Origin of the sequence: Collinsella aerofaciens (assembly GCF_015546965.1) — a bacterium.
Lineage (GTDB): Bacteria > Actinomycetota > Coriobacteriia > Coriobacteriales > Coriobacteriaceae > Collinsella > Collinsella aerofaciens_X.
On sequence record NZ_JADMUF010000002.1, the window covers coordinates 1 to 115,343 of the forward strand.

Here is a 115,343-nt window from a genome sequence, read left to right on the forward strand (position 1 = left end):
GCCTCAAGAAGGAGTAACATCGGGGCTTGCAGCGACGGACCTCAGGACACTCTTACACCACGTCTGCGCGCGCGACCCGGAGCGCGCATCGAAATAGGCGTTTTGGGCTGTTTGAGGGGTTAGCCATATACTACGTGGTCAAAAAGCGCCAAATATGAGTACTGTTGCCATGATAGTCACATATGTTTTACGTCTTTTGGGTTTCCTAACGATATTCATTCTCGTTAGGAAACCCATATTATTGAACCTATGGGGAATAACGCTGTCTCGCTTTTGGACAAATAGGGATCTTCAGCACTCATATACAAGGAAATTTGCTGCTACTAAATTGGTGACAGTACTCATATTTGGCATTTTTTGACCACAGGGGCTGCCGGGGCGGCGGTTTCGCCCTTTTTGCGCCGAAGCGATACACTGTTGCCGTTTGATTTCTTCGCTCAAGGAGGATGCGCATGCCGTGCACAACGATTTTGGTTGGTAAGAACGCGAGCTACGACGGGTCGACGCTGGTCGCCCGCAACGAGGACTCGTCCAACGGGGTGTTTGAGCCCAAGCGCATGCGCGTGGTGCATCCCGACGAGCAGCCGCGTGTCTACACGAGCGTCCTGAGCCACCTGACCGTTGAGTTGCCCGACAATCCCATGCGCTACACGAGCGTCCCCGACGTCGTTCCCGGTCACGGTATTTGGGCCGAGGCCGGATTCAACGAGCTCAATGTTGGCATGTCCGCAACCGAGACGCTCACCACCAACGAGCGCGTCCGCGGTGCCGATCCGCTCGTGGACTATGTGCCCGCCAAGGGCAACGAGGGCGAGGACGGATACGTTCCGGCACAGTCCGGTGGCTTGGGCGAGGAGGACATGGTGACCCTGGTCCTGCCATACGCCAAGTCCGCCCGCGACGGCGTACGCATTCTGGGTGACCTGCTCGAGCGCTACGGCACCTACGAGAACAACGGCATCGCCTTTAGCGACGTGGACGAGATCTGGTGGCTCGAGACCATCGGCGGCCACCACTGGATTGCCAAGCGCGTGCCTGACGACGCCTATGTGACCATGCCCAACCAGCTGGGTATCGACAGCTTTGACCTGGATGACGCCGAGGGCGCCCAGGCCGACCACATGTGCTCCGCCGACTTGCGCGCCTGGATGGCCGAGTGGCATCTGGACCTGACGCTGGGCGTCGAGGGCGACGGCCCGGCTGCGGTCTTCAACCCGCGCGAGGCCTTTGGCTCGCACAGCGACAGCGACCACGTCTACAACACACCGCGCGCGTGGTACATGCAGCGCTGTCTCAACCCCAGCGACGTGTGGGATGGCCCCGACGCCGACTACACGCCCGAGAGCGACGATATCCCCTGGAGCCGCGTGCCCGAGCGCAAGGTGACCATCGAGGACATCAAGTACGTACTCTCGAGCCACTACCAGGGCACGGAGTACGATTGCTACGGTAGCAAGGGCACGCCCGCTACGCGTGGCGCATATCGCCCCATCGGCATCAACCGCAACAGCCAGCTCGCCGTGCTGCAGCTGCGCCCCTATGCGCAGCCGGCCTATCGCGCCGTGCAGTGGATGGCCTTTGGCTCCAACTCGTTTAACGCGCTGGTTCCGCTGTACGCCAACGTCGAGACCATGCCCGAGTACTATGCCGACACGCAGGCTCGCGTGACGTCCGAAAACTTCTACTGGGCCAACCGCCTGATCGGTGCCCTGGCCGACGTCCGTTTCCATGAGTGCGGCCGCGCCGTGGAGGATTACCAGGAGAAGGTCGGTGGCATGGGCCACAAGCAGATCCATGACGTCGACGCTGCCGTAGCCGCTCTGCCCGAGGCCGAGGTGCCTGCCGAGCTTGCACGCGCCAATGAGGCCTTTGCCGAGCGTGTTCGCGTAGAGACCGATGCTCTACTGGGCAAGGTGCTCTACACCACGAGCTGCGCCATGAAGAACTCTTTCGCGATGAACGATAACGTGAGGTAGGGATTTCCCGTCGATCGAATAGCGCTAAAACGCTTTGTCGCTTTCGCTCAATCTTGGGTACAAGAACGCCAATGCAGTTGTTTGTGATTGGAGACAACCATGGTTATGAAACTCGATCAGCTTGTTAACGGGGCCATCAACGTGGGCTTTGGCGCTGCCGCCGTTGCTGTCGAAGGCGGCAAGAAGGTCCTCGACGACCTTAACACCAAAGGCGAGCAGGTCCGCAAGGACACCGCCACCCCCGATATCGCCCGCAGCGTGTCCGACATGTTCGAGCAGGCCGGCGGTACCATCTCCGATCTGACCGAGCGCTTGGGCATGCAGGGCGAGACCGCGGCCCAGCGCGTGCTCGACGAGCTCATCCTTGCCCGCGTCCGCGTTATGACCGCCCCCGAGCGCACGGCCTTCCTGGCCCATGTGCGCGACATCGTCGATTCGGTCGAGGACAACGTGACCTCGGTGCCCGTCGAGTCCGTTGAGCCCGACGATGCGAAGGATACCGAAGAGGCCGAGTAGCAGCGCAGATGGCAGATTCCACCACCGATTACAACAATCTAGATCCCTTGGGTGACGAGGCGGCGGTTGTCGATGAGGTCGATGCCGTCGTCTCGGGCGCTCGCAAGAAGCCGCGCGCTGTCGATATGGTCCCCGAGGAGCCCGACGCGATGGCGCCGGACGAGGAATACCAGCTCACGCCGGCGGGTCGTCGCGAACGCATCGGGCAGATTGTTCGCCTGGTCAAAAAGTACCGCGTGTGGGATAACCTCACGCCGGTTCGTTTGCGCCGCCTGCTCGAGGAACTCGGCCCCATGTTCGTCAAGATGGGGCAGATTTTGGCCAACCGGTCCGAGATTCTGCCGCAGCGCTTTTGCGACGAGCTGCGTCGTCTGCGCTCCGACGTGGAGCCGGTGCCGTACGAGGTCGTACTCAGCTGTCTGGAAGAAGAATACGGCCTGCGCCTGGGGGGGATGTTCGATGCGATCGACCCCAATCCGCTTGGTAGCGCATCGCTCGCGCAGGTGCACCGCGCTCGCCTGGTGACGGGCGAGGACGTGGCCGTCAAGGTGCAGCGCCCCGGTGCGCAGCAGGTTATGGCACAGGACATCGATATCATCCGCTCGGTGGTGCGTATCGTTTCCAAGTTCGTCAACACCGATCAATTCGTTGACCTGCACGGCGTAGTCGAGGAGTTGTGGACCTCGTTTCGCGAGGAGACCAACTTTTTGGCCGAGGCCAAAAACCTCAACGACTTCTACGAGTTCCATAAGAGCGTTCATGGCGTGACGTGCCCTAAATCCTATCTGGACCTGTGCACCGAGCACGTGGTGGTTATGGATTACGTCGACGGCATTTCGATCGCCGATCCTGAACGCTTGGTGGCCGAGGGCTATGACTTGGAAAAGATCGGTGCCGCGATTGTCGAGGACTACTCGACGCAGGTGCTCGATGACGGCTTTTTCCATGCCGACCCGCATGCGGGAAACATCATCCTCAAGGACGGCATCGTTTACTTTATCGACTTGGGCATGGTCGGACGCATGTCGAGTCACGATCGTGGCATCGTTAAGGACATGATTTTCGCCGTGGCCGAGGGTGACGTGCCCAAGCTCAAGGATTCGCTCATGCGCTTCGCCGTGACGCGTGGCGACTCGGCTGAGCTCGATCATTCGGCCTTTTTGTCCGATTTGGACTTTATCGTGGCTGACTTTGCGGGCCTTGACCTGAAGGATCTGGATATCGGCGAGTTTTTGACCTCGCTGTTAAACCTCGCGCGCAAAAACGATGTTGAGCTGCCGAGCGTGGTGACGATGTTCGCGCGCGGCATGGTGACGCTCGAGGGTTTGCTGACCGAGTACATGCCCAACGTCAACATGATCCAGATTATCCAGACGCACATTAAAAACGAGAAAAGCACCTATGCGCGCGTGCGCGACATGGGGCGCGATCTTGCCGCGAGCAGCTATCGCGCGGCGAAGGGTTCACTCGAGGCGGCTGAGTACCTGGGGCTGGCTTCGCGTATGCTCACACGCGGCCAGCTTAAGGTGAACACGCAGATCATGAGCAGCGATAAGGCGCTGCGACAGCTGGGCGGAATTATCGACCGCATGTCGATGGCAATTGTGATCGCCGGCCTGTTTATCGGTTCGTCGGTGGTGTACTACGCACGCATCGAGCCGGTTGTGTTTGGTATCCCGGTCATTGGCTTTATGGGCTACGTGAGCGCGCTGGTGCTGGCGCTTATGTTGGGCCGCAATATCTGGCTCAACAGCCACGGCGGGAAGCACTAGAGGCTGCGACCGTCACCGCATTTTCCTATCGCAAACAATAGCTTTTACCTTGGGCTTCGCCTGTGTGCGGGGCCCTTTTTCGTGATACCATTTTGACGGTAATAATCGATGGCCTAGATGGTGGTGCGGAGACGCACGAACGCACGGTTTTCCTGCGCGTTTGGGAGAATCGGGGTGCAAGTCCCCGGCTGTACCAGTAACCGTAATTCCTCTTGGCTCGGGATGTTCGCGTCGCAGATCGGACGACGCGCCTGAGCCGTTAAGGTTAAGTCGGATCGCCTCCCATCTTGCATGCGGCTGCGGCGTATGCCGCCGGTGTGCATAGGGCTCTGGAGGGAAGGGGGACCCCGATGGGGGAACTCGGGCGTAACATGCGCGATGACGTGGGGCAGCCTCAAGGCAACGCTCCAAGTGCAGACAGTAGGAGACAAATGGATATGATTGAGGACGAGCGCCAGCGCGTCTCGCATCGCCGTGGCGCAATTGCACGCGGCGTAGCCAAGCGCGGCCTGGTGGCATTCCTGGCCTTCGCGATGGCCTTCAGCACCACGCCGGCTCAGCTGTGGGCCGAGGGCGCCGAGGGCATTGCCGGGGCCGTGGCTCAGGCTACGACGCCGGGCGAGGACGCAGCGCTTGCGGGCGGTGCCGCTGAGCAGAGCGGCGCCGAGGCTTCGGATTCCGGGAGCGCGCCTGCAGCTAGTGCCGCTACAACAGAGGCAGCAACTGGCGACGAAGGCTCGGCGACGGGGGAGAGCCCTGCCGCGAGCGAGCAGTCTTCAGCGGCATCCGCTGGCCAAGCAGGATCTGCCGCCGCGGCTGCCGTTCAGACAGAGAACCCGACAGAAACCGGCGATGTCGCCAAGAAGCAAGTCGAGGTCTCGTTCTCGATTATCGGCACCGATGCCGACGGCAAGGCTCAGACCTGGGTGGCACCTACGCAGCTCAAGCTCGACGAGGGCGCGACGGCTGCGGATGCCTTCGTTAAGCTGCAGCAGAAGACGGGCTTTAAAGCGGATTACGAACCGAACACGGCATACGGCTTCTACCTCAAAAGCATCACGTCCCCGACAGATGGCCGCACGCTTGCCTACGATCCGACGACTAATGCCTTCTGGCAGCTGTTCGTCGACGGCGCGTCTTCCTCGGTTGGCGCGAGCAGCGTTAAGCTCGCCCCGGGGCAGAAGATTGAGTTTGCCTTTACGGGTGGTAGCGCATCCCCTGTCGTTAAGGACCAGCTTGCTGCGAATGTGACCGTCATTGGTCGCGATGCCCAGGGCAAGACTCAGACTTGGGTCGATAACGCGCAGTATGTGGTGACGTCCGGTTCGAGCGCACTTGACCTTACGAAGGTCGCGCTTGAGGCGAACGATATTGACGCCGTTGCTGCGGGCTCCTTCATTCTGAGCCTTAAGTACAACGGTGTTGAGCTGGGTACGCCGCTCGATTATTCGACCTATTGGCAGCTGTTCATCAACGGCAAGTCGAGTGACTATACGGCGGACAATGTCACCATCCATGCCGGCGATACCGTCACGTGGTTCTACGGTGGCTGGGGCGACCAGTTGCCGTCCGATTCTGTCCATGCTTCCGTTCAGGTGCTTGGCAAGGACAAGGACGGCAAGCAGCAGGTTTGGGCTTCGACGGGTCAGACGAGTCTCAAGGCGGGCTCTACTGCCAAGGATCTCCTTGAGCAGACCGGCCTTAAGCTCGATGCCGGCGAATCGTCTTGGGGCTGGTTCCTCAACGGCATTTATTCGCCGTTCGATGATGAGTCCTATTGTGGCTATGATGCTGCGACCAATAGCTATTGGCGCTTCTACGTAAATGGCAAGTTCGCCGACGTTGGCGCCGGTGCCTACGAGCTCCAAGAGGGTGACGTCGTCACCTTTATGTATGGTGCTGACGCCGATGCCCTTCCTGGCCAGGTTCTTGGCTCTGTCGATGTTATCGGTCCCGATGTCAACGGCAACAATACTCGCTGGGGCTCGGCAAGCAATGTTTCTTTGCTCGAAGGCTCTACTGCCCAGAACCTTATTGAGACGGTCCTGAAGGCCAAGGGCGTTACGTACAACGGCTCCCAGAGTGGTGAGTACTGGTTCCTCAATTCCATCAACTCGCCGTTCGATCACAAGCCGTATGCCTGGGATGCTGCGACCAATAAATATTGGCACCTGTATATCAACGGAGAGCCCTCCTTACTCTGCGCCAATCAGATTACGCTCAAGAGCGGCGATAAGGTTACGCTTGCCTATACCACCGACGATTCGGCCATGCCCGATCCCGACAAGATTGTCGTGGACCCGAGTGCGACGACTCCTGATTGGGATGCCGAGTGGGCCGGCTACGGCAACAGTGGCAACGGTTCGACCGTAACGGATGCCAAGACGCCTGCGCAGGCCGCCGGTCTTAAGTGGGCCTTCGATTGGAAGGCCGAGTCTGGCCAGCAGTATGCCAACTGCAGCGAGCCTGTCATCGCTAACGGTTTTGTGTACATCGCGACCGAGAACGAGCTCATTAAGATCGATTCGTCCACGGGCAAAAAGGTTGCCTCTGCGCCGCTTGCCTCCAAGGTGAGCTATACCTCTCGTCCGATCTATACCAATGGCCTTATCATCGTTCCGCTCAACGGCGGTGCGGTCCAGGCGATTACTGCAGACAAGCTGATCTGCAAGTGGCTGACGCCTGGTTTGACGGACTTGACGCAGAGCTCCTGCACCGTCGTTTCGGACGGCGAGTACGTCTATGTAGGCTCGGTCGATATTTCGTATGACGAGAATTACAACGCGACCTACGGCAACGGCTCCTTTGCGCGCATTAAGATTGCCACGGGCGAAGTTTCTTGGCAGAACATCGACCCTGCCGAGGGCTATTACTGGACTGGTGCGGCTTTGACGGATAAGTATGCCATCGTTCCTACGAGCGCGGGTACGCTTAAGTGCATTGATAAGACGACGGGCGATGTCGTTTCGACCATGAAGCTCGGTGCTCTCGCGAACGCCGACTGTGTCGCCGATCCGTCCAATGGTTCGGCCTTCTATCAGATGACGCACGATGGAAAGCTCCATGTGATTTCGCTTTCGGCGAAGGGCGTACTGAGCGAGCAGAAGACGGTCGATCTGGGTCTTACTAATAACATGAGCGCACCGGCGGTGGCTGGCGAAAACTTGATTGTCGGCGGCCAGACGGCTACTGGCTCTGCTCTGGCTCTCTATAATCTGAAGACCGGTAAGACCACGATGGTCACCGCTGCTGACGATAAAGAACTTCCGGCCGGATTTAACGGTATTGCTGCTACTCCGCTGGTGAGTGTTCAGGGCGGCAAGACCTATGTGTACTTCACCGTTAACAGCGCGGATAGCAAGGATTACGTCAACTACTCTGCTGGTGGTGGCGTGTATCGCTATACGCTCGGCGATGCAGAGGCGACGCAGATTTATGATGCGGCTGGCCATTACCAGCACTGCGACTCTCCGGTCATCGCCGATGCATCTGGCAACCTGTACTACATCAATGACTCGGGTACGCTGTTCAAGCTTGGGGCCGTTGAGTCTTGGACGGTTGTCTTTAATTCCAACGGCGGGTCTGCTTGCGACACGAAGTTTGTTGCTACGGCCGACGGCAAGCTGGTCAAGCCGGCCGATCCGACGCGCGATGGCTACGCTTTCGGCGGTTGGTTCACCGATGAGGCTTGCACGCAGGCGTATGACTTCAGTACGCCGGTGACGGCCGATCTGACGCTGTATGCCAAGTGGACCAAGAATGCTGTTAACCCTGGCGGCAATGGCGGTTCTGGCACTAATGGTGGCAACGGTGGCGCTGGCAACGGTTCCGGTGCTGGCACTGACGCGGGTTCTGGCTCCGGTTCGAAGGGTGGCGCTATTGCCCCGGGCCAGAAGCCGGTGGCCAAGACGACGGTGTCGACCAAGACCGAGACCAAGGACAACAAGTCCAACAAGAAGGACTCCGATAAGTCCGATAAGAAGGACGAGAAGAAGTCTGACAAGAAGGACAGCAAGTCCGACAAGAAGTCCGATTCCAAGTCCGATACGGGTGCTGCTTCCACGACCACTGCTAAGAAGTCCTCTGGTGCTTCCGAGCAGGAGACTGGCACCAATCCGCTCGCCATCGTTGGTATCGCCGCCGGCGTCATCGGTCTCGCCATCGTCGGCGTGTTCGTGTTCACCAAACGTCGGTAGGTGAGGGCTGTGTCCAATAAATCCAAGGACGCTGACCCCAAGCAACCAAATTCCTCGTTCATTCAGTTCGACGATGCAAAGCAACAGGGCGCCGCTTCGGCGGCGTCCGCCCCTCGACAGAAGGCGCTTACTGGTGTCCTGACCGCCGCGTGCGTTGCGCTAATTGTCATATCGCTGGGCTTCGTCCATCCTTCCGAGAGCGGCGCCTGGTCCATTGACTGGATCGTTCAGACCGTGACGGGGGAGAGCGTCGTTGCGAAGGACGCCAAGGGGTCTGACTCGACCGTCGCTTCGGGTAAAGCTGGCTCCAAGGATTCCAAATCTTCGGATGGGTCGAACGACGAGTCTAAGGGTTCGGATAAATCTGACTCTAAGAAGGAGTCCGAGTCTTCGGACAAGGAATCAAACAAGGGCTCGGATAGCAAAAAGTCCGAAGACAAGGATGGCAAGAAGTCTGGAGAGAAGAACAGCAATAAAAAGACCGACGGCAATCAGTCGACTTCTCAGAACTCGACTTCTTCTGGCGGGGCCGGCTCTACGCCTGGCGCCTCCTCCTCATCCAGCGGGGCATCTTCTGCCCCCGATAACGGCAACGCCTCTACTGGCGACCAGGGCAGCTCGCAGCAGCCTAGCTACGTAACGGTGACGGTTTCGGTCACATCGAGCGCTGTGGGCAATCCTGTGTCTTCTGGCGGCACCTTTACCTTTAACGAAGGCGCCACCGTTTACGATGCCCTGTGCGCGCTGGGCCTTTCTGTCAACGCACGCGGCTCATCGTACGGCACGTATGTCTCCGCGATTGGCGGTTTGGCCGAGAAACAGTACGGCGGCACGAGCGGCTGGATGTACTCCGTCAACGGCACAACGCCCATGACGGCCTGCAGCAACTACGTTCTCTCAAACGGTGACAACGTAGTCTGGTATTACGTTACAGGCTAGAGGCCTCGACATAGCGCGCCAGACGGGCGGTTCGGACAAACATCCGGGCTGCCCGTTTTTCATGCGTAGAGGACTGGGTCGCCGGGTCTCTCGGCAAACAAAAAACCGGTTGGAACGGGAATTCCAACCGGTTATACATTCAAGCAAATAGTGAATCGACTACGACCGTGCACCCTCGAGGAAGAAGCGGCGGCTGAAGTAGTTGTACCAGGTGACGAGGAACGTTGCGATGGCCTTCATGGCCTGGTAGCCGATGCTCAAAAACGTGACGCCCACAAACATGTACAGGTCGTTGAGGCCCAGACCGATTACCGACAGGATGGTGAAGATCGTGAACTCGCGCTTGCGGCTCATGCCCTCGCGATGGTCGAACACGTACTTCATGCTGAGCCAGTAGTTAACCACGACGGACGTGGTAAACGAGACCGTCGTGCTCATCAAAAAGTCGAGGTGGAACAGCTCGACGAGCGCAATGAGCATGCCCCAGTCGATGCCAAAGGAGATAAGACCCACGACGGCGAACTTGAGGAACTGCTTGGTATGAGGTTGTGCCAGTGCCTTGCGCACGTAATCACATCCAATGCGTTGATGAATCGAGCAGAGGATACTTTAGAGCTTTTGCAAGGGAAACGTAAGGTCTTTGGAAAGAACTATACGAACTCGCCAAATATTCAAGAGGTAATCCGCAAACGTTGCAAATCTTCCCGTAAACGAGCAAAGCCCACGAACAACGCAGCGCTCGACGCGCGTCATCCGTGGGCATCGTAAGGCTGTAAGGTTGCGAGTTACTTGGTCTCGTCACCCTCCAGGAAGATCTTTCGGGTCACAAAGTTGTAGACCATGACAAGCGCGGTGGCACAGATCTTGGCGATATTGGCCTCGAGTCCCAGGCCGGCGTTGAGCGCCAGCACGATGCCATCGTTGAGCACCAAACCGATCACGGACAGCACGACAAAGATGATGAACTCGCGGCGGCGGTTCATGCCTTCCTTGTGCGCAAACACGTATTTCATGCTTGCGAGGTAGTTAAAGATGAGTGAGATGATAAAGCCGCTGGTGTTGGCGATTAGGATGTTGAGGCCCAGACCGTAGTGGAGCAGATTCATAATGCCAAAGTCGATAACCGTGGCAATGACACCGACGACGCCAAATTTCATGATCTGCGCAAGGAGCTTTTGCATGGTACCTGCCTTAAGCTGGCGCCGAAGCGCCGCGGGGATGACAAACTTAGCAAGTTTAGCCAATCCCCGCGGGTGGTGCTAGGCGCGCTCCTCGATAGCACCGTTTCTATATGCATCGAGCAACTGGCGCAGGTCCTGGATCTGGCTGCGGATCTTGGCGCCAGTATCGGTGTCGCTCACCATGCGGCGACGGTCTGCTTGGTCAAAACGGTTGGTCTCGCTTTCGATGTCCACGTTGCGCGTGAGCGCCTCGGCAACCGTCGTAAAGGCCTGGTGCGACTTGAGGCGGCAGCCGCGTGAGCTCGAGATAAGCGTGTAGCCGGCGATACCCGTCTTGGGATGGTAAGCGCGGCAGAAGCCGCCATCGATGACCAGCAGCTTGCCCTCGGCGCGGATGGGCTGCTCGCCCTTGGTGGTTTTAACGGGCGTGTGGCCGTTGATGATGTGGCCGGTCGGCGAGCATGCCATGGGCGCGACGCCAAACTCGCGCATGATGTCATCGCAGACCGAGGGCGACTTGGTAAGCGTAAAGTACGGGTCCATCGGCTCGACCCAGGTGCTCTTATCGGCGATATAGGCGCGCTCAAAGGTACGCACCAGGCGTCCGCTGGCGGGTGAGTTAAAGCCAATCCACAGGTACCACATCCAGTCGAGAGCGTCGCGGTCGCCCACGCGCCAAGCGCGGCGGGCGATGTGGTCGCAAAAATCGAGATAATCGCGACCAGAGTGCCAGGTGCCCAAGCAGTTCATACTGCTAAAGGTTCCGTCTTCGTTGAGCGGCACGCAGCCGTGGAATAGCAGGTTGCCGTTGGCGACCTTGTACATCGAGCCATGGGAATAGAGGAAATCGATATGGCGACGCAGGTGATCGGCGGTGACAAACTCGGACACGAGCTTGTCGATGATGTGCTGCTCCTGGGGCGTGAGCGTATAGGGGTCCGCCGGGTCGACGGTGGGGAAGTCGTTGGTCGTGAGCGGCCACACGCTGCCGTCGGCGAGCGTGACCGTGCCGGTGTCGTGATCGATCTTGTCGAGTAACAGGCGGTCGGTCATATCGAACTCGGGGTGGCGCTGGATAATCTGGCCCTCGAGCTTAAAGAGCAGTACGTTGATGGCCTTGATCAGCGGGGTGATGGACTCACCGGCGGTGTAGGTAGCATCGGCAAAGGCGACAAGCTCACGCAGCGAGATACCGTAATCGTTCTCAAGGATCTCGTAATTGTCGTAGCGTAGGTTGTTGCGCAACACCGTGGCGATGCAGGCGGGCTCACCGGCCGCAGCACCCATCCACAGCAGGTCGTGGTTGCCCCACTGGATGTCGAGCGAATGGTAGGTGAGCAGACGGTCCATAATCTTGGCCGCGCCGCCGCCGCGGTCGAAGATATCGCCCACCAGGTGCAGGTGGTCGACGGCCAGGCGCTTGATGAGTGAGGCGAGCGACTCGATAAAGTCGTCGGCGCTGGCGGTCTCCAGGATGGACTCCACGATGCGCTCGTGATAGCGCACGCGATAGTTGTTCTCGTCCGGGTGCGTGTGCAACAACTCGTCGATGATGTAGGCGTAATCGCGCGGGATGGCCTTACGCACCTTGGAGCGCGTGTAGCGGCTCGAAAGCGAGCGTGCGACCATGATGAGCTGGTCAAGCATCGTCTTGTACCAGGTTGGCGAGTCCTCGCGCTGGCTGCGGACCAGCTCGATCTTCTCGCGCGGGTAGTAGATGAGCGTGCACAGCTCGCCCTTTTCGTCAAAGGAGAGCGTGTCGCCAAAAATCTCGTCGACATGCTCGCGCACGACGCCCGAGCAGTTGTTGAGGATGTGCATAAAGGCTTCGTACTCGCCATGCACGTCGCTCATAAAATGCTCGGTGCCCTTGGGCAGGTTGAGGATGGCCGAGAGGTTGATAATTTCGGTAAACGCGGATTGTTCGGTGGGGAACTGTCTCGACAGCAGGCGCAGATACTTGAAGTCTTGCGGGTTGCGATCGAATGCGACCATGAAACACCTTCCGATGGAGCTGGTAAAACTGATAAACAGCGTCAAACGTTTATCAGTATGCGCCGCTTTTGTTTCGATTTTGCGCCAGCGGCCGAATTGTCGGCTGAACGGTTTGGTAAATCGATTTAGTTGAGGTAGATATGGCGGTTGAGTGGAGACGACAGAGGGTGTTTTCTCAGATATTTATGCATGGGGTCGGTGGAGATGATGGTGGTAAAGATGTTCGCTATTTTTGGTTCGATTTGGTAAATAGTGGACATATGTACCGTATGTAGGCTCACTGTGCGATAATTTGCGCAGCAATGAGTAAGGAGTCTCATATGAGTGATTTTGTCCTGACCTGTGAATCTGCCGCCGACCGAACTCGGGAGTTCTTTGCGTCGCGCAATATCCCTGTCGTGTGTTTTCATTACGAGATCGACGATGTTGTCCATACGGACGATCTGTATCAGTCGATTACGCCGGACGAGTTTTTTGCCCAGATCGCCGCGGGCGCCATGCCCAAGACGTCTCAGGTGAGCGTGGGTGAGTACGAGGAGTTTTGGGAGCCGTTTGTTGCCGAGGGTAAAGACGTGCTGCACCTGACGTTGTCGTCGGGCATTTCGGGCACGTATGGATCGGCCTGCGTTGCGGCGCAGATGCTCGCGGATCGCTATCCCCGGGGCGGCAAGGTGCGCGTCGTCGATTCGCTGGCGGCGTCTTCGGGCTTTGGCCTGTTGCTGGAATATGCCGCCGACGTGCGCGATAGCGGGGCTTCACTCGACGAGACGGCTGCCTGGATCGAGGAGCACAAACTCAACCTGCACCACTGGTTCTTCTCGACCGATCTGTCGAGCTACCTGCGCGGCGGTCGCATTTCGGCCGTGAGCGCGATCATCGGCACGGCGCTTAAGATTTGCCCGCTTATGACGGTCGATTGCGAAGGTAAGCTGTCGCCACGTGAGAAGATTCGCACTAAGAAGCGCGCGATTTCCGAGATGGCTAAGACCATGTTGGCACACGTGCAGGACGGTGCGGATTATTCGGGTAAGTGCATCATGTCGTACTCGGCGTGCCGCGAGGATGCCGAGGCAGTTGCGGCGCTGATTGAGGAACAGGTTCCGCAGCTTAAAGGCAAGATTGAGATCAATGACATCGGTACTCTGATTGGCTCGCATACCGGACCTGGTACGGTGGCGCTCTTCTTTATGGGCGACAAGCGCGTGGATTAATTTGCCCCATCACATCGCTGCATGATTGTTCAAACGAAAACGGCCCGCCTCACGTTTGTGGGGCGGGCCAAGATGTTTTACTAGCGTTTCTTTCCGCGGAAGAAGAAGCCGTGCAGTGACGGCTTGAGGCCGCGGTTGGCGCGATGCTCCTCGACGCGCTCGTGGATCGAAGCGACGCGCTCGATGACTTCGTCGGGAATCGGCACGTCGGGATTCATGTTCTCGACTTGGCTGACCTCGGCGGCGGCGACCTGGTCGATAATGGGCACGTCGTCGCGCGAGATGACAGGTGTGGCGTCTTCCTTCATCTTGCGATAACGCTGCATCATGTCGGTCTGTAGCTGCTGGGCCGAAGGCGGCGTCCAGATGATGGCGTTGGCGCCGGCGGCGATGGTTTCACGGATGCTCTCTGGCGTCTTGCCGCCCGGCGCGATGAGCGGCAGGTTGGGATAGTGCTCGCGCAGCTCGCGTAGGGCCTGGGGCGTGTTCTTGCCGGCGGCGATGTTGAGAATCTTGGCGCCGGCGCGCACCTTGGCGTGGGCATCTTCGTCGCAGCGAACGACCGTGGCGATGACGGGGATGTCGGCGATGTTGGTGATGTGCTCTACCATCTCGGCAGTAGCGGGGGAGTTGACCACGCAGCCCGCCGCGCCCTGCATCTCGGAGACGGCTGCCATCTGCACGGAGCGCTTACCGGTCGTAGTTCCGCCGCCCACGCCTACAAAGACCGGGCACTCGGCGACGGTCAGCAGCGCTTGTGTAATGGCGGGCTGCGGCGTGAAAGGGTAGACCGCAAAGACGGCATCGGCGTTGGAGTTGCGGATAACCGCGACATCGGTGGTGTAAATGAGTGACTTGATACGGCGGCCAAAGAGCGTGAAGCCGCTGGCCTCCTCGATCTCGTCGGGCATGCGGAGGGCCGCCTTGCGCAGGCGTCCGTCGATGGGCAGGGGCTCCATAGGGAGCAGGCCGTTGGGCGTGACGGCTACCTGGGGCTCGGTGAACTCGTCTGCGAGCTCGACCTCGGAGAAATCGACCGAGGCTACGATGTCCTCGTGAACCTCGGCGGGCACATCGATGGGAGCTTGGTCGTTTGCCGCGGCAGGCGTGTCGAAGGAGCTGGTGCCGACGAAGGCGTCGACGCGCTCATTTAGATCGTTGAGGGTATCCATGGAGGCTCGATTCTATGCGATGGTGGCCGGCGCGATGCAGCCGGAATTGCGAATGCTAAATCGTTTGACGAGTTGATTTTTCCCCGCCGCGCCATCCGTTAGACCGAAGGGCCGGTGAACGTGAAGGAGCTGTGGTGGCGGGTATCGAGGTGCTATCTTGAAAGTCCCGTTAAAAAGAGAGGTGACGCGGTATGGAATTGACAGCAATGTTTGGCTCGATTGGCCTGTGTGTGGGCGCAATCGTTGCCGCCGCGGTCATCTACTTTGTGGTCACGGCCATTAAGGGCAAAAGGGCCGAACGCAAAGAGCGCGCGATGCTTAAACAGCATCGCGACCAGCAGGGCAAACGCGCACAGAGATAGCTTGTTGAGTTTTGGATCCGTGCGCTAGCTGCGTTTTCGGATCAGGGCAATGTAGAAGCCCTCAAAGTCGCGGCTAGGCGGAATGGTCAGCGTGCCGGGCATACCGTTGGCGACGGACGAGACGTGGCCGGCGGCGATGGCCTCGGTGAGAGCGTTGCTCTCGATATGCGGCTCCTCGCCGGCATCCTGGGCGCGACGCGCTTCGCTTTCGCTCGGCGTGCCGTCGAGGGGGATAAGCTCGCAGTCCATGTGCTTGTCGAGGGCCTCTTGCAGGGCGTCCTCGTTTTCCTGCGGTAAGATCGAACAAGTCGAATAGACGAGCGTGCCGCCCGGTTTGAGGGCACCCATGGCGCGGTCCAGAAGCGCGCGCTGCGAGCGGGCGCACTTGACGAGCAGCTGCTCGGTCAGGCCGCGCAGGCTTTTCTCGTTGCCGCTGATGACGGTGCCCGTGCCAGTGCAGGGAGCGTCGAGCAGGATGCGGTCAAAGCGGAAGAACTCGTCGAGCTCGCGTGCGTCGATGCGCATGACGGGCACGTTTTTGGCACCCTGGCGGCCCAAGTTGGCCTCGAGCTTTTCGGCGCGGGGAATGCTCATCTCGCAGGCGGTGAGGTGTGCCTGGCCCTGGGTGAGGGCGGCGATCTGCGTCGTCTTGCCGCCAGGGGCTGCGCACATGTCCAGGATGTCCTCGCCGGCCTGAGCGCCCAGGACCAACGGCGGCATCATGGATGACAGGCTCTGCAGGTAGATTTTGCCGTCGCGGTAGATGTCGAGATCCCACAGATCGGAAACCTGGGCCTCGGGCAGGATAAAGGCGTCCGGATACCAGGTAACGGTTTGGTGCGCGATGCCGGCGGCATCGAGCGCCGCAGTGATGTCCTCGGCGGTCGCCTTGAGCGTGTTGGCGCGCAGCGTGACCGGGCGCGTGGCTGCGGCGCCAAAGCCCTCGATCATGAGCTCGGCATCGGCGGGAGTATAGGCGCCGGCAACCGTGTCGACCATAAAGCGCGGCAGGTCGGCGGCGGAGTGTTGGGCGGCAAGCTGGTCGGAAAGCTCGGTAGCAGCAAACTGCCTAAGCTTGAGCTCGGGCTTAACCTGCTTTTTTTGCTTACGACGACGCGGCTTGGACATCCGTCTTTCCTTCCATCAAAATGATTTTTCTGGGCGCCTTGGCGGTTGCCTAGTACTGGCTCTCGTGCTTGCTGAAGAAGTCGAAGCGCGGGGGCAGCGGCCTCACGCGGTGCTCGCCGGGCTTCTCGCCCAGGCTCTCCACAAACTCGTCCGTGGAGGCAAAGATGTTATCCCAGCTAAAGAACGCGACCGGGTCGACGTCGAAGTACTCGCAGATGAGCTCGCAGCCGGCCGGCACAATACCGTGCATGAGCACGGTCGCCACGCGCAGCTCGGTAAAGGCGTCGACCAGGGCCTGCGTCATGGCGGCGTTGGCTGGCTCGCCCTCGAGCTTGTTGGCGGCCTTGGAGGCGTCGCTCCAGCGCTTGTTGGCGGCGCGCAGGTAGTCGTCGCACACGGCAAGCGCGCGGTGCGTCTCGAACTTGTACATGGCCTGCTCAAAGGCGAGAGCTGCCTGCTCGGCAGCCTCGACCACGGCGGCAGAGGCGGCACCGGCGGGGATGCAGCCGTTGCGGTAGGGGCTCTCGTCGCCTTCCTTGACGGCGACGCCGTAGAAGCAGCTGCGGGCCAGACGGTTGAACACGCCAGTCAGCAGCGCACTCTCCTTAAGGGCCGGGTCGATAACGCGCTTGTCGTCGCAGGCGCGCACCTCGTTGCCGTCCTTGTCCTTGCCGGTCACACGCGTGTCGTATGCCTTAGGGCTAAAGCTCACTGGCTTTTCGGACAGGCCGAGCGACAGCCAATGCGCGCGCATCTGCTCGCAGGTGTAGTGGTTGAGCAGGTCGTCTGCCGGCGGGGGAGGCGTCTGCGAGGACGAGCTCGCCTTTTTGCCCATGTAGAGCAGGTGATAGCAGGCGCTGACGGTGCTCTGCGTGAGGTCCCAGCCCAGGGCCTCCCACATGGCGGTCTGCGCGATGCAGTAGAAATAGATGTTGTCCTGACCGATGAACTGGTAAATCTGAGCGTCGTCAGAGCACCACCAGTCGCGCCAGTCGAGCGAGCTGTGCTGGTAGGTGGGCGCGGGGACTTGCGTGGAATTGGCGGCGGGCTCGCCCATGAGGGCGGCGTCCTGGGCGGCGACACCCTCGGTCACGCCGGCGGCACGGGCGTCGCGGGCGAGTACGGTACGCGTGTAGCTGATGGGCGCCCACAGGCTCTCGGGCCAGCACCAGCAGGTGACGTCGGAGACGCCATCGACCTCGGGCACCGGAACGCCCCAGTCGATGTTGCCGGTGATGCGGAAGGGCACGAGCGCCTTGCCGCTGCGGAAGCGCACGCCACCGTTGGCGAGCACTGCGTGGGCATCGTCGCGCTCCTTCCAGCTGGGGAAGGTGACGGTAAAGCTGCTCTTGTTGCCCTCGGGCTCCAGCACGGTGTGCTCAGGAAGCTGATCCTCGACGGCGTCGAAGGCCTCGCGGAACTTGTTCTGGATGTAGAGCTGGGCCGGCAGCAGCCACTCCTCCATGGTCTTGGAGACCACGGAGCGAACCTGCGGGTTCTGGGCGAGCTTGGCGGTGTAGGTCTTCATAAAGTCGAGGTAGGCCGGCAGGTCGAAGTAGAGGTTGTCGACCGGGCGCAGCTCGGGCACCTCGCCGGTGAGCTGGCTCTTGGGCGCGATGAGCTCCTCGGGCTCAAACTGGTGGCCCAGATCGCACTCGTCGGCATAAGCCTTCTCGGACTTGCAGCCCTGGATGGGGCAGCGGCCGATCACCTGACGGCCGTTGAGGAACGTGCCGGCCTTGGCATCGTAGAACTGCAGCGTGGAGCGCTTGGAGATGGTGCCCCGCTCGTGCAGGCGCTTGATAATCTCGGCGGTCACCTCGTTGTGGATCTGGGCCGCCGGCTCAAGGCCCGAGCCACCGTAGATGTCGCAGCTGATGTTGTAGTTGTTGAGGGTCGCGGCCTGGCGGGAGTGATTGGACTCGACATACTCGCCGATGGACTTGTCGTAGCCTTCGTTCTCCTTGAGCTTGCGGTAGCTCTCCATGATGGGCGAGCCGTAGCAGTCGGTGCCCGAGGTGAAGATGACGTTCTCGCGGCCCAGACGGTCGCGCAGGAAGCGGGCGAAGAAGTCGGCAGGGACAAAGACGCCGCCAACGTGGCCAAAGTGAAGGCCCTTGTTGCCATAGGGCTCGCCGGCGGTAACGATGGCGCGGCGCGGCCAGCTGGGACGGTCGTTCATGGAGTATTTGGATGCCATGGGACTCCTTCGCATATGGTGAGAGCGCAGCCGGGCGCGAGGCCTGGCGACGCGGTGGTCAATTCGTGCATATCGTTCATCATTATCGCACATGCGGGCGGGCGCGTGGCAGGGGCGCTATCCTAAGATGCCATGAATGAGATTTCCAACATACATGCGTTTGAAGACGAGGATTTCCTGCACGCCTGCTTTGTGTGGGGGATGGTCGTAGTCGGCGTGTTTGCCGTGTGCCTGGTGCCGGTGTTTATGCTGCTGGGTGGGCCCGCGGATCTGGATGCGGCTGACGCGGGTGGCTGGACGGCGGTCTTGGGCTGGATTGTCGGCTTGGCTGCGGTTTCGGCGGCGTCACTTGCCGTGCACGAGTTGGTACACGCGGTGTCCTTTAAGTTGTTTGCGCCCGCCGGTGCGCAGGTGACCTTTGGGGCAAATCTCGAAACCTGCATGATTTATGCCTGCGCCGAGGGCGTTGTGTATTCGCGCCGGCGGTACATGGTCATTTGCCTGGCGCCGACGGTTGCGTTAACGGCGGCGTTTGCCCTGGGGTTTGCGTTCTCGGGCTATCCGCTGCTGTGCTACCTGGCGGCCGGCTTGCATTTGTCGGGTTGCGTGGGCGATTGGTATTACGTGCGGACCATCCTGCGCGACCGCCGCATTGTCGCCTGCGAGGACACATCCTTTGGCGTGCGCTTTTTTGGGTGAGGAGATGTCGATGAAGTCGTTGTTGCTGCATGCGTGCTGTGCACCATGCTCGCTTGAGCCGGTTCGCCTGCTGCGCGAGGAGGGGTTTGAGCCCACGATTTGCTGGACCAATCCCAATATTCAACCGCGCGATGAATGGCAGCGCCGCCTGGACGAGCTGCGCCGGTGGTGTGCCGATGGCGACATCGAGCTCATCGAGGCAGGGGAGGACCGCGATCGCTGGGAGACCGGCGTGGCACCGCTGGGTGCCGATCGGCCTCGTCGCTGTCGCGCGTGCTATGCCCTGCGCTTGGCCGAGGCGTGCCGCGTGGCCCAGGAGCGCGGGTTTGAGTTTGTGGGCACGACGCTCGCCGTCTCGCCGTACCAGCTGTTCGATACCTGCAATGACGTGCTTGAGCGCTTGGCGGCGGCACATGGGCTCACCCCGGTGATTCGCGATTTTCGCCCGTATTACCCCGAGGCGACACGCCGTTCGCGCGAGCTTGGCATGTATCGGCAGAACTACTGTGGTTGCCGCTTCTCGGCTGTCGAGGCGGCCATGGACCGCGCCCGTATCCGCGACGAGCGCAAAGCCGCCAAAAAGTAGTTCACTTGGGACGTCAGCCTGCTAGGATGTAGAGCGGACTTTAGCTATATAAGGAGAATCCGACGTGTCTATGCGTACCGATGATTTTGACTACAACCTTCCTGAGGAACTGATTGCCCAGGCTCCTGCCGAGCCGCGCGACTCCTGCCGCCTGCTGGTGGTGGATCGCAAAGGCTCCCAGACGGGAACGCCGCTGGAGCATGGCGGTACCGTTGAGCACCGCATCTTCCGCGACATCATCGATTACATCGAGCCGGGCGACGTGCTCGTCATCAACCAGACGCGCGTGATGCCGGCCCGTCTGATCGGTCGCAAGACGGGCTCGGGCGGCGTGGTCGAGACGCTGCTGCTCAAGCGCCGCGAGGATGTTGACCCGCTGGGTCACGTTTGGGAGTGCCTGGTCAAGCCGGGCAAGCGCCTGAAGCCCGGTGCCCAGATTGAGTATCGCGCCGGTGGCGCCCATGCGCCCGAGGGGGCTCCCGTGGTGCTGACGGCCGAGGTCGTCGACTTTGTCACCGATAGCCGCGGTGGCCGTCTGGTGCGCTTTGAGCCGGCCGGTTGCAATGCCGCCGGCGAGCCGCGCACGCTCGACGAGGCCATTCACGCCGCCGGTCACGTGCCGCTGCCGCCCTACATTACCGATTACGAGGGCGATCCCGAGAAATATCAGACCGTGTACGCCATGAAGGAGGAGCACTCGGCTGCCGCTCCTACGGCGGGTCTGCACTTTACCCCCGAGCTCATGGCCGCTATCGAGGCCAAGGGCGCGAAGTTTGCCGCCGTCGAGCTCGAGGTGGGCATCGATACCTTCCGTCTGGTGGAGGAGGACGATCCCACGCAGCACGTGATGCATACGGAGCGCTATCACGTGTCGCAGGAGGTTGTCGACGCCGTGCATAAGGCGAAGGCTGAGGGGCACCGTGTGATTGCTGTCGGCACTACCGCGGTGCGCTCGCTCGAAAGCGCCTTTGACGCGGACGCGCCGGTGTCCGATCCGGCCGTGACGGCGCGCTATTTTGAAGGCCGCGAGGACGGGGCCGATACGCTTGGCCGCGGTGACATCGTGGTGCGCGAGAACGCCACGACGCAGCTTTACCTCATGCCCGGCTCGACCTATCACGTGGTCGATGCGCTCATCACGAACTTCCACGTGCCGCGCTCCACGCTCATGATGCTCGTGAGCGCACTTGCCACCCGCGACCAGATCATGGATGCCTACGCCGCCGCCATCGAGGAGCGCTATCGCTTCTTCAGCTTTGGCGACGCGATGCTCATTTGTTAGTTACGCGGTTCTACGAACCGCGTAACTACTCGACGCTGCGCGGGCCGCATTTGGACAATCTGACGTTCAACTTCAAGGGCGCGACCAGAAGGTCAGCGCCCTTTCGTTTCACGTCACCTTGTCTCAAATGCGACTCGCTCGCTGTCGTTGCCAAAACATCGGCGTTGCCGTTGTTGGTACTTGGGGACGTTCCTTATGTGCCGGCACCTGGGGACACTCCTTGTAGTCTTTGGGGAGTGGTTACTTGCTCGCGAACAGCCAGACTAGGATGATCACCAGGATTGCGGCGACGATGCAGACGATGGCGCCGGTGAATTTGATGCGTGAGTCGCGGGTACGCTCGCGCACCGCGTCCTCGGTGGCCTCGAGCTGGGTGACTTCTCGCTCGGTCTCGGCGTGTTCGGCTTTGTCTCGGGCCAAGGACCCTGCAAGCGACTCAGTGATCTCTGGGTGGTCGTGCACCTCGGTCGCCTGTTCGATAATCGACTGCGCATGCGCGGCATCTGCTTGGGCGTTGGCGATGCTCTGCTCTTGGTCGCGGCGTGCCTTGTCCTCGGCAGCGATCTTCTCGCGCAGTTCGCGCTGGCGCGTCGCGGCGGCGGTCTTCGCCGTCTGCAGCTCGTCGCGCGCGGCATCGGCCTCGGTCGTCACAGCTTGGTGCGCGCGTTTTGCGTCGGCGATGGGGGCTTGCGCCTGCTCGACGGCCTGCTCGGCTGCGGCAAGCGAGTGCTCAAGGTCGGCGGTGATGCGCGGGACATCTTCTTCGGCTTTACGCAGGGCATCTGCCGTGTCGGAGATCTGCATCGAGAGCTCGCTGGTGCGCACCGTATAGTTGGCGGGATTTGCCGAGGGATTGCGTTGCAGCTCGGCATACTCATGACGCAGCGTCTCGAGCTGGGCGCGCGTGGCGTCGACGGTTTGTTGTGCGGCGGCAATGCCGGCGTCTCGCTCGGCCTTCACCTTGTCGCGGATGCGCTTGGAATCCTCAAGACGTCGAACGAGGCGGTTGCCGGTCTCGCGCGAGCTCGCCTCGCGGGCTTCCACGGCATCGAGTGCAGCCTTCAGGCGGAGCTCGGTCGCATCGTCCTCTGCCTTCATTTGCTCGAGCTGGCCCTTGAGCTCCGTCGCTTTGGCGGCATGGGCGTCACGGTTAATTTCACCTGCCGCAGCGGTCTTTTGTGCCGCGCCAATCGCCTGGCGTTGATCGGCGATGATCTGATCGTAGCGGCCTGCGATGTCCTGGCGCGTCTCGAGTTCCTCTGCCTGGTCAGCGATGCGCTGCTCAAGCTCGGCTAAATGGGCGCGGGCATCGGCGAGTGCCTTCTTGGCGGCGTTCATCTCGCGCATGGCCGACGCGCCCTGGGCGATAAAAGTGCCCACGGCGTTAGCGGTGTTTGAGACGGCGCCCCCCAGGTCGCGGCTCGTGGCGGGGGAATGCGAGGTGGTCGGGTGCGCGGCCTCGGCGGCATTCGTATCGGCAGTCTGCGGCGCGGCGATATTGCCGGTGCCGCCTTCGATTACGGAAAAGCCCGCTGCGTGCGGGTCGACCGCGTCGGCGCCGATCGTGGGGTGCTCGAGTTGCAGGAACGAGGGCATGGTGCTGCCCTGGTCGGCAACCGGGGTCTCGCCGGGCACAAACGTCGAGGCAGCTTCGGCGGCTTCCTCTTCCTCAGCGTCGACATCGGCATCGGCGACGGCGTCCTTCATCGCTTTGACGGCATCCATCATGGAGTCCATGACGGCGTCGAGCTCTTCTTCCGAAGACACCTCGATGGGGGCCGCTGGTTGCGGAGCGTTCTCAGCCTTGGGCTCAGTATCGTTCGGGTCCGGCTGCTCTAACTGCTCTTCTTTGTCTTGCTCTGCGGCGACATTTGCGTCTGCGGCCTCGTCTGCGCCCGCAGCACCCTCCTCGACAGCGGCATCAATGCCGCCATCGTTGCTGGTAGAAGTATCGCAGTCGTCAATGGTGTCTGCGGAATCATCAATATGCTGTTGAGTCTGGGGGTCCAGCTCGTCTGTCATAGGTATGTGCTCCTCATCGTTGTTTGTCATCCTATGATAAAGTCTCGCGCCGACTTCCCGCGCGCCGCAGCAAAGTTTCAAAACGTGTTCGATGGCTCGCGTCGATAGCAAAAACTCGGCCACTCTATCCAATTTTTACTTGACATTCCCTTCGCCGAAAGACGTTGCGCCGTTCGCCTGCCATGGGCTTTATTTTTCACTTGAACCCGTTAAAGTTGCATTTCAGCTTGTGGCGCGTTTATTTGGATGCGCGCAGTCGGCGGGTGCGCCCGTCGCGATTTGAAAGGACTTTATATGGGACTTTTCACTGGTAAGACCGTGATCGTCACCGGCGGCGGCAAGGCCACGCTTAAGGACGGCTCCGCTGGCTCCATCGGTTACGGCATCGATATCGCTTTTGCCAAGGAGGGCGCGAACCTCGTTATCACCGGCCGCAACGTCGCCAAGCTCGAGGCCGCCAAGGAGTCCCTCGAGGCCGAGTACGGTGTCAAGGTTCTGCCTGTTCAGGCCGATGTTTCGGCTGGTCAGGACAACGAGGCTGTCGTCCAGAACGTCATCGACAAGGCCATTGAGGAGTTCGGCCGCATCGACGCCGTCGTCAACAATGCTCAGGCCAGCGCCTCGGGTGTGACCATCGCCGACCACACCATGGATCAGTTTAACCTGGCCATTTATTCCGGTCTGTATGCCACCTATCTGTACATGCAGAAGGCCTATCCGCACCTGAAGGAGACCAAGGGCTCCGTGGTCAACTTTGCCTCGGGCGCCGGCCTGTTTGGCAACTACGGCCAGTGCAGCTATGCCGCTGCCAAGGAGGGCATCCGCGGTCTGACTCGCGTTGCCGCCAACGAGTGGGGCAAGGACGGCATCAACGTCAATATCGTTTGTCCGCTTGCTTGGACCGCTGCGCTCGAGAACTTCCAGGATGCCTATCCCGAGGCGTTCAAGGCCAATGTCCACATGCCGCCGGCAGGCCACTACGGCGACGTCGAGAAGGAAATCGGCCGCGTTGTCGTTCAGCTCTGCGGTCCCGACTTTAAGTACATGAACGGCGAGACTGTCACCCTCGAGGGTGGCATGGGCCAGCGGCCTTAGGGGTTACGGCGTTTTACCAAACGCCGTAACGGGCCGACGCTGCGCGGCCGCCAGGGCGACAACTTGTCATTCAAAGAGGGCGGCATGACCAGAAGGTCTATGCCGCCCTCTTTTCATGCCAATTTGTTCGCCCTGGCGACCGCTCGCTGGCATTGCCAGAGCATCGGCGTTGCCTTGGCTGTTGGAAATGATTCCAATGACTATGACCCCTTTGCGCCAGTTTCTGTCGAGTCGGTGCTCTTTGCGGGTTGCCCGTATAATGGTTTGCGTATGAACCGCAACCAAGGAGTTCCAGTTTATGGACCAGAGCCTTTTTAAATTCGATCTGATCGCCGAGGATCCGACGACGCATGCGCGTGCCGGCGTGCTGCACACCCCGCACGGCGACATCGAGACGCCGATCTTCATGCCCGTGGGCACCAAGGCAAACGTCAAGGGTATTCCTACCGAGACCGTCAAACAGCTCGGCGCCCAGATCGTGCTTGCCAATACCTATCACCTGTCCATGCGTCCCGGCGAGGACACCATCGCCGAGCTGGGCGGACTGCACAAGTTTATGAACTGGCACGGCCCCATCCTCACCGACTCGGGCGGTTTCCAGGTCTTCAGCCACAACGATGCCGTCAAGCTCACCGACGAGGGCGTGCGCTTTATCGTCAACGACTATGACGGCCGCCATGTGTTCTGGACGCCCGAGGACAACATGGAAATCGCCATGAAGCTCGGTTCCGACATCTGCATGCAGCTCGACCAGTGCCCGGGCTATCCCGCCACGCGCGCCTACGTTGAGCGCGCCGTTGAGCTGTCGAGCATGTGGGCTGAGCGCTGCTATAAGGCGCATACCCGCGACGACCAGGCGCTCTTTGGCATTGTTCAGGGCGGCATGCACCTAGATCTGCGCCTGCGCTCGCTGCGCCATCTGGAGGAGTGCGGCGACTTCCCCGGTTACGGCATTGGCGGCTACTCGGTGGGCGAGGACCACGAGACCATGTTCGAGACCCTGGCACCACTCGTAAGCGAGTACATGCCCAAGCACAAGCCGCGCTACCTGATGGGCGTCGGCAACCCCACCACCCTCGTGCGCGGTGTGGGCGTGGGCATCGACATGTTCGACTGCGTGCTGCCGACGCGCACGGGCCGCATGGGTACGGCGTTCTCCAGCGAGGGTCGCCTCAACTTCCGCAACGCGCGCTTTGCGCACGACGACGGCCCCATCGATCCCACCTGCACCTGCCCGGTGTGCACGGGCGGCTACAGCCGCGCACTCATTCGCCACATGGTCACGCAGAAGGAGATGCTCGGCGGCATTCTGCTGTCGATGCACAACATCTACTACCTGCTCAACCTTATGCAGCGTGCCCGCCAGGCCATTATCGAGGGCCGTTACGGCGCGTTCGTGAGCGACTGGATGAACAGCCCTGCCGCGGTGGATTACTAAGAGCTGCGGGTGCGCTTGCGGGTGCGCTTGCGCGGTGTCGAGGCCACGTGCCAATCGACCGTGCACAACCGGCACCGGGCATCGCATGCGCCGGCATCGGCTGCGCGACCGCTGACCGATAGCTTGCAAGTGCTTGATGCATCGTGGGTACCATACCGAATAGTTGATGCTCGGGCGGGTGTTTGACGCATGGCGTCGACCCCGCCCGTTTTTCTTTTTCTCGATAGGAGTACCCATGATTAAGAATGAGAACGTCGAGGACGAGCCTGCCTACGACGAGACGTACCGCCGCGGCCCCGTGGTCATGCGCGGCCCCATGATTCCCAAGGACAACACCTATGCCAACCTGCTGGCGCCCGAAGATTTGACCGACTGGCTGCATGCCGATCCCTGGCGCGTGCTGCGCATTCAGGCCGAGTTTGTCGATGGCTTCGGCGCGCTTGCCGAGCTTGGCCCCGCAGTGACCATCTTCGGCAGTGCCCGCACGCCTAAGACCGATCCGCTCTACAAGGCGGCGCGTACCGTCGGGCGCAAGATCGCGCAACGTGGCGTGGCGGTCATCACCGGTGGCGGCCCCGGCATCATGGAAGCGGCCAACAGGGGAGCGGCGAGTGTCAACGGTAAGTCAGTTGGCCTGGGCATTGAATTGCCGCACGAGCAGGGGCTCAATAAATACGTGAACCTTGGCATGGACTTCCGTTACTTCTTTGTGCGCAAGACCATGTTCGTCAAATACAGCTCGGGCGCCATCGTGTTTCCCGGCGGTTTTGGCACGCTCGACGAGATGTTCGAGGTGCTCACGCTGGTGCAGACGCACAAGGTCAAGCGCATGCCGCTCGTTCTGGTGGGCAGCGAGTACTGGCAGGGCCTGTTCGACTGGCTCAACGGCCCGGTGATGGATGCCGGCATGATCAGCCCACTCGATCCAGACCTTGTCCACATCACCGACGACCTCAACGAAGCCGTCGACATCGCCCTGAGCGGGCTGATGTAGGGTAGGTAAAATGGGACGGGGCTAAAAGACTGGTCTGAAACGTTTGATACCAGTCTTTTTAGCCCCGTCCCAAATGAACTGCTTCTAAGTTGCGGTGGAATAGGGATTGATTTGCGGCTGATAAGTCAAAAACAGTCCCTATTCCACCGCAAGTGGTAAAGGTGCCCCTAGTGGATGGGCTGGTAGCGGGGGCAGTAGCTGATGGCGATGGCGTCGACGCCTACATGGGTGGCGATGGTGCAGCCGATGGGGCCGGTGCCGGCGTCTACATAGTCTTGGCCTGCGAGCGTCTCGTTGACAAGTTCCTGCTCCTCGGCGGCGCCGGTCGTGAGCACGCGCACGCTGGAGCCCGGATGCTCGGCCAAAAATGCGAGGCAATCGGCCATGGTGTTGGCGACGATGCGCTTGGCGCCGCGGCCCTTTTTGATGGCCTTGATCTCGCCCGATTTCCACTCCGGCGAAACGGCCAGGCGAATGTTGAGCATTTGCGTGAGCTGGCCGGCGAGCTTGGGCGCGCGGCCGTTCTTAACGAGGTTCTCGAGCGTGCGGGGAATCAGCAGCAGGTGGGCGTCGGGCAGGGTTGCGCGGATCTGTGTCTCGGTCTCGTCCAGGCTGCGATCATCCTCGCGCATGGCAAGCGCGTACTCCACCAGCAGGCCCTCGGCGCCCGAGCCGGTGCGCGAATCGATGCAGCGCACGTCGAGCTCGTGGGTCTCGGCGACCAGGCATGCGTTGGAATAGCAGGCGGACCATTCGCTGCACAGCGAGATAAAGATGGCGCTATCGTGGCCGTCGGTGCGTACGCGGTCAAAGAGTGCCTTGAACTCGCCGGCACTCGGCTGCGAGGTGTGCGGCAGCTGCTCGGAGCCGGCCATGCGGGCGACGTACTCCTGGGCGGTAATCTGCACCTGGTCGAGCAGGTCCTCTCCCTCGATAATCACATGCAGCGGAATTACGTAAATGCCGAGCTCTTGAGCACGGGCGGGGGAGATGTCCGACGTGGAGTCGGTTATGATGGCAAAAGACATAATTGCACCTTTCGTTGGGGCGCTTGCGTGCCGCCTTCTGAGAGCAAAGTGCGACAAGTATAGTGGAGTTGCTCTACATTGCTAGGTTCAATTGTTGAATAGTCAACAGTTTGAAGTGACGGTGTGGAAATCATCAACTGGGGAAGAGGGATGCCGATGGAGGCGCTGGAGATATGCAGGCGGCCGGTTGTGCTGTTCGATTTCGATGGCACGGTGGCCGATACGGGTCGGGCGGTGATGACCTCGACGCGCAAGACGCTGGCTGCACGCGGGTTTTCTGAGGTGCAGATGGGTGACCTGCGCCGCATGATTGGGCCGCCCCTATGGAAGAGCTTTCACGACTTTTATGGCTTCTCCCGCGAGGAGTCGCTTGTGGTGGCCGACGAGTACCGTGCCTTTTTTGATGAGCTGGGACCGGAAGAGTACCCCGTGTTCGATGGGATCCCCGAGCTGCTGGATGGGTTAGCCGCCCGGGGCAAGCGTATGGCCGTGGCGACGTCGCGCATGGAGGCAAAGTGCATCGACATGGTGCGTGAGCTCGGGCTTTCGCAGTTTGAGGCGGTGGTCGGCATGAATCCGTCGCAGGGGCGCGAGACCAAGGCCGATTCGGTTCGCGATGCCCTGGCGGCGCTCGGCGCGACGGCGGGCGATGCCGTGATGATCGGCGATCGCTTTAACGATGTGGAGGGCGCGCACGCGATGAGCGTGCCGTGCGTCGGCATCTATTCGGGCGCGGCGGCGCCGGGTGAGCACGAGGCGGCGGGTGCCGATGCAGTGGTGCACTCGGTGGCCGAGCTTGCTAAACTTTTCGCTATCTAATAGACGTAATGTGAGGGGCGGGCGTACCCGTCGCTCATTGGTAAGGAGGTCGTCCATGAATCAGGTGGAGCAGAGCGTTACCGAGTATGTCGACGAGGTCTGGGAAGATGTCGTCGCCGATATCGAACAGCTGGTGAGCTATCCGTCTGTGGCCGTTGCTGCCAATGCGGAGCCCGGTGCGCCGTTTGGCCGTCCGGTCCGTGATGCGCTCGATTGCGCGCTCGGCATTGCGCAAAAGCTCGGCTACCAGACAAGCGACGACGAGGGTTATGTGGGCATTGCCGATATCCCGGGCCGCGGCGATAAGCAGCTTGCGACTATCTGCCATGTTGACGTGGTACCCGCTGGCCCCGGCTGGAACACCGACCCGTTTGCGATGGAGCGTCGCGAGGGCTGGCTGCTCGGCCGCGGCGTGATCGACGACAAGGGTCCGGCCGTGCTGTCGCTCTACGCCGGCGCCTACCTGCTCAAGCACGGCATCGTGCCGCGCTATACCTTCCGCGCGCTGCTGGGCTGCGATGAGGAAGTGGGCATGTCCGACGTTCACCATTATCTGGAGAACTACGCGAATCCCGACTTTCTGTTTACGCCCGATGCCGAGTTCCCGGTCTGCAATGCCGAGAAGGGCCAGTTTGGGGCGACGTTCGTGAGCCCCAAGATCGACGGCGGGCGCATCGTGTCGTGGAGCGGCTCCGAGGCGAGCAATGCCATTCCGTCGCAGTCCATCTGCGAGCTTGCGATTGCCGCCGATGAGCTGCCGGCGCCCGTTGAGAACGTCGACCGCCTGGAGATCACGGCGCTTGATAACGGGCATGCGCAGATTTTTGCCCACGGCATTGGCGGTCATGCCTCGATGCCCGAGGGAACGATTAACGCCGTCGGCCTGATCGTGGCGTATCTGCGCGAGGCCGAGGACGCGTTTGGTGCACGCGACGAGCGCCTGCTGACGCCTGCCGAGCACGAGTTTGTCAAGTTCCTGGCCTTTGTACATGCGGACGCCTATGGCCGCGGCCTGGGTATCGACGCGACGAGCCCGGCGTTTGGCCCGCTCACCTGCAACCCCGGCGTCATCCGTGTGGTGGATGGCCACATCGAGCAGGTCATCGACGTGCGCTTCCCCGATAGCACCAGTGCTGATACCATCCGCGAGCAGCTCGAGCCGCTTGTCGGCCGCTTTGGCGTGACGTGCCAGCTGGGTCGCGCGAAGGTACCGTTCTCGGTCTCTGCCGACGATCCGGCCGTGAAGGCGCTTATCGATACCTATAACGAGTTCACTGGCAAGCATGCCGAACCCTTTGCCATGGGCGGCGGCACGTACGCGCGCAACTTTGCCCGCGCCGTCTCGTTTGGCCCCGAAGAGACCGGCCTGGAGCTGCCCGCGTGGGGCGGCCAGATGCACGGTCCCAACGAGTGCGCCAACGAGGAACAGCTCAAGCAGGCGCTCAAGATCTATATTGTTGCGATCCTTCGTTTGAATGAATTAGAGCTTTAAGGTTTCGCGGTTTCCCAATCTAAGTTGCGGTGGAATAGTTCCTAGAATGGGCCATTTGATGGCCAAGCAGGAACTATTTCACCGCAACTTTGTTTTTATTGGTGTAAAAGGCGGGTCATGCTTGGTGGCGGGTTTGTTATTCGTTTGTAAAGGCCGTGCTGCGCTTGCGGTAAGGGTCTATCAAATGCCCGTAAGAAACCGCAGATAAGGCGGCCGTCGCCCGATCGGGGCCGTATCTTTCCAAACAGCAAAGCGGGCAGGGTGCCCGCGAGTCGCATGTATGAAAGGAAGATCATGCTCGATCAGGCTTATTCTCGTCGTCAGTTCCTCGGCCTCGCTGGTGGTCTTGCCAGCATCGTCGGTCTCGGTCTCGTTGGTTGCGGCGGCTCCGGCGCATCCGACGCCGCCGATACGGGCAGCGCCGCTGCCGCTGCTGAGTCTGTCTCCGGCGAGGTGACCTATGACGGCGCCTCCTCGTTCCAGGCTCTTGTCGAGGCCGCTGCCGAGAAGTTCATGGATGCCAACCCCGATGTCTCCGTCTCCGGCTCGGGCAACGGTTCGGGCAAGGGCCTGACCGCTGTCGCCGCCGGCACCGTTACCATCGGTAACTCCGACGTCTTCGCCGAGACCAAGCTTGAGGCCGATCAGGTCAAGAACCTCGTCGACCACGAGGTCGCCGTCGTGGGCATGGGCCCCGTCGTCTCCAAGAACGTCAAGGTCGACGACCTGTCCCTCGAGCAGCTCAAGGGTATCTTCTCCGGTCAGATTACCAACTGGAAGGAGGTCGGCGGCGACGACGCCACCATCGTCGTTCTCAACCGCAAGGCCGGCTCCGGCACCCGCGCCACCTTCGAGGCCGCCGTCTTTGGCGACGAGGCCGTCGACTTTAAGGGCGATGCCGAGCTCGACAAGTCCGGCGACGTCCAGACTCAGATGGGCAGTACCGACAACGCCATCTCCTACCTCGACTTCTCGCACTTCGATGACTCCAAGTTCAACGCCATCAAAGTCGAGGGCGTCGAGCCCAAGAGCAAAAACGTCACCGACGACTCTTTCAAGATCTGGGCTACCGAGCACATGTACTGCTCCAAGGACGCCGACGAGGCCACCAAGGCCTTCCTGGAGTTTATGCTCTCCGACGACGTTCAGGGCAAGCTCGTCGAGGAGCAGGGCTTTATCCCCGTCTCTGCCATGAAGGTCGTCAAAGACGCCAGCGGCAAGGTCTCCGCTAAATAAGTAATCGCCCCGGAAAGGTTTGCAATGGCAAAACAGCTGCCAAAGCGCGACCTTGAGAACGTGGGCCTGGGCGTCACGGGCGCGTGCGTAGCGCTCGTGACGCTTGCCGTTGCCGCGCTCATCTTTATGGTCGCCCAAAAGGGCCTCTCGGCTTTTATCAAGGACGGCGTCTCGGTCGTCGAGTTCTTCACCGGCACCAAGTGGGACCTGGCCAACACGGCCGAAAACGGCCTGCCCTACACCGGCGCCCTGCCCCTGATCGTCACCTCGTTTGCGGTCATGGTGCTCTCCACGCTTATCGCGCTGCCCATCGCCATCGGCTCTGCCATCTTTGCGGTCGAGATTAGCCCTAAGTTTGGTTCCAAGATCTTTCAGCCGCTTATTGAGCTTTTGACCGGTATTCCTTCGGTCGTCTTTGGCCTGATCGGTTTTCACGTGGTCGTCGGTCTTATGAAGAGCGTTTTCCATGTGAGCACGGGTCTGGGCATCTTGCCCGGCGCCATCGTGCTGGCCGTCATGATCCTGCCGACGATGACCACGCTTTCGGTCGACGGCTTGCGTGCCGTGCCCGACAGCTACCGTCAGGGCTCGCTCGCGCTGGGCTACACCCGCTGGCAGACCATCTGGCACGTGGTGCTCAAGTCTGCCATGCCGTCGCTCATGACTGCGGTCATCCTGGGTATGACCCGCGCCTTTGGCGAGACGCTCGCCGTGCGCATGGTCATCGGCGGTATCGAGGCCATGCCGACGTCGCTGCTGTCGCCGGCCTCGACCATCACCACCACGCTCACCACGTCCATGGCGGTCTATGCCGAGGGCTCGGCCCAGGACGATGTTCTGTGGGCGCTCGGCCTGCTGCTGATGGGCATGAGCCTCATCTTCATCCTGATCATTCACCTTATAGGCCGCAAGGGGGCGAAGGCTCGTGGCTAGCACGCGCATTCATATCGACGAGGCGAGACTCGGGCGCGTCCAAAAGCAGGACCGCATCGCCACGGGCGTACTGACGGCAATCGTCGCCATCGTCATGCTCATCGTCGTCTCCATGGTGGCCTATATCCTGTTCGAGGGTATCTCGACGCTGTTCAAACCGGGCTTTCTCACGGAGCCGTCGCGCGCCAACGGAACCCAGGGCGGCGTGTTCTACCAGCTGTTCGACTCGTTCTACCTGCTGCTGATTACTCTGGTCATCTCGGTGCCCATCAGTCTGGGCGGCGCGGTCTTCCTGGTCGAGTACGCGCCGAACGGCCCCATCCGCGACATCGCCTCCACCGCCATCGAGACGCTGTCCTCGCTGCCTTCCATCGTCGTCGGCATGTTCGGCTTTCTGGTGTTCTCGGTACAGCTGGGCTGGAAGTACTCCATCATCTCCGGCGCCGTCGCGCTCACCATGTTCAACATTCCCATCCTGGTGCGCGTGATTCAGCAGGCGCTCGAGGACGTGCCGCAGGCCCAGCGCGATGCGTGCCTGGCCATGGGCCTCACCCGCTGGGAGGCCACGCTGCACATCCTAATCCCCGAGGCCATGCCCGCCATCGTGACCGGCATCGTGCTTTCGGCCGGCCGTGTGTTTGGCGAGGCCGCAGCACTGCTTTTTACCTCGGGTATGAGCTCGCCGGTTCGCCTGAACTTCTTGAGCTTTAACCTGTCGAGCCCCACCTGCGCTTGGAACGTGTTCCGTCCCGGCGAGTCGCTCGCCGTGCACATCTACAAGATCTATGGCGAGGGCAGTCCCGAGGCCCAGCAGATCGTTTGGGGCACCGCGGCGCTGCTGATGATTTGCGTGCTGCTGTTTAACGTAGTCGCCCGTATCGTGGGCAAACAACTGGCAAGGAAGATGACGGCCGAATGAGCGAGATAAATGCAACGCCCGCAACTGAGGCGGCATCGTCCGAGACCCAGGACTTTTTGTCGAGCGTGGGGGAGAGCGAGAAGCGCGTGCGCGTGAGCGGCAAGGCCGTGAGCGACGAGGTCGTGCTCTCCACCAAGGACGTCAACGTGTACTATGGCGACCACCATGCACTGCACAATACGTCGCTCGACTTTCACAAGGGCGAGATCACGGCGCTCATCGGGCCTTCGGGCTGCGGTAAGTCGACCTTCTTGCGTAGCCTCAACCTCATGAATCGCGAGATTCGCGGCTGCCGCGTGGAGGGCGAGATCAACTATCGCGGGCGCAACGTGAACACCAAGACCGAGAACACCTACGAGCTGCGTCGGTCCATTGGCATGGTGTTCCAGCAGCCCAACCCTTTCCGCAAGTCCATTCGCGACAACATCACGTTTGCGCCCAAGCGCCACGGTATCACCGACCGCGACGAGCTCGACCGCATGGTCGAGGAAAGTCTGCGCGGCGCGGCGCTGTGGGACGAGGTCAAGGACAAGCTCGACAAGAGCGCCCATGCGCTTTCGGGTGGTCAGCAGCAGCGCCTGTGCATCGCGCGCACGCTGGCGCTCAACCCCGACGTGATTCTGTTTGACGAGCCCTGCTCGGCGCTCGACCCCATCTCGACGCTGGCGATTGAGGACCTTATGTCGTCGATCGTTGCCGACCGCGCCATCGTCATCGTGACGCACAACATGGAGCAGGCGTCGCGTGTGTCCAACCGTACGGCGTTCTTCTACATGGGCGATATGGTCGAGTACGACGAGACTGACGAGATTTTCCAACGGCCCAAGGATAAGCGGCTGAATGATTACCTCACCGGCATGTTCTCCTAGTCCGGGACATGCTTGAGGCCCGCGGTGGCCACGGTTGCCACGGGACTGATTGGAGAGGCGGGTCATCTCTTTTGAGAGATGGCCCGCCTTTTTGTGTCGCGTGCGGCCCGCCTTTTCGCTGCTATCATGGACAACGTTGAATTTCTACGAAGGAGCAGGGCATATGGCGATTCTTTTGGGATGCGATTCCGTCAGCCTAGAGTTTCCCACCAAGCATATTTTCGATAGCGTGACGCTCGGCGTGGGCGAGGGCGACCGCATTGGTATTGTCGGTAAAAACGGCGACGGCAAGTCGACGCTGCTGAGTGTGCTCGCCGGCACGCTGGAGCCCGATGACGGACGCGTGACGCACCGCCGCGACACGACGATTGGATTGCTCGGCCAAAAGGATAACCTGGTCGATGCCGACACCGTGCATCATGCCGTCGTCGGTGACACACCCGAATACGAGTGGGCCTCGAGCCCGCGTACGCGCCAGATTCTGGCCGGCCTTATTAGCGATGTGCCCTGGGAGGGCACGGTGGGCGAGCTTTCGGGCGGCCAGCGCCGTCGCGTGGACCTCGCGCGCCTGCTAATCGGCGACTACGACGTGCTCATGCTCGACGAGCCCACCAACCACCTGGACATGCGTACCATCAACTGGCTCGCGCGTCACTTAAAGGCTCGCTGGCAGCGCGGTCAGGGCGCGATGCTCGTGGTCACGCACGATCGCTGGTTCTTGGACGAGGTCTGTACCAGTATGTGGGAGGTCCACGACGGCCAGGTCGATCCCTTCGAGGGCGGCTACTCGGCATACATCCTGCAGCGCGTGGAGCGCGACCGCATGGCCGCCGTCACCGAGGAGCGTCGTCGCAACATGGCGCGCAAGGAGCTCGCGTGGCTGAGCCGCGGTGCCCAGGCGCGCTCCACCAAGCCCAAGTTTCGCGTGGATGCCGCCCGCGAGCTCATCGCCGACGTGCCTCCCGTGCGTGACGAGCTGGAGCTCAAGCGCCTGGCCGTGAGCCGCCTGGGCAAGCAGGTTATCGACGTGGTCGACGTGGACGCCGGCTATGCGGATACCGATGGCGCGCCCAAGCAGGTGCTCTCCGACGTGACCTGGCTCATCGGTGCGGGCGACCGCTATGGTCTTTTGGGCGAGAACGGTGCCGGCAAGTCGACGCTACTCGACGTGATTCAGGGCAAGATCGCGCCCCTGCGCGGCCGCGTGAAGATCGGCCAGACGGTGCGCTTTGGCGTGCTGTCGCAGCAGCTCGAGGAGCTCGAGCCCTACATGGGCGACACGATCCGCGAGGTGCTCAGCCACTATAAGAAGCATTACGTCATCGACGGCAAGGAGACTTCGCCCGAGAAGCTCTGCGAGCGTCTGGGCTTTACGACGCAGCAGCTCTGGAGCCGCATCGGCGATCTTTCGGGCGGCCAGCGCCGTCGCCTGTCGCTGCTGCTGACGATCCTGGACGAGCCCAACGTGCTTATCCTGGATGAGCCCGGCAACGACCTGGATACCGACATGCTGGCGATTGTCGAGGATCTGCTCGACGGCTGGCCCGGCACGCTGATTCTGGTGACGCACGACCGCTTTTTGATGGAGCGTGTGACCGACCAGCAGTGGGCACTGCTTGACGGTCATCTGACGCATATGCCCGGCGGCGTCGACCAGTACCTGCGCCTGTGCAACGCCACGGCCGAGGGTGAGCCCGTGGGTGCACCGAGCGCCAAGACCGGCACGTTCGACACCGGTGCCGCGGCAGCTGCGGCCGAAAAGCCCAAGTCGAGCGGTCAGCCCAATGGCCTTTCCAACGCCGAGCGCCAAAAGCTCCGCCGCGAGGTGAGCTCGCTCGAGCGCAAGATGGAGACGCAGCGCGCCCGCGTGGAGGAGGCCGAGGCCGCCATGGCGCAGGTCGATCCCACCAATTACACGGCGCTCGGCGAGCAGCAGGCAAAGATCGACGAGGCCCACGCCGCCATGGACGAGCTGGAGATGGCGTGGCTCGAGGCGAGCGAGAAGCTCGAGGGCGAGGAGTAGGCGAGGATGATCAAGGCCGCATTTTTCGATATCGACGGTACGCTGCTGAGCTTTGAGACGCACCGGATTCCGGCGTCGGCACAGCAGGTGCTCGACAGCTTTCACGAGCAGGGGATTGCGTGCGTGATCGCCACGGGTCGCCCGACCTACCAGATGCCCGATTGGCTGCTCGATTTGGGTTGGGATGCGTACATTACGCTTTCGGGCCAGCACTGTTTTGATGCCAAGGGCGTTTACCGCAGCTGCCCGATCGATCCGGACGACGTCGCGGTGATTGTGGACCAGGTGGCGCAGGGGCGCTACGACTCGCTGTGCATGCAGGGCGAGAACTCGTTTGTGAACCGCCTGTCCGAGCGCGTGGTGACGGCCGGCAGCAACGCGGGAATCGTCTACCACGAGGAGCCGTTTGAGCACGCCTTTGACGCGCCGGTCTACCAGTTTTGCGCCTTTGTGGACCCGGCCGACGAACATATCGTGACCGACGCCGTGTCGCATTCGCTCACCACGCGCTGGTGCGACCTGTTCTGCGACATTATTCCCGCTAACGGCGGCAAGGACCTGGGCGTGGCGGCGACGTTCGAGCGGCTTGGTATCGACGCGAGCGAGGCGATTGCCTTTGGTGACGGCGAGAACGACCTGTCGATGTTTGCCGCCGTGGGCACGAGCGTGGCCATGGGCAACGCACAGGACACGGTGAAAGCTGCGGCGACCTATGTGACGACCGCCGTGGACGACGACGGCATCTACAACGCCGCGAAGCACTTTGGATTGATGTAACTGCGGGCCGGCACCCGGCGCCTGGGGACACTCCTTGCGGGGCGTCCCCATTTTGTTTTCGTCCCGCACGTTTTGTGAAACACGGCTAACTTTTAGACAAAGTAGTAAGACATGGGCAACTTTTGAGGTAAAGTTAGCCGTGGAAAGTATCCAAAGGCTAACTAGCAATCATCGCGAAAGGCGGCCCATGGCCCTACGTGAATCCGGAGAAGACTATCTCGAATCGATCTACGTTCTGTCGGAACGTCAGGGCATCGTGCGCTCGATCGACGTTGCGGAGTATCTCGGCGTAACCAAGGCGAGCGTTTCCAAGGCCATGGCGACGCTGGAAAGCAACGGCTATGTCGAAATGGGCAAGCGCGACGTTCATCTGACGGAGCGTGGTCTGGAGGTCGCTCGCCAAATGTGGGAGCGTCACTGCTTTTTCGTGGGGCTGCTAGAGGATGCGGGTGTTTCGGCTGAGGTCGCGTCGCAAGAGGGCTGCCACATGGAGCACTGCCTGAGCGAGGAAAGCTTTGAGAAGCTGAGGGCGATGTTGGGCCGGGAAGATGTAGCGGGTCAAACAACAGAAGCCTAACTGACCCACAGTAGCGCGGAGTTCACGCAAAGCGCGAACCAGCGACTGGGACCAGCGGCCCTTTCGGCCAAGTCCATTTCAGCAAAGGAACCCTGCCAGCAAGCGATGCCCAAGAACCGCCTGCGATGTTACCGCAGGCCGGGACCGGGCTTGGTTTTGAAAACACTCCGCAGCGCGAGGCCCGCCTTTCCGTTGCTCCGCAGGAGCAGGAAGGACGGGCCTCATGCGCGAGGACGTTTTCAAAACCAAGCCCGGTCCCGGCTGGATAGCCCAAGAACGCTACAGGTTCTTGACACCCATCGCGCGCATGGCGTTCAGGATGGCGATGATCGCCACGCCTACGTCGCCGAACACGGCAAGCCACATATTGGCGATACCCAGCGCTGCCAGCACAAGGATCAGCAGCTTGATACCCAGCGCAAAGATGATGTTCTGCCAAACAATCGCCATGGTCTTGCGCGCCACACGGATGGCACGGGCGATGTTGGACGGCTTGTCATCCATCAGCACGACGTCCGCCGCCTCGATAGCAGCGTCGGAGCCCATGGCACCCATGGCAATGCCCACATCGGCGCGGGTGAGCACGGGCGCATCATTGATGCCGTCGCCGACAAAGGCGAGCTTGCCCTTGCCGCTTTCGGCCGCGAGCAGCGCTTCAACACGCTCGACCTTATCGCCCGGCAGCAGCTGCGCGTGGAACTCGTCGAGGCCGAGCTGCTTGGCCACCGCAGCAGCCACTTCCTTGCGGTCGCCCGTGAGCATAACGGTGCGCTTGACGCCGGCGGCGTGCAAGTCGCGGATCGTCTGCTCGGCATCGGCCTTAACAGTGTCTGCAATCACGATGTGGCCGGCGTACACGCCGTCAACGAGCACATGCAGAATCGTTCCGACGACCTCGCAATCGGGCGCTTCGACTCCGGCCGCGGCGAGCATCTTGGCGTTGCCGACGACGACGTGCTTGCCGTCGATGGTTGCCGTCACGCCGTGGCCCGCGTCGTTGGCGGAGTCGCTAACGCGCTTGGGGTCGACCTCGCCCTGGTAGGCGACACGCACAGACTGCGCGATGGGGTGATCGGAGAACGACTCCGCAAGGGCTGCGACCTCGAGCAACGACTGCTCGGTGTAGCCAGCCTCGGGGTGCACCGCGACCACCGAGAACGTGCCGTTGGTGAGGGTGCCGGTCTTGTCAAAGACGACGGTGTCCACATCGGCGAGCGTCTCGAGATAGTTAGAACCCTTGATGAGGACGCCCAGCTTGGATGCGCCGCCGATGCCGCCAAAGAAGCTGAGCGGCACGCTGATCACGAGCGCGCACGGGCAGCTGACGACCAGGAAGGTCAGGCCGCGCAGGATCCAGTCGGACCAGGCGCCGGTGACCAAGCCGCCGCCGAGCGCGAGTACCGCGGCAGCGCCGGTGACGGCGGGCGTGTAGACGCGGGCGAAGCGCGTGATGAAGTTCTCGGTGTGCGCCTTCTTTTCGCTGGCGTTTTCTACGAGCTCCAGGACGCGCGCGACGGTGGACTCGCCAAATGGCTTGGTGGTGCGCACGTGGATGAGACCCGTCATGTTGATGCAGCCGCTGATGATATCGTCTCCGGTTTTGGCCGGGCGGGGGATTGACTCGCCCGTGAGCGCGGCGGTATCGAGCTGTGTCTCGCCTTCGACGATGACGCCGTCGATAGGCACGCGCTCGCCGGGCTTGACGACGATGATGGTGCCCACGGCGATGTCATCGGGGAAGACCTGCTCGAGTGTGCCGTCGGGTTGCTCGACGTTGGCGTAGTCGGGCGCGATGTCCATCATGGCGCTGATCGACTTGCGGCTCTTGCCCACGGCGTATGCCTGGAACAGCTCGCCGACCTGGTAGAACAGCATGACGGCGGCGCCTTCGGCCATGTGCGGGTCGGTGTCGGGGAAGAGCACCATGGCAAACGCGCCGATGGTCGCGACGGCCATGAGGAAGCTCTCGTCGAACGCCTTGCCGCGGCGGATGTTGTTGTATGCCTTTTGGAGCACGTCGTAGCCGGCAATCAAAAAAGGCACGAGGAACAGTGCGAAGCTGGCGTAGATGTCGCCCGGGGTGCCGAATGCGGCAGTGAGGGTGCCGAGCTTATCGAGGGCGTACACCACGGCAAAAATGCCCAGCGCTACCAGGATGCGGTTGCGCTTATGCTCGAGTGACTCTTTTTTCTTGCGCTTCTTCTTTTTCTTTTTGGGATCGGCAGCCGCCATGATTCAAACCTCCCATTTGAATGTATGAACACTCGCTCATATAATTTCGCGAGCAAAGGCCGCAGCAAGCGCGGCCTTGTGGGTCAGCGTAAACCTGGGCTAGAGAATGATCTCGCAGTCCGGCTCGGCGTCGGCGGTAAACTCCACGACGCGATCGAGGACCTCATCGAACTCGGCGTCGTCGGCTTCGAGCGTCAACTTCTGGGTCATAAAGTTGACCGAAACGGACTTGACGCCATCGAGCTTGGCCAGCTCGTCCTGAAGCTCACGCGCACAGTTGGCGCAGTCGATCTCGTCGAGTTTAAACTGCTTTTTCATGGTGGGTTCCTTTCCCTGTTTTTGCGGCTTGGGTGCAGGCCGCGCTGGTACCGTGGTTGGTTGCTATTCGCAGATATGGCTCATGCCCTGGTTGAGCATGGTGTAGACGTGATCGTCGGCGAGCGAGTATAGGATGTTGCGCCCGTCGCGCCGGAATTTAACCAGGTGCGACTGCTTGAGTGTGCGCAGCTGGTGCGACACCGCGGACTGCGAGGTTTCGGTCGCTTCGGCGATGTCTGCCACGCAGAGCTCGCGGCCCATGAGGGCATAGAGGATCTTGATGCGCGTGGTGTCGCTGAAGACCTTGAACAGGTCGGCGAGGTCGTAGAGAAGCTCCTCGTCGGGAAGGTCCTCGGGCGAGCAGGTGGTGGGGATCGCGGGTTCGGTGGCCTCGATGTCGGGTTTCGTTTCATCAACGCGGATGCTCATTGCAATATCCTTTCATATGAACATGCGCTCATATAACTTGCTTCCGATTATATGAGTGTATGTTCATATGTCAATGACGTTCAGGTAATTCGTTGCACAAAATGATGGGGAATAGTGGACGAGATCCCGGACTGAGCGGTTTTGATAGCCGATGCCGGGGTGGGTGCCCCTGAGCCGTGCAAAAATTGGAGTATTCTGCAACGATAGGGGGTCCGCTAATTTATTGCAGGCCATATAATGCAGTTCAAGAGTTATCTTAGGGTGTTAATCCGATGAGTTCTTCCTCAAATGTTGCCTAACGCTCTAACGCAAGAGTGATTTCGCTTCACATTTGGATCCACTCGAGGGTGATAGACACCCGGCTCTGCTGAATACTCGCAATTTTGCACGTCGCTAAGGTGCCCACCTTGTTAGCCGGTCTAGCTTCCGGCCCCGAAGATCCTGCCCTCGGGCGCGAGGCTGCTTGTTTGGGCAAATGATGGGCTGTCGGATTCGACTGTCTGCATGTCATCGATTGCCGGAATTTCATTAATTGTCGGGTCATCCAGCGTGATGCCTTCGAGTGTTGCTTTTTCGAGGTCGATTCGTTGACGATCTTCGGAATCCTGGCGAAGCTGCTTCTGAATTCGCTTTTTCTCTTCTATAAACCTTCTGAGCACAAACTGTCTCAGGTCCTCTTGCATGATTTGAAAGTCTTTTGGCAGTCGCGAGGGGCGTACGCCCTCTTTCCGCTGGATTGCTTCCATGACCCTAACAAAAGAGCTGGCATGCATAAAGGAATAACGGCTGACGGTGATGATTCCGTACCCCATGGACGCAAGTGCATTCTTGCGCTCCTCATCGATGGCGCGGTCTCCTTCCGCGTCATGATAAAAACCGTTGTATTCAATGTCTGTGCGAGATTTCTTTAGATACGCATCCATAAAGAACTTTTTGCGTCTCGTGAGATTCTTTGCGGCAGCGGTGACCTGTACCTCGTAATCGGTCTCAATTCCCCTAATACCAAGCCCTCCTTCGCTTTTGGGCAGCGTTAGCATCATGACAAAGGCCGTTTCCATAGGAGACCGGCATCCGTCGCGCACACATTGGATCGCCTTTCGGGCAAGAGCCAGACCGTCGCATCTGGTAATGGAATTAAAGAACTGCTTTAACCTCTCGGTCGAGGTGAGCGCGAAACGCTCGGTATAGGAGGTGGAAGAGTCGGTTCCAAGGGAATAAGCGCCGCATAGTTCAAAGTAGTACTCCACTAGTTCGCGAAAAGAAAGATAGGTGGCGGCCTGAAGTGCGCAAAGCTCAACGCCAACAACGAAGATGCTATCTTTGAGCTCTATAAAGCGTGAGTTCGAGAATCGTTTTGAAGAAACGTGGCACTGACAGTTCATTGCATAGCGCGCATTCCTGCGATCAAACACCATCACCTCGAGGGAATCATTTGCGTCGAGGGAAACATCATTTTTGGTGAGCCATTCTGTGGCTGCGTCAAGGAGCGTTCCGGTGGGACATGATCCGTAAATCGCGGCAGGGTTACAGGACTCGATGCCTTTCGCAGACACCGAATGCGCGGCCTGGTAGACCGCTTTTGCAGTGGTATGTGACAATACGATAGTCATGCTATATATCGTGTCAGCTAATGCCGTGTTGATGGCGCTGAGTGGAAAAGTCGTTTTAGAGGTCTAACCAAATGCTGTCCAAAAGCTTGACGCAATTATGGGTTGGTATGCCCTAAATAAAAGTTTTCGCAGCTTAGCTATAGCATATAAATACTCAATTGCTGCACATTTGATATCGATGCATTACCATCCGATAACGAATTACGTGTCGGGAATTGGTCGAAATCGTTCAAAATGAGGGTTCAGAATTTGTGATGGCAGATCTATCTGTGGAACGTAGGGTGGCCCCGCTGCGGGGTTTTCCGCTGCGAGGCCGCTCGTGAACGGTGCCATGCTTGTCGCAGGCGTTTCTACTTGGCAAACAGGTTCTTGAGGTTGAACTCGGCTTGGACGGTGCGGAGCATGAGGTCGGTGTCGTCGAGGCCCAGGTGCTGCTCGTTGGCGTCGGCGGCGAGGGTGCCGCGGCGGCGGGCCCAGTTCTCGAGCGCGGCGGGCGCGGATTCGCGGGGGAGCGAGCGGACGTCGGCATCCAAGCTGCGGCAGATCTGGCGCGAGTCGATGACGATGATCTTGCCGGCGCGGCGTGCCTCGGCGTAACCGTCCAGGTGGATCTTGAACCAACTGTCTTCGAACGCGGCGTTATGCGCCATGTACGGGTACTTCTTCATAAGCTTGAGCAGCTGCTTCTGCAGTTCCTTGTTCTCGCGGAACGGCTTTTTGCCGTCGATGTCGTCCCAGGTGATGTGGTGGATATTCGACAACGGCACATCCTCGCCGCGGTAGATGTCGGGCAGGCCGCAGTAGTGTGCCTCGGCGTCGTGCGGGACGGCGTCGCTGGTGAGCTCCATGATCTCCCAGCCTACGTTGATGATGTAGCCGCGCTCGGGTGCACGGCCGGTGGTCTCGATGTCGATACCGAGCACGGTGCCCTGGATGGGCTTGCGGGCGTAGGCCACGCCGAGCGCGTCGCGGTCGCCGCGGATCTCGCGCATGACCGACGCGGCGGTGCGCTTTTGCATCTTGCCGATGGCGGCGCAGGTGTCGGCATCGGACAGACCGCGCGAAAGCGTCGCGGGCGTCACGTTGCGCAGGCGCGCCTCGCCAATCTGGTCGCACAGGTCGCGGTTGCGGTCGGCCAGGTCGCGCACGGTGGCAAAGTCGAAGCCGGGGTCGCCCTCGGCAGTAAAATACTCGGTCTCGAGCACCTTGAGGGCCTCCTCGCCCTTCTGGCGCTCGGACTCCATGGCGCCGTGATCGCCATAGATAAACATGGGAATAAACGGCTGGCGCTCGTATTCGAGTGCTTGTGAAACGTTCATATAACTGCTCCTTGGATGGGCCGCGTCGTGCGGCTCAGGGTCATTAAGATGTGGCGAGATGATAGTTTACCATGGGCAACTATTGGCATCGCGCCTAGGACAACTACAATACCCTAGTTGACCGCTAGGACTTTTACAATGCTGCCGAAAGACACGAAAGGTTCCATCCGTCATGGATTTGCTGATTGATATTCTGCTCGACGCCGGCAAGGACACGCTCTCGCTGGTGCCGTTCTTGTTGGCGACATATCTGGTTCTCGAGACGCTCGAGCATGTGGCGGGCGATCGCGTTAACGGCGCCATCAAGCGCGCCGGCGCCGCTGGTCCCGTGGCTGGCTCGTTGCTGGGCATGGTGCCGCAGTGCGGCTTTTCGGCAATGGCGGCCACGCTGTACGCCGGTCGTGTCGTGACCTTGGGTACGTTGGTGGCGGTGTTCCTTTCGACCTCCGATGAAATGCTGCCGCTGTTGCTCGCCGAGCAGGTGCCCGTGCAGACCATGGCGATGCTTTTGGCTTCGAAGGCACTGATCGCGCTGGTCACGGGCTTTATCGTGGACGCGGCTATCCGCGGCCTTCGTCGTAATGCCCGCGCGCATGCGGCGATTCGCCGTACCGTGCTGGGGACCGCTGCCAATCCGGCTCATGTGAACTGCGCGCACGACGACCATACCGGGGGCGACATCATTGATGAAGTGGCCGAGGCGGGCGTGAGCGCCGACCACATCCACGAGTTATGCGAGCGCGACCATTGCGGTTGCGATGATGATGAAGATGAACATGAGCGCGACCACGGACACAGCCATGACCACGGTCACTCCCACGAAGGTGCGCCCGTCCTGTCGATCATCCGCAGCGCGATCTCGCACACCGTGCAGGTCTCGGTATTCATTTTCCTGGTGACGCTGGTCCTGGTCGCCGTGCTCGAGACGTTCGGCGAGTCCGCGATCGAGCAGTTCCTGCGCGGCAACGAGACGCTCGCCGTCTTGGGTTCGGCGCTTGTCGGGCTGATTCCCAATTGCTCGGCGAGCGTGGTCATTACGCAACTATATCTGGAAGGCGCGCTGCAACTGGCGCCGATGCTCGCCGGCACGCTCATTTCCGCTGGCGTGGGTTATCTGGTGCTGTTCCGCACCAACCGCAGCGCCCGCGAAAATGCCGTGTTCCTGATCATGATGTACGTCATCGGCGCTGGCTGGGGCCTCATCCTCTCCGCCGTTGGCCTTTAAGTAGATTATTGGGACACGTCTTACGATCTACCCCTGTGACCAGGGCATTTCCCGCTGCCAAAACAAAAAGGTAGATTTTTAGGCATGTCCTAAAAATCTACCTTGGTTAGTGCAGCAACTCGGTGAGGTTGCGTTTAAAGCGGGCGCGGTCTTCGCTGGTAAATGCCGCCGGACCGCGAGTGCGACCGCCGGCGCGGCGCACCTTCTTTTCCTCGTGGCGAATAAACAGTTGCATGTCGATGGTCGCTTTGTCGTAGACGCGCCCGCGCACACCGATGGCGGCGGCATCGCGCCCGAGCACCATGCTCGCCAAGCCAATGTCCTGCGTCACGACCACGTCGCCCGTCTGCAGGCGTTCGATAATGGCAAAGTCGGCGCTGTCGGCGCCCACACTCACGTCGAGCGTCGTGACCCAAAAGCCGCGTCGCGCGTGCTCGGCATCGCGCGGGTCGTCGCGGCGAATATGCCGTTCCAGGTTTTGCGTGCTGTTGCCGGCGATAACAACGGCGACGCCCGCCCGCCGCGCGCAGTCAATCGACTCGCGCGTGACCGGGCAGGCGTCTGCATCAATAAAGAGCGTTCGCGGCATCTAGTGCACCAGTTTGCCAAATTGAATAGCGCGAACAATCAACGTTACGCCAAACACCAGCAGCGCGGCGCCGCTAAAGATGACGAGCATCTTGGCCGACCACAGCGGATAGATAAACACGAACATGCCGGCGATGATTGAGAGTGCGCCGCTCAGGATGGCGAGGGCGCGGTTGGACGAAAGCTCGGACTCCAGAATGGACATGACACCTTCGACAATCCAGCCAAAGCCGGCCACGATAACTACCATCGTGGTGAGCGTCGCGGTCGAGAAGGCCTGGTTGCGCAGGATTATGACGCCGCCCAAGATAATGAGTAGGTTGGAGATGATGCTCGTCACGCGCCAGCCGGTGGGCAGCAGCGGCTCAAAAATGGCAGTGAACAGCCTGATGGCAGCAGTGATTACAAAGTAAAAACCCAAGACAGTCGTCAAAAAGATGAGGGACTTGGCGGGTGCAAAAAGCAGCGCGATACCAGCAATGAGCGCTAAGACGCCCGTGATGGCGTAGATCCAGCGTACGGCCTTGACGGCTTTGCCCGCCATGCTTTTCTCGTCAAATCCAAACTGGCTCGATTTTTGGTCATCGTTCTTAAAGATGCCCATAATGTCTCCTTTCCGTGCGGCGTAAGCCTTGATCGTTACAACCAGTATCGCCTAAAGGCGCTGGCGTATGGGTCGGGGAGGGCGAAACGTAACCAAAAGGTCCCGAATTGTTTCCGTTGTTCCCCACGTCGCGATTTTCTATTCAACAGGTGTAGAACATTGCAGCCCTGTTCGTTATTGCCTACGTTTTAGGTTAGATTTTCCTAAGGACAATTGGCTTGTATTGGGGGTCCCTATGAACGAAGCAGTTCCCGAGGCACCGTCGAGTGTCGAATCGATGGCAAAGCAAGGTTGCGAAAAGCTCGGCTTGGACGCATTTGATGCGTTGGTTCGCCGCGCCCGCACGTGCCGCCGTTTTGACGAGTCCATGCGCGTGCCGCGCGAGTTTTTGCTCGAGCTGGCGGAGCTGGCGCACCTGACCCCGTGTGGTGCCAATGCTCAGCGTCTTCGTCTTCATGTGGTGAGCGGTGCCGAGGATTGCGCGCGTGTATTTGACGAGCTCGCATGGGCCGGCGCACTTAAGGATTGGCCTGGTCCTGCCGAGGGCGAGCGCCCGACCGGCTACATCGCGATTCTTGCTGAGCGCGCCGTTCCGGGCAAGCCCACCGCTCCCATTACCGAGGTCGACACGGGCATTGCCGCGCAGACGATGATGCTCGCCGCCCGCAGCGCCACGCCCGAGGTGGCAGCCTGCATGTTCAAGGCCTTTACGCCCCACGCGATCGATGCCATGGGGCTCGATAACGACAAGTATGAGCTCAAGCTGATCATGGCGTTTGGCGTTCCGGCCGAGACACAGGTGATCGATGCGATCGATTCCAACCCCGACGGCTCCATCAATTATTGGCGCGACGAGGCGCGGGTGCACCACGTACCCAAGCGTCCGCTTGCCGACGTGCTGCTGTAGTTGTGCGTCGTTGCGGTGCAATCCGGCGGCAAAATCACCACAAAGGCTCCTGTCCCCTTTGTGGTGGTACGAGGGGAGGGTGTGTGGCAGATCTGTATTTGGTGCGGCATGGGCAGACTGAGCTCAATGTGCAGAGCATTTTGCAGGGCTGGCACGATTCGCCGCTTACGGCGCGCGGGCGCGAGCAGGCGCTGACGGCGCGTACGGCGTTTGCGGCGCGTGGCGTGGCCTTTGATCATGTGTATTCCTCGCCGTTGGGCCGGGCGCGGCATACGGCCGAGCTTATCGTTGGCGAGGGCCGTTCCATTGAGCTGGTCGATGACCTGCGTGAGTGGCATTTTGGCTCGCTGGAGGGCACATCAAATCGCGATATGCCGCCGCAGCCCTGGGGTGATTATCCGGTGGCCTTTGGCGGCGAGTCTGAAGGCGAGCTACGGGTGCGCATGGTCGCGGCGCTGTCCCGCATCATGGCCAGGCCGCAGCACGACTGCGTGCTGGCGGTTTCCCACGGCTCAGCCTGCCAGGAGTTTCTTGAGTATGTGACTGGCGGGGGAGAGCTGCCCGACAACGGTGCCGTGCTTCATTTTGGCTATTGCGACGGGGCGTTTTCGCTCTTGGGTTGGTAACGAACGAAAGGACCCCTATGAATAAAGATCTGTATCTGGTCCGTCATGGACAGACGATATTCAACCTCAAGCGTATCATTCAGGGGTGGAGTGACTCGCCGCTTACGCAGTTGGGTTGCGACCAGGCGGCGCGCGCCGGCATGTTTTTACGTGCGCGCGGCATTGAGCCCGATCATGCCTACACCTCCACGCTTCATCGCACCGAGCAGACTATCGCCAACTTGTGGCCGGGCTTGGCGTACGAGCGCCTGGACGGCCTGCGTGAGTGGTTCTTTGGCGACTTTGAGGCCGAGCGCGTGATGCTTATGCCCGAGCGCCCGTGGCGCGATTTCTATCGTCAATTTGGCGGCGAGGGCCAGATCCAGGTGCGCGAGCGCATGGTGGCGACGCTGACCGAACTCATGCAGCGTCCGGACCATACGTGCGTGCTCGCGGTAAGCCATGGCTCGGCTATCAAGGAGTTTTTGGACCACGTGAGGGGTGCGGCGGCTGACGAGCGCGATCGCGTGCCGGGCAACTGCTCGGTGCTGCATTTCGTGTTTGACGACGAGGCCGGTACGTTTGAACTGGTTGAGATTTTTACGCAGGAAGACTACGCGCGCGAGCTGGGGCTTGAACCGCTCGTGGCTACTGCGGGTCCGCAGCGCGGATAACGCGAGCGCGTCGGCACGGGTCGCCGGCTAACTTCTCGACGCAAAAGGGGCGTAGATGCATGTACCTGCTGCATCTCCGCCCTCTGTTTGTTGAGCTGCCGATTTTTGTGCTGGGCGGTCTGGTCTTGCTAGAACCGCGCGACCTGGTGCGTGAGCAGACCCGTCGGAACCTGCGGCGCGGCGCCGCTGACCTGCGCGGCGGGGAAGAACACGGCAACGGTAAAGTTGAACGGCTCCTTGCCGGTGTACGTTCCGGCGGCACGGGCCTCATCGGCCAGCAGCTGCGACGCTCCGGTCAGAGCGGCGGCGTAGGCGGGGTCGTCGGCCAGTGCCGGCTCCGGTGCTTGGTCGAGCATGGCGCGGATGGCCCCGACGGCGTCCTCGCGCTTGACCTCCCACGCGCGGTGCGTAATGCCCGCGGGGTCGGTGACGGCGTAGAGCGACGCGCCTTCTTTGGCAGCGCCCAGGATGATGTCCATGACGGGCGACGCCTCGTAGGAGAGCGACACGGGGCGCGGCTGCACCTTAAGTTCGGCGATCGCGCGCGCGGCGGCGGCCACGTCAGTGCTGGCATCGCCCTTGTCGCCCGCAAGTACACTCGTCGGGCAGATCGCCACGACACCCGTCACGCGTCCCGGCTCGCCCGAGCATTCGTACACGTAATACGCCGCACCCGGGTCCTTGAGCATCAGGCCATCGGCAAGGGCTCCGCGCAGGGCATCGTTGCCGCTCAGGATGCTGCCCATTGCAGGCAGCGCCTCGAGCACGCGGTCCTGAGCCGGGCGGATGCAGGGAAACGGAAGTGCTTTCATGGGCGGTCCTAACGCACGAGTCGGTTTGTTCGCGGCTTATTATGCCCCAACTTGCCCATTCGCGTCCCAGAGCACGTTATCGGCGAGCGCGATGAGCACGTTCTGGCAGCGAACGATATCGGCGTGGGGCACATATTCGTTGGGCTTGTGCGCGAGCGTGAGCGACCCGGGACCGTAGCTCATGCAATTGCGGTTACCTGTCTTGCCGGCAATGACGGCGGTGTCGGTGTAGCCGGTAAAGAAGCCGACGGTCGTGTCCGCGTCTGTCACGTCATCGGCGGCACGCTTGAGCGCTGCTAGAAGGGGAGAGTTCGGGTCGCGCTCGATGGCGGGGCGGTCGCCCGTCACGGTGTAGCTGCCATGGCAACCGGGAACGGCGGCTTCGGCGACGGCGATGGCCTGCTCTACCATGCGCGTCGCGGCGGCCGTATCGGTCGGCGGGGTCAGACGCATGTCGACCCAGACTTTGGCGCGGTCGGGTACGACGTAGGGGCGATATCCGCCCTCGATTTGGCCAAACGTGATGGTCGAAGGCCCCAGCTCATCGTGCGCGGGCAGCGCCATAAACGCGCGACGGAGCGAACACACGACCTCGGCCATGGCGGCGACGGCATCCGCGCCCTTCCAGGGCTGGCTCGCATGCGCCGTCACGCCAGTCATTTCAATTTCGAACCACGTACGCCCCTTGTGCGCCACCTGGATCTGTCCGTCGGTGGGCTCGGTGTCCAGCACCCATTCACGCGAGCCGACCCAGCCAGCATCGATCGCGGCCTCTGAGCCACGCATAAAATCTTCCTCGTCGACCGAGCAGATGAGCGAAAAGCCGCGTCGGGGCAGCTCGCCCTCTGCTGCTACGCGCTCGAGTGCATGGACAAGTGCGGCAATGGCGCAGGCCAGGCCACCCTTCATATCGCAGGCACCGCGGCCGTAGAGTTTGCCGTCGCGCACGACCGCCCCGAGCGGCGTAATGTCCGCATCCCAGCCGTCGCCCAGCGTAACGGTATCCATATGGCAGATATAGACGAGTCGCGGCTCGTCGCTTTGGCCCGGCACGGTGACCATTAGATTGCGGCGTCCGGGGAGTACTTCGTGCTCTGCAATCTGCACGGCATCGAGTACCGGATGGCTCAGCTGCGCCAACCGTTCCTCAACCAACGCTTTGATATAGCGTTCAATCTCGCCCTCATACGCACCTGGGTCGGAACTGTCGATCCGCACGAGCCCTTGCGTAAGCCGCCAAGCAAAATCTGTATCAACCATAGGCACCTCACAGATAGTTAGGTCAACATACAGATTGTATGCCAAGAAGCGGCTCGGTGCATTTAATGGAGGGCTCACAAAAACGGGGACGCCTCTCGTGCGAAAGGCGCCCCCGCGGGCATTCAATGTCAGCGACGGGCAGGCCACATGGGGAACTGCCCGTCAGATCAGCCGGCGCTATTTAATCACGCGTACGCGATACATCGACGGAATCTGCTTGAGCGCCTCGATCGTGCTGCTGTTCAGGTGCTCGTCGGTGTCGAACATGGTGTAGGCGTTCTCGCCGGCGGACTCGTTGGTCATGCGCTGCACGTTGGCGTTGTCCTTGGCCAGGATGGCTGTGATCTGGCCGATCATGTTGGGCACGTTGGCATGCAGGCAGGCGATGCGGCTCGCGGCGCGCGCCTTGCCCATGCTGCAGGCGGGGTAGTTGACACTGTGCGCGATGTTACCGTTCTCCAGGTAATCCTTGAGCTCGCTGATGGCCATGTCGGCGCAGTTGGCCTCGGCCTCGCCGGTGCCTGCGCCCGAGTGCGTGGTGATAAACGTATTGGGCATCTTGACCGTCTTGGGTGTGGCAAAGTCGCAGCTAAACCAGCTGAGCTTGCCCTCGCGCAAGGCGGCGTCGACGGCATCTTCGTCGATAATGGTCTCGCGCGCGTAGTTGATGAGCACGGCGCCCGGGGCCAGCAGATCGATCTGCTGGGTGCTGATCATGCCGATGGTGTCGGCCTTGCTGGGCACGTGTACGGTAAGGTAGTCGCAGCCGCGGCACAGGTCCTCGAGCGTGCCCACACGCTGCACCTCGCGGCTCAGCACCCATGCGTGCTCGACGGAAATGAACGGGTCGTAGCCGTAAACGTCCATGCCCAGGTCGACGCAGGCGTTGGCGACCTTGGAGCCCACGTTGCCCAGGCCGATGACGCCGATGCGCTTGCCCTTGAGCTCGCGGCCCACAAAGGCCTTCTTGGCCTTCTCGGCATCGACCTGAATCTCGGGATCGTCGGCGTTGTCGCGCACCCAGTTCATCGATTGCACCACGCCGCGGCTCGAGAGCACCAGCATGCCCAGGACGAGCTCCTTGACGGCGTTGCTGTTGGCGCCGGGGGAGTTAAAGACGACGACGCCCTTCTTGGCGTACTCCTCGACGGGGATGTTGTTGACGCCGGCGCCGCAGCGGGCGATGGCGCGGATGCCCTCGGGCAGCTCGTAGCCGTGCAGGTCGGTCGAGCGCATCAGGATGGCGTCGGCCTTCTCGGCGGTGTCCACAAACTCGTAGCCCTCGCCAAACTCGACTTTGCCGTCTTTGGTGATGTCGTCGATGGTCTTGATCTTACGCATGGAAAAACTCCTTAGCAGGTTTTGATGTAAACAGGGTGGCCTGAGGTGGCTGGTCGGCCCGCGTGTTGCAGGCTAGTTAGATCGCGGACTCAAACTCTGCTGCGCTTCGAAGTCCTTCATGTACGTGGCCAGCGCCTGTACGTCCTCCATGGTCACGGCGTTGTATACGCTGGCGCGCATGCCGCCGACGAGGCGATGGCCCTTGACGTTTTGGATCTGGTGCTCGGCCGCGCCCGCGACAAAGGCGGCGTCGAGCTCGGCGTCGCCGGTGCGGAACGTGACGTTGGCGATGGATCGGCTGTCTGCCTGCGTGGTGCCGTGGAACAGTTCGCTGTTTTCGAGCAGGTCGTAGAGCAGGTTGGCCTTGGCCCAGTTGCGCTCGGCCATGGCGGCAAGTCCACCGGTCTGCTCAACCCAGCGGAACACCTTGCCGCACACGTAGATGCCAAAGGTGTTGGGCGTGTTGAGCATGGAGCCCTTGGCGGCCTGGGTCTTAAGGTCCATGTACTGCGGCGTCTGCGCAAAGGCGGGGCCATCGGCGATAAGGTCGTCGCGCACGATAACCACGGTCACGCCTGCGGCACCGGCGTTTTTCTGCGCGCCGGCATAGATGAGCCCGTAGCGCTCGACGTCGAGCGGCTGCGACAGGAAGCAGCTCGAGACGTCGGCGACCAGCGGCACGTCGCCGCAATCGGGCAGCTCGTGGAACATGGTGCCAAAGATGGTGTTGTTCTGGCAGATGTAGACGTAGTCGAGCCCGTCGCCCGCGGCCTCGGCGGCAATGCGCGCGTTGATGTCGGCCATGTTGGGAATGCGGTCGAAGTTGGTGTCCTCGGAGCTCGCGAGCAGCACGGCCTCGCCGTACTTGGCGGCCTCCTTGTATGCCTTGTTGGCAAAGTTGCCGGTCACGACGTAGCCGGCGCGGCCGCGGCGCATGAGGTTCATCGGGATGCCCGCGAACTGCAGCGTGGCGCCGCCCTGCAAAAACAGGACGCGGTAGTTGTCGGGGATGTTCAACAGGCGGCGCAGGGTTGCCTCGGCGTCGTCGATGATCTGCTGGTACATACTAGATCGATGGCTCATCTCGAGCACGGACATGCCGCAACCGCGGTAGTCCATCATCTCGTCGGCGATCTCGGCGAGCACGCTGGTGGGCAGTGCGGCCGGGCCTGCTGAGAAGTTGTGCACACGTGCCATCTTCTAGGTCCCCCTCATAGTCGTTTGAACGTTCGGGATACTTTAGCACAGTGCAGCATCGGGCGCGACCGCATCACAGCAAAACCCGAGTGCGCCGCTATGATTTACAGGGTTGTTACATGGGGGAGGACGGTCGCTAGGTCTATATCACCGGGATATACCGTGACAAATACTCCTTGAGCGCCGGGTCGCATACATAAAGAAACGTTCCCAGCATGCCACGCGTCATGAGGACATAGTAGGCGTTGACGATGATCTTTCGCAGATCATCGTCGCCTGCTTTTTTCTTTGCGACTGCATCTTTGAAGTTCGCTTTGTTAACGCAGACGGCTCCTTTATCGCCGTCGTAGTAAATGTCTGGTCCCAGAATTACGAAGCCGTAGTTGAGGTCGTAGCCCTGTACTGTGTGGATGCATCCGACCTCGTTGACGGCGTTGGCAGAATTAACCCAATCCTTTTGGGTTGAGTTCCAGCGTTTGGGGATACCCTCGATGACGATGTCGAAAGCGTCTTTGTGTTTCTTCGTTTCCCACTTCCACGCAAAGCCTGCCGTCATGCGGGATAGACCAACTTCTTCTTCCTTGGCTTGCTGCAGGGAACAGAAATCCTCAAACCGGTCGACGATGCCAAGCTGATACCTGGGGATATCGCTGTTCGGGTCGCCGGTTCGCGAGTCGTAGGGCTCCGAGGCAAAGAGCTCATCAAACTTCATGCCGGCATGCATGTATGCCTTGTTATCGAGCAAGTCGTATACAAAATCGAGGTACTCATCGCCGCCACGCACGCGCATTTGGGTACTCAAATTGAATTCTTCGGTCTCGATTCCCGCTTCCTCAAGCTGATTAAGTCGCTGCTCAAGGCCGTCTCGGTTGAGTCCGGACGCGCGAACCTGCTGTTTGGGGTCATAAAACAGATATGCCTTGTCACAGCATTTGAAAATCCAATCCACCTGGCTGCTCGTGCGCGGCAAGTCGAGTCGTTCACAAGTGTTGTAAAAAGCTCCGATGCCGGCGCCGGCGGTCAAGTAGTTTCCCAGTCGGTGTGCCTCGTCGACAAGTAAGATGTCATACCGATCGTTTTTGGTGACATCGCTGGGGCTCAGGATGTCGCCGGGCTTTAACCCGGGAAGGAAGTGCGTGAGCTTTTTGAGTGTCTTGCTCAGAGACTCCATGGGCGTTACGAAGCCAACTCGCAGATCGGCGAGATTGGGCTCGTTTTTGATTTTGAACATCAGACTGATGGCCAGAATCGTTTTGCCTGTTCCCGGCGCGCCGTTAACGACGGTTACTCGCTTTCTTTTAGGGCCGCCATGTTTAATGTCTTCATGTTCCTGTTCGAGACGCTTGTAAATCGTCTCGATCGTTTCGTATTGATCGGGCGTGAGCGTCTTGAAAGGCGAGAACTTAAAGAGGTCCGAGTTCTCGAGCTCTTCGATGGGATGGATTGCGTAGTTCTCTTTTCGGAGCTTCGTCCAGAGGTCTCGGAACTTCTGTCGATACTGAGGCCGCTCAAAATAATCGAACTGGGCGTAACCATTGTTGGCGTTGGTTACCTGGTATTTTTCGTCAGCGCAGAACAGTTCAATGAGCCTGTTTTCAAACTCAAATGTCGCGGACTGATTGAAAGTGGGATTGTCGATCAAAAGGGTGCGGTCGAAGTCTTTGTCAACGTTTGCGGCGTGCTGCTTCATGCGGCGCCGATAATTGGTCGTTTGCCCGATGTACGCCGTTTTGTTTTTGCTGTTAGTCAGGATGTAGAGAACGGGCCAGCTTTCGTCATGGTGAGCTCCGGGCTTTGGCGTGCCAAAATCCTGCAACGATTCACTTGTCTCAAAGGGCTGGGGTAGGGGAAGCGTATATTGCCGAAGGGCGAACTCGTTACTCATGGTGGCCCGCTTTTCTGTATTCGTTGGAGCCGGTGTCGATGGAGTAGCGCTCGCCGTTGCGTTTGAGTTTGGACGAGAGCGCCGCTGGCAGGTCGATGTCGTTGAGGTCGGTAAATCGCAGGAGGAAAAGGAGCGTGTCGGCGACTTCGTCTTCGATAGCTTGGCGTTGCTCGGCGTCTTCGAACATCTCCGCAATGCGCTCATCGCTCATAAAACGAAAGAGCTGAAGGAGTTCTGAGGACTCAGTTGCCATGCCGATGGCGAGCTCTTTCGGCGTGTGATATTTGCGCCAGTCGCGTGCGTCGCAAAAATCTCTGACTTGCGCCGTCATGGCATCGAGCTTGTCCATTGTCCACAACCCCCCTTGATGGTCAATGACTTATTATGGCGTTGTCTGAGATTTATTGCATCTCATTTGTGGTGCTCGGGTTATGTGGTTGCGGTTGCCCAGCAGGAGGTTTCACCTTGAAGATCAATGTCGATGTGGATCAGCTGCGCGAGGGCTTGCTCGACCGCGCGGGGAGCGCGGCTGGAGTGGGTATTCCGGCGGCCATGCTCGACGTGATGGATATCGTGGACGAGTCGCCCCAAGAGCTCCTAGCTCGAGCCGAACGCGAAGGCCTCGACCTCCGAAACTTTGCCGTTGACGTCGCGGACGACGGCTACGGCACGGACGAGGGCTGGTAACCACAGCCGCCCCTCAATCCCATCCCCTCAATAAGTTGCGGTGAAATGGGGACTTAATTGCGCTTTTGAGCGCATAAACAGTCCCTATATCACCGCAACTTAGGAGGAGCGGGGTAGCTACGACGCGAGCGTGGCGATGACGGCTTCGTCGCCGACGTATATGAGGGTGTTTCCGTCGGGGATAATCGTTTGGCCGTCGCGCTTGAGCATCACCACAATAAACGGGTGCTTGCCTTGCGGCACGTCGCGCAGGCGCTGGCCGGCCAGACGACCGTGGGGTGTCACGGTGACTTCGCGCAGCGTAACCTCGGCACGCTCTTCAAACGTCGGCGCGGCCATAACCAACAGGTCGCCTTCTTCAATTACGGTATCGCCGTTGGGTAACACCGGATGGGCGCCGTCGCGCAGCACCAAGACCACCAGCATGTTCGTCGCGCTGCCAATGTCCGCGAGCGAGCGTCCGGCAAACGGATGCCCCGCGCCCACCTTGAGCTTAACGAACGACATGCCGTCTTCGTCGCGGTAGTCGTTAAAGGTGCGGCGGACATCGCCTTCCGCATCGATCATGTCGAGCTTTTTCGCCACCGCCGGCAGCAGCGAGCCTTGCACCACAATGCTCGACACGGCAATCACAAATACCAGGTCAAACAGATCGTGCCCACCGGGAACACCGGCCACCACGGCAAAGAGACTAAACACGACCGAAGCCGCACCGCGCAGGCCCGCCCAGCTTACGAGCGCTACCTGGCGGGGGTTCGTCTTAAAGGGCGCTAGCAACAGGCCGACGGCGATGGGGCGGCTCACGAGGAGCATAAACGCCATGAGCGCCAGGCCCGGCAGCAGCATTTGCGGCAGGCGGGCGGGCGTCACGAGCAGGCCGAGCAAAAAGAAGATGGTCATCTCGGCCATTTCGGTAAGGGTGTCGAAGAAATGCGCCAACTCGACCTTGTCGGTGATGTCGCTCGCGCCCAGCACGATGCCGGCCAGGTACACGGACAAAAAACCGTTGCCGCCCAGGTAGCTCGGCAGGGCGTAGGCGACGATTGCCACGGCGAACAAAAAGATGGTGTGTGCGCCCTCGGCTGTTGCATGTGCACGCTCGATCAGCCGTGCGCTTGCCCAGCCGATGACAAGGCCCAAGCCCACGCCCAGGATGATCTGCTTGGCGAGCAGCATGGGGATATTAATGTCGCCGCCGGCCGCGAGTGTGGCGAGCACGGCGGTGAGCATGTAGGCGACGGGGTCGTTGGAGCCCGATTCGACCTCGAGTAGCGAGTCGGTGCCGCCCCTCAGCGACAGGTTGTGCTCGCGCAGCACGCTAAAGACGCTGGCCGCGTCGGTGGATGCCACGACCGATCCCAACAGCAGGCCGTCAATCCAGTTGAACCCCAGCGCGAAGCGGGCGAACACGCCGGTGATGCCGGCAGTGATGACGACGCCGAGCGTGCTCAGCAGCACCGCCGGCACAGCGACGGGTTTGGCACGGTCGATATTGGTGTTAAAGCCGCCGTAGAACATGATGAACAGCAGCGCCGTGCTGCAGACGGTTTCGGTGAGCGCATAGTCGCTAAAGTCGATATGCGCCGGGCCGTTGACGCCCAACAGCATGCCGAGCGCGATAAAGATGAGCAGGGTGGGGAAGGGGAGTTTTTTGCCGACGGGTTTGATGGTCAGGCACAAAATGATGACGAGGCCGATAAAGAGAAGGATCTGGTTCATAGATGGTGTCCGCTCCTGGGTGGTTGGCGTGGCACGGTCAGTTGCCTGCGGTTATTTGTACCCAAAGATGGTGGGTTTATGGGGTTGGATTGCGGGCGTGCGCGATATCGTCATAGACGGCTGCCGTCTTTGCCTCTGCTCGGAAACCCTTTCCAGCTTTATTGCAACGGAGTACAATGGGTAACGTTTAAGTTCAACTTGAAGTTTTAGTTGCGGAACCGGGCTTCGGCCGCAATGCAAGGAGAGGCGTACCATGGCGATCTATGTGACATCTGACGCTCACGGGCACGTGCGTGCGCTTGACGAGGCCCTGTCTAAGATCTCGTTGACGTCCGACGACACGCTGTACGTGCTGGGCGACATGATCGATCGCGGGCCCGATCCGGTCGGCGTTATTAAGCTCGTGCGCTCGCTGCCCAACGCCCGCGTGCTCAAGGGTAATCACGAGCAGATCATGCTCGATGCCATCATTGGCCAGGATCCGCTCGATGCCGAGACCTGGGATATCAACGGTGGCTGGACGACGCGCGAGCAGCTCAACGACATGGAATTTGAGGCATACGAGGAGCTCGTGCGATGGATGGCCGCGCTGCCGCTCTACGCGGTGGTCGAGACCGAGGAGCGCCCGTATCTGCTGGTACATGCTGGAATCGAGATGAAGGCGGCGCATGCGTTTTTGCTTGAGCATGGTGTCGATTGCGGCGACGGCGTTGGAGCGGTCGATGCCGATCGCGAGCTGCTGCAGCAGATGCTCGCGGTGCAGTCGTCCGATGACCTGCTGTGGATTCGTCACGGCTATTGGGATGTGCCGACCGGGCTGCTTTCTTCCGAGGGCAGGGGTCCGGTGGTGGTGAGCGGTCACACGCCCACGGTATCGCTTGGGCGCTATTGCGAGGTCGGTGGTCTGGCGGGGCTCGATGAGGAATCGGGACGAGGACAGATTGTGCGCTTGGGCGGCGAGGACACTGCCGGTGTGCCCGATCGCATCGACATCGACTGCGCCGCCGCTACCGGCTCCGAGTTCGGCCGCGTGGGCATCCTGCGCCTGGACGACGGGGCGGAGTTCTACGCGAACATCAACCCGGGCGAATAATCGATGCAAGTGGTAGCTAATTTGGGACGGGGCTTTTTTGACTACTTTTGCCCTTCTGCCCGCTAATTGATTTCTCTGGGACGGGGATTAAATAATCATTTGGCTGCCCGCTGGCTAAGTGAGTAGACTTTTTTGGAAATGCCGAGCATCCAACATATTTGCTTCAATAAAACCGCAGGTCACAGGCTTGTGCTTTGTTGGTGTGGTCAAGGATTCGATAAAAGTCTACTCACTTAGTTTTACGTGATGCATATTGTCTTCAACGAGACCCCAGCCGGGGCGATTCCATCGCAAATTCCGGTGACCGGGGCAGCTAATTAGGCGCCGTATGGGTTGCGGTCGCGCTCGATGCGTTGGCGGATGTGGGCGTACTCGATTATCAGCAGCACCAGGAGTAGGGCCATGATGGCTAGGTAGCTCACTACAGCGCCCATCAGACCCAGCAGCTTAATCAGGATCACCGGCAGCACCACGCTCACGGTAAAACAGATCAGGTAGATCTTGGTGACGTCTCCAGCGTGGCGCAGCACCGTGATAATGGCGTAGATAAAGTCGATGGCCGCGGTGACGCCGCCGGCGACAACCATCAGCAGTGCCAGCGTGCGGTAACGCTCAAAGTTAAGGCCGTACATAAAGTTCATGATGGGGATGCCGGGCCCCGCCATAAATGCGGCGCACGCGCCGGTAATAACCACGATCAGTGCCATAACAGCAACAATAATCAAGTCAAAGCGGCGACGCTTGCGCGGATTCGCCCAAATGCTCGACAGGCGCAGAAGCTGCGGTTTATAGATAAATCCAATACTCAGCAAAATGGCCTGCGCGGGAAAGAACAGGGCATTAAAGTACAGCTGATACTTGTAGGCCAGCGTGCCCTCCATCACGAACTTGGGCATGCTCTCGATAAGGTTGAACAGGAACAGTGCACCAAAGAGCGGAGCGCACTGGACAAACAGGTGGCCGACCTCGCGCAGGCTCACGTGACGCGATTTTTCGGTCTCGAGCAGGGCGAGCGGCGCGGTGACCAGCACGAGCGAGGCGATGGCGGTGATACCCATGGCCATAGCCGCGATGGGCATGCTGCGCGTGAGGAACAGTGCCACGCTAAAGACCGCAATGACGCCGGCGGAACGCAGCGTTTGGCTCATGCCGGCCAGGTAGAGCTTATCGGCCTGCTGCAGGCGGCCCTCGTACACGTCCGCCACGCCGTCGATCACCTTATAGAGGTAGACGCCCAGGCCGATCGTGGCCATCTGCGCATCGTAGCCGCGGGCGCTGCTGTATACCAGGCCGCATGCCAGCGCGAGCGCTCCGCAGAGCCAGCGGTTGAGTTGGTAGGAGGCGAAGGACGTCTTTTCGTCGATGTCCGAGACCTGAAAGTTTCGCACTCCGTAGTTGCACGCGATCATGATGAGGGTGCCGGTGACAAAGGCGATGGAGAACTTGCCGGCCTCCTCGGCGCCCACGAGCTGCGTCGACACAATGGTGAGCAGCGGAAACGCCATGCCCCATACGGCGGTGCCCAGGGTATTCCAAAGGTAGTCGCGACGGGTGGCGTGATCTTCGTACTCGGCTTCTTGCGTGGAGAAGCCGCCGCCGTAGACAGCTCCGAGCAGGCGGTTCCACCAGGCGTTGACCATGCGACGGATGGGGCCCGGCTCGCGGTCGTGCTCGCGGCGACGGCGCGTGGCCTGGCTGCTGTCGGGGCCGCCGGCGTTGCGCTGGCTCAGCTCCTGGATGCGTGCAAGCTCCTCGGCGGTGTGCGAGGCGGGAAACAGGCCGTTCTCGATGCGTCCGCCCTGCCCGTGCGCCCCGCTGCCCGATACGGTGGGGTCGGCGACGCCGTTGCGGCGGGCTATGGCGCGACGGATGCTATCGAGGGGCGTGATGCTCAAGGCGGTTCCTTTCTATTGCTGCGCCTTAGTATAGTCGCGACAGTGTCGGTTCGTGTTTTTGAACAGATTGTTCAATATATTCGGCAGGCGGCAGCAATTTGTCGGTAAGCGTGCGGTATTCTGTTGAGGTTTTGTGACACCCCGATGCCGCCTTCGCGGTACCAAGGAGCTTTTACCCATGGACGTCGCCGCATTTTTGCTGGCTCTTGTGCCGATCATCTGGCTTGTCGTGATGCTGCTGTGCTTTAAATGGCCGGCCTGGAAAGCTGCCATCGGCTCGTTTGTTCTTTCGTGCGTGCTTGCCTTTGCGTGGTGGCACCTGTCGGTGGCGCAGATCGCCACGGCCTCGCTCGAGGGCTTTTTGATGGCCCTGTGGCCGATCGTGCTGGTGATTATCGCCGCGGTCTTTACGTATAACCTGTGCGTGCGGACGGGCGCCATGGACGTGATCGGCAGCATGATCACCTCCATCAGCAGCGACCGCCGTCTGCTGGCGCTGCTCGTGGCTTGGTGCTTCGGCGGCTTTATGGAGGGTATGGCCGGCTTTGGTACCGCCGTCGCCATCCCCGCCGGCATGCTCGCGGGCCTGGGCTTTGAGGCTGTCCCCGCCGTGCTCATCTGCCTGCTGGCCAACGGCGTGCCCACGCCCTACGGCTCCATCGGCATCCCGACGGTGTCCGTTGCCGATCTGGTGGGTCTGGATTCCCTGCACCTGGCGACCGTTCAGCTGGTGCAGCTCGCGCCGTTCTTTGTGGTGATGCCGCTGCTCATTGTGCTGGTCGCGGGTCGCGTGGCCGACGATCGGGGCAATGTTGCGAGCGTGGGCGAACGTCTGCATGGCGTGGCCGGTATCGCGCTGCTCTCTGGCGCGTCCTTTGTCGGCGCGGCCCTGGTTGTTGCCATGTTTGTTGGTCCCGAGCTTGCCGTGGTCGTGGGCTCTATCGTGTCGCTCGCACTGACCGCTGCGCTTGCCATGCGCGCCGAGAAGTCCGGCCACCTGGATGCGCGCTTCCATATGAATATCGAGGCCGGCGAGCAGCTTACCGTTAAGTCGGCGCTTTCTGCCTGGTCGTGCTTCATCCTGATCTTTGTGCTACTGCTGGGTACCTCCAACCTGGTGCCCGCCGTGCATGCCGCGCTCGCTCCGTTTGCGAGCCACGTGCAGGTGTATTGCGGCGAGAACCCCGGTACGCTTACGTTTTCGTGGATCAACACGCCGGGTGTTTGGATTTTCCTGGCTGCGTTTGTCGGTGGCGCGATTCAGGGTGCTTCGCCGCGCCTGATGGGCGAGGTGCTGGCCGCGACCGTCAAGCAGATGATGCCGACGGTGATCACCATGCTTTCGGTGTTGGGTTGCGCCAAGGTGATGGGCTATGCGGGCATGATTTCGTCTATCAGTGCGTTTTGCATCGCCGTCGCCGGTGGGCTGTACCCGATTCTGGCTCCGTGGATCGGTGCCGTCGGTGCGTTCGTTACCGGTTCGGGCACGTCTTCGGGCATGCTGTTTGGCCCCATCCAGAGCCAGGCCGCAACGGCGCTGGGCGTGAGCGACTACTGGATGGTCGCGCTGAACGCACTGGGCGTTGCTGCCGGTAAGATGATCTCGCCACAGACGCTCGCGATCGGTTTGGCTGCTGTCCACGTCCGCGGCAAGGATGCCGAGCTCTTGGGCGCCGTCCTGCCCTACGCCGCCGGCATGCTGGTCCTCATGAGCGCCATAGCCATGCTCGGCCAAGGCCTGCCGCTGTAGTCGGCACTTAGGGACGTTCCTTATGTGCCGGTACTTTGGGAACGTCCCTAAGCGCCGGCATCCGGGGGCACTCCATGGCTGTTGCCTGTTCAAGAGTGTCCCCAATGACTAGTCGTTTAAAAACGTCCCCAATGACTAGGCCGCTTGCCTGCGATTTTTGACCGTTGGGCGGGCTTGCCGCCCTTGCCGCAAAAACGTTTTTGCATATCGGGTACAACGGGCTTTACGTGAGTAAAGTGCGCGCCGCGTCCACGTGTCGCGTTTTTAAAGGAGGCCCCATGCCTGGTGTTACCCCTGCAGAAGTTTTGTCCAACTTTGGTATTACGCTGGTCGAAGATCCCGCCGAGAATCAGCCCCGTCTGCTGGTCGATCTACCCGCCGCGGAGCTCGTCGAGCACGCTATCCGCCGCGAAGAAGGCCGCATGGCATCCAACGGCGCGCTGGTGATCGAGACGGGGGAGCGTACCGGCCGTTCTCCCAACGATCGCTTTATCGTTGACACCCCCGATGTTCACGACAAGATTGCCTGGGGCGCGGTCAACCGCCCGCTGTCCGTCGAGAGCTATGAGGTCATCAAGGCCGGTATCGTCGACTATCTCAACGAGCGCGACGTGTTCGTCACCCGCGGCATGGCAGGTGCCGACCGCAACCACACGCGTCGACTGCTCGTTGCCTGCGAGCGTGCCAGCCAGGCACTCTTTATTAAGCAGATGCTCGCCCGTCCGCTCGCTCGCGAAATTGCGCGCACCGGCGAGCCGGACTTTTGCGTGCTCGCGGCACCCGGGTACCAGTGCGATCCCGCCATCAAGGGCCTCAACTCCAGCGCCGCCGTGGTCATCAACTTCCAGGAGCGCGTGATTCTGGTCGCCGGCACCGGTTACTCCGGCGAGATTAAAAAGTCGATCTTTAGCGTCATGAACTATCTGCTGCCCGTCGAGGACGACGTGCTGCCCATGCACTGCTCGGCCAGCATGGATCCCGTCACGCACGAGACCGCCGTGTTCTTTGGCCTGTCCGGCACCGGCAAGACCACGCTTTCGGCCAATCCCACGCGCCTGCTGATCGGCGATGACGAGCACGGTTGGTCCGACATGGGCATCTTCAACATCGAGGGTGGCTGCTACGCAAAATGCGAGGGCCTGGACGCCTTCCACGAGCCTGAGATCTTCAACGCTGTCCGCTTTGGCGCAATCTGCGAAAACGTGGTGCTCGACGAGAACCGCAAGCCCAACTACGATGACATCTCGATTACGCACAACACGCGCGTGGCCTATCCCGTGGAGCACATTCCCAACGCGTGGACCAAGGGCATGGGCACCACCCCGAGCGTCGTGCTGTTCCTGACTTGCGATGCCTTTGGCGTACTGCCGCCCATCTCGCGTCTGACGGCCGACGCCGCCATGTACCACTTTGTGACGGGCTTTACGGCTAAGATTCCCGGCACCGAGGTCGGCGTTACCGAGCCCACGCCCACGTTCTCTTCGCTGTTCGGCGAGCCGTTTATGCCGCTCGACCCCATGGTTTACGCCAAGATGCTCGGCGAGCGTATTGCCGACGGCCGCACACGCGTGTACCTGGTCAACACCGGCTGGATCGGCGGCGGCTACGGCGTGGGTCATCGCATCGAGCTGGCCTACACGCGCTCGCTGGTCGCGCGCGCCCTCGACGGCACCATCGAGGACAGCGAGTTCGTGCACGACGACATCTTTAACGTCGACATTCCCACGACGTGCCACGGTGTGCCCGATGGCATCCTGGTGCCGCGCCAGTACTGGCAGAGCACCGCGCGCTACGACGAGGCCGAGCACAACCTGGCGGTGATGTTCGAGGAGAACTTCGAGAAGAAGTACTCGCACCTGCCCGAGTCCGTCAAGGCCGCTGGCCCGCACGCCCAGGTGCCCGCCGAGGCCCGTCACCGCGGCCGCGGCCTGCTGGGACTTCGCCTGTAAAACCACCACAAAGGGGACACCTTTGTGGTGGTTTTGCTCGAGCGGTTGACTCGGGTTACAATACGCCTGACATATCGTCCCCTTCTCCGGATGGGGACAGCGCAAGCGCTCTTGTGGCGGCACCGTAGGACTTTGAAGGTGGCCGTTGTAAGGGCGCTTTTTGTTTAGGCGCCCTCACTCGGGCGCGCACAATGAAGGGAGAGCGTATGAAGAGCTTTATTGCCGAGGATTCATTCTGGGAGTTGTTTCCGCAGGCGGCGGTCGGTGTTGTGGTCGTGGAGGGCATGAAGCCCACGGCTCAGATTCCTCAAGAGGACGTGGATGCGATTGCGGCGTTGCTCGACCGCGCCAATATCGATGCGGAGCGTCATCTGACTAGCGATACCATCAGCGAGAACGCGCCGGTCAAGGCATGGCGCGAGGCCTATCGTCTGTTCAAGACCAAAAAGGGCGCGCGTTGCTCAATCGAGAACCTGCTCAAACGCGTGCTCAAAGGCAAGCCGGTGGGCCACATTACGCCCGCGGTGGACATCTACAACACGGTGTCGTTGACCTACGCGCTGCCCGTGGGAGGCGAGGATCTGCATGCAATCGAGGGAGACCTTCGCTTGAAGGTGACCGACGGTGGCGATGCGTTCTTGCCGCTTGGCGAGGAGGCGGACGATCCGACGCTGCCCGGCGAGCTCGCCTACATCGATGATGCGGGCGCTGTGTGCCGCTGCTGGAACTGGCGTGACGGCGTTCGCACGGCGCTGTCCGATGATTCGGCCGATGCGTTCCTGGCGATTGAGTGCGTAGAGCCCGAGCGCATGGGGGACTGCCAGGCCGCCATCGATCGCTTAGCCGAGCTGCTTGAGCGCTATTTGGGAGCGACGGTTGTCGTTAAGACGCTTGTGACCCGCGACAATCCCTGTGTGGAGCTGTAGCGGCGCCTAGAACCTATTGATGCCCAAAATCACCACAAAGGCACCTGTCCTTTGTGGTGATTTTTATGTTGATGGGTCAACAAATGAGGCACGCAGGGCCGGCGGTCGCTGGATACGGCTAAGATGTTTACCCGTTAGCATTATGCAAGCGAAAGGCGGTCGTCTCCCATGCAGCAGAGCGACGAGACACGTTTCGAGGACTTTGTCGGACTGATCAGCGGACTCTACAAGGAGATCCAGCGCATTAAGACGTCTGAGGGCGCAAGGCTGGGTCTCAAGGGCTCCGACGTTATGTGCCTGTACTATCTTGAGCGCAGCAAGGACGGCCTGACTGGCGCCGACCTCGCCCGCATGGCCGGCGTTACCCGTGCCGCCGTTTCGCGCACACTGGCACATCTGGAGGAGGGCGGCTACGTCGAGGTCGACGACTCGGGCGATGCTGCCGTCAAGTACCGCGCTCCGGTTCGCCTGACTGCCCTGGGCGGCGAGAGCATGAGCGAGGCCGATCGCATCATTCGCGAAGTGCTCGACACCACCGGCAAGGCCATGGGTGTGGAGCAGCGCGAGCAGATGTATGCGTCGCTGCGTACGATTCTCAACACCTTGCGCGAGATCTAAGGCTACCAAGGTATTTGCTTTCAATTAACAACTGCATAGTCCCGTTTGAGCGCGTATACCGTGCCGGGGCATTGCTGTCAAAATTCCCCGCGCGAGGTCCGCGCAAGAAAGGATTCGCTATGTCCATTCGTATTATTACCGATTCCGCGAGCGATATGACGCCGGCGGAGCACCCGGCACTGGCCGTTTTGCCGCTGTCCGTTACCTTTGGCACCGATGTGTACATGGATGGCATCGACATCGATCACCAGCGCTTTTACGAGATGCTCGTGGAGCGCGATGAGCTGCCCAAGACCGGCCAGGTCAACCCGTACGCGTTTTCGCAGGCGATTGCCGAGGCGCGTGAAGCCGGCGATGAGGCTGTGATTATTACCGTGGGCGCTAAGCTATCAGGCACCAATCAGAGTGCCCGTACCGCACTTGCCGAGGCGCCGGGCGGCGACGTGTACGTGGTAGACAGCAACAACGTCACCCTGGGTGAGCGCGTTCTGGTCGAGTATGCCCTGCGCCTGGTGGACGAGGGCCGTAGTGCGGCCCAGATCGCGGCGGCCGTCGAGGCCGTGCGCGACCGTGTGGTGGTTATCGGCCTGCTCGAGACGCTGGAGTATCTGGTGCGCGGCGGTCGTCTGTCTGCTGCGGCCGGCGCTGTGGGCACGCTGCTCAATGTGAAGCCCGTGGTGGCTGTCGAGCACGGTCTGATCGTGCAGCTGGGCAAGGCGCGCGGTTCCAAGAACGGCCGCAACCTGCTGAACCAAAAGGTCGAAAAGTCAGGCGGCATCGACTTTTCCATGCCGCTGGCGCTGGGCTATACGGGCCTTTCGGATGCGGTGCTCAAGAAGTATATCGAGGACAGCGCGGCACTGTGGGCTGGCCACACCGAGGGCGAACTGCCCGTTCACACCATTGGCGCCACCATCGGCACCCACGTAGGCCCCGGCGCCGTCGCCGTAGCCTTCTTCCAGCCCGCCAACTAACCGACCTGCCATAAACCACCACAAAGGGGACAGGCACCTTTGTGGTGGTTTATGCTTTTCCGGGTGGAAGGGAGCGAGCAATGGCGTCTGAGGGCTTTTTTGAACGGGTGTACGAGGTGGTCGAGCAGATCCCCGAGGGGATGGTCGCCACGTATGGTCAGGTGGCGCTGCTTGCCGGTCGTCCACGAAGTGCGCGGTACGTGGGGTATGCCCTGCATAGTAATCCGCGCCCTGGCCAAATTCCCTGTCATCGCGTGGTGTTTGCCGACGGCCGTATCTGTGAGGGCTTTGCCTTTGGTGGCCCCGATGCTCAACGTGAACTTCTGCTGGGGGAGGGCGTGGTGTTTGCCGATCCTATGCACGTCGACCTTGCTTCTTGCCGCTGGCCGGCGGGGCTTTAGCGGCCGGATCGCCAAAACCACCACAAAGGTGCCTGCCCCCTGCAGTGGTTTAGGTCTGTGAAGGTTTACCGGAGCTAACTTATGGAGAAGGTATGGCGGCGCATAATGACGCTAGAAAGTAAACCACGGTGAACTATATTGGTTTCAGCAACGGAGCAGGCAATAGGCGATGAAAAAGCCTGCCCTGTTGAGTTTGATTCGCATCCCTCCCCTCTGTGCGATTCAACGGTGTACTTCGGGAACAGGCCCGCTGGCAACTATCTGCCAGCGGGCCTGTTCCTGTTTCGGTGAGGATTCGGCCTCACCGTCTATGTTGTGCGAAGGCGCTTTGCCTAGTACACCATGCCCATGGCGTCCTGAACCTCTGCCAGGGTCTGCTCGGCGATCTCGTTGGCGCGACGGTTGCCCTCGTGCAGCACGTCCTTCACGTAATCCAGATCGTTCTCGTAGCGCTGACGACGCTCGCGGATAGGTGCGAAGTACTCGTTGACGGCCTCGGTCACGTACTTCTTGAGCTGGCCGGAGCCGCCCATGCCAATCTCCTCGGCAATTTCGACCTCGGAGCGACCGGTGCAGATGGCGGCCGTCGAAAGCAAACCGGACACGCCGGGGCGGTTCTCGGGATCGAACGTGATCATGCGCTCAGAGTCGGTCTGGCTCTTCTTGATGCGCTTGGCCGTCTCCTCAGCGGTCATCGAGATGTTGATGGCGTTGCCGTAGCTCTTGCTCATCTTGCGGCCGTCCAGGCCGGGCAGCAGCGGGGTCTCGGACAGCAGTGCATCGACCTCGGGGAACACCTTGCCGTAGCGGTTGTTAAAGCGGCGGGCGATGGTGCGGGTGAGCTCGATGTGCGGCAGCTGGTCGCGACCGACGGGCACCACATTGCCCTTGCAGAACAGGATGTCGCAGGCCTGATGCACCGGGTAGGTGAGCAGAAGGCCGGTAAGCTCATGGCCCGAGGCCTCCATCTCGGCCTTGACCGTGGGGTTGCGCGCCAGCTCGGCCTCGGACACCAGCGACAGGAACGGCAGCATGAGCTGGTTGGCGGCAGGCACGGCGGAGTGCGCGTAGATCATGGTCTTGTCGGGGTCGATACCGCAGGCAAGGTAGTCCATGACCATGTTGTACACGTTGTCCTGGATGTGCTCGGTCGTGTCGCGGTCAGTGATGACCTGGTAGTCGGCGATGAGCACGTTGGTCTTGGCGCCCATGTTCTGCAGCTCAACACGGCCCTTGAGGGTACCGAAGTAGTGGCCCAGGTGCAAACGGCCGGTGGGGCGGTCGCCGGTGAGCATGGTGAACTTCTCGGGCGTTTTGGTCAGGCCCTCGCGAATGGCGTTGCTCTTTTGCAGCGCGACTTCGTAGCTGTTCTCGTTTGGCATGATTGCTCCTAACGTATGTTCATGGGTCAAGATGATAACGCGTTTATTGGAGGGGCGGTGCGTAAGTAGGCGAGGGGCGGGAGAGGGGTGGCTTGTGCGATGGGCGCGGCGCGCCCGCGCTTGGCCAACGGTGCCTTGGCACATCCTCGGCAGCTTGCCCTAGAGCTTGTGGTGGCGCTCTTCTTTGCGCTCCTCGGCAGCCTGCTCCTCCTGCTTAAAGGCGGGGTCGTCGGGGGTGACGAGCTCGTCCTCGTGCGTGCGCTTGTTGTAATGGTGGCGCAGCACGGGCTCAAACAGATGTAGATGCTTGGCAAAGGCCGCCGAGCCAATGGCGAGCACGGTAAAGATGAGCACACGCATGGGCACCTCGACCTGGTTGATCGCGGCGGCACCGGCCGAAAGCATGATGCACCAGGCGTAGATGAGCAGCACGGCTTGCTTTTGGTTGTAGCCCTCTTGGATCAGGCGGTGGTGGATGTGGCCCTTGTCGGCCTGCCCGATGCTAATGTGGGCGCGCTTGCGGCGCACGATGGCGCTAAACGTGTCGATGATGGGCACGCCGGCAACGATGAGCGGGATGATGAGCGAGGTGAGTGCGGCGGTGCGGCTCACGTTGAGCAGCGAGATGGAGCCCAGCGCAAAGCCCAGAAGTAGCGACCCCGAGTCGCCCAAGAAGATGCTTGCGGGGTTGAAGTTGTAGCGCAAAAAGGCCAGACAGGCGCCAAAGAGCGCAATGGAGAGCGCGGCGGCGTCGATGCGGCCCGAGAGAACGGCCATCGAAAACATGGTGAACGACGCGATGCCGCAGATGCCCGTGGCCAAGCCGTCGAGGCCGTCGATGAGGTTAATGATGTTGGTGAATGCTACCAGATAGATCACGGTAATGGGATAGGCGAGCCATCCGAGCATGATCTCGCCGGGAGCAAACGGGTTGACGATGACGCCGATTTTTAGGCCGCCCATGCAGGCGATAAGCGCGGCGAGGACCTGTCCGGCCAGCTTTTGCTTGGGCGTGAGCTGGAAGACGTCGTCGATAGCGCCGGTCGCAAAGATGACGGTAAAGGAGAGCGCCAGCATGGGATAGCTAATGTGAAGGCGCGGGTGCGGCACCAGGACGGGTGGCCAGCCTAGGTACCAGGTGCCTAGGATTTGCACAATGCAGGCAACGACCAGGCCCAAAAACACCGCCGTTCCGCCCAAACGCGGGATGGGCTTGGTGTTGATGCGGCGCTTAGAAGGATAGTCGACGGCATCGAGCTTAATTGCCAAGCGCTTGACCAGGGGCACCGCGAGGAAGGTCGTGATAAAAGCCGCCGCTGCCACGCATAGGTACGGTATGTAGCTCGGGGATGAAGCCATGAATCTAAAAACCGCCAAGCGTCGAAGGAAAAGGTCAGAAGAACGCCATGCGCAAAGGGCATAGCTGTCCCATGATACTCGACCAAGGGGGGTGCATGTAATTGCACGCAGCGATAATCACGCGCTTACCAGATATTGGGATGTTGTCGATGGCTTGTCGGGATGCCGACGGGGATCCATATGGACTGTAATGGTGTTTTTCGGCAAAAGAAAACCACCCCCCACGTTACGAAAATGAACCCACCTAAAACAGGTGGGTGCCCTCATCGACTGTTCCAGCGTCCTTAACAACGAAGGATACCTGTACTAGGCACGACTGTGTGGGCTCCCTAAATAAACGCGACGGTTCACCCAGTTGCTCCGCGGGGGGCGGAATACCTACATCATAAAGCGGCACTTTGTGGATTCCAGTCTTGACATTACAAAAATCGTGTCGGACGATTACGGCGCCTTAGGGACGGAGCCGTCTACGTGGCCTGGCCCTTTACGTTTGAGCTGCTGAATCGTTGTTTTGGAGCATGTTTTTATGCCGACGTCGTTGACCGAACTTTTTTCGCCCGCCTGCCATTTGTGTCCGCGCCGTTGCGGTGCGGCGCGCGATGAGGGCGCGCGCGGCGTATGCGGTGCCAACGACACGCTCAGGGTGGCCCGCGCGGCGCTTCATATGTGGGAGGAGCCGCCTATCTCGGGCGAGGCCGGTTCGGGCACGATCTTCTTTAGCGGTTGCTCGCTTAAATGTATCTACTGCCAGAACCACGAGATCTCGACCGGCAATTTTGGCCTTGAGATTTCGCCTGAGCGCTTGGTCGAGATTATGCTGGAACTGCAGGACCAGGGTGCCAACAACATCAATTTGGTGACGGCGACGCACTATGCGCACCTGTTGCCTGCCGCGATTGCCGCGGCGCGGGCGCGCGGGCTGGTCATCCCGATCGTCTACAACACGAGTGGTTACGAGCGTGCGAGTGCCGTGGCGGCGCTGGGCGACCTGGTCGATGTGTGGCTCACCGACTTTAAATATGCCGATGCCGGGCTTGCGCAGTCGCTTTCTCATATTAAGGACTACCCGCGCGTGGCCGTGTCGGGTCTGGCCCAGATGGCGCGCGAGATCGATCGCCGCGGGGGAGAGTTGGTGGACGAGGACGGGCTTATGAAGCGCGGTATGATCGTGCGCCACCTGGTGCTTCCGGGGCATGCGGACGATTCGTGTCGCGTACTGGACCTAGTGTGGCAGACGGTGGGCGATGTGCCGATCTCGGTCATGAACCAATACACGCCCAATGCCCTCATGCGCGAACAAGGCGGCGATCTGGCGCGCGCCGTGACGCGCGAGGAGTACGAGCAGGTGCTCGACCATGCCGACGACCTGGGCTTTACGACGATGTTCTGGCAAGAGGGCGGAGCGGTAGACGAGAGCTTCACCCCGGCGTTCGACACCACCGGTGTCCTCACCAGCGCAAAGTAGCGCGTTCGCCGATGATTTTTCTGGGACGGGGATTAAAAAATCATCGGGCGAATGGTAGTCAAAAAAGCTCCGCTCCAAAAAGACTGGTTATTGGGCGTTGACAGTTGGCGAGCCGTAGGTAAAATATCGACTTGTCCTGGGGACGTAGCTCAGTTGGGAGAGCGCTGCCGTCGCATGGCAGAGGCCGAGGGTTCGACTCCCTTCGTCTCCACCCTTGGATTTGATAAGCCGCTGACATTGTGTCGGCGGCTTTTTTTAAAAGAAAGGGCTGAACCATGGCCGAGCTTGAGTCCCAACCATTGTCCGACGAGGAGCGCGCTGAGTTGGAAGAGCTCCGCGCTGAGAAGGCCCGCCGCGAGGCTCGGGAAGAGGCCCGTCGCGAGCGTGAGGAGCTGGCTGCCCTGCGTGCCGAGCGTGCGAAGGCCGAGGAGGTCGCCGCGAACGCCGCATCCGAGCGCAAGCCCGCGCCTGCGCCCGAGCCCGCCGCTGCGATGCCTGCGCCTGCCGCGCCCAAGCCTCAGCCTAAGAAAGCCGCCCGCACCAAGCCCGCCGAGCCCACGCCGAGCCGTGACGAGATGACCTTTGCCCAGCGCATGGTTACCTCCAAGGAACCTACGGGCGAGAACGAGATCCCTGGCATGGCGCCGGCTCAAAAAATCATCATTGTCCTTGCCCTCATCGCGTTTGTCATCTTTATGGGCTACACGATCCTGACCAGCATGGGCCTGCTCTAACCGATTTGCATCGGGCGTCATGTCCGAACACTCTGCCCTTGTCCAACCCTCAAATTCTGTACCACACATCCGAAAGGTCGCCCCATGGCTTTGACCGACATCTCGCATCCCACTGACATCGCAATGCTCACCGATCTGTACGAGCTCACCATGGCCCAAGGCCTGTGGGAGAGCGGTAAGGCCAACGAGCAGGGGTGTTTCACCGCGTTTTACCGTGACCATCCCTTCGGCAGTGCATATGCCGTTATGTGCGGTACCGCCGAGCTGCCCGAGCTCGTCGAGAACCTACGCTTTACGCCCGAGGATATCGACTACCTCGCGTCGCTCCAGGCTCCCGCCGGCGGCGCGATGTTCAAGCCTGCATTCCTCGACTACCTGCGTAACTTCCGCGCGCACGTAAATATCGACGCCGTGCCCGAGGGCGAGCTCGTCTTTCCGCGTGAGCCCATGGTGCGCGTCACGGGCCCCGCGCTGGAGTGCCAACTGCTCGAGACCGCGTTGCTCAACATCGTGGGCTTCCAGACGCTTGTCGCCACCAAGACGGCGCGCGTGGTGCTGGCGGCGGACGGTCGTCCCGTGGCTGAGTTCGGCCTGCGCCGCGCCCAGGGTCCCGACGGCGGCTTGGCCGTGGCTCGCGCAAGCTACGTTGCCGGCTGCTCGTCCACGTCCAACGTGCTGGCCGGGCGCCGTTACGGCATTCCCGTGTTTGGCACGCATGCGCACAGCTGGGTGATGAGCTTTGATTCCGAGCTCGAGGCCTTCCGCGCCTTTGCCAAGTCGAGCCCCAAGAACTGCACGCTGCTCATCGACACGTACGACGTGCGCGAGGGCTGCGAGCATGCCATTACGGTCGCCAAGGAGATGGAGGCGGCGGGCGAGCGTCTGTCGGCCATCCGTATCGACTCCGGCGACCTGGCCAAGCTGTCCAAGTACGTGCGCGGGCGTTTTGACGCCGAGGGCCTGCCCTATGTGGGCATCTCGGTCTCCAACGATCTGGACGAGTACACGATTCAGTCGCTGCTCGACCAGGGCGCTCCCATCGACAGTTTTGGCGTGGGTACCAAGCTCGCGACCTGCTACGATCAGCCGGCGCTGGGCGGCGTGTACAAGCTTTCGGCCCGCCGTGCGGCAGACGCCGATGCCTGGACACCGGTGGTGAAGCTCTCCGAACAGCCGTATAAGCGCACGATTCCGGGCGTGCAACGCGTGCGCCGTTACTATGACGGCTTTGGCGGCCCGATCTGCGACATGATTTATGACGAGGACCATCTGGCGGGGGAGGGCGCCTCGCGCGGCAATACCCTGGTGGCCGTGAACGATGCGGCGCTGGTGACCGATGTTTCCGAGCTTGAGTATCGTGAACTGCTGGTGCCGATTGTGCGCGACGGCAGCGCGGTAGCCCCGCGCGAGAGCATCGAGGATGCGCGCGACCGCTGCACTTGGGCGCTCGACCACCTGGACCCGGTCTACAAGCGTTTCCTGTATCCGCAGACCTACGTGGTAGGTATGGAGCAGGGCCTGGCCCAGGTGCGCGACGACCTCGTGCGCAAGAACATGGCCGCGGCCTCTGCCTTCCCCTGGGCTCACTAATTTCCTTGGCAGAAGGGGCGGATCACATCCCCTCGGCAGCCAGCTCGCCCGCTCGCTGAACAGTCGATTGGTTTGACGTATGACGACTTCTTATAAGACGATGGTGGTAAAGATCGGTTCGTCCACGGTGGTGGGCGCCGACGGCAAGGTCAACCGTGCCTTTATCGGCGGCCTGGCCGATCAGGCCGCGTCCCTGCGTAAGCTTGGCTGGCGCCTGGTCGTGGTGAGCTCCGGCGCCATTGCGTGCGGCTATCCCGTGCTGGGCTTTGACCGCAAGCCGGTCGGCGACCTGCCGAGTCTGCAGGCCTGCGCCTCGGCCGGCCAGTGCATTATCTCGTCTGCCTATGACGAGGAGTTTCATGCGCGCGACCTGCTCACCTCGCTCGTGCTGCTTACGCGTCACGACACGGCGCGCCGCACGTCCTACCTGCACGCGCGCGACGCCCTGCTGCGCCTGGTGGAGCTGGGCGTGGTACCGGTTGTCAACGAGAACGATACCGTTACCGTCGATGAGATCAAGTTTGGTGACAACGACACGCTGGCGGCGCTTGTGAGCTGCCTGGTTTCTGCCGATCTGTGTGTGACGCTCTCGGACATCGATGGCCTCTATACCGCCAATCCGCACGAGGACCCCACGGCCGAGTTCGTCCCGGTCGTGCATAAGATCGATGCCAAGATTATCGCCTCGGCGGGCGATTCTTCGACCTCGGTGGGCACGGGCGGCATGATCACCAAGATTCGCGCGAGCCGCATTCTCATGACCGCGGGCATTCAGAGCGTGATTTGCTCGGGCGAGGAGCCCGATGCGCTCGTGCGCCTCGCCCGCGGCGAGAGCGTGGGCACGCTGTTCGATCCGCCGGCGGAGCGTCTGGACATCGCACCCCGCAAGCTGTGGATCGCGCTGGGCGACAAGGCGCATGGCTCGGTGACGGTCGATGATGGTGCTGCGAAGGCGCTGGTCAGCCGTGGCTCTTCTCTGCTTGCGGTGGGTATTCGCGAGGTTGATGGCCAGTTTGCCGAGGGCGATGTGCTCGATGTGTGCGATCCGAGCGGTATGGTCGTCGCCCGCGGTATCGCCGAGGCCGATTCGGACGTGCTGGAGCTTGCTGCCGGTCGCCGCCAGGACCAGATCGCCGGCAACCGCCTGCTGGCAGACCTGGCCGAGAAGCCCGCGATCCATCGAGACAACTTGATTGTATTTGCTTAGGCCTCGACGCCGGGCGCCTTCGATCTGCAAGGCACGTGGGGCGAAATTACCAGGGTAACTTTGCCCCGCCGCGCTTATGTCCGAGCTGGTCGCCACGAAAACGGCCCATCTACTACGTTTAATAGGCTATCGGTGACCATGCCAAGAATTGCAAAAAGAAAACCGCAGGTAGAACGCCTGCGGTTTTCTTTATTTATGGCATCTGGTTGGGCCATGCGGGTGAAACGTAGTAGATGGGCCGCTTTCGTGGCGAAGGACATCATCCGACACTTGGGGACGTTCCTATTGTGCCGGCAGTTGGGGACACTCCTTTGCTAGAAGATTCGGCGCAGGTCTCCGCGGTTGAGGGCTTCGTCGAAGAGGTGCTTGAACACCACGCTGCCGTGCAGGCCGTCGTGCTCGAACTCGTTGGTCACCCAGGCGTGCGAGTTGTCCACGCGGCCGAGCGTGTCGAGCTGCAGGTCCGAATCCACGTACATGTCGTCGAAATACACCGCGGCCTGAAGCGGCACTTCGTTGCAGGCCAGGCGCTGCGGGTCGTAAATCTTGTCCCAGCTGGTGTCTTCCATCAGCAGGTCCATGGCGGGCTTAAACGGCATAAGCTCGGGCATCTGCTCAAACATCCACGGGAACATGGCCTCGCCGGTAAACATGAGCGGGCGCGCGAGCGTGTCGAACTCGGCGCGATGGGCCTTCTCCTCTGCTGCGGCCCAGCGAATGGGCATGGTGTCGCCGTCGGCGTAGATGAACTCCTGCAGTGTCCAGTACAGCGGGTTTGTACGCGTGTTGGTGCGCTCGAAGGCGCGCATCAAAAAGCTGTCAGATACCGAGGCGTTGCAGGTCAGCGTGCCGTCGCCATCAACAAAAGCGTGATCGATAATCCAATGCATGCGTTCAAAGCTCGGCTTCATGCCAAAGTCGCTGCCCATGAGCTGTAGGCGCTCGACCGTCATAGGCGAGCCGTCGGGCAGCACGGGCTTCTGTGCCTCGAGCGCATCGGCCAGGGCTGCCACGCGCTCGACGTCGGCGGGGTAGCGGTCGTAATACTGCTGCGTCTTGGCGGCCATGCGCGGGAAGGTGTGCGCGTAGACCTCGCTGGCGCTCGCCGGCACGTGGGGGATGCCGCCGCAGGTAAAGCTCGCCGCCACGCCCTCGGGGAAGAGCGATAGATAGCTCAGCGTCAAAAAGCCGCCGTAGCTCTGGCCGAGCGTGACCCACGGCTTGCCGCCAAAGCCCACTAGGCGCAGGTACTCAAAATCGCGCACGATGGAGCTGGCGAGGTGGCGCTTGAGGAAGTCAGCCTGCGAGCGTGCGGCATCGGAGCCGGCCGCCGTCGCGCGCTCGCCCAGTGCGGCAATCGTGCGCCCGTCCACGCAGCTACTGCGTCCGGTGCCGCGCTGGTCGGGAAGGACCACGCGGAAGTGCTTGACGGCCTCCTCGATCCAGCCGTCGCTTGTGGGCGACAGCGGACGCGGGCTCTCGCCGCCGGGGCCGCCCTGCAAAAACAGAAGCAGCGGCAGATCGTCGTTGATGCGGTCGGGCGCGCAAACCACGCGGTAGAAGAGCTTGATGCTCTCGGGCGCGCCGGCGATGGGTGCCGGCATAGCGCCGCGGCGCATGGTGCTGCCGACGGCCAGGAGCATCGGCTCCAGGCCGCGCCAGTCAAGGGGGACGTCGATGCTGTGGTCCTCGACGTAAAGGCCGGGGACGTGGTACGAAGTGATGAGGGCCATGTGAGTCTTCCGTTCGTTGCGGTGTTTCGGGTTGACCAATTCTACCGCCGCGGGCGAGGCCATGCGCAAATCGGCTACCATGGTTGCAAACTTCTAGGAGAAAGGGCCGCCCATGTCGGTCGATATAGCCACGTATGTCCACGATCTTGCCGTTGCCGCCAAGGCAGCGTCGGCCTCGCTTGCCACGGCGAGCAACGAGCAGCGTCAGGAGGCCGTGCGCGCCATGGCCGCAGCACTGCGCAACGGTGTCGACTCCATCGTCGCCGCCAACGAGCTCGATATGTCCGCCGCGCGCGATGCGGGCACCTCGGCCGGACTGCTCGATCGCCTGCTGCTGACGCCCGAGCGCGTCGAGGGCATGGCCGCCGGCCTGGAAAAGCTCGCCGAGCTGCCCGATCCCGTGGGCCGCGTGCTCGACCACCGCGTGCTTGCAAGTGGCGTGGACCTGACCCGTGTGAGTGTTCCGCTGGGCCTGGTCGCTATGGTCTACGAGGCGCGCCCCAACGTGACGGCCGACGCCGCAGGCATCTGCATCCGTACCGGCAACGCCTGCATTCTGCGCGGCGGCTCGCTGGCCTATCACTCGTGTGCCATGATCGCCGAGCTGCTGGCCGATGCGCTCGAGGCCAAGGGCTTCCCGCGCGAGGCCGTGTCGATGATTGAGTCCACCGACCGCGAGGCCACTGGCGAGCTCATGAAGCTCCGCGGTATTGTCGACGTGCTCATTCCGCGCGGCGGTGCAGGCCTGATCCAGCGCTGCGTGCGCGAGTCGCTCGTGCCGGTGATCGAGACGGGTACGGGCAACTGCCACATCTACGTGCATGAATCCGCCGACTTTGATAAGGCACTCAACATTATCGTTAATGCCAAGACCCAGCGCGTAGGCGTGTGCAATGCCGCCGAGTCGCTGCTGGTCGACCGTGCTGTGGCCGATGCGTTTTTGCCCGCAGTCGTGGCCGTGCTGCATGACCACGGCGTGCTCATTCACGGCGACGAGGCAACCTGCGCCGCATGCGCCGATGCCGGGCTTGCCGAGGGTGATGACTACGTCGCCGCGACTGAGGAGGACTGGGGTCGCGAGTACCTGGCGCTCGAGATGAGCGTGAAGGTCGTGGCAAGCGAGGACGAGGCCATCGCACACATCAACCGCTACGGCACGATGCACTCCGAGGCCATCGTTGCCGAGGACACGGATGCTTGCGAGCGCTTCCTGGATGCGGTCGATGCCTCGGCCGTGTACGCCAACGCCAGCACGCGCTTCACCGACGGCGGCGAGTTTGGCCTGGGCGCCGAGATCGGCATCTCGACCCAAAAGCTCCACGCCCGCGGCCCCTTCGCCGCCGAGGCCCTCACCACTTACAAATACAAGCTCCGAGGCACCGGCCAGGTCCGCCCCTAACGCCCGCGCAAACAAAAACCACCACAAAGGTGCCTGTCCCCTTTGTGGTGGTTTTAGGTGGCGTGGGCGGTTAGGCCTGGAAGGTATCGCGGTCGGGGGCGAAGGACTGCATGGCCGCGATGGTGCGGTCAAAGAGCTCGGGGAGCTCCCAGCCCAACATCTCGGCGCCCTGCGAAATCACGTCGCGCGAGCAGCCGGCGGCAAAGCGCTTGTCCTTGAACTTTTTCTTGAGCGACTTGGTCGTAAAGTCCATAACGCTCTTGCTCGGGCGCATGATGACGGCGGCGCCGATCAGACCGGTGAGTTCGTCGCAGGCAAACAGGATTTTTTCCATCTGCAGTTCGGGCTTGGGCAGCGAGGCGTTAAAGTCCGATGTGTGCGTCTGGATGGCACGGATGAGCTCGGGCGATGCGCCCTCGCCCTCGAGAATCTCGGCTGCATAGATGGTGTGGTTCGTGGGGTCGTCCTCATGCTCCTCCCAATCCAGGTCGTGCAGCAAGCCGACGATGCCCCAGAAATCCTCGTTCTCGGGGTCGAACTCGCGTGCAAAGTAGCGCATGGTGCCCTCGACGGTCTCGCCGTGCGTGATGTGAAACGGGTCCTTGTTGTGCTCGTTGAGCAGTTCGAACGCGCGGTCACGGGTGATTCCGGCGTTAAGCAGCTCTGCCATATAAGACTCCTTGTGCTCGTGGGTATCGCTAGAAATGAATACTACTAGAACGAGAAAACCACCACAAAGGCGTCTGTCTCCTTTGTGGTGGTTTTGGCGGGCGAATTAGTTGAGGGCGGCTTGGGCTAGGCGGGCTTCGGCGTCTTCTTCGGTGATGCCCAGGGCCACGGCGAACTCCTCTATCGAGCGGCGCTTGGCCTCCTTGAGCACGCGCATGTAGTAGGAGCTGGGCTTTTTATCGGCTTCCTCGGCCTGGCGGATGCGATGCATCATGGTCTTTGCCACGCGGACCGTCTCGGGTGCACCCAGCTTGAGCTGCTGCTTAAAGTGCGTTTCCTCCAGCGAGCTATTGCGCTCGGTAAAGGTGTCACACTCCAGCTCGTCGTAGTGGCTCAGCAGGTGCTCGGCATCTTGCTGAGAGATGGCGGCGTGCAAACGGTCGGCCTGCGCCACGGGGTACATGAGGATCGTCTGCGCATGTCCCTGCTTGGTCTCGAGCAACAGCATGGGCTGCGGTGTGTCGTCCCTAAAACCGACGACGGTGCAGACTCCCTGACCCGGATGAATGACGTGTTGACCGATTGAGAACATGCTACCTCCAACTTATACGAATTTACGTATGTCTAGAATAACACGCTGACGTGCGCAAACCCTTACTTTATGCAGGAAAAGCACACAACTCTGATAGGTAAGAGTATTCGATAACAGGCGCAGCTCATTCACACCTTTATACATTTTCAACGCCTGCATAATCTGCAGGCAGACTGGCATCTTTGAGTGACTCCATACAAGCTGTAGTCAATTTTGTGCATATGCAATATCGATTGGCTTTACCCTGCGACAGTGCCCGTCGCTTGTGATAGAGTGCTACAAACTCTGGCTTTTGCCCTACGAGTGACCAAGAGCTCGGGGGCTTTAACACAAGGAGGATCTATGCCCGAGAAGATTGAAGAGCTGGTACGCGCTGCTCTTGCTGCGGCCCAGGAGGCCGGCGACCTTTCCGCATTTGAACTTGACGATTGCGCTATCGAGCGACCGGCTGACACTTCTCATGGCGAGTGGACCTCTACCATGGCCCTGAAGTCCGCCAAGCTGGCCCATTGCGCCCCGCGCAAGATCGCCGAGGCTGTCGTTGCCCATATGCCCGAGGACCCCGCGATCGAGAAGGTCGAGATCGCAGGCCCCGGCTTCATCAACTTCTACCTCTCCGTCGCCGTCAAGAATGCCATCTTTGGCGAAGCTCGCGAGAAGGGTATGGACTTCGCTAAGTCCAACGTCGGTGGTGGCCTGAAGACCCAGGTCGAGTTCGTTTCCGCCAACCCCGTCGGCCCCATGCACATCGGCCACGGCCGTTGGGCCGCGCTGGGCGACTCGCTCTGCCGCGTTATGGACCACGCCGGTTACGACATCCAGCGTGAGTTCTACATCAACGACCACGGCTCTCAGATGAACACCTTCGGCAACTCCATCAGCACACGCTATATGCAGCTTGCCGACATCATCGCCAAGCAGGGCGTGGATATCGACGAGGCTCACAAGCTGCTGATCGCCGACCGCGACGCTTTTGTTGCCGACGAGAACGACGAGCATCCCGAGACCCATCCGTACCAGGACAACTTTGCCGAGACCCTGGGCAAGGACTCCTATGGCGGCGACTACATCATCGACGAGGCCGCCGAGTTCTGGCGCACCGATGGCGATAAGTGGGTCGAGGCCGATCCGCAGGAGCGTATGGAGAGCTTCCGTGAGCGCGGCTACGTGAAGATGGTCGACAACATGCGCGACCTCTGCCATGCCGTCAACTGCGACTTCGATCGTTGGTACTCCGAGCGTTCGCTGTACGTGAAGGACACCGAGGGCGAGACCGCCGGCACCTCTGCCGTCGACCGCGCTTTTGAGAAGCTCGACAAGATGGGCTACCTCTACACCAAGGACGGCGCCCTGTGGTTCCGCTCCACCGACCTGGGCGATGACAAGGACCGCGTCCTGATCAAGTCCGACGGCGAGTACACCTACTTCGCCTCCGACGTTGCCTATCACTGGGATAAGTTCCAGCGCGTCGACCACGTCATCGACATCTGGGGTGCCGACCACCACGGCTACATCGAGCGCGTCCGCTGCGTCTGCGACGCTCTTGGCTATCCCGGCAAGTTTGAGGTTCTGCTGGGCCAGCTCGTCAACCTGCTGCGCAACGGCAAGCCCGTCCGTATGTCCAAGCGTAAGGGCACCATGGTGACCCTTCAGGAGCTCGTCGACGAGGTCGGCTCCGATGCCGCTCGCTACACGCTCATTTCCAAGAGCTCTAACCAGATGGTCGACTTCGACATCGAGGCCGTTAAGAAGCGCGACAACTCCAACCCGGTGTACTACGTGCAGTACGCTCACGCCCGCGTGTGCTCCATCCTGCGCCGTGCCGCTGACGTTACGCCCGAACAGGCTGACGAGATGGGCATGAAGGCCGTCGCCGCCAAGGCCATCGGTGAGAACGTCGATTACTCGCTGCTGACCGACCCGACCGAGCTCGCTCTTTCGCGTAAGCTCAACGAGCTCACCGACCTCATCGCCAGCTGCGCTCGCGACCGCGCTCCGTTCCGTCTGACGCACTTTGCTGAGGAACTCGCCGGCGACTTCCACAGCTTCTACGCTGCCTGCCAGGTTCTGCCGAGCGAGGGCCGTCCCGTCGACCCCGAGCTTTCGCGCGCCCGTCTGGCCGCTTGCGACGCCGTCCGCGTGACGCTTGCCCTGGTGCTCACCCTTGTTGGTGTCTCCGCTCCCGAGCAGATGTAAGCTACGGGTCATTTGACCGCGCAGGTTTGGTTTAACTGAGCCTTGAAAGCCCGATCTCCCACGGAGGTCGGGCTTTTTGCGTTTGGTTAGACTATTTGGTTTGCTGGGAAATGCTACCAAATCGCAACTATACCGGTTTACGGGGCTGAATCGCCAACTGGCGACCATGGTGCCAATAGCAAAATTAAACCCGCAGGTAGATGGCTTATTGTTTCTTGAAAATGCAGGGTATGGTTGGCTTGCAGCATTCTGGCCCCGTAATCCGGCGTAGTTTTGAAAAGTCCCTTGGGGACGGAGGAAAATGGATCATTTTTGTCTCGCGGAGGGGTGGCGCGGACCCGTCCGCCGCGAATCGTGCCCATCTCCTACGTTTTGTCGCATACCCCGAACCGTGCCGTAAAGTTCGATATTAAAACCGCAGGTAGCGAACTCGCTGTTTTTGATTAAACAAGGGTATGGTCAGGGGTACGGGGGCAAGCGTAGTAGATAGGCGCGTTTCGTGGCACGGCGAATTCCGACGCCACGGATTTGCTCCCTAGTCGCTTCATTTCAAGGCGCCTTAGGGGAAGAGTGTCCCTTTTGAATAGTCGTTTAAGAACGTCCCCAATGACTAAGTTGCAGGTGGCGGCGGTTGTGTTACACTAACGCTGCGTATATGACGCAAATATCTCGATACAGATCAATGATGTCCGTCGGTATTTGACGGAGCTAGACTGTTTAGCCGCCCTGAAGGTTTATGCAGGGAGCATGTGATCACAGGGCTTGAAAAGAAAGTTGAGCAAACACTGTGTCTGATCAACAGCAAGAAAACGAAATAACGACGACGCAGGCCGCTCCCGCTGTACCGGTTGCGTCGGACCAGGTTGCGGCGCCCGCGCAAGTCTCGGCTCCTGAGACGCCTAAGGCTGCTTCGACGCCTACGCCTGTAGCGGCTGAGAAGGCCGTGCCTGCAACTGGTGAGGAGGCTGCTCCGGCAAAGCCCAAGCGCATGCGCTGCACGGCCAAGCCTGCCGCTGACGGCGAGGAGGTCACCAAGCCCAAGCGCCGTACCACGCGGACGACGCGCGCCAAGCGCACCGTTGCAGCTGACTCCTCGGCGCCGATTTCCGATGAGGTCGCGCAGGCACGTGCGTTGGCGCAGATTAGCGAGGCTCAGGTGGTGCGCGCCCGCCGTCGTGCTGCCGAGCGCGAGGCCGCGGCTCTGACCGAGCTTGCAGCTCCGTCTGTGCCCGAGACCCCTGCCGCCGACCAGCCGACCGAGAAGCCGGCACCGCGCACACGCCGTCGCACGGTTGCTAAGGCCGAGCAGGTTGCCGATCAGGTAACCCCCGAGCTCACCGAGGCTTCGGTTCGTTCCACGTCAGGGGAGGGCATATCGCCTGCTGAGCCTGCTGCGCCTGTCGAGGTCAGCGAAGTTCCCGTTGTCGATCCGGCTTTGCGCCCGCACCGTCGCGGTCGCAAGCCCAAGGCCTTCGTCGAGGCAGAGAAGGCCGCAGCCGCAGCTGCAGCCGCTCGGGATGCTGCGGCGACCGCCGAGTCTGCAACCGCTGCCGATGCACCCGTCCAAGATGCTACGACTTCCGAGGCCGCTCCCGCCGATGTCGAGCCCGCCGACGTCCGTCCTGGTCGCAGCCATCGTACTGCTGCTAAGCGCACGTCCAAGGCCAAGACTGCCAAGAAGGGTGCGTCCGAGGATTCCGCCGAGACGACCGTCGATGCATCGACTGATGCCGCCGAGCCCCAAGACGTCGAACAGTCTGCGTCCGAGAAGCCCAAGCGCGGTCGTAAGAAGTCCGCTAAGGCCAAGGCGTCCGAGCAGCAGGCTGATGCCGAAGCGCAGATTGATTCCGGCGCCGAGGCCAATGACGCCGCTACGGCCAATGCCGGCGCCGCCGCAACCGATGGCGCCGCGCCCGCCGAGGCCGAAGACGGCGCTCGCCCCAACCGTCGCCAGCACAAGCGCAACGACGAGCGCAATGAGCGCAAGGACGAGCGCAACAACGACCGTCGCAACCGCCAGCGCGATCGCAAACAGCGCAACAAGGAGCGCAACGCCGCCCCCACCGAGCCCACGCTTTCGCGCGAGGAGCTCGCTGCCATGAAGGTCGCCGAACTGCGCGAGAAGGCCAAGGAGTTCGAGATCGAGACGACCGGCAAGAAGAAAGCCGAGCTCGTCGAGGAGATCTACGTCACCGCCGCGAAGGCCGAGGGCTTCCGCGACATCAAGGGCATTCTGCAGATTCGCCCGGACAGCTCCGGCATTATCCACGCCCATGGCTACATGAAGTCCAACGACGACGCCTTCGTGCCTGCCTACCTCATCCGCTCCGCGCGCCTGCGCACGGGCGACGTCATCGAGGGCTCGCTGCGTCCTTCGCGCGGCGGCGACAAGCGCGCCGGCCTCGCCAAAATCACGACCGTCAACGGTCTGGACCCCGAGCAGATTCGCAACCGTCCCAAATTCGGCGACCTCACCCCGGTCTATCCCAATGAGCCGCTGCGCATGGAGCACGGCAAGGACTCCATTACCGGTCGCGCCATCGACATCGTGTCGCCGATCGGCAAAGGTCAGCGTGGCCTGATCGTGTCCCCGCCCAAGGCCGGCAAGACCACGATCCTCAAGAAGATCTGCCAGTCTATCTCGATTAACAACCCCGAGGTGCACCTCATCTGTCTGCTCGTCGACGAGCGCCCCGAAGAGGTCACCGATATGCAGCGTTCCATCAAGGGTGAGGTTGTGGCGTCGACCTTCGATATGCCCGCCGACAACCACACTCGCGTGGCAGAGCTCGTCATCGAGCGCGCCAAGCGCATCGTGGAGCTGGGCGGCGACGTCGTGGTGGTGCTCGATTCCATCACGCGCCTTGCCCGTGCCTACAACTTGGCCGCGCCCGCCTCAGGCCGCATCCTTTCGGGCGGCGTCGATTCGGCGGCACTGTATCCGCCCAAGCGCTTCCTGGGCGCAGCCCGCAATATCGAGAACGGTGGTTCGCTCACCATCCTGGCCTCTGCCCTCATCGACACCGGTTCCAAGATGGACGAGGTCATCTTTGAGGAGTTCAAGGGCACCGGCAACATGGAGCTTAAGCTCGACCGCGAACTGGCCGACCGCCGCATCTTCCCGGCTATCGACCCCGTTGCCTCCGGTACGCGTAACGAGGACCTGTTGGTCGACGAGCAGATGCGTCCGTTTGTCTTTGGCCTGCGTCGCATTCTTGCCGGCATGAACAACACCGAGCGCGCAGCCGCATCGTTTATCAAGGGTCTTAAGGGCACCAACACCAACCAGGAGTTCCTGGTGCGTTCGGCCAAAAAGCACAGTGACTACGAGCAGACGTTCTAGGTTGTCATCCACACGCAGCGATAGTCATCAATGCGATAAAGGGTCGGGGCTTGAGCCTCGGCCCTTTTCCATATCGCCGCTCCGCACTTATTTTTGACCATAAGACTGGCAAGCAGCAGGTTTCCCGTTTCAATCCGACATCGTCGCTTGCAATCGACAGGGCGGTTTCGCATAATAGCTTTTAAGCTTCGCGACGGAAAACGCAGATGAAACGAACCATATACCGTTGCTTTGGGGCGCAGCCCCGCTTCATCTTCTCTCGCGCAGCCAACTAAATGATGCGATTTGGGTGCTGGAAGATGGGGAGAGCTCATGGCTTCTTCTGATGCAACACAACGAGCAGTCCTTGCCGGACTTTCGTGCGGGATCGGCCTTGCCGCTCCCGTGGTTATGTATGCCGCGACGCTGCCGTTTTCGTCGGTGAACGAGACGGTCGTGGCGGGTGCGGCTCCCTTCGCCGTGGGCGCGGTGGCGGGCGTGGGTATCTATGCCGCCTCGCTGGGTATCTCCGAGTACCGTGCGCAGCGTGAAGAGCGTCTGTTCCAGCCCGATGCCATGGGCGGTGCCGCCAATCTCAATCAGCATCAAAGCGAGTTCAAGACAGCCTCGATTCCAGCTCAGCAGCAGGATGCTACTCCTTATGCTGCGGCTTCTGCTTCTCAGACTCAGTCGGAGCAGTCTACCTCAGCATTCCTTTCCGGCCTGACCGGTGCGTTCCAGCGCCGTCATACCGATGATGGTGTCCCTACCATCGCTCGAGCCGCAGATGCTATGGACGAGGACGAGGCTTGGTCTATGATCGACAGTATGCTCGACGACGATTCGCCGGTGAGCTGCGACCCTGCACACTCGCGCGACGTCTATCAAGTCGCCATCGACGAGCTCACCAACGGCGGGCAGACCGGCTCCTTCAATCGCGACGACATCGCCGCCGCGGCGCGCGCCGTGTCGGGCTCCCAGGCCGCCCCTGCGGGCAGCACGGCGGCTTTCGTGGCACTCGTTGCCAACGCGGCAGCCAATAATGCCTACAACGCTACCTCGGGCGACGCGAACGCTTCTGCCGACAATTCGTACGTTGATGAAGCCATGACCGCTGACGAGGAGGCCGTTGCCGCCCGCCGTGCCGCCGAAAGCTCGCTTTGGGGCGCTCCTGCCCGGCAGCAGGCGGCTGAGGCTGCGCCGTACAACGCGAACCTCGCCAGCATGCCTATCATCTCCGGTGCCGCAGGCATCGATCTCGATGACCTCGATGAGCCTGCAGCCATCACCGCATCGATTGATGCCCAAGATCGCATCGACACCGGCGACCTTCCGGACGCCTCGCTCGAGGTTGATGTTCCCATGGCCGATTACTCGGGCCACGAGGACATGTGGGCCGCCGCCACCGCGATTCTGGATGAGATTGACGAGCCTGCTCTTGTTGCAGCCCCCGCTCCCGTCGCTGCCCCTCAGCCTGCTGCCCCCGCCTATGTCGGCCGTCACAGCGCTGTGTTCCCCGAGGATACCGCCCGTATCTCGCGCGAGAGCATCGAGCGGGCCGAGGCTATTGCCGCCGGCATTATGGAAAATCGTCGTCACGAGCGCGTCAATCAGATCCTCGAGGAAGAGATCGAGCGCCTGCAGTCCTCTACCGCCAAGCGTACGGGCCGTGCCTATCTGAGCGTTATCGAGGGCGGTACCGCCAGCTTCGCGCCGCTCCGCGCGGAGGCATAACTTCTGCATGGTTAAGATCAATCGAAAATGGGCGGTCGTGACCTGCCTGATGGCGCTCTTGATCTGGGGCAATTCGCTGGTTCCCGGCTCGGGGTCGGGCTCGCTGAGCCTGACGGTCATGGAAGCTATCCGCGGTTTCCTGCACGGCGTGGGACTTCCATATGAATGGGTGACCAACTTTGTTGTTCGCAAGTGCGCGCATTTTACCGAGTATATGGTGCTCGGCATCCTGGCAACGCACGCCTTTGATCTTGAGGGCCGGCGCACCTTTGACGTGCTGCTGCCCACGGCGGTGTTCCTGCTGCTGATTCCCTCGATCGACGAGACGATTCAGCTCTTTGTGCCGGGACGCGCCGGCATGATCACCGATGTGATGATCGACTGCTGTGGAGCGGCAACGGGCGTTGTGCTCCGATATCTCTTACGGTCGCTGATGCACGCCAAAAAGGCCGCCTAGGACGTATTGTTTGGTCCTGGCGGCCTTTTTTATTTGAGGGCTTATATGGGGCGTGGTGGCGTCGTTCCGTAGGTTAGATTTGCCGAGCGCGCCACGCCCTGTGGGTGCGTCTGCTACTGAAGCGCCTGTGCGCCCAGGGCCAGGCAGCCCATGATGCCCTGCTTGCCCTCGAGGCTGTTGTTGACAATGTAGGTATCGATGTCGTTGACCTCGGGCGTGACGATATAGCCGTTGAGCATCTCGGCGCACTTTTTGCGTGCGAGCGGCACGATGGGGGTGTGGTCTGCCACGCCGCCGCCGATGATGATCTTTTGCGGCGCGTAGCACAGCGTGTAGGTCATGAGCGCCTGTGCCAGATAGCCTGCGAGCAGGTCCATGGCCTCCGGGTCATCGGCCATGTCTCCGGCGCTCTTGCCATTCCAGCGCTTTTTAACGCCGGGGCCGGCGATGAGGCCCTCGAGGCAGTTGTTGTGGAAGGGGCAGGCGCTATGCTCGCCGATGGTGTCGCGCGGGTCACGCGTGACCAGGATGTGGCCAGCCTCGGGATGCATCATGCCGTGCACGAGCTGGCCGCCCGAGAGCACGCCGGCGCCCACACCGGTGCCGATGGTCAGGTAGACAACGTCGCTGAGGCCCTGAGCGCAACCAAAGGTGACCTCGCCCAAGCAGGCGACGTTGACGTCGGTATCGTAGCCGCAGGGGACCTTGAGCTCGTTTTGGATGGTGCCCAGTAGGTCAAAGTAACGCCATGCGGTCTTGGGCGTCTCCAAGATCTTGCCGTACTGGGGCGAGGCAGGGTTGACCGCGGTGGGGCCAAAGGCGCCGATGCCCGGGGCGGCGATGCCCTTGTCTGCAAACCATGCGTTGACGGCCTCGACGGTCTCCTGCGGGGTCGTGGTCGCGATCTGCTCGCGCTCCAGGATCGTACCGTCCGCATAGCCCGTGGCGCAGACCATCTTGGTGCCGCCGGCCTCGAGTGCTCCGATAAGCTGCTGCTCTGCCATAGTATTCCTCTCTCTGGGACGAGTTGCTCCGTGACTAGAGTATAGAGCTCTAAACCATTTAAGAAAGCGCTATAAAAAGATGCCCTGCAACGCGGCGGGCGGTGCGGGGCATCTTTGGTTGCTTTAGTTGCCGGGCCGTCCTTACCCGCGCGGCTTGATTTTATCACGCAGGGACTTGAGGTTTTCGAGCGCGGCGTTGAGCGTTTCGTCTCGCTTGGCAAAGTGGAAGCGAATCAGATGGTTGACGGGCTCACGGAAGAAGCTCGAACCGGGAACGGCACCCACGCCCACCTTAGACGCGAGGTCCTCGCAGAATTCGAGGTCACTGTCATAGCCAAATTCAGAGATGTCCATCATGACGTAGTAGGCGCCCTGCGGTACGTTGTGCTCAAGACCGATGCTATCGAGCCCTTGGCAGAACAGGTCGCGCTTAGCGGTGTAGAGGTCGAGGACCTCCTGGTAATAGCTGTCGTCGAAGTTGAGGGCGGTAACGACGGCTTCCTGCAGGGGCGCGGCAGCGCCCACCGTGAGGAAGTCGTGGACCTTCTTGATGCGTTCGGTAATCTCGGCCGGGGCGATGGTGTAGCCCAGACGCCAACCGGTGATGGAGTAGGTCTTGGACAGCGAGCTGCAGCTGATGGTGCGCTCGAACATGCCGGGCAGCGTGGCCATATAGACATGCTCGTGGGGCGCGTAGACGATATGCTCGTAGACCTCGTCGGTGATGCAGTAGGCGTCGTACTTCTTGCACAGGTCGGCAATAAAAGTGAGCTCCTCGCGAGTAAAGACCTTGCCGCAGGGGTTGGACGGGTTGCACAGGACGATGGCCTTGGGGTCGTTGTCGCGGAAGGCCGCCTCGAGGACCTCTCGATCGAAGTCGAACGTGGGCGGGTTGAGCGGCACATAGATGGGCTCAGCGCCCGAGAGAATCGTGTCGGCACCGTAGTTCTCGTAGAACGGCGAGAAGATGACGACCTTGTCGCCGGAGTTCGTAACCGTCATCATGGCGGCCATCATGGCCTCGGTGGAGCCGCATGTGACCACGATGTTCTCGTTGGGGTTGATCGGCATGCCCATAAAGTGCTCCTGCTTGGCCGCGAGCGCCTCGCGCATGGCCTGGGAGCCCCAAGTGATGGAGTACTGGTGATAGAGCGGCTTGGGGTCGGTCGCGATGGCGCTGAGGCTCTCGAGCAGCTGCGCCGGAGGATCGAAGTCAGGGAAGCCCTGCGAGAGGTTGACGGCACCGTACTTATTGGAGATGCGCGTCATGCGGCGGATGACCGAATCGGTAAATGTCGCCGTGCGGTTGGAGAGTTCTTTCATGCTTGTCCTTTCGAGCATTTGCAGTGGGGCAAGTTTACTCCTATAAAACCGGTGGGAATTGCTCGAAACGCGCTCGAAAAACTCTTTTCAAAATTCTTGAAAATTGGGGCTTGCATCGCGTGGCGTTCCTTGCAATAATAGTCGAGCGCGAAGCGCACAGGACACGGTGGGTGTAGCTCAGTTGGCTAGAGCGACGGGTTGTGGTCCCGTAGGTCGAGGGTTCGAGTCCCTTTACCCACCCCAGTTCTTGCTTCGTGTTGATATCGGGTCGTTAGCTCAGTTGGTAGAGCAGGGGACTCTTAATCCCAAGGTCCAGGGTTCGACCCCCTGACGGCCCACCACACGATATCTCCTCTAAAGTCCGCCACAACGGACTTTAGCTTTGGGTCGTTAGCTCAGTTGGTAGAGCAGGGGACTCTTAATCCCAAGGTCCAGGGTTCGACCCCCTGACGGCCCACCAAAGCATGTTTAAGCGACTGGCTTCGGCTGGTCGCTTTTTTGTTGACCTCGCATGATGGGGTCGAACCCGAAAGGGAATAGCCGCTTTCACAGATCGAGTCTACCCTGGGGATCGGTAAAACCGTCAGTGCCCTCCTTGAGCTTTTTCTCGTCTGCTTTCACGCGACGTTCGAGCTTCTTTGTATCCTCGGCAGGCGGTAGATTCTCGGGGACAATTCCACGGTCGATGAGGCTACCACGCACGCTTGTGTTGTTCTCGATGTGCTCTTGCTTGATCTGGTCCAGGCCGTACAGATCGTGTTCCTCGGCGTTGAAGGCCGTCATCGAGTTCGTAAGGTCCTTTGCTTTGATGAGGACATCGGCTAACCTGTCCGCCAATGCCGCGCTCTTGGGAACGCCGAGCTGATGTTTCATTTCCGCCGTGCTTCTGCCGCCGAATAACGCTTCATCGCCCTTCGACTTGATGATCCCGAATCCTTTGGAGTCCACGCCGCGTTTAAACGCAATACCCGAGAGCTGTTTCTCTGAATCGGATAGCGAGTGGCGCGCCTGCAAGCGCTGAATCTCTGCGAAGCGCTGCTCTATGAGCTCTTGGCGGCGCGTCTGCACGGCAAAGTATGCCTGGGCGAGCGCGATCTCTGGCTTGTTTGAATCTCCGTTCTGGGCAATTAAATAGCATGCATAGCGCGTAAGTTTGTAGTCTTTAACTGCGCGAGCGGCGACACCGGCAGTTACCATTTTCGTGGTGTCACGAAAATGGGAATCAACTGGAGTTTTGTTTGTTTCGCACGAGACTTTTGCTCTCTTAACAACTTCGGCGAAGTTTTCCCATCGAGTGTACCCCATGGGTTCCATTAAATCGCGTGCGAGCCAATACTCGACGCCGTCTTCTACATGGGCGTGGCTGTCAAGTTCGACACGCCATTTCTCGATATCCCTGCTGTCCATATCTCTTCCTTTCTGTTCGTTTGTCTACGTGGACTATGCCGACTCCGTATTCAGAATGAGTATATTTGCCCGCGCGGACACGAATGGGCCCCGTGTCGCTTTGAGCTCACGGGACCCATTAATATCGAGAAGATGTGTTCTGCTCTAGAGGGGTGCTCAGCTTAGTCCACTCGATAGTGCGAACCCATACTTTCGGTCCGTCTGCGCATGGCTTTGACCATCTCGGTTGCCAGCTTAATTTGCGATTGCAGGCGGGCGAGGGCTGCGACTTCGCTGTCCAGGACTTTCTGCGTGCTCAAGGTCGTTGCCTCCGTCTTCAAGCCCTCAAGCTCGTGTAGTGCCTCGGATAGGCCCGTCTCGGTGCGGTTGATCATGCAATAGGTGCTCATCGTGTGTTTGAGGCCGTGCGTCAGGCGTTCGGCATCTGTTGTGGCAATGCCGTACTGGGGGAGGGCGATATCCGCCTTCAGAGCTGCCTCAGGCTCTTTCTGCGCTGCAAGGGCTGCCGATGCGCCAGCGATGCGCCCAAACACGATGCCGTTGGCGCTTGACAGGCCGCCAATGCGATCGGCGCCGTGCATGCCGCCTGTCGCCTCACCGCAAGCGTAGAGACCCGCAACACCGGTTGCGGCTGCCTTGTCGATCTTGATGCCGCCGTTGGAGGCATGGGCGTACATCGCCGCGCGCATCTCATCGGTCGGGGCAATGCCATGCTCGTTTTGAAGCCATGTGGCAAAGGTCTGCACAAACTCGGGGACGTCATCACTGGGGAAGTCATAGTGGAGCGCTAGGCCCTCGGCGCCCGCTTGATCGATGACAAGGTCGATAGCACGTGAATCCAGGCGTGACGTGAAGGGGCCGTATCCGGAGCGTTGCTCGAGCAGCTCGTCTAGTTTCTCGTCGGCAATATCGACCGGCTGATCGAATTTGACGTAGCGCCAGGTCTTCTCGTTAAAGACGAGGTTGCGCTTGGGCTCAATGAGGCCGGGCATCATCTGCATGAATTCTATATTAGTAAGGGATGCGCCGTGGGCCAGCGCAATGGCCTGCGAGGAGCTGAGCACGTCGGTCGACGTAAGGCTGCGCTCGAACAGCCCACCCGTGCCGCCCGCAGCGATGATAGTGGCCTTGGCTGCCATAGGCACGAGATGCTCGTTTGCGCGGTCGTAGAGCACGGCGCCGGTAATCTTTCCGGTTGTGTCCTCAACAAGGTCGATAAGTTCGTGGCGGGGGAGCAGGCGAATGCCGAGCAACTCAATCTGGGCCGTACACGCGTCTTCAAGGGGCTTGCGGGTGAGACCGCGCCACATACGCGTCTTGTGGTCAAAGCAGGGGATAAACTGCTTTTGCTGGGCGCTGTCGGCGCTTTGTGGACGCTGAAGTTCAACGCCCAGGTCTTGCTCGAGCCAATGGATCGCCTGAGGAATGCCATGGACAAATGTCTGGACGAGCTCGGGGTCGGCCACACCGCCGCCAACGGTCTGAATAGTGTCGATGAGGTCCTGTTCGTCTTTTGCGTCGACGGGCCCGATAAGGCCGAGGCCCCAGGTACCCGGGAAGAAGCTCGATCCGCTCATGGTCTTGCCGGCGCTCGCCACGGTGACGGCTGCGCCCGCGCGTGCCGCTTCGATGGCGGCACAAAGGCCCGCAATGCCAGATCCAATTACCAGTACATCAGTCGATTCCATCGGATTCCTTTCTCGTCCGGCGCATTGTCGCATGGCTGATCGGCAAATGTCTTGCAAAGGACTCACGTTTCGGTAAAGGGCAAATATGGCAGGTGGGCGTCAAGAGTGTCCGATCGCTCTGCCCCCATCCCCTCTATAAGTTGCGGTGAAATAGGGACTGTTTTGGCATGTGAAGGCGTTATTCAGTCCGTATATCACCGCAACTGATATACCGGTGATGGACTACTTTATGGCAGCGTGAATAAAAAAGAGCCGCCACCTCGAAAGGTGGCGGCTCTAAAGCTCAACTATATGAGCATCGCGCAGGCGCGATTAGGCCTTGAGGGCCTCCTCGACGGCGACAGCGCAGGCGACGGTGGCACCGACCATGGGGTTGTTGCCCATGCCGATGAGACCCATCATGTCGACGTGCGCAGGCACGGAGGAAGAACCGGCGAACTGGGCGTCGGAGTGCATACGACCCATGGTGTCGGTCATGCCGTAAGAGGCAGGGCCGGCGCCCATGTTGTCCGGATGCAGGGTACGGCCAGTGCCGCCACCAGAAGCGACGGAGAAGTACTTCTTGCCAGCCTCGATGCGCTCCTTCTTGTAGGTGCCAGCGACGGGGTGCTGGAAGCGCGTGGGGTTGGTGGAGTTACCGGTGATCGAGATGTCGACGTTCTCGTGCCACATGATGGCAACGCCCTCGCGGACGTCGTCGGAGCCGTAGCAGTTAACGGCAGCGCGGGGACCATCGGAGTAGGGGATGGTCTCGACGACCTTGAGCTCGCCCGTGTAGTAGTCGAACTGGGTCTTCACGTAGGTGAAGCCGTTGATGCGGGCGATGATCTGAGCAGCGTCCTTGCCCAGACCGTTGAGGATAACGCGCAGCGGCTTCTTACGAGCCTTGTTGGCGTTCAGAGCCAGGCCGATAGCGCCCTCAGCGGCAGCGAAGGACTCGTGGCCAGCCAGGAAGGCGAAGCACTCGGTGTCGTCGGAGAGCAGCATAGCGCCCAGGTTGCCGTGGCCCAGACCGACCTTGCGGTCCTCGGCGACGGAGCCGGGAACGGTGAAGGCCTGGATGCCCTCGCCGATGATGGCAGCAGCCTCAGAAGCGGTCTTGGCCTCGCGCTTGACGGCGAGAGCGCAGCCGAGGGTGTAGGCCCACTCAGCGTTCTGGAAGGCGATGGACTGGGTGTTGTTGACGATCTCACGCGGGTTGAAGCCCTTGTCGGTGCAGATCTGCAGAGCTTCCTCGAGGGAGGCGATGCCGTTGTCGGCGAGGCACTTGTTGATCTTGTCAGCGCGGCGCTCGTAACCTTCGAACGTAACAGTCATAGTTATTTCCCTCCCTTTCTACTCGTGAACCGGGAACACGCTGGCGACGGAGTGAGTCTCCTCGTCGGTGCGCGGGTCGATGTACTTGGCAGCGTTCTCCCACTGACCATAGTGGCCCATAGCGCCAGCGATGGCCTCCTCGGGGGTCTTGCCTGCCTTGACGGCGTCGGTGAACTTACCGAGGTTCAGGAACTCGAACGCGATGATCTCGTTCTTGTCGTTGAGAGCCATGCGGGTGACGTAGCCCTGAGCGAGCTCGAGGTAACGAGCGCCCTTGGCCTTGGTGCCGAACATGGTGCCGACCTGAGAGCGAAGGCCCTTGCCGAGGTCGTCGAGGGAGGCGCCCACGGGCAGGCCGCCCTCGGAGAACGCGGTCTGGCTGCGGCCGTAAACGATCTGCAGGAAGATCTCGCGCATAGCAACGTTGATGGCGTCGCAGACGAGGTCGGTGTTGAGGGCCTCGAGGATGGTCTTACCGGGAAGGATCTCGGAAGCCATGGCGGCAGAGTGGGTCATGCCCGAGCAGCCGATGGTCTCAACGAGGGCCTCCTCGATGATGCCGTCCTTGACGTTCAGCGTGAGCTTGCAGGCGCCCTGCTGAGGTGCGCACCAACCCACACCGTGCGTAAGACCGGAGATGTCGGAAATCTCCTTAGCCTGGACCCACTTGCCCTCCTCGGGGATGGGTGCGGGGCCGTGGTATGCACCCTTGGCAACGGGGCACATGTTCTCCACTTCCTGTGAGTACTGCATGCCTCTCCTCTCTATCGTGTTGGCGTCCCGTCTGGGGGTCGTGGCTGGCGATTGCCGGGCGACCCTTCGAAAGGGACATGACATGCAGCCCCTATAATACCGCGAAATGCACGGAATATTCGGCGAACGGCTCAGTTTTCGTAGCGAGAAGCGCGGAACTTTCAATTGAAGCGATTTAACAAAGCTGTTTGCAGCTGTGCGGTTCGCTGAAGGGGGTCGGTTCTGTTCAAGCTTTTGACTATGTCGCGTTGTCTGACCTGTAGCTATGATGCCGTTCGCCGCCTGTATACTGCCTTTTGCCGTGTGGCGTAGTTGTTTTGCGTGAATGTTTTGATGGCACGCTTCAATCGTGCTGTATTGGATGGCAAGCAGATCGCGGCGAGGGGAGCGTCATGCAGCGCGTTTGGAGAACGGTCACCGGCTTTTACCATGTCTGTGCCCGCGGTACAGGCAAGCAACTGATCTTTGAGACCGATGACGACCGCTGGGAGTTTCTGGAGCTGATGCGCGACTGCTGCCGGGAGGCGGGGGTGACAATCGTGGCGTGGTGCCTTATGGACGACCACGTGGATCTGGTGCTTTTGGATTATGAGGACGAAATGAGCGCAGCCATGCAGCGGTTGCTGCTGACGTATGCCCGTCGGTTCAATAAGCGCACTGGGCGCGCGGGCTGCCTGTTTCGTGAGCGTTTTGAGCGCCGCTCGCTCGATACCGACTGGCAGGTGATGGAGGCTATTCGCTCCGTACATGCCAATCCGCAGGAGGCGGGTATTGCTCTGATTGAGCGCTATCCGTGGAGCAGCTTTGCCGAGTATCTACGGGCCTATGACAACGATATGACGAGGGGATTTTCCGACCCTTCTTGCGTTCTTGAGCTTTTTGGTTCTGCCAAGGCCTTTATTGCCTATTCGCTTTCGACGCCCGACAGCGGCGAGCCAGCGCTGTGCGATATGAAAGAGACGGAGTGGGAACGCCACGCCTTTGCCGAAAAGTTGGCGAAGGGGCTCGGGGTTCCGCTCCACGTGGTTAAAGCCGCACCGTCGGCGCAACGCAATGTCGTTATTCTTGGATTGCACGATGCTGGTTTTACGGTGCGTCAGATTGAGCGGTATACGGGGATTGGCAAAAGTACCGTTTCTCGTATTGTGCGCGCCCGTGCGCGAGCGGCGGTGCGGACTGGCGGAAACGTGGTGTAGGGCCGCCGGTGCACCGCGGCTGGGGTCGCCCATACGCCGCAGCTATTGTTCTAAAAGCTCGGGTACGGTAACTGCACTTCTTAATTTGCATAGAACAGACGCCGTTATGCATAAAATAACGCCTTAGCTCGGTTTTGCCCGTACCTACCCCCGTCTGCGCCGTGCAAAAAGCGGAGTTTTCTGCATCGTGGTACTGTCGGCACCGCCGCAATTTTGCAACATACGGGCTCTGAAGCTATTTATGCCTGCCGATGCGCTCCCGAAGCTCATGTTTGCGCCCCTGAGACCACGATTCTTGTTCTAAAACGCAATATAAAGGCCACTGGAGATGTTGATTAACGCTTCCAATGCGTATACACACGGCTTGGCGTGCTGAATATTCGCAAAAATGCACGCCGCACCCTATGGGACCCATCTGCGGCAGGCGTGAGGCGAGCCGGAGCCCAGTAAGACGAGGCTTGGGACATTGCCTGGCGTGCCCGTGGTCCTGTCACAAGCTTTAGTACGGTGGAAAACGCTCGTGTTCGCGGTTGGCCGTGCGATAAATGACAGACGGGGCGCCGGACGCGCGGACTGTGTATCCGCGCTCGTTATGAAAAAGCCGAGCCGCCCGTATCGGGCGGCTCGGCAATCAAAATCCTTGGATTTGGGGCATCCGCTACTGGTTAGCTTGCCCCTCGAGCATACCGTCGAGGGTGCGCCAGGCGAGCTCGGCGCACTTGACGCGGGCAGGCATGTGCGAGATGTCCTGGAGTTGGGCGGCCTCGTCCAGATCTTCCAGGTCCTCCTCTGAGAGCTGCTCGCCGCGGATCATGGCCAGGAAGAGCCCGGCCAGGCGGCGTGCCTCCTCGACCGTCTCGCCGGTGATGAGGTCGGCCATGATATCGGCGCTGGCCTGGCTGATGGCGCAGCCGTGACCGGTAAAGGAGGCCTCCTCGATCACGCCGTTCTCGACACGCAGCTGCAAGGTGAGCTCGTCGCCGCAGCTGGGGTTGATGCCGTCGTGCTCGTGCGTGGGGGCGTCCATCTCGTACTTGTAGTCGGGGTGCGAGTTGTGCTCCATAAACGTGGTGGAGGTGTACAGATTACCCATTAAACGTGCTCCAAACGTGATGCAGGCCGGCGATGAACTTGTCGATGTCGGCCTTGTCGTTGTAGAAAGCCACGCTGGCGCGGCAGCAGGCGAGGTTCTCGACGCCCAGCCAGGTAAGCAGCGGCTGTGCGCAGTGGTGGCCGGCGCGGATACACACGCCGTCCATGTCCATGATGCTCGCGACGTCGTGCGGGTGGATGCCCTTGACGTTAAAGCTCACGACCCCGTGATGGTTATCCCAGTAGATGGAGCCGATGATCTGGACAAAGTCGAGCTGCATGAGCTCGCCCATCAGGTAATGGACGAGTGCCTGCTCGCGGGCCTGGATGTTCTCGTAGCCCACCGTGTTGACGAGGTAGTCGAGAGCGGCGCCTGTGGCGAAGATGCCGGCGGCGTCCTGCGTGCCGGCCTCGAACTTCTCGGGGACGGGCGCCCAGACGGCGTCCTGCTCAGTGACCGAATCGATCATCTCGCCGCCGGTGAGCATGGGCGGCATGGCGTTGAGCAGGTCCATCTTGCCCCACAACACGCCGATGCCCATGGGGCCCATGGCCTTGTGCGCGCTAAAGGCAAAGAAGTCGGCACCCAGATCGGCCACGTTGACCGGCATGTGCGGCAGCGACTGCGCGCCGTCGACGACCAGATAGCCGCCATACTTGTGCACGAGCTTGCCGAGGTTCTTGACCGGGTTCTCGACGCCTAGCACGTTGGAGACCTGACCCACGGCCAGAATCTTGGTCTTGGGACCGACCTTGGCCAGGACCTCCTCGGTGGTGAGCTGGCCGGTCTTGGTGGGGTAGAGGTAGACGAGCTTGGCACCGGTCTCGCGGCAGACCTGCTGCCACGGGATCAGGTTGGAGTGGTGCTCCATGATGGTGATGACGACCTCGTCGCCGGGCTCCAGCACCGTGGGCGCAAAGCTCTTGGCTACCAGGTTGAGCGACTCGCTGGTGTTGCGGGTGAAGACGACTTCGTTGGCCTGGGCGGCGCCGATGAGGTCGGCGATCTGTTGGCGGACCTTGGCGATGGCATCGGTGGCCTCGACGGACAGCGAGTACAGGCCGCGCAGCGGGTTGGCGTTCATGCGCTGGTAGAAGTCGCGCTCGGCGTCGAGCACGCAGGCGGGGCGCTGCGCGGTGGCAGCGCTATCGAGGAAGGCGATCTCGGGGTGCTGCTGGAACAGCGGGAACTGCGCCTTGTAGGGATTGGTCTCGATGTCGACGGTAGGCCAACCGCGCGAAGCCTCGTCGCTGGCGTCGAGCTCCATGGGCTCGGGGGCGGTGCAGGTATCGCATTTAACGTGCTCGGTATCGATCATGCGAGCTCCTCTTCAAAGTTATCGATCAGGTTGTTGCCCAGGCGGACGACGGCGGCGCGGGTGCGCTCATCGGTGGCGGAAAGCGCAGCGTCCTCCAGCTTGGCTCGAATAAACAGATCCTCGGCGGCGTTTTGGTCGAGGCCGCGGCAGGCGAGGTAGAACAGCTGCTCGTCGCGGACGTGGCCGATGGTGGCGCCGTGGTTACCGGCGACGTCGTCCTCGTCGCACAGGATGACGGGGACGGTCTTGTTGTCGACGCCCTTGTTGGCGAGCAACACGGTCTCGCGCTCGGTGCCGGTTGCGCCCTTGCAGCCGTGCACGAGGTCGATGGTGCCGCGGTAGACCTTCTTGGGCGTGCCGGTCAGCACGCCGTTGGCGTCGATCTCGCACTCGGTCTTGCGGCCGCGGTGGCGCAGCTCGTAGTTAAAGTCGCGCACCTGCTCGCGGGCGCCCAGGTAATCGGTATCGATCGTCACCTTGGCGGTATCGCCCAGCAGGTCGCCGGCAAGGCCGGTGGCGCTGGCGCCGGCACCCAGGACGGTGTGCTGCACGTTGACGCGCGCGCCCTCGTCCAGGAACAGGCCGGTGTCGTCGAGCGCGATCCAGCTGTCGTCGAGCGTCTGCGTGCAGGTCACGTTGACGGTGGCGTACTCGTGGGCGCACACGCGCAGCACGGAGCCCACGACGCCCTCGCCGGTAACGGGGGAGTCCAGGGCGATCTGCAAGTCGAGCGTTGCCTGCGGGCGGGCGACGACGTCGATGGCGGCGATGGCGGCCGCAGCGTCGACGCCACTCACGCGCACGGCAGCCGTGGCGTGCTTGTACGCGGGCACATCGATGACGATGCGCTTGGTGGCGTGGTCGGCCAGGTAGGCGTAGGCGGCCTCGCCCATGCCGGTCTCGAATGCCTCGGCGGGGGAGAGTTCCTCTTCAAGCCTGATGGCGCCGGCCTGGTAGACGGAGGTGGCGGGCACGTCGAGCTCGGTCTCGGGCGTGATGCGGGTGCGGTCGGCAGCGTCGCCGGGGGCGGAGGCACGGCGCTCGGGGAAGCGCTCGGCCATGGCTTCCATGGCGGTATCGAAGGCGTCGGCAGCGCCGCGGAATTGCTCGTCCAGGCCCTCGACCTCAACGGCTTCGGCGGGAGCGGTGGCAAGCTCGTCGGAAAGCTCGAGCTTGGTCTGGTTCATCTTGAGCCAACCCCAAGTCGCCGCAGGCATCGCATTAACCTGCTCAAGCGTGGTTGCAGCGGTGTTCGTGGTCTGTTTCATTATCCGATCGCTCCTTCCATCTCGAGCTTGATCAGGTTGTTCATCTCGACGGCGTACTCAAGCGGCAGTTCCTTGGAGACCGGGTTGGCAAAGCCGTTGACGATCATGGTGCGTGCCTCTTCCTCCGAGATGCCGCGGCTCATCAGGTAGAACACCTTGTCGTCGCCGATGCGGCCGATGGTGGCCTCGTGGCCGATGTCGACATTCTTGGCGCGGATGTCCATGGCGGGGATGGTGTCGGAGCGGCTTTGGTCGTCGAGCATCAGCGACTGACAGCTCACGGTTGCCTTGGATCCCTCGGCCTTGGGCGTGGCCACGATAGAGCTGCGGAAGGTCTGGATACCGCCGCTCTTGGAGATGCCCTTGGTCTCGACAGTCGCCGAGGTCTCGGGTGCGTTGAGTACGACTTTGCAGCCCGTGTCGAGGTTCTGGCCGGCACCGGCAAAGGTGATACCGGTAAAGCTCGAGCGGGCGCGACGGCCGTTGAGCACGCTCATGGGGTAGAGGTAGCCCACGTGGCTGCCGAAGGAGCCACTGATCCACTCGATGTCGCCGTCCTCGTCCACGCGCGCACGCTTGGTGTTGAGGTTGTACATGTTCTTGGACCAGTTCTCGATGGTCGAGTAGCGTAGGTGCGCACGCTTGCCTACAAAGAGCTCCACGGCGCCGGCGTGGAGGTTTGCCACGTTGTACTTGGGCGCGGAGCAACCCTCGATAAAGTGCAGGTCGGCGTCGTCCTCGACGATGATAAGCGTGTGCTCAAACTGGCCGGCGCCCTTGGCGTTGAGGCGGAAGTAGCTCTGCAGCGGAAAATCGAGCTTGGTGCCCTTGGGCACGTAGACAAACGAGCCGCCCGACCACACGGCGCCGTGCAGGGCCGCAAACTTGTGGTCGGTGGGCGGGATGAGCGTCATAAACTTCTCGTGGATGAGCGGCTCCCACTGCGGATCGTGCAGGGCTTCCTCAATGCCGGAGTAGACGATACCCATCTTGGATGCGGTGTCCTGCATGTTGTGGTAGACGAGCTCGGAGTCGTACTGCGCGCCGACGCCTGCCAGGTAGCTGCGCTCGGCCTCGGGGATGCCCAGACGCTCAAAGGTGTTCTTGATGTCGTCGGGCACCGACTCCCAGTCGTGCTTTTGGTCGGTGTTGGGCTTGACGTAGGTGACGATGTTGTCCATGTCCAGGCCCTCGATGGAGGGGCCCCACGTCGGATCCGGGAAACGGTTGAAAATCTCGAGGGACTTGAGGCGCAGGTCGAGCATCCACTGTGGCTCGTCCTTCTTGGCGCTGATCTCGCGCACGATGTCGGGCGTGATGCCGGCGTCGAGGCGCTCGAATCCCTCCTCGCCATAGGTGAAGTCGTAGAGGCTGCGGTCGATGTCCGCGACCTCGGTGCGGTTCTTGGTCATAGCGTCGCCCCTTTACGCCTGCTCGGCAGCGGCAGCCTGGGCCTGCGCACGCTGCTCGGCGGCCTCGCGCTCAAAGGTCTCAAAGCCGTTCTTGTCGATCCAGGGGATGAGCGAGGCGTCGTCCTCGCGTACGATGTGGCCCTTGACCATAACGTGGACGCGGTCGACATCCAGGTGCTCCAGGATGCGCGTGTTATGCGTGATGATGAGCATGGAGCCGTCGCAGCTCTTGCGGTAGGCGTCCATGCCGTGGCTGACGGTGGACAGGGCGTCGACGTCCAGGCCGGAGTCGGTTTCGTCCAAGATGGCGAGCTTGGGCTGCAGCAGCAGGAGCTGGAGCATCTCGACCTTCTTCTTCTCGCCGCCCGAGAAGCCCACGCCCAGCTCGCGGTTGAGGTAGGCGGTGTCCATGTTGAGCTCGGCCGCGAGCTCCTTAACGCGACGGCGGAACTCCTTGCCCTTCATCTCCAGGCCGGGGCGGCCGGCGATGCTGGCGCGCAAAAAGCTCGACAGCGGCACGCCCGGAATCTCGACCGGGGCCTGGAAGCTCAGGAACAGGCCGGCGCGCGAACGCTTGTCGGTGGTGAGCTCGGTGATGTCCTGGCCGTCAAAGACGATGCGGCCGTCGTTGACGGTATAGACGGGGTCGCCCATGACCAGGTGGCCGAGGGTGGACTTGCCGGCGCCATTGGGTCCCATCAGCACGTGGGTCTCGCCGGCGGCGACGTTGAGGTTGACGTTGTGGAGGATGGTCTTCTCGTCCACGGAGGCGGTCAGACCTTCGATGGAAAGCAGCGGATTTGCGCTCATGCTGTCCCTCTCTGTATATGGTGTACTCATAGGTGTACTAAACCCTAGGAATCTTCTCGGAATAAAGTTACTATGGGTTCGGCGTTAGTCAAGGGAAAACCCGACTAATCCACTCGACTTTTCAAATTCTGGGACAAAATAACCTGTTGTGTTTGTCCCACTTACTTAAGATTTGGGACAAACAAACCTGGTTATGTTGTCCCAGATGCGATGGGAGGGTAGGTATGCTCATTTCTTCCAAGGGCCGCTATGCCCTCCGGCTGATGATCTATATCGCGGCGCTCGGTGACGCCGAGGGCAAGATTGCTCTGCGCGAGGTTGCCGACCGCGAGCATATCTCGCAAAAGTATCTGGAGCAGCTGGTTCGTCCGCTTATGAAGGCGGGCCTGCTTAAGAGCGTGCGCGGCAAGGGCGGCGGCTACATGATGGCCAAGGACCCGGCCGAGGTGCGTGCTGGCGACATCCTGCGCGCTGTCGAGGGCAGCACGGCGCCCGTGGCGTGCGACGGCATCGACAATAGCTGTACCCGTAGCGATTTGTGCTCGACCGTCAAGTTCTGGCGCGGGCTGGACGACGTGATTGAAAAGTACGTTGACGGCGTGACGTTGGCCGACCTGGCCGCCGTTCCCGAGATCAACTTTGACATTAAGCTGTAGGTTGAGCTCAATTCCTTAAGATTTCGCGGAGGGTTGTTGCCGTTTACCGAGGGGTTGTTGTGCAACAACGGGCGAGCTGCAATACTTATTCTCATCTTTGCAAACTGCACTTTAACTACACCAATGCAGGGAGGATTTTATGCAGCCCAAGCATTCCGCGATTGTCGCGGGCCTGACGCTGGCGCTTTCGTTTGGCGCCGTTTCCGCGCCGGCACCCGCCGCTGCCGAGGAGCCCACGCCGGGCGTTGCCTCGGATGCCACCGATATCGATAAGGGTCTCTACACCCAGCAGTCCTTCTCGGGCGTGCTGAGGTCGGTCCAGGGCGTTTCGTTTGTCAACGTGACTCCCGAGATGAAGTACTTTACCAAGTACGAGAGCCATGGCAACTACAACCAGGGCTTCTCGTATGGCGACGGTTATAACGCGCTGGGCTATTACCAGTTCGACCGGCGTTGGTCGCTCATTCCGTTTATGAAGCAGGTTTACAACTACGATTCTGCCAAGTACGGCATGCTCAAGGATGCGATTGATCGCGGCAGCGAGATTTCCAACGCGAGCAATGCCATGTACGAGAACGACCAGCTTACCGAGCTGGGCCGTATTGCACAGGAGGCCTTCCAGGGTGCTTATAACACCGATCCTGCTGAGTTTTCGGCTCTGCAGGATGCGTATGCGTACAACTCGTACTATGCGGTGACCGAGGCGTGGCTCAAGAGCGGCCTGGGTATTGATATTTCGGGCCGCGCCGATTGCGTCAAGGGCATGGTGTGGAGCATTACCAACATGTGCGGCACCGGTGGCTGCAGGGACTTTTTCCGCTGGGCGAATCTTTCCAACGATATGTCCGACCGCGAGTTTGTGACGGCGCTTTCCAACAGCGTGGTCAATAACGTGGCGACCAAGTATGCAAGCCAGCCCCAGTACCACGAGGGCTGGAAGAACCGCTACCGCAATGAGCTAAAGGACTGCTTGGCTTATATCGCCGAGGACGAGGCAGCCGCTGCGACGCCCGTGCAGCCCGAGCCCACGCCGGTGCCCTCGCCGACACCTGATTCGAATGACGACTCGAGTGACGATGCCAACGATGACAGGATGGATGCGCCCTCGACCGATGCTGACGGTAATGGCTCTGCTGGTGGCACTACCAACGACGGCTCTACCTCGAACGGCTCCGATTCGAACGGCTCTGCTGCGGGCGATTCGCCTTCAAGCTCTGCCGGCAATACGGACAGCGACGCTTCTGGTTCGACCGGCGCTGACACCTCTAACTCATCTACCGGCTCGAGCGATTCGTCCGTTGACACCGGCTCTAACAACGGCTCCGGCTCTGACACGACCCCTGATTCCGATGCTTCCAAGGACGACTCGAATAAGGCGCCGGACGCTCCCGTTGCTTCGCCGGACAAGAAGCCTTCTTTCTCCGAGCAGCTTGGTTCTACGCTGGGTTCTTCGCTGATGGCTGGCGTCAATAACGGCTCGGCCCAGAACAAGGACAACTCTGATCAGGTTTCCACGGAAAAGACCGAAGCCGCAAAGGGCGACTCCAAGGACAAGGCTTCCGAGAAGGCTGAATCCGATAAGGGTCCTAGCTCTGATGAGAAGGGCGACAAGTCCGGTCAGAAGAAGGACGAGGACAAGAAGTCTGAATCTGAGGAGAAGGACAAGAACAAGGACAAGACCGAGGACGGAAAGCAGCAGGGCGAGGACAGCAGTAAGGGCAACACCGACAACCAGAACCAGGAGCAAAATGACTCCAAGACGGTGACCACTACAACCACGACGACTACAACGACCAAGTCATCTGGCGGCAACATGCCCAAGACGGGCGACCTTATCGTTATGGCGAGCCTTGCCAGTGCAAGCTTGGCCACACTGGGCGCTACGTCTATCGTAAGTGGTAAGCATAAGCTCGATCAGCAGAAGAAGGCTTCTGGGGAGGACGGCTCGGAGGAGTAGCCTCTCGGTTGCTAGATAACTAAAGAGTTGGGACGGGGTCTGGTGCTAATACATTGGGCCCCGTTTTGTTGTGCAACGATTAGTTATGCCCCCTCATACCTCTTGTTGCTACCGTTGCCCGATATGTTTGCGCGGCGACATCGGTACGCGCGAGGCGGTCATTACAATTGGCATCGTGTTGCGATTTAGGGGGAACGTTTTGGTGTCTGAACAGGCAAATAATGGTTGTGCTGACGGCTTTGGCGTGCGTTTGATCGGCTGTGCCGACGATGCGGCTTTGCCCATTGGCATGCACGACTATGCGGAGACTCTTGGTTGCTGCACGCTGGTCGACAAGACCATGTTTATTGCCGATGTGTTGGACTGCGACGCGTCCGTTGTGGTGTGCTGTCGACCCGTGGGTTTTGGCAAGAGCATGAACTTGTCGATGCTCAGGGCTTTTCTGGAGCGTCCAGCGGTCGGTCGTGCTGGTCAGCGTTTGTTTGCCGATGCTCAGATTTGGGATGCGGACGGCGGGCGCTATCGGGATGAGTACGCTTGCTATCCGGTGATATCGCTGGATTTTTCTGGCGCTGCGAGGCGTGGCGCCGCTATTGCCAGCGTCGTGCGCGATGCCCTTTCGGGCGAGTGTGCCCGCCTGCTGGCGCTTTTGGAGGCTCCGGATTTAGCTCGAGACAAGGTGCGTCACATCGAATGTGTCGCGCGTGGCGTGGCGAGCGCGGATGAGGTTGACTCGGTGCTCGGTGTGCTCATTGAGCTGCTGGAGATGGCCTGCGATGAGCAGGTTGTATTGCTCGTTGATGGGTACGATGCGGCATGGTTGGGCCGTGCAAGCGCGAGGGGCGCTTCCGGTGCCGATCCGGCAGAACTACTTGACCGTGTGCTGTTTGACGCCATTGCCACTGCGCGCGATTCGTTGCGGCTGACGTGTCTGATGGGGGAGTGTCCCGCTCCTGCCGAAGCGGCGCTTTCTTCGCGCGGCTGCTCGTATTGTCTGACGACGCCGCTGTCGGCGTGGTGTGACCGATGTTTCGGTTTTTCGGATGCCGAGGTCGAGGCTCTTTTGAATCATGCTGGGCGCGAGGAATACCTGGATGATGCGCGTGAATGGCTCGAGGGGTATCGGTTTGGCAGGGCCTATTGCTCGAGTCCAGAGCGTGTGATTGGGTTTTTGGACCGAGGCTGCACGGCGTCTGTGCGTGCCGATCTGTATGGATATGCCGATTGCCTGAGTAGGGTAGTTGCCGGGTGGAATCTCGACCGCCTTTCGGTCTTGTTTGATTTGCTCGAGGCCCATGGGTGCGCTGAGGTCCCGCTTTGTTTGGGCACTGCAGAGCCAGATGTCTCGCCTGACGATGTCATGTGGACAGCGCTGTATCTGTCCGGTTTTCTCACGACGGATATGACTGAGGAGCCAGAGCATCGCGATCGCCTCCGTGCTTTGCGATTGCCCAATAACGAGCTTCGTCAGGCCTTGCGTCTAGTGATTGTTGAGTGGTTTGAGTGCGCTGCCGAAGACACTCGAGATGTCGATGCGTTTCGCGACGGGCTGTGCCGTGGGAACGAGGATACCGTGAGGCGGGCGCTAAGCCGCATCCTGGGGGATGCGGGTATCGGTGAGACCGACCCAGATAAGCCGCTGCCATATCATCTGCTCTTGCAGGGGCTCTGCTTTGGCTTGCCGGGCTATGCCAATCCTGCTTCGAGGCGAAAGTGTGGCGCGGGTCGCTGGGACATCCAGGTTTTTCCTACGGGCGCTGTGTTCGACGTAGCTGACACGATCGGTATGCTCGATGAACGTCCGCTGATAACGATCAACATGATGTATGACCCCGGTGTGGATGCGCTGGGTCTGGAATTGCTGGCCGTGCAGTCGCTACTCGACATAGAGCGCGACGGCATCGACGAAATCCGTGTGCCGCGACCCGGCGTGGGTCGCATGCGCTGGGGGTTCGGTTTTGATGGGCAGCATGTGGCTACGGTGTGCCAGCGGCTTTAAGCGCCGAGGTGTTTCCGGCTTCCGTTACTCGGTGTCCTTCATGGGCGGCATGGGCTTCCAGTCGGGGTCCTTGATGATCTTTCGGGCGTCCTTCATGCCACGGCGCAGCGCCGGAATGCCGGTCTTAAAGCACTTGTCGACCACGGCCAGGCGAATGAATTCCTTGCAGAAGGTCGCGGCGTTGCCCAGACGGAACAGCACAGGGTGGTAGTCGCCGTAGATCTGCATGTAGCGTGCCAGATAACCGCGGTTGCGCATGATGTAGTAACGGTTGGTGTCGCTCGTGGAGTTGAGCTGGCGCTTGCCGGCGATATCCCAGTTAGAGACGGCGCGGGCGCGCTTGAGCACCACGTCGGCGACCACGGCGGCGGGGAAGTGTTGGCTGGCTACGTAGCCGTAGCAGGCATCGTCACCGTAGATAAAGAAGCGCGCATCGGGCAGGCCAATCTTGTCGACCACGCGGCGCGAGAACATGCCGCCCTCAAAGCACAGCTGGTTCATGGCGCGATAGCCCTCGGGGCCTAAGTCCCACTTGGCGACGGGGTTAGGGATGCCGAGCGAAAGGATGAGCTGGTACTGCCAAAAGAAGGCGCCGCCGTCAAAGTCCAGGCGCGAACCCTGGATGACGTCGTAGCGGTCGGTCCACTTGGCCAAGCGTTCGATGCCTTCGGGGATGACGAGCACGTCGTCGTCCATGACCCAGAACCACTGGGCCCCCAAGTCGTAGGCGCATTTAGTGCCGGCGGAGAAGCCGCCCGCACCGCCGCCGTTTTCGAGCTGCGGGGCGTAGATGACACGGTCGGTGCCGCCCTGCGCGTCGGGCTGCTCGGTGTCGATGCCCCACAGGTTGGCCAGGCGCTCGTTGAATGCGGTGCACATGGCCTCGGTCTCGCGCGAATTCTCGTTATCGACAATCACGATGCGCCAGGGCGTTGCCGTGAGCTCGGTCATAGAGTCGAACAAGTTGGCCAGGAGTTCCTGGCGCTTGTACGTAACGACGACGATGGCGAGCTTATCGATGGGAGCGGGAAGGTTTGAAGGCATGAGGCAATATATCCTTTCACGCGCGGCGGGCGAGTGCTGCGCGGAAGCTATCGAATACGTCCTTGAGACTGTCCTATTGTAAAGGCTCGGCGCACCTTGACGGCAAGCTTTGAATAAAACGCAGGAACCTGCCACGGCTGTAGCGGCTTTAGGGTCTGACGGCAGCGTGTCTATTGCCGCTTGGGCTTGCGAGCGATAAGGCTTCTAGCTGCGTCGATGATGAGGAGCGCTAAGGCAAAGACGATGCTAATGACGGTACCCGTGACGATACATATAGCTGCCGGGCTGTTTTGGCTGATCAGTATGTTTGCGAGCAACGTATTGAAGACGGGACGCCACAGGCTACTGGTGAGCGACTGCATCACATAGAAACCAAGCGTGGCGGTCGATAAGGTGACGATGACACCTGCGGTCCGTGGATTGCCTGAGGCACTGCGCCGGGTCGCCGCAAAGAGCAGAGAGGCGGCAGCGAGGGCAAACGAGATCAACGAGGTTGATTTGTAGGAGAGGACTGCCATCGCCGTGAGGTTGCCGGTGAAGGAGAGTGCTCCTTCCAGGATGGTGGCGAGCACCAAAACCGCTGCGAGCGACCGCGTGCCTAAGGCGCCCGCCCTGTCCGAATCCATGGCGTCGGTTACGTCGCGGAGCAGCCCGCCGATCAAAAACGCGATTACGTACGTGGCGGCGCTCATGAACTTTTGGAGCCAAGAAAACTCGCCGGCGCTTGTCGCACTCATAGCGGCTAAATACCCGTTAACAACAAATGCGAGGATGCCAACGGCGATGACCGTCGTCTTGTAGGTTTTCTGGGGGAGTCGACTCTTAGCCAGTCCAAACCATGTCGCCATGAAGACCGTGGCGGCATAGACCCAGATAAACTCAAGGCCTAGCGTGTACCAGTAGTGCGTATTGAGGGTAACATCGGGAATGGGTGAGACGACCGTGGACCACGCGAGCGCCACGAGGCAATAAAACGCAGTGGGCATAATGACCTTGCCAAGGCGCTGCGCCGTCCGTTGCATTTGCGACTTCCACGTTGCTCCACCGTCCCAAGCACGCGCGGCCGAAGCGATGAGAAAATAGCCCGAGATCATAAAGAAGACCTCGTTGGCCCAGCAGCCAAGCAAGTTAATAAAACCGAGCGCGCCGGAATAGGGGAATATCGCAAGTGGGGCATATTCCACGGCGCCGACGCAGACGGCTTGGAAGGTCCACTGAAACGTGTGGAATACCGCGATGCCAGCGACCGCTACCAAGCGCAGCGCTTCGATGGGTATGTTGCGTGCGGCTTTGGGCTGCATGACGTCCTTTCTTATCGGTTTGCCTCTGCGAGCTCCATAGATTATATAAACGCCCGCTGGCGCGCTGACCCTTTGATACCATGAAACGACAGGTATTTCCTAAGGAGCACATTTGTCTACTAACGCCTCTGGCAGCCCTGTTCTGTCGCTGCTTATTCCCATTTACAATGTTCAGCGCTACCTGCGCGAGTGCCTCGATTCCGCCCTGGCGCAGACGCTCAAGGATATTGAGATCATCTGCATTAACGACGGGTCGACCGACAACTCGCCGGCGATTATCCGCGAGTATATGGAGCGCGATAGGCGCGTCAAGATGATCGACAAGGCCAACAGCGGCTACGGCGACTCGATGAACCACGGTCTGGAGATGGCGCGTGGCAAGTACGTTGGCATCTTGGAGTCCGATGACTTTATGGCGCCCGACGCACTCGAAAAGCTTGTCTCGGCCGCCGATAGCAATAATGCCGACTTTGCGAAGGCGAACTTTGATTTCTACTGGTCTAAGCCCGAGGAGCGCCGTTCGCTGCACGAGATGTTTAGACCTCAAGATTGCGGCAAGCCGGTGCATCCGAGCGATACGACGCAGTTCTTTAAGCAAAAGCCGTCGATTTGGTCGGCCGTGTACCGTCGCGATTTTCTTGAGCGCAACGGCATTACGTTCCTGCCGACTCCGGGGGCATCCTTTCAGGACACGTCATTCGCCTTTAAGGTGATCGCGTGCGCCGATAAGGCTGTTTACCTGCATGATGCCGTGTTGTCGTATCGCCAGGACAACGAGAATTCCTCGGTCAATTCTTCGGCTAAGGTCTTTTGCGTCAATACCGAGTATGCCGAGATTGAGCGTTGGATTCGAGAGGATTATGCCCGCGACCACGCAGGTGATGACGTCGCGCGCATGCTCAAGTTCAACCAGCTCATTAAGTACGATTCGTACATGTGGAACTACGTGCGCCTGGCGCCTAAGTTCTATAAGGAGTTCCTGGTGCAGATGGCCAAGGAATTTCAGGCGGCCTTGGACGCGGGGGACTTTTCGCTTGACGACCTCAAGCCGTGGAAGCGCGCAAATCTCGCTGCCATCCTCAAAGATCCTGAGGGCTGGGTTGACGAGCATCCGAGTTTTGCGACGGATGGTGCCTTGGGGCGTGCTAAGTATTACGCCTCGGTTGGAGGCCCAGGCGTGGTCGCCGCCTTCCTCATCGAATCGCTGAGGGGGTAGGTCGGCATGGGAGAGGCCTCGTGTCCTAAAGCTACCATTGTCGTCCCCGTATACAACTCGGCACGCTCGATTCAGCGATGCCTCGACTCGCTCTTGGCGCAGTCCGAGCGCTCGATTCAGGTTGTCTGCGTCAACGACGGTTCAACTGACGATTCGTTGAACGTGTTGCGCCAGGTTGCGCAAGCCGACGATCGCGTACTGGTGATTGACCAGGAAAACGCGGGCGTCTCGTGTGCTCGAAATGCCGGTATCGATGCCGCCGAGGGCGAAGTCGTCTTCTTTGTAGACGCCGACGATTACATCGATGCCCAGACGGTCGAGCGCGTGCTGCAGGCTATGGAGTCGTCGGATGCCGAGGTCGCCGTTTTTGGTGGCGTCTGTGAGCCCGCCGATGCCGCTTCCAAGCGCGTCCAGCAGCTCATGAGCCCCAAAGCGGGTACCTTTGGCACACACGATCCCCGGCTGCTGTTCCATGCGAATGCGCAGCCGTATGCCTGCCGTGCGGCCTTTTCGCGCGAGCTGCTTAATCGCGAGGGTATTCGCTTTGCTCCCGGGTTGGCTTTGGGCGAGGACGTTGTATTCCAGTTCGCGGCCTATGCGCTTGCCAACAAAACCGTCGCCATGCCGGACAAGTTCTACCACTATGTGATGGAGAGCGACTCGGCGACGCATGAGTTCAATAGTGACGAGGCTCGCGACAAAAAGCTCGATGCCCATATGATGATGCTCGAGGAAGTCTTGGAGAATTGGGTTGCCTACGGTCTTTTGGACCTGTGCCCCGGCGAGCTGGTCACCTGGTTTTTGGACCTCATTGTGTTCGACCTGGCGCGCTTGGATGCTGATGGCTTCCATCGCGTGGCGGCTCGCGTCAGCATGGACCTTACGACGTTTTTGGGAACGGAGTGGGCGGATATGCCTGCCAAGGGCGCCGTTTGCCGTGTTGCCCACAAGCTCGTTGCGGCGACCTCGGGCGTTTCGATGGCAGACGCCACGCTGTTCTATCTTTCGACTCGCGGTCTCAAAGCCTGCCTGGAGCGCTTTATCTAATACCAAGCGCTGCCGCCCGCCGCAACTCGGCTGCTAAAATAACCCTGTTATACGCTATTCAACAGGAGGTTCTCTTGCAGAACTCTGATACCCCTAAAGTTTCGCTGCTTGTTCCCATTTGCAATGTCGAACGCTACCTGCGCGAGTGCCTCGATTCCGCCGTGGCGCAGACGCTCAAGGACATCGAGATCATCTGCATCAATGACGGTTCCACCGATAGCTCGCCGGATATCATCCGCGAGTACATGGAGCGCGACCCCCGTGTAAAGATGATCGACAAAGCCAACAGCGGCTACGGCGACTCGATGAACCGCGGTCTGGAGATGGCGCGCGGTGAGTACGTGGGCATCCTTGAGTCTGACGACTTTATGTTTGAGGATTCGCTCCAAAAGCTGGTCGCCAAGGCCGATGCTGAGCATGCCGATGTCGTTAAGGGCGACTTTTACCTGTATTGGTCCACGCCCAGCGAGCGCCGTGAGCTGTTTGGGATCATCGACGAGTATATGACGGGCGCCGCATATCGCCCCGTCGATCGCCCGGGCATCTTCTACCGCAAGCCTTCCATTTGGTCGGCCATCTATCGGCGCGAGTTCCTCAACGACAATCAGATTCGTTTCCTTCCCACGCCGGGGGCATCGTATCAGGATGCGGGCTTTAACTTTAAGGTTTGGGCGTGCGCCGAGCGTGCCGCGTTTATTGCGGACCCCATCCTCTGCTATCGCCAGGATAACGAGAAGAGCTCCGTTAATTCGCCCAACAAGGTGTTTTGCGTGTGCGACGAATATGCCGAGATGCAGCGCTTTTTGGATGAGCGACCCGAGCTTAAGGCGCAGCTTCAAGGCATTTTAATGCGCATGAAGGTCGATACGTACCGCTGGAATGATGAGCGCCTGGTCGACGAGCTGCGCGAGCAGTTTTGGGAGAAAGCCTCGCCCGAGCTCAAGGCCGATTGGGACGCCGGTCGCTTTGACCTGTCGCTGTTCGACCCGCGCGGCGAGACCGACTTGCGCTTGATGGTCAAGTCGCCCCGCGCCTACATCGATTCGCGTTTTGACTTTAAGAAGCCGGGCAAGCTCAATACGTTTAAGCACTACTTTAAGATCGGCGGCCTGCCGCTGGTCTGGCGCGTGCTGACGTATCAGCGCACCTACGGCGATAACCCGCATCCCGACGACGTGCCGGCGGCACAGTAGGAGCGCGTGACCATGGCTACCCCCAAGATTTCCGTTGTCGTTCCCATCTATAAGGTGGAGGAGTGCTTGGCCTGGTGCCTGGACTCCCTGCTTGCACAGGACGTGCCCGATTGGGAAGGCGTGCTGGTCAACGATGGCTCGCCGGATGGCTCGCGCGACATCGCGGCTGCCTACTGCGAAAAGGACGCGCGCTTTACGCTGGTCGATAAGGAGAACGGCGGCCTGTCGAGCGCGCGTAATGCGGGCATCGCCGCGTCCACGGCGCCCATCGTCGCGTTTTTGGATTCCGACGACCGGTTTACACCCGACGCGTGCCGCGTGATCATCGATGCCTTTGAGCGTGAGGGCTGCGACGTTTTGACCTTTGGCGCGAACCCGTATCCGCTGGAGTCGGGGTATCCGTGGCTTAACTATGTGCTGAGCCCGCGCGATGTTTCGTTTGAAGGCTATAGCTCTGACCTGCTGTTTAAGGAAGCGTCTCGTCCCTTTGCGTGGCGCACCGCCTGCAAGCGTGAGTTTTTGCTCAACAACGGGATCGTGTTCGACGAGACCGTCAAGTATGGCGAGGACCAGGTCTTCGACTTTGCCGCGTATGGTCGTTCGCACAAGACCGCGCTTATTTCGAACAAGCTGTACGACTATCGCGTGGCGCGCAAGGGCTCGCTCATGGACACCATGCGCTACGACGACGAGACGCGCCTGCTGGAGCACGTGAAGATTTACTCCGCGGTGCTGACTGACTGGCAGCGCGACGGCCTCGATGCTCAGCATGCCGAGGACCTGGCTTATTTCCTATGCGATCTGGTGCTGTATGATGCGCTCAGGTTGCTGGGTTCGGACTGCGGCAAGGTGCTCGCTGCCGTGGCAGTAGTGCTTAACGGCTCTGCTGTAAGTGGCGATGCCGCGCTCGCACAATGCGCTCCTGCTGTCGCCGCTATGGTGCGTGCGGCACTTACCAGCAAGGCTCCCAATGCTCGTGCGTGCAAAAAGCTCATGTTCGATTACGACGTCTTGAGGTTTGGGCGCCTGGGCGCGTGCAAGCGCATGGCCGCGAATGCCCTGGGAAAGCGAGAAGTATAGAGATGAGTATCAAGCGTTTGGCGCTTTGCCGCAGCCAGGGTCGCCTGTTTGTGCTGCTTCGTATTGTCGGCGAGGATGTCGCGGGGATTATTGAGTGCGAGGGCTCCCGGGCTTTTGCCCACGCGACGACCAATGGCGCCAGCGTGCCGTTGTTGGTGCTACCGGTCGATCATGGCCGCGTGTTGGCGCTATGCCCTTCAGTTGCGGGCTATGAGCGCGAGCTCGCCGTCTTAGTGCTGCCGTTTTTGGATGGCTCTGCGACCGACGTCGACTTTGCGTCCAGTGGCCAAAAGCTTGGATCCATTCGCCTCGATAGCCGTATGGCTAAGCTGGAATCCAAGATTAACTACAAGGCAAAGCCTGCGTTGTGTGCGCTCATCCGCGATGCGCAGCGCGGCGAGCGCTGCGGCCGCTACGAGATCGATGCCGTCCGTTATCTTCCGGCCGATTCGGGCGCTGTGTGGCGCTACGAGGTCACATGGGCGGGAGACTCCCAGTGCACGCCCCAGCTTGAGATACTCGATACGCATATGAATGTCATCGATGCCACGGTTCATATGTTCGAGTCGCAGGTCGACGTGTCTCAGCAGAACGGATGCCGCGTCAATAAAACGTATCTGAGCGTGGAGATGCCCGAGGACATTCGAGACTTTGTTGCGATTGCAACTGATCCCGCGGGCCAGATTCAGAGCGGTTTTTGCGCCATGGATGGCCGCCTGTACAACGGTATGGTCGACGACAGCTGGAACCGCATGAAGGATGCACGCGCGGACGATGCTGCCTATCGCCGTTGGTTTGAGCAGCATCGCGCAAAGCCGGGCGACTTGGCGTGTCAGCGCGTCGCCGCGGCGGCATTCGCCTACAGGCCGCTCTTGAGCATTGTGGTGCCGTGCTATAAGACCGATCGGGTTTACCTGCGTGAGTTGCTGGATTCGCTGCTTGCCCAGAGCTATGACAACTGGGAATTGCTTCTGATGGACGCCTCGCCCGAATGGGATGCGGTGGCCAATCTTGCGGCCGCCGCTCACGACGAGCGCGTCCGTCGCATCGAGCTGCCCGGTAACGGCGGCATCGTGGTCAACACCAACGCAGGTATTCAGCAAGCGACGGGCGACTACATCGCATTCTTAGACCACGACGACATCCTGGAACCGGACGCGCTGTTCCGCTATGTTGCCGCTCTGAACAAGGGCGCCAAGGACGAGCGCCCTCAGGTCCTGTTTTGCGACGAAGACATGTTCCAGAAAACGGGGGAGTGGGGCCAGCCGGTCTTTAAGACTAAGATTAACGTTGACCTGCTCTATAGCCATAACTGCGTGACGCATTTTCTGATGGTGGAGAAGGCGCTCATCGATCGCATTGGCGTGTCGCCGGAAGACGTTGCGGGTGCCCAGGATTACGACCTGACGCTCCGCTGCCTTGCGGCGGGTGTTTGCTTCGAGCACGTTGCGCACGTGCTGTATCACTGGCGCGTGCACCCCGGTTCTACCGCCGACGGTTCTGCCGATAGCAAGCCATATGCCATCGAGGCCGGACGCCTTGCGCTACAGCGTCACTTTGACTCGCTGGGCGTTCGCGGAACGGTCGAGGAGTCCGAGACGCCGTTTGTCTACCGTATGCGCTATGCGCTGCAGGAGCCTGCGCCGCTGGTGAGCATTGTGATTCCCACCAAGGACCACGTCGAGACGCTCGACGCCTGCGTAATGTCGATAGTCCAGAAGGCTACGTATGCCAACTACGAGATCGTCTTGGTGGAGAACAACAGCGAAGACCCGGAGACCTTTGCGTATTACGAGGCCCTGCCGGAGCGCGTAGCCGCTGCGTCTGGTGGCAAGGGTGCAGCGCGCGTTGAGTGGTGGCCGGGCGAGTTTAATTACTCCCAGATCATCAACTTTGGCGTTGAGCATGCCAAGGGCGACTATCTGCTGTTGCTTAATAACGATACCGAGGTTATAAGCCCGGACTTTATCGAAGAGATGATGGGCTATCTGCAGCGTCCCGATGCGGGTGTGGTGGGCGCCAAGCTCTATTTTGCCGATCATCTGGTGCAGCATGCCGGCATTTTGGTTGCCGTGCGCGGCGCGCTTGCCCATGCTAACCAGGACTTCTCGGCAAAGCGCGAGGGCTATCTTGCCCGCGCTGTGCGCCCGGGCAACTTTAGCGCCGTAACGGGCGCCTGCCAGATGGTTCGTCGCGACGTGTTTGAGCAGGTTGGCGGCTACAACGAGGAATTCGCCGTCGGCTTCAACGATGCGGACTTTTGCCTACGCGTGTGGGAGGCGGGCTACCGTACTATCTTTACGCCCTATGCCGAGCTGTATCACTACGAGTTCACCTCGCGCGGTAGGGAAGAGGCCAACGAGGAAAAGCTGCGCCGCTGGAAGCGCGAGCAGGCACTGTTCATGCAGCGCTGGCCAGAATTCTTCCTCAACGGCGATCCGTGGTTGGGGCCGAACTTATCCGATGAGAGTGAGTATTTCTCGGTCTAAGGCAATGGTTTTTAGGAAGTCCTTAACTTTCTTTTGCTATGAGCTTGGAAGAAAGCAATGGTGGACTACTAATTAAGACAAATTACGAAAGCTCGATACTTCCGCGATAAGTTTATACAGGCTTATATAACTCGATATTATCGGATATAGTCTACGATAATTATTTAAACGATGATTGGCTGTTAATCGATTCCCTAGAAAGGCAAACAAGTGAGCGCCACAGCATTCCATAATCCGTTTCGTCCCACTGCCGGCGCTGAGCCTCCGCGCATAATTGGCCGTGACGATATCGCTCTTGAGTTTACCGAGAGCTTGAATGCGGGAATTGGTGCACCTGCGAGGCTCATGCGCATTGCTGGACCGAGGGGCTCCGGAAAAACTGTTTTGCTCTGCGATCTTAGGGATCGTGCTCGAGAGCTTGGATGGAAGACCGCTATTGTCTCTGCTGGCCCTAACTTATTGCTGGACTTGTGGGATC

The 115,343-nt window shown here is 60.6% G+C and carries 95 protein-coding genes and 4 tRNA genes (1 of these 99 running past the window's edge); 58 read left to right on the plus strand and 41 right to left on the minus strand.

All coding sequences use genetic code 11. The features are described from left to right. Positions 1 to 452 precede the first annotated feature (452 nt). From I1M21_RS01725 to I1M21_RS09880, 5 genes are all read left to right on the plus strand, one after another. Positions 453 to 1,976, plus strand: coding sequence for a C69 family dipeptidase (locus I1M21_RS01725; RefSeq protein WP_195192182.1), 1,524 nt, complete (start codon positions 453 to 455; stop codon positions 1,974 to 1,976). Between the two features lie 99 nt (positions 1,977 to 2,075). Next, complete coding sequence (locus I1M21_RS01730; protein WP_117583986.1) at positions 2,076 to 2,492, plus strand: hypothetical protein; 417 nt, start codon at positions 2,076 to 2,078, stop codon at positions 2,490 to 2,492. A gap of 8 nt (positions 2,493 to 2,500) precedes the next feature. Continuing rightward, positions 2,501 to 4,264, plus strand: a complete 1,764-nt coding sequence (locus I1M21_RS01735) for an ABC1 kinase family protein (RefSeq protein ID WP_195192183.1) — start codon at positions 2,501 to 2,503, stop codon at positions 4,262 to 4,264. A 431-nt stretch (positions 4,265 to 4,695) separates the two neighbouring features. Next, the gene (locus tag I1M21_RS01740; protein ID WP_195192184.1) at positions 4,696 to 8,460 is read left to right on the plus strand and encodes a DUF4430 domain-containing protein; all 3,765 of its coding nucleotides are present in this window, start codon (positions 4,696 to 4,698) and stop codon (positions 8,458 to 8,460) included. A gap of 9 nt (positions 8,461 to 8,469) precedes the next feature. Then, the gene (locus I1M21_RS09880; protein ID WP_195192185.1) at positions 8,470 to 9,399 is read left to right on the plus strand and encodes a DUF4430 domain-containing protein; all 930 of its coding nucleotides are present in this window, start codon (positions 8,470 to 8,472) and stop codon (positions 9,397 to 9,399) included. A gap of 159 nt (positions 9,400 to 9,558) precedes the next feature. Here the strand turns inward: I1M21_RS09880 and I1M21_RS01750 are convergent, their stop codons facing one another. From I1M21_RS01750 to I1M21_RS01760, 3 genes are all read right to left on the minus strand, one after another. After that, positions 9,559 to 9,966: a GtrA family protein gene (locus I1M21_RS01750; RefSeq protein ID WP_055250894.1), complete on the minus strand. Its 408-nt coding sequence runs from the start codon at positions 9,964 to 9,966 to the stop codon at positions 9,559 to 9,561. A gap of 218 nt (positions 9,967 to 10,184) precedes the next feature. Further along, positions 10,185 to 10,580, minus strand: a complete 396-nt coding sequence (locus I1M21_RS01755; protein ID WP_195192186.1) for a GtrA family protein — start codon at positions 10,578 to 10,580, stop codon at positions 10,185 to 10,187. Positions 10,581 to 10,658: 78 nt separating this feature from the next. Next, the gene (locus I1M21_RS01760) at positions 10,659 to 12,575 is read right to left on the minus strand and encodes a fructose-1,6-bisphosphatase (protein WP_195192187.1); all 1,917 of its coding nucleotides are present in this window, start codon (positions 12,573 to 12,575) and stop codon (positions 10,659 to 10,661) included. 320 nt (positions 12,576 to 12,895) lie between these two features. On the opposite strand from I1M21_RS01760, the gene I1M21_RS01765 reads away from it, so the two are divergent. Next, positions 12,896 to 13,786, plus strand: a complete 891-nt coding sequence (locus I1M21_RS01765; protein WP_195192188.1) for a DegV family protein — start codon at positions 12,896 to 12,898, stop codon at positions 13,784 to 13,786. An 80-nt stretch (positions 13,787 to 13,866) separates the two neighbouring features. Here the strand turns inward: I1M21_RS01765 and I1M21_RS01770 are convergent, their stop codons facing one another. Then, positions 13,867 to 14,958, minus strand: a complete 1,092-nt coding sequence (locus I1M21_RS01770; protein ID WP_195192189.1) for a beta/alpha barrel domain-containing protein — start codon at positions 14,956 to 14,958, stop codon at positions 13,867 to 13,869. Positions 14,959 to 15,149: 191 nt separating this feature from the next. On the opposite strand from I1M21_RS01770, the gene I1M21_RS01775 reads away from it, so the two are divergent. Beyond that, positions 15,150 to 15,320 carry a hypothetical protein gene (locus tag I1M21_RS01775; RefSeq protein WP_006235403.1) on the plus strand — a complete coding sequence of 57 codons (171 nt, stop codon included), beginning with the start codon at positions 15,150 to 15,152 and terminating at the stop codon, positions 15,318 to 15,320. Between the two features lie 24 nt (positions 15,321 to 15,344). Here I1M21_RS01775 and I1M21_RS01780 read toward each other — a convergent pair whose 3' ends face one another. Next, positions 15,345 to 16,448, minus strand: coding sequence for an RsmB/NOP family class I SAM-dependent RNA methyltransferase (locus I1M21_RS01780; RefSeq protein WP_195192190.1), 1,104 nt, complete (start codon positions 16,446 to 16,448; stop codon positions 15,345 to 15,347). Positions 16,449 to 16,497: 49 nt separating this feature from the next. Next, positions 16,498 to 18,648 (minus strand): class I tRNA ligase family protein, encoded by a 2,151-nt coding sequence (locus I1M21_RS01785; RefSeq protein WP_195192191.1) that lies wholly within the window; start codon positions 18,646 to 18,648, stop codon positions 16,498 to 16,500. A 132-nt stretch (positions 18,649 to 18,780) separates the two neighbouring features. Here I1M21_RS01785 and I1M21_RS01790 point away from each other — a divergent pair, with 132 nt between their 5' ends. The 3 genes from I1M21_RS01790 to queA all read left to right on the plus strand — a co-directional run bounded on the left by I1M21_RS01790 (position 18,781) and on the right by queA (position 21,215). Next, positions 18,781 to 19,347, plus strand: coding sequence for a DUF3267 domain-containing protein (locus I1M21_RS01790; RefSeq protein ID WP_195192192.1), 567 nt, complete (start codon positions 18,781 to 18,783; stop codon positions 19,345 to 19,347). Between the two features lie 10 nt (positions 19,348 to 19,357). Next, positions 19,358 to 19,933: an epoxyqueuosine reductase QueH gene (locus I1M21_RS01795; protein WP_138340469.1), complete on the plus strand. Its 576-nt coding sequence runs from the start codon at positions 19,358 to 19,360 to the stop codon at positions 19,931 to 19,933. A gap of 70 nt (positions 19,934 to 20,003) precedes the next feature. Beyond that, entirely contained in the window at positions 20,004 to 21,215 is a 1,212-nt protein-coding gene (queA, locus tag I1M21_RS01800; RefSeq protein WP_195192407.1) for a tRNA preQ1(34) S-adenosylmethionine ribosyltransferase-isomerase QueA, read from the plus strand. A gap of 240 nt (positions 21,216 to 21,455) precedes the next feature. Here queA and I1M21_RS01805 read toward each other — a convergent pair whose 3' ends face one another. Next, positions 21,456 to 23,237, minus strand: coding sequence for a coiled-coil domain-containing protein (locus I1M21_RS01805; protein ID WP_195192193.1), 1,782 nt, complete (start codon positions 23,235 to 23,237; stop codon positions 21,456 to 21,458). Between the two features lie 294 nt (positions 23,238 to 23,531). Here I1M21_RS01805 and I1M21_RS01810 point away from each other — a divergent pair, with 294 nt between their 5' ends. The 4 genes from I1M21_RS01810 to I1M21_RS01825 all read left to right on the plus strand — a co-directional run bounded on the left by I1M21_RS01810 (position 23,532) and on the right by I1M21_RS01825 (position 26,764). After that, complete coding sequence (locus I1M21_RS01810; RefSeq protein ID WP_006235414.1) at positions 23,532 to 24,332, plus strand: SDR family NAD(P)-dependent oxidoreductase; 801 nt, start codon at positions 23,532 to 23,534, stop codon at positions 24,330 to 24,332. A gap of 63 nt (positions 24,333 to 24,395) precedes the next feature. Next, positions 24,396 to 24,650: a hypothetical protein gene (locus I1M21_RS01815; RefSeq protein ID WP_229025528.1), complete on the plus strand. Its 255-nt coding sequence runs from the start codon at positions 24,396 to 24,398 to the stop codon at positions 24,648 to 24,650. Next, positions 24,631 to 25,770: a tRNA guanosine(34) transglycosylase Tgt gene (gene tgt, locus I1M21_RS01820; protein ID WP_055285790.1), complete on the plus strand. Its 1,140-nt coding sequence runs from the start codon at positions 24,631 to 24,633 to the stop codon at positions 25,768 to 25,770. The genes I1M21_RS01815 and tgt overlap by 20 nt, the downstream gene beginning before the upstream one ends. Positions 25,771 to 26,005: 235 nt before the next feature. After that, positions 26,006 to 26,764: an LOG family protein gene (locus I1M21_RS01825; protein ID WP_195192195.1), complete on the plus strand. Its 759-nt coding sequence runs from the start codon at positions 26,006 to 26,008 to the stop codon at positions 26,762 to 26,764. A 167-nt stretch (positions 26,765 to 26,931) separates the two neighbouring features. On the opposite strand, the gene I1M21_RS01830 is transcribed toward I1M21_RS01825, so the two are convergent. After that, positions 26,932 to 27,792: a DegV family protein gene (locus I1M21_RS01830; RefSeq protein WP_195192196.1), complete on the minus strand. Its 861-nt coding sequence runs from the start codon at positions 27,790 to 27,792 to the stop codon at positions 26,932 to 26,934. Positions 27,793 to 27,981: 189 nt separating this feature from the next. On the opposite strand from I1M21_RS01830, the gene I1M21_RS01835 reads away from it, so the two are divergent. From I1M21_RS01835 to I1M21_RS01875, 9 genes are all read left to right on the plus strand, one after another. Beyond that, positions 27,982 to 28,611, plus strand: coding sequence for an HAD hydrolase-like protein (locus tag I1M21_RS01835; RefSeq protein WP_271762328.1), 630 nt, complete (start codon positions 27,982 to 27,984; stop codon positions 28,609 to 28,611). A gap of 55 nt (positions 28,612 to 28,666) precedes the next feature. Continuing rightward, a complete protein-coding gene (locus tag I1M21_RS01840; protein ID WP_195192197.1) occupies positions 28,667 to 30,103 on the plus strand; it encodes a M20 family metallopeptidase in 1,437 nt (478 codons plus the stop codon). 294 nt (positions 30,104 to 30,397) lie between these two features. After that, the gene (locus I1M21_RS01845; protein WP_195192198.1) at positions 30,398 to 31,339 is read left to right on the plus strand and encodes a phosphate ABC transporter substrate-binding protein; all 942 of its coding nucleotides are present in this window, start codon (positions 30,398 to 30,400) and stop codon (positions 31,337 to 31,339) included. Positions 31,340 to 31,363: 24 nt separating this feature from the next. Continuing rightward, complete coding sequence (gene pstC, locus I1M21_RS01850) at positions 31,364 to 32,272, plus strand: phosphate ABC transporter permease subunit PstC (RefSeq protein ID WP_195192199.1); 909 nt, start codon at positions 31,364 to 31,366, stop codon at positions 32,270 to 32,272. Then, on the plus strand, positions 32,265 to 33,191 hold the full coding sequence (gene pstA, locus I1M21_RS01855; RefSeq protein ID WP_195192200.1) for a phosphate ABC transporter permease PstA: 927 nt from the start codon (positions 32,265 to 32,267) through the stop codon (positions 33,189 to 33,191). Before pstC ends, pstA begins: the two co-directional genes overlap by 8 nt. Beyond that, a complete protein-coding gene (pstB, locus tag I1M21_RS01860) occupies positions 33,188 to 34,060 on the plus strand; it encodes a phosphate ABC transporter ATP-binding protein PstB (protein ID WP_195192201.1) in 873 nt (290 codons plus the stop codon). The genes pstA and pstB overlap by 4 nt, the downstream gene beginning before the upstream one ends. A 163-nt stretch (positions 34,061 to 34,223) precedes the next feature. Continuing rightward, complete coding sequence (locus I1M21_RS01865; RefSeq protein WP_195192202.1) at positions 34,224 to 36,083, plus strand: ABC-F family ATP-binding cassette domain-containing protein; 1,860 nt, start codon at positions 34,224 to 34,226, stop codon at positions 36,081 to 36,083. A gap of 6 nt (positions 36,084 to 36,089) precedes the next feature. Continuing rightward, on the plus strand, positions 36,090 to 36,860 hold the full coding sequence (locus I1M21_RS01870) for a Cof-type HAD-IIB family hydrolase (RefSeq protein ID WP_195192203.1): 771 nt from the start codon (positions 36,090 to 36,092) through the stop codon (positions 36,858 to 36,860). A 187-nt stretch (positions 36,861 to 37,047) separates the two neighbouring features. After that, positions 37,048 to 37,437: a metal-dependent transcriptional regulator gene (locus I1M21_RS01875; RefSeq protein WP_138341533.1), complete on the plus strand. Its 390-nt coding sequence runs from the start codon at positions 37,048 to 37,050 to the stop codon at positions 37,435 to 37,437. A gap of 279 nt (positions 37,438 to 37,716) precedes the next feature. Here I1M21_RS01875 and I1M21_RS01880 read toward each other — a convergent pair whose 3' ends face one another. The 5 genes from I1M21_RS01880 to I1M21_RS01900 form a co-directional block, all read right to left on the minus strand. Continuing rightward, complete coding sequence (locus I1M21_RS01880) at positions 37,717 to 39,669, minus strand: heavy metal translocating P-type ATPase (protein ID WP_195192204.1); 1,953 nt, start codon at positions 39,667 to 39,669, stop codon at positions 37,717 to 37,719. Between the two features lie 99 nt (positions 39,670 to 39,768). After that, positions 39,769 to 39,987, minus strand: coding sequence for a cation transporter (locus I1M21_RS01885; RefSeq protein ID WP_006235433.1), 219 nt, complete (start codon positions 39,985 to 39,987; stop codon positions 39,769 to 39,771). A gap of 63 nt (positions 39,988 to 40,050) precedes the next feature. Then, the gene (locus tag I1M21_RS01890) at positions 40,051 to 40,416 is read right to left on the minus strand and encodes an ArsR/SmtB family transcription factor (RefSeq protein WP_055285819.1); all 366 of its coding nucleotides are present in this window, start codon (positions 40,414 to 40,416) and stop codon (positions 40,051 to 40,053) included. Positions 40,417 to 40,835: 419 nt separating this feature from the next. Next, entirely contained in the window at positions 40,836 to 42,026 is a 1,191-nt protein-coding gene (locus I1M21_RS01895; protein WP_195192205.1) for a putative endonuclease domain-containing protein, read from the minus strand. Between the two features lie 350 nt (positions 42,027 to 42,376). Further along, positions 42,377 to 43,345: a 3'-5' exonuclease gene (locus I1M21_RS01900; protein WP_089572078.1), complete on the minus strand. Its 969-nt coding sequence runs from the start codon at positions 43,343 to 43,345 to the stop codon at positions 42,377 to 42,379. Between the two features lie 172 nt (positions 43,346 to 43,517). Here I1M21_RS01900 and I1M21_RS01905 point away from each other — a divergent pair, with 172 nt between their 5' ends. Beyond that, complete coding sequence (locus I1M21_RS01905) at positions 43,518 to 44,570, plus strand: putative manganese transporter (protein WP_195192206.1); 1,053 nt, start codon at positions 43,518 to 43,520, stop codon at positions 44,568 to 44,570. Between the two features lie 106 nt (positions 44,571 to 44,676). Here I1M21_RS01905 and I1M21_RS01910 read toward each other — a convergent pair whose 3' ends face one another. Further along, entirely contained in the window at positions 44,677 to 45,159 is a 483-nt protein-coding gene (locus tag I1M21_RS01910) for a YaiI/YqxD family protein (protein WP_195192207.1), read from the minus strand. Then, complete coding sequence (locus I1M21_RS01915) at positions 45,160 to 45,762, minus strand: HdeD family acid-resistance protein (protein WP_195192208.1); 603 nt, start codon at positions 45,760 to 45,762, stop codon at positions 45,160 to 45,162. A 235-nt stretch (positions 45,763 to 45,997) separates the two neighbouring features. Here I1M21_RS01915 and I1M21_RS01920 point away from each other — a divergent pair, with 235 nt between their 5' ends. From I1M21_RS01920 to I1M21_RS01930, 3 genes are all read left to right on the plus strand, one after another. Beyond that, entirely contained in the window at positions 45,998 to 46,669 is a 672-nt protein-coding gene (locus tag I1M21_RS01920; protein WP_195192209.1) for a nitroreductase family protein, read from the plus strand. An 83-nt stretch (positions 46,670 to 46,752) separates the two neighbouring features. After that, complete coding sequence (locus I1M21_RS01925) at positions 46,753 to 47,295, plus strand: histidine phosphatase family protein (RefSeq protein WP_195192210.1); 543 nt, start codon at positions 46,753 to 46,755, stop codon at positions 47,293 to 47,295. Between the two features lie 17 nt (positions 47,296 to 47,312). Continuing rightward, the gene (locus I1M21_RS01930; RefSeq protein ID WP_195192211.1) at positions 47,313 to 47,948 is read left to right on the plus strand and encodes a histidine phosphatase family protein; all 636 of its coding nucleotides are present in this window, start codon (positions 47,313 to 47,315) and stop codon (positions 47,946 to 47,948) included. 128 nt (positions 47,949 to 48,076) lie between these two features. Here the strand turns inward: I1M21_RS01930 and I1M21_RS01935 are convergent, their stop codons facing one another. From I1M21_RS01935 to I1M21_RS01960, 6 genes are all read right to left on the minus strand, one after another. Next, positions 48,077 to 48,760: a DUF1015 family protein gene (locus I1M21_RS01935; protein WP_195192212.1), complete on the minus strand. Its 684-nt coding sequence runs from the start codon at positions 48,758 to 48,760 to the stop codon at positions 48,077 to 48,079. Positions 48,761 to 48,799: 39 nt separating this feature from the next. Then, complete coding sequence (locus tag I1M21_RS01940) at positions 48,800 to 50,020, minus strand: M20 family metallopeptidase (protein ID WP_195192213.1); 1,221 nt, start codon at positions 50,018 to 50,020, stop codon at positions 48,800 to 48,802. A 177-nt stretch (positions 50,021 to 50,197) separates the two neighbouring features. Next, the gene (locus I1M21_RS01945) at positions 50,198 to 51,361 is read right to left on the minus strand and encodes a phosphoglycerate dehydrogenase (RefSeq protein ID WP_195192214.1); all 1,164 of its coding nucleotides are present in this window, start codon (positions 51,359 to 51,361) and stop codon (positions 50,198 to 50,200) included. A 72-nt stretch (positions 51,362 to 51,433) separates the two neighbouring features. After that, complete coding sequence (gene serC, locus I1M21_RS01950; RefSeq protein ID WP_195192215.1) at positions 51,434 to 52,558, minus strand: 3-phosphoserine/phosphohydroxythreonine transaminase; 1,125 nt, start codon at positions 52,556 to 52,558, stop codon at positions 51,434 to 51,436. A 142-nt stretch (positions 52,559 to 52,700) separates the two neighbouring features. Further along, a complete protein-coding gene (locus I1M21_RS01955) occupies positions 52,701 to 54,443 on the minus strand; it encodes a DUF2075 domain-containing protein (RefSeq protein WP_195192216.1) in 1,743 nt (580 codons plus the stop codon). After that, a complete protein-coding gene (locus tag I1M21_RS01960) occupies positions 54,436 to 54,792 on the minus strand; it encodes a nucleotide pyrophosphohydrolase (protein ID WP_195192217.1) in 357 nt (118 codons plus the stop codon). Before I1M21_RS01960 ends, I1M21_RS01955 begins: the two co-directional genes overlap by 8 nt. A 116-nt stretch (positions 54,793 to 54,908) precedes the next feature. Between I1M21_RS01960 and I1M21_RS01965 the strand changes: the two genes are divergently transcribed. Beyond that, the gene (locus I1M21_RS01965) at positions 54,909 to 55,130 is read left to right on the plus strand and encodes a hypothetical protein (protein WP_195192218.1); all 222 of its coding nucleotides are present in this window, start codon (positions 54,909 to 54,911) and stop codon (positions 55,128 to 55,130) included. Positions 55,131 to 55,247: 117 nt separating this feature from the next. Here I1M21_RS01965 and I1M21_RS01970 read toward each other — a convergent pair whose 3' ends face one another. Further along, on the minus strand, positions 55,248 to 56,849 hold the full coding sequence (locus I1M21_RS01970; RefSeq protein ID WP_195192219.1) for a potassium/proton antiporter: 1,602 nt from the start codon (positions 56,847 to 56,849) through the stop codon (positions 55,248 to 55,250). 253 nt (positions 56,850 to 57,102) lie between these two features. Here I1M21_RS01970 and I1M21_RS01975 point away from each other — a divergent pair, with 253 nt between their 5' ends. Beyond that, the gene (locus tag I1M21_RS01975; protein ID WP_195192220.1) at positions 57,103 to 57,942 is read left to right on the plus strand and encodes a metallophosphoesterase family protein; all 840 of its coding nucleotides are present in this window, start codon (positions 57,103 to 57,105) and stop codon (positions 57,940 to 57,942) included. Positions 57,943 to 58,259: 317 nt separating this feature from the next. Here I1M21_RS01975 and I1M21_RS01980 read toward each other — a convergent pair whose 3' ends face one another. Further along, the gene (locus tag I1M21_RS01980) at positions 58,260 to 59,837 is read right to left on the minus strand and encodes a lipopolysaccharide biosynthesis protein (RefSeq protein WP_229025529.1); all 1,578 of its coding nucleotides are present in this window, start codon (positions 59,835 to 59,837) and stop codon (positions 58,260 to 58,262) included. A gap of 178 nt (positions 59,838 to 60,015) precedes the next feature. Here I1M21_RS01980 and I1M21_RS01985 point away from each other — a divergent pair, with 178 nt between their 5' ends. From I1M21_RS01985 to I1M21_RS02010, 6 genes are all read left to right on the plus strand, one after another. Continuing rightward, complete coding sequence (locus I1M21_RS01985) at positions 60,016 to 61,587, plus strand: L-lactate permease (protein WP_195192221.1); 1,572 nt, start codon at positions 60,016 to 60,018, stop codon at positions 61,585 to 61,587. A 278-nt stretch (positions 61,588 to 61,865) separates the two neighbouring features. Continuing rightward, positions 61,866 to 63,536 carry a phosphoenolpyruvate carboxykinase (ATP) gene (gene pckA / locus I1M21_RS01990; protein WP_195192222.1) on the plus strand — a complete coding sequence of 557 codons (1,671 nt, stop codon included), beginning with the start codon at positions 61,866 to 61,868 and terminating at the stop codon, positions 63,534 to 63,536. 206 nt (positions 63,537 to 63,742) lie between these two features. Then, complete coding sequence (locus tag I1M21_RS01995; protein WP_195192223.1) at positions 63,743 to 64,462, plus strand: B3/B4 domain-containing protein; 720 nt, start codon at positions 63,743 to 63,745, stop codon at positions 64,460 to 64,462. A 168-nt stretch (positions 64,463 to 64,630) separates the two neighbouring features. After that, positions 64,631 to 65,080 (plus strand): MarR family winged helix-turn-helix transcriptional regulator, encoded by a 450-nt coding sequence (locus I1M21_RS02000; RefSeq protein ID WP_117820503.1) that lies wholly within the window; start codon positions 64,631 to 64,633, stop codon positions 65,078 to 65,080. 119 nt (positions 65,081 to 65,199) lie between these two features. Beyond that, a complete protein-coding gene (locus tag I1M21_RS02005; protein WP_195192224.1) occupies positions 65,200 to 66,054 on the plus strand; it encodes a DegV family protein in 855 nt (284 codons plus the stop codon). A gap of 80 nt (positions 66,055 to 66,134) precedes the next feature. Beyond that, a complete protein-coding gene (locus I1M21_RS02010; RefSeq protein WP_195192225.1) occupies positions 66,135 to 66,455 on the plus strand; it encodes an MGMT family protein in 321 nt (106 codons plus the stop codon). A 332-nt stretch (positions 66,456 to 66,787) separates the two neighbouring features. Here I1M21_RS02010 and trpS read toward each other — a convergent pair whose 3' ends face one another. Together trpS and I1M21_RS02020 are read right to left on the minus strand one after the other, a co-directional pair. After that, entirely contained in the window at positions 66,788 to 67,837 is a 1,050-nt protein-coding gene (trpS, locus tag I1M21_RS02015; RefSeq protein ID WP_117716819.1) for a tryptophan--tRNA ligase, read from the minus strand. Positions 67,838 to 67,996: 159 nt separating this feature from the next. Then, a complete protein-coding gene (locus I1M21_RS02020) occupies positions 67,997 to 69,196 on the minus strand; it encodes an MraY family glycosyltransferase (RefSeq protein WP_055310678.1) in 1,200 nt (399 codons plus the stop codon). A 526-nt stretch (positions 69,197 to 69,722) separates the two neighbouring features. On the opposite strand from I1M21_RS02020, the gene I1M21_RS02025 reads away from it, so the two are divergent. The 5 genes from I1M21_RS02025 to proB all read left to right on the plus strand — a co-directional run bounded on the left by I1M21_RS02025 (position 69,723) and on the right by proB (position 74,192). Further along, positions 69,723 to 70,661 carry a radical SAM protein gene (locus tag I1M21_RS02025; protein ID WP_138340622.1) on the plus strand — a complete coding sequence of 313 codons (939 nt, stop codon included), beginning with the start codon at positions 69,723 to 69,725 and terminating at the stop codon, positions 70,659 to 70,661. A gap of 138 nt (positions 70,662 to 70,799) precedes the next feature. After that, positions 70,800 to 70,872: transfer RNA gene (locus tag I1M21_RS02030), tRNA-Ala, on the plus strand. A 64-nt stretch (positions 70,873 to 70,936) separates the two neighbouring features. Next, positions 70,937 to 71,395, plus strand: coding sequence for a hypothetical protein (locus tag I1M21_RS02035; protein WP_195192226.1), 459 nt, complete (start codon positions 70,937 to 70,939; stop codon positions 71,393 to 71,395). 84 nt (positions 71,396 to 71,479) lie between these two features. Next, positions 71,480 to 72,985: a nicotinate phosphoribosyltransferase gene (locus tag I1M21_RS02040; protein WP_195192227.1), complete on the plus strand. Its 1,506-nt coding sequence runs from the start codon at positions 71,480 to 71,482 to the stop codon at positions 72,983 to 72,985. Between the two features lie 79 nt (positions 72,986 to 73,064). Next, complete coding sequence (proB, locus tag I1M21_RS02045) at positions 73,065 to 74,192, plus strand: glutamate 5-kinase (protein ID WP_195192228.1); 1,128 nt, start codon at positions 73,065 to 73,067, stop codon at positions 74,190 to 74,192. A gap of 314 nt (positions 74,193 to 74,506) precedes the next feature. Here the strand turns inward: proB and I1M21_RS02050 are convergent, their stop codons facing one another. Beyond that, the gene (locus tag I1M21_RS02050) at positions 74,507 to 75,925 is read right to left on the minus strand and encodes an alpha/beta fold hydrolase (RefSeq protein ID WP_195192229.1); all 1,419 of its coding nucleotides are present in this window, start codon (positions 75,923 to 75,925) and stop codon (positions 74,507 to 74,509) included. 112 nt (positions 75,926 to 76,037) lie between these two features. Here I1M21_RS02050 and I1M21_RS02055 point away from each other — a divergent pair, with 112 nt between their 5' ends. After that, positions 76,038 to 77,324: a glutamate-5-semialdehyde dehydrogenase gene (locus tag I1M21_RS02055; RefSeq protein ID WP_195192230.1), complete on the plus strand. Its 1,287-nt coding sequence runs from the start codon at positions 76,038 to 76,040 to the stop codon at positions 77,322 to 77,324. Between the two features lie 70 nt (positions 77,325 to 77,394). Here I1M21_RS02055 and I1M21_RS02060 read toward each other — a convergent pair whose 3' ends face one another. Both I1M21_RS02060 and I1M21_RS02065 read right to left on the minus strand, forming a co-directional pair. Continuing rightward, positions 77,395 to 77,994, minus strand: a complete 600-nt coding sequence (locus tag I1M21_RS02060; RefSeq protein WP_195192231.1) for an HD domain-containing protein — start codon at positions 77,992 to 77,994, stop codon at positions 77,395 to 77,397. A gap of 105 nt (positions 77,995 to 78,099) precedes the next feature. Continuing rightward, complete coding sequence (locus tag I1M21_RS02065) at positions 78,100 to 78,585, minus strand: CarD family transcriptional regulator (protein ID WP_195192232.1); 486 nt, start codon at positions 78,583 to 78,585, stop codon at positions 78,100 to 78,102. A gap of 342 nt (positions 78,586 to 78,927) precedes the next feature. Here I1M21_RS02065 and argS point away from each other — a divergent pair, with 342 nt between their 5' ends. The 4 genes from argS (at position 78,928) to I1M21_RS02085 (ending at position 86,294) form a co-directional block, all read left to right on the plus strand. Continuing rightward, a complete protein-coding gene (gene argS / locus I1M21_RS02070; protein WP_195192233.1) occupies positions 78,928 to 80,781 on the plus strand; it encodes an arginine--tRNA ligase in 1,854 nt (617 codons plus the stop codon). A 787-nt stretch (positions 80,782 to 81,568) separates the two neighbouring features. Beyond that, positions 81,569 to 84,124: a transcription termination factor Rho gene (rho, locus tag I1M21_RS02075; RefSeq protein ID WP_411160862.1), complete on the plus strand. Its 2,556-nt coding sequence runs from the start codon at positions 81,569 to 81,571 to the stop codon at positions 84,122 to 84,124. A gap of 312 nt (positions 84,125 to 84,436) precedes the next feature. Beyond that, a complete protein-coding gene (locus tag I1M21_RS02080) occupies positions 84,437 to 85,837 on the plus strand; it encodes a hypothetical protein (protein WP_195192234.1) in 1,401 nt (466 codons plus the stop codon). A 7-nt stretch (positions 85,838 to 85,844) separates the two neighbouring features. Further along, the gene (locus I1M21_RS02085; RefSeq protein ID WP_195192235.1) at positions 85,845 to 86,294 is read left to right on the plus strand and encodes a VanZ family protein; all 450 of its coding nucleotides are present in this window, start codon (positions 85,845 to 85,847) and stop codon (positions 86,292 to 86,294) included. A 113-nt stretch (positions 86,295 to 86,407) separates the two neighbouring features. Here the strand turns inward: I1M21_RS02085 and I1M21_RS02090 are convergent, their stop codons facing one another. Next, a complete protein-coding gene (locus I1M21_RS02090; protein WP_195192236.1) occupies positions 86,408 to 87,298 on the minus strand; it encodes an ROK family protein in 891 nt (296 codons plus the stop codon). A 141-nt stretch (positions 87,299 to 87,439) separates the two neighbouring features. After that, positions 87,440 to 88,621 (minus strand): pyridoxal phosphate-dependent aminotransferase, encoded by a 1,182-nt coding sequence (locus I1M21_RS02095; RefSeq protein WP_195192237.1) that lies wholly within the window; start codon positions 88,619 to 88,621, stop codon positions 87,440 to 87,442. 166 nt (positions 88,622 to 88,787) lie between these two features. Here I1M21_RS02095 and I1M21_RS02100 point away from each other — a divergent pair. The 3 genes from I1M21_RS02100 (at position 88,788) to I1M21_RS02110 (ending at position 89,081) form a co-directional block, all read left to right on the plus strand. Then, positions 88,788 to 88,864: transfer RNA gene (locus I1M21_RS02100), tRNA-His, on the plus strand. A gap of 22 nt (positions 88,865 to 88,886) precedes the next feature. Further along, positions 88,887 to 88,962: transfer RNA gene (locus tag I1M21_RS02105), tRNA-Lys, on the plus strand. 43 nt (positions 88,963 to 89,005) lie between these two features. Next, positions 89,006 to 89,081, plus strand: a tRNA-Lys gene (locus I1M21_RS02110). Between the two features lie 86 nt (positions 89,082 to 89,167). Here the strand turns inward: I1M21_RS02110 and dinD are convergent. The 4 genes from dinD to I1M21_RS02130 form a co-directional block, all read right to left on the minus strand. Next, positions 89,168 to 90,028, minus strand: coding sequence for a DNA damage-inducible protein D (gene dinD / locus I1M21_RS02115; RefSeq protein WP_195192238.1), 861 nt, complete (start codon positions 90,026 to 90,028; stop codon positions 89,168 to 89,170). A 161-nt stretch (positions 90,029 to 90,189) separates the two neighbouring features. Continuing rightward, entirely contained in the window at positions 90,190 to 91,716 is a 1,527-nt protein-coding gene (locus tag I1M21_RS02120) for an FAD-dependent oxidoreductase (RefSeq protein ID WP_195192239.1), read from the minus strand. A 312-nt stretch (positions 91,717 to 92,028) separates the two neighbouring features. Then, a complete protein-coding gene (locus tag I1M21_RS02125) occupies positions 92,029 to 93,033 on the minus strand; it encodes a GGGtGRT protein (RefSeq protein WP_161160877.1) in 1,005 nt (334 codons plus the stop codon). Between the two features lie 18 nt (positions 93,034 to 93,051). After that, positions 93,052 to 93,786, minus strand: a complete 735-nt coding sequence (locus tag I1M21_RS02130; protein ID WP_006235554.1) for an iron-sulfur cluster assembly scaffold protein — start codon at positions 93,784 to 93,786, stop codon at positions 93,052 to 93,054. Between the two features lie 392 nt (positions 93,787 to 94,178). Between I1M21_RS02130 and I1M21_RS02135 the strand changes: the two genes are divergently transcribed. Beyond that, on the plus strand, positions 94,179 to 94,982 hold the full coding sequence (locus I1M21_RS02135) for a transposase (protein ID WP_195192240.1): 804 nt from the start codon (positions 94,179 to 94,181) through the stop codon (positions 94,980 to 94,982). A 658-nt stretch (positions 94,983 to 95,640) separates the two neighbouring features. Here the strand turns inward: I1M21_RS02135 and sufU are convergent. The 5 genes from sufU to sufC are packed head-to-tail and all read right to left on the minus strand — an operon-like array spanning position 95,641 to position 100,883. After that, a complete protein-coding gene (gene sufU / locus I1M21_RS02140) occupies positions 95,641 to 96,075 on the minus strand; it encodes a Fe-S cluster assembly sulfur transfer protein SufU (RefSeq protein WP_117758331.1) in 435 nt (144 codons plus the stop codon). Beyond that, complete coding sequence (locus tag I1M21_RS02145; protein WP_229025530.1) at positions 96,068 to 97,393, minus strand: aminotransferase class V-fold PLP-dependent enzyme; 1,326 nt, start codon at positions 97,391 to 97,393, stop codon at positions 96,068 to 96,070. The genes sufU and I1M21_RS02145 overlap by 8 nt, the downstream gene beginning before the upstream one ends. Next, a complete protein-coding gene (locus I1M21_RS02150) occupies positions 97,390 to 98,661 on the minus strand; it encodes a SufB/SufD family protein (protein ID WP_195192241.1) in 1,272 nt (423 codons plus the stop codon). Before I1M21_RS02150 ends, I1M21_RS02145 begins: the two co-directional genes overlap by 4 nt. After that, on the minus strand, positions 98,661 to 100,073 hold the full coding sequence (gene sufB, locus I1M21_RS02155; protein ID WP_022094821.1) for a Fe-S cluster assembly protein SufB: 1,413 nt from the start codon (positions 100,071 to 100,073) through the stop codon (positions 98,661 to 98,663). The genes I1M21_RS02150 and sufB overlap by 1 nt, the downstream gene beginning before the upstream one ends. A gap of 12 nt (positions 100,074 to 100,085) precedes the next feature. After that, entirely contained in the window at positions 100,086 to 100,883 is a 798-nt protein-coding gene (gene sufC / locus I1M21_RS02160) for a Fe-S cluster assembly ATPase SufC (protein WP_195192242.1), read from the minus strand. A gap of 224 nt (positions 100,884 to 101,107) precedes the next feature. Between sufC and I1M21_RS02165 the strand changes: the two genes are divergently transcribed. From I1M21_RS02165 to I1M21_RS02175, 3 genes are all read left to right on the plus strand, one after another. Then, positions 101,108 to 101,539: an RrF2 family transcriptional regulator gene (locus tag I1M21_RS02165; RefSeq protein WP_055310594.1), complete on the plus strand. Its 432-nt coding sequence runs from the start codon at positions 101,108 to 101,110 to the stop codon at positions 101,537 to 101,539. Positions 101,540 to 101,678: 139 nt separating this feature from the next. Continuing rightward, positions 101,679 to 103,496 (plus strand): VgrG-related protein, encoded by a 1,818-nt coding sequence (locus tag I1M21_RS02170; RefSeq protein WP_195192243.1) that lies wholly within the window; start codon positions 101,679 to 101,681, stop codon positions 103,494 to 103,496. A gap of 202 nt (positions 103,497 to 103,698) precedes the next feature. After that, the gene (locus tag I1M21_RS02175) at positions 103,699 to 105,495 is read left to right on the plus strand and encodes an AAA family ATPase (protein ID WP_195192244.1); all 1,797 of its coding nucleotides are present in this window, start codon (positions 103,699 to 103,701) and stop codon (positions 105,493 to 105,495) included. Positions 105,496 to 105,519: 24 nt separating this feature from the next. Here I1M21_RS02175 and I1M21_RS02180 read toward each other — a convergent pair whose 3' ends face one another. Next, positions 105,520 to 106,539 carry a glycosyltransferase gene (locus I1M21_RS02180; protein WP_195192245.1) on the minus strand — a complete coding sequence of 340 codons (1,020 nt, stop codon included), beginning with the start codon at positions 106,537 to 106,539 and terminating at the stop codon, positions 105,520 to 105,522. Between the two features lie 170 nt (positions 106,540 to 106,709). Then, complete coding sequence (locus I1M21_RS02185; RefSeq protein WP_195192246.1) at positions 106,710 to 107,840, minus strand: acyltransferase family protein; 1,131 nt, start codon at positions 107,838 to 107,840, stop codon at positions 106,710 to 106,712. Between the two features lie 112 nt (positions 107,841 to 107,952). Between I1M21_RS02185 and I1M21_RS02190 the strand changes: the two genes are divergently transcribed. The 6 genes from I1M21_RS02190 to I1M21_RS02215 form a co-directional block, all read left to right on the plus strand. Continuing rightward, positions 107,953 to 109,056: a glycosyltransferase family 2 protein gene (locus I1M21_RS02190; RefSeq protein WP_195192247.1), complete on the plus strand. Its 1,104-nt coding sequence runs from the start codon at positions 107,953 to 107,955 to the stop codon at positions 109,054 to 109,056. A 6-nt stretch (positions 109,057 to 109,062) separates the two neighbouring features. After that, positions 109,063 to 110,103 carry a glycosyltransferase family 2 protein gene (locus tag I1M21_RS02195; RefSeq protein ID WP_195192248.1) on the plus strand — a complete coding sequence of 347 codons (1,041 nt, stop codon included), beginning with the start codon at positions 109,063 to 109,065 and terminating at the stop codon, positions 110,101 to 110,103. A 74-nt stretch (positions 110,104 to 110,177) separates the two neighbouring features. Continuing rightward, on the plus strand, positions 110,178 to 111,296 hold the full coding sequence (locus tag I1M21_RS02200; protein WP_195192249.1) for a glycosyltransferase family 2 protein: 1,119 nt from the start codon (positions 110,178 to 110,180) through the stop codon (positions 111,294 to 111,296). A 12-nt stretch (positions 111,297 to 111,308) separates the two neighbouring features. Then, positions 111,309 to 112,376, plus strand: a complete 1,068-nt coding sequence (locus I1M21_RS02205) for a glycosyltransferase family 2 protein (protein ID WP_195192250.1) — start codon at positions 111,309 to 111,311, stop codon at positions 112,374 to 112,376. 2 nt (positions 112,377 to 112,378) lie between these two features. Continuing rightward, the gene (locus I1M21_RS02210; RefSeq protein WP_195192251.1) at positions 112,379 to 114,865 is read left to right on the plus strand and encodes a glycosyltransferase family 2 protein; all 2,487 of its coding nucleotides are present in this window, start codon (positions 112,379 to 112,381) and stop codon (positions 114,863 to 114,865) included. 210 nt (positions 114,866 to 115,075) lie between these two features. Further along, positions 115,076 to 115,343, plus strand: partial view of an ATP-binding protein gene (locus I1M21_RS02215; protein WP_271762374.1) — the 5' end (the start) only. The gene runs 836 nt beyond the window's last position; the window shows 268 of its 1,104 coding nt (coding positions 1-268); its start codon is at positions 115,076 to 115,078; the stop codon falls past the right edge of the window.

Excerpts from the sequence above, each read along its gene's own strand:
- I1M21_RS02125 (WP_161160877.1), bottom strand. The coding sequence starts at position 93,033 with ATGACTGTTACGTTCGAAGGTTACGAGCGCCGCGCTGACAAGATCAAC.
- I1M21_RS02080 (WP_195192234.1), top strand. The coding sequence starts at position 84,437 with ATGGCTTCTTCTGATGCAACACAACGAGCAGTCCTTGCCGGACTTTCG.
- tgt (WP_055285790.1), top strand. The coding sequence starts at position 24,631 with ATGGACCAGAGCCTTTTTAAATTCGATCTGATCGCCGAGGATCCGACG.
- I1M21_RS01760 (WP_195192187.1), bottom strand. The coding sequence starts at position 12,575 with ATGGTCGCATTCGATCGCAACCCGCAAGACTTCAAGTATCTGCGCCTG.
- I1M21_RS01880 (WP_195192204.1), bottom strand. The coding sequence starts at position 39,669 with ATGGCGGCTGCCGATCCCAAAAAGAAAAAGAAGAAGCGCAAGAAAAAA.
- I1M21_RS02090 (WP_195192236.1), bottom strand. The coding sequence starts at position 87,298 with ATGGCAGAGCAGCAGCTTATCGGAGCACTCGAGGCCGGCGGCACCAAG.
- I1M21_RS01735 (WP_195192183.1), top strand. The coding sequence starts at position 2,501 with ATGGCAGATTCCACCACCGATTACAACAATCTAGATCCCTTGGGTGAC.
- I1M21_RS01955 (WP_195192216.1), bottom strand. The coding sequence starts at position 54,443 with ATGAGTAACGAGTTCGCCCTTCGGCAATATACGCTTCCCCTACCCCAG.
- I1M21_RS01895 (WP_195192205.1), bottom strand. The coding sequence starts at position 42,026 with ATGACTATCGTATTGTCACATACCACTGCAAAAGCGGTCTACCAGGCC.
- I1M21_RS02165 (WP_055310594.1), top strand. The coding sequence starts at position 101,108 with ATGCTCATTTCTTCCAAGGGCCGCTATGCCCTCCGGCTGATGATCTAT.
- I1M21_RS01765 (WP_195192188.1), top strand. The coding sequence starts at position 12,896 with ATGAGTGATTTTGTCCTGACCTGTGAATCTGCCGCCGACCGAACTCGG.
- pstB (WP_195192201.1), top strand. The coding sequence starts at position 33,188 with ATGAGCGAGATAAATGCAACGCCCGCAACTGAGGCGGCATCGTCCGAG.
- I1M21_RS01970 (WP_195192219.1), bottom strand. The coding sequence starts at position 56,849 with ATGAACCAGATCCTTCTCTTTATCGGCCTCGTCATCATTTTGTGCCTG.
- I1M21_RS02170 (WP_195192243.1), top strand. The coding sequence starts at position 101,679 with ATGCAGCCCAAGCATTCCGCGATTGTCGCGGGCCTGACGCTGGCGCTT.
- I1M21_RS01960 (WP_195192217.1), bottom strand. The coding sequence starts at position 54,792 with ATGGACAAGCTCGATGCCATGACGGCGCAAGTCAGAGATTTTTGCGAC.
- I1M21_RS01840 (WP_195192197.1), top strand. The coding sequence starts at position 28,667 with ATGAATCAGGTGGAGCAGAGCGTTACCGAGTATGTCGACGAGGTCTGG.
- I1M21_RS02010 (WP_195192225.1), top strand. The coding sequence starts at position 66,135 with ATGGCGTCTGAGGGCTTTTTTGAACGGGTGTACGAGGTGGTCGAGCAG.
- sufU (WP_117758331.1), bottom strand. The coding sequence starts at position 96,075 with ATGGGTAATCTGTACACCTCCACCACGTTTATGGAGCACAACTCGCAC.
- I1M21_RS01935 (WP_195192212.1), bottom strand. The coding sequence starts at position 48,760 with ATGAAAGCACTTCCGTTTCCCTGCATCCGCCCGGCTCAGGACCGCGTG.
- I1M21_RS02150 (WP_195192241.1), bottom strand. The coding sequence starts at position 98,661 with ATGAAACAGACCACGAACACCGCTGCAACCACGCTTGAGCAGGTTAAT.
- I1M21_RS01940 (WP_195192213.1), bottom strand. The coding sequence starts at position 50,020 with ATGGTTGATACAGATTTTGCTTGGCGGCTTACGCAAGGGCTCGTGCGG.
- I1M21_RS01930 (WP_195192211.1), top strand. The coding sequence starts at position 47,313 with ATGAATAAAGATCTGTATCTGGTCCGTCATGGACAGACGATATTCAAC.
- I1M21_RS01915 (WP_195192208.1), bottom strand. The coding sequence starts at position 45,762 with ATGGGCATCTTTAAGAACGATGACCAAAAATCGAGCCAGTTTGGATTT.
- trpS (WP_117716819.1), bottom strand. The coding sequence starts at position 67,837 with ATGCCAAACGAGAACAGCTACGAAGTCGCGCTGCAAAAGAGCAACGCC.
- I1M21_RS01725 (WP_195192182.1), top strand. The coding sequence starts at position 453 with ATGCCGTGCACAACGATTTTGGTTGGTAAGAACGCGAGCTACGACGGG.
- I1M21_RS02025 (WP_138340622.1), top strand. The coding sequence starts at position 69,723 with ATGCCGACGTCGTTGACCGAACTTTTTTCGCCCGCCTGCCATTTGTGT.
- I1M21_RS01805 (WP_195192193.1), bottom strand. The coding sequence starts at position 23,237 with ATGACAGACGAGCTGGACCCCCAGACTCAACAGCATATTGATGATTCC.
- pckA (WP_195192222.1), top strand. The coding sequence starts at position 61,866 with ATGCCTGGTGTTACCCCTGCAGAAGTTTTGTCCAACTTTGGTATTACG.
- I1M21_RS02195 (WP_195192248.1), top strand. The coding sequence starts at position 109,063 with ATGGGAGAGGCCTCGTGTCCTAAAGCTACCATTGTCGTCCCCGTATAC.
- I1M21_RS01890 (WP_055285819.1), bottom strand. The coding sequence starts at position 40,416 with ATGAGCATCCGCGTTGATGAAACGAAACCCGACATCGAGGCCACCGAA.
- I1M21_RS01790 (WP_195192192.1), top strand. The coding sequence starts at position 18,781 with ATGAATGAGATTTCCAACATACATGCGTTTGAAGACGAGGATTTCCTG.
- I1M21_RS02180 (WP_195192245.1), bottom strand. The coding sequence starts at position 106,539 with ATGCCTTCAAACCTTCCCGCTCCCATCGATAAGCTCGCCATCGTCGTC.
- I1M21_RS01845 (WP_195192198.1), top strand. The coding sequence starts at position 30,398 with ATGCTCGATCAGGCTTATTCTCGTCGTCAGTTCCTCGGCCTCGCTGGT.
- I1M21_RS02065 (WP_195192232.1), bottom strand. The coding sequence starts at position 78,585 with ATGTTCTCAATCGGTCAACACGTCATTCATCCGGGTCAGGGAGTCTGC.
- I1M21_RS01740 (WP_195192184.1), top strand. The coding sequence starts at position 4,696 with ATGGATATGATTGAGGACGAGCGCCAGCGCGTCTCGCATCGCCGTGGC.
- I1M21_RS01865 (WP_195192202.1), top strand. The coding sequence starts at position 34,224 with ATGGCGATTCTTTTGGGATGCGATTCCGTCAGCCTAGAGTTTCCCACC.
- I1M21_RS02005 (WP_195192224.1), top strand. The coding sequence starts at position 65,200 with ATGTCCATTCGTATTATTACCGATTCCGCGAGCGATATGACGCCGGCG.
- I1M21_RS01795 (WP_138340469.1), top strand. The coding sequence starts at position 19,358 with ATGAAGTCGTTGTTGCTGCATGCGTGCTGTGCACCATGCTCGCTTGAG.
- I1M21_RS02095 (WP_195192237.1), bottom strand. The coding sequence starts at position 88,621 with ATGAAAGAACTCTCCAACCGCACGGCGACATTTACCGATTCGGTCATC.
- I1M21_RS01870 (WP_195192203.1), top strand. The coding sequence starts at position 36,090 with ATGATCAAGGCCGCATTTTTCGATATCGACGGTACGCTGCTGAGCTTT.
- I1M21_RS02135 (WP_195192240.1), top strand. The coding sequence starts at position 94,179 with ATGCAGCGCGTTTGGAGAACGGTCACCGGCTTTTACCATGTCTGTGCC.
- I1M21_RS02130 (WP_006235554.1), bottom strand. The coding sequence starts at position 93,786 with ATGCAGTACTCACAGGAAGTGGAGAACATGTGCCCCGTTGCCAAGGGT.
- I1M21_RS02210 (WP_195192251.1), top strand. The coding sequence starts at position 112,379 with ATGAGTATCAAGCGTTTGGCGCTTTGCCGCAGCCAGGGTCGCCTGTTT.
- I1M21_RS02020 (WP_055310678.1), bottom strand. The coding sequence starts at position 69,196 with ATGGCTTCATCCCCGAGCTACATACCGTACCTATGCGTGGCAGCGGCG.
- pstC (WP_195192199.1), top strand. The coding sequence starts at position 31,364 with ATGGCAAAACAGCTGCCAAAGCGCGACCTTGAGAACGTGGGCCTGGGC.
- I1M21_RS01825 (WP_195192195.1), top strand. The coding sequence starts at position 26,006 with ATGATTAAGAATGAGAACGTCGAGGACGAGCCTGCCTACGACGAGACG.
- I1M21_RS02120 (WP_195192239.1), bottom strand. The coding sequence starts at position 91,716 with ATGGAATCGACTGATGTACTGGTAATTGGATCTGGCATTGCGGGCCTT.
- I1M21_RS01780 (WP_195192190.1), bottom strand. The coding sequence starts at position 16,448 with ATGTCCAAGCCGCGTCGTCGTAAGCAAAAAAAGCAGGTTAAGCCCGAG.
- I1M21_RS01830 (WP_195192196.1), bottom strand. The coding sequence starts at position 27,792 with ATGTCTTTTGCCATCATAACCGACTCCACGTCGGACATCTCCCCCGCC.
- I1M21_RS02185 (WP_195192246.1), bottom strand. The coding sequence starts at position 107,840 with ATGCAGCCCAAAGCCGCACGCAACATACCCATCGAAGCGCTGCGCTTG.
- I1M21_RS01785 (WP_195192191.1), bottom strand. The coding sequence starts at position 18,648 with ATGGCATCCAAATACTCCATGAACGACCGTCCCAGCTGGCCGCGCCGC.
- I1M21_RS01945 (WP_195192214.1), bottom strand. The coding sequence starts at position 51,361 with ATGCGTAAGATCAAGACCATCGACGACATCACCAAAGACGGCAAAGTC.
- I1M21_RS01975 (WP_195192220.1), top strand. The coding sequence starts at position 57,103 with ATGGCGATCTATGTGACATCTGACGCTCACGGGCACGTGCGTGCGCTT.
- I1M21_RS02205 (WP_195192250.1), top strand. The coding sequence starts at position 111,309 with ATGGCTACCCCCAAGATTTCCGTTGTCGTTCCCATCTATAAGGTGGAG.
- dinD (WP_195192238.1), bottom strand. The coding sequence starts at position 90,028 with ATGGACAGCAGGGATATCGAGAAATGGCGTGTCGAACTTGACAGCCAC.
- sufC (WP_195192242.1), bottom strand. The coding sequence starts at position 100,883 with ATGAGCGCAAATCCGCTGCTTTCCATCGAAGGTCTGACCGCCTCCGTG.
- I1M21_RS01775 (WP_006235403.1), top strand. The coding sequence starts at position 15,150 with ATGGAATTGACAGCAATGTTTGGCTCGATTGGCCTGTGTGTGGGCGCA.
- I1M21_RS01900 (WP_089572078.1), bottom strand. The coding sequence starts at position 43,345 with ATGAACGTTTCACAAGCACTCGAATACGAGCGCCAGCCGTTTATTCCC.
- I1M21_RS01810 (WP_006235414.1), top strand. The coding sequence starts at position 23,532 with ATGGGACTTTTCACTGGTAAGACCGTGATCGTCACCGGCGGCGGCAAG.
- I1M21_RS01875 (WP_138341533.1), top strand. The coding sequence starts at position 37,048 with ATGGCCCTACGTGAATCCGGAGAAGACTATCTCGAATCGATCTACGTT.
- argS (WP_195192233.1), top strand. The coding sequence starts at position 78,928 with ATGCCCGAGAAGATTGAAGAGCTGGTACGCGCTGCTCTTGCTGCGGCC.
- I1M21_RS01995 (WP_195192223.1), top strand. The coding sequence starts at position 63,743 with ATGAAGAGCTTTATTGCCGAGGATTCATTCTGGGAGTTGTTTCCGCAG.
- I1M21_RS01770 (WP_195192189.1), bottom strand. The coding sequence starts at position 14,958 with ATGGATACCCTCAACGATCTAAATGAGCGCGTCGACGCCTTCGTCGGC.
- I1M21_RS01985 (WP_195192221.1), top strand. The coding sequence starts at position 60,016 with ATGGACGTCGCCGCATTTTTGCTGGCTCTTGTGCCGATCATCTGGCTT.
- I1M21_RS01910 (WP_195192207.1), bottom strand. The coding sequence starts at position 45,159 with ATGCCGCGAACGCTCTTTATTGATGCAGACGCCTGCCCGGTCACGCGC.
- proB (WP_195192228.1), top strand. The coding sequence starts at position 73,065 with ATGACGACTTCTTATAAGACGATGGTGGTAAAGATCGGTTCGTCCACG.
- serC (WP_195192215.1), bottom strand. The coding sequence starts at position 52,558 with ATGGCACGTGTGCACAACTTCTCAGCAGGCCCGGCCGCACTGCCCACC.
- I1M21_RS02000 (WP_117820503.1), top strand. The coding sequence starts at position 64,631 with ATGCAGCAGAGCGACGAGACACGTTTCGAGGACTTTGTCGGACTGATC.
- I1M21_RS02085 (WP_195192235.1), top strand. The coding sequence starts at position 85,845 with ATGGTTAAGATCAATCGAAAATGGGCGGTCGTGACCTGCCTGATGGCG.
- I1M21_RS02040 (WP_195192227.1), top strand. The coding sequence starts at position 71,480 with ATGGCTTTGACCGACATCTCGCATCCCACTGACATCGCAATGCTCACC.
- I1M21_RS02050 (WP_195192229.1), bottom strand. The coding sequence starts at position 75,925 with ATGGCCCTCATCACTTCGTACCACGTCCCCGGCCTTTACGTCGAGGAC.
- queA (WP_195192407.1), top strand. The coding sequence starts at position 20,004 with ATGCGTACCGATGATTTTGACTACAACCTTCCTGAGGAACTGATTGCC.
- I1M21_RS01920 (WP_195192209.1), top strand. The coding sequence starts at position 45,998 with ATGAACGAAGCAGTTCCCGAGGCACCGTCGAGTGTCGAATCGATGGCA.
- I1M21_RS01905 (WP_195192206.1), top strand. The coding sequence starts at position 43,518 with ATGGATTTGCTGATTGATATTCTGCTCGACGCCGGCAAGGACACGCTC.
- I1M21_RS02055 (WP_195192230.1), top strand. The coding sequence starts at position 76,038 with ATGTCGGTCGATATAGCCACGTATGTCCACGATCTTGCCGTTGCCGCC.
- sufB (WP_022094821.1), bottom strand. The coding sequence starts at position 100,073 with ATGACCAAGAACCGCACCGAGGTCGCGGACATCGACCGCAGCCTCTAC.
- I1M21_RS01730 (WP_117583986.1), top strand. The coding sequence starts at position 2,076 with ATGGTTATGAAACTCGATCAGCTTGTTAACGGGGCCATCAACGTGGGC.
- I1M21_RS02035 (WP_195192226.1), top strand. The coding sequence starts at position 70,937 with ATGGCCGAGCTTGAGTCCCAACCATTGTCCGACGAGGAGCGCGCTGAG.
- I1M21_RS01755 (WP_195192186.1), bottom strand. The coding sequence starts at position 10,580 with ATGCAAAAGCTCCTTGCGCAGATCATGAAATTTGGCGTCGTCGGTGTC.
- I1M21_RS02145 (WP_229025530.1), bottom strand. The coding sequence starts at position 97,393 with ATGATCGATACCGAGCACGTTAAATGCGATACCTGCACCGCCCCCGAG.
- I1M21_RS02060 (WP_195192231.1), bottom strand. The coding sequence starts at position 77,994 with ATGGCAGAGCTGCTTAACGCCGGAATCACCCGTGACCGCGCGTTCGAA.
- I1M21_RS01885 (WP_006235433.1), bottom strand. The coding sequence starts at position 39,987 with ATGAAAAAGCAGTTTAAACTCGACGAGATCGACTGCGCCAACTGTGCG.